Source organism: Actinopolymorpha rutila (genome assembly GCF_013407855.1).
In the GTDB taxonomy this organism is placed as follows: Bacteria; Actinomycetota; Actinomycetes; order Propionibacteriales; family Actinopolymorphaceae; genus Actinopolymorpha; species Actinopolymorpha rutila.
Genome location: NZ_JACBZH010000001.1, coordinates 3,555,547 through 3,670,889 on the forward strand (window position 1 = coordinate 3,555,547; position 115,343 = coordinate 3,670,889).

Below are 115,343 nucleotides of genomic sequence, written 5' to 3' on the forward strand. Positions count from 1 at the left end.
TGCGACCAGGGCGGGGCCGTGCGACTCGCCCGCGGTGAGCCACCGAAGCATGCCGGAAAGTCTTTCACGGCACCCGTCGGCTCAGCGCGTGAGGTACCAGCCGAGCACGGGTTCGCCGTACATCACCGTGAGCAGGAATCCCGCCAGCAGGAACGGCCCGAACGGGATCGCGGTCTTGCGGTGCGCGCGGCCGGCCACGACCAGGCCGAGGCTCACCACCCCGCCGAGCACGAATGCCGCGAACGTGCCGACCAGGACGTACGGCAGGCCGAACCAGCCCAGGCCGACCCCGAGCACCCCGGCCAGCTTGACGTCACCGAAGCCCAGCCCGGACGGGGCGAGCGTCCCCAGCAACGCCAGGAACAGCCACAGTGCCGCCCCGCCGACCAGCGCCCAGGCAAGCCGGGTCCAGGCACCGGTGACCAGCGCGGCGCCGCCGAGCAGCCCGACCACCACGGCGTACGACGGCAGGACCACGGCGTTGGGCAGCAGCCGCACCCGCAGGTCGACGTAGCCGAGCAGGATTCCGGCCAGGGCGATGTAGAGAACGGCCGGCAGGGCCGCGTCGGGTCCCAGCCGCCAGGCCAGCAGGCCCCAGGTCAGGCCGGTCGCGACGGCGGCCACCACGGGCAGCGCGGGCCAGCGGGCGAGCTCGGCGTAGGAGACGGGGGTGTCGTATGGCTCGGGACCGTCGTCGCCGCCGGACCCACCGGTCCCGCCGATCCCCCGGTCGACCTCGCCGCTGACCGCGTCGGCGCTCTCCCTGTCGAACTCCTCGTCTGGCCGGGCCGGATCGGGCAGGCGCGCCACCCAGGCCGGTACCAGTGTCCCGGCGACACCGCCGACCGCGACGCAACCCGCCACGAACGCGATGTTCCATGCCGTCACGGTGACGGAGCCTAGCGGCCGGCGCGGGGTTGTGGCCGCTTGTCCACAGGGGCGGCCAGGGCGGTCACGGGCGGACCCGGCGATCGACGAGCGACGCGGGGGCATGGCCCCGCGGCCGGGACCTCGGCGCACTACCCGGCCCGGCTGCGCAGGGCGTGCTCGCCGGCGGCCCGCATCGCGGCCACCGGCGCGGGAGTCTTTCCGGTCATCTGCTCCACCTGCAACGCGGCCTGGTGGACCAGCAGGTCCAGCCCGCCGAGCACCACCAGCCCGGCCTGGTCGGCGGCCTGCGCCAGCCGGGTCGGCCACGGGTCGTACAGCGCGTCGAAGACCACCTCGGCCCGCCGGGTGACCTCGAAGGCGACCGGTGCCGCCGCCTCGTCGGGGACGGTGGACACCGCGAGGTCCACCCGCGCCGGCAGGTCGGCCGCCGCGTCTCCCCAGGCGACGACGCGCAGGTCGACGCCGAGTTCGGTCGCGAGCCGCTGCAGGTCCTGGGCGCGGGCGGGGTCGCGGGCCAGCGCCCACACCCGGCTCGCGTCCATCGCCGCCGAGGCGGCAAGAGCGGAGGAGGCAGTGGCGCCCACGCCGACCAGCAGGACGTGGCGGACGGTCCTGACGCCGCGTTCGCGCAGTGCCTCGACCATGCCGGGTACGTCGGTGTTGGTGCCCGTACGCCGGCCCCCGGCCAGCAGGACGGTGTTGACCGCGCCGACCAGCCGGGCAGGCTCGGCCACCTCGTCACACAGCGGGATGACGGCGCGCTTGAGCGGCATGGTCAGGGACAGGCCGCGCCAGGAAGGGTCGAGCCCGGCGAGGAAGGCGGCCAGCCCCTCCTCGCCCACGTCGAAGGCGTCGTAGCGCCACGGCAGGCCCAGCTCGGCGTACGCCGCGCGGTGGAGCACCGGCGACAGGGAGTGCGCGATCGGTGAGCCGAGCACCGCGCACCGGCGTACGTGCTTCTCTTCGGGTTTCACGGCCGTCAGCAGCGGTCGGAGTGCGAACGGCACCAGCTCTGGAACTGCCGCACGTACCTCTCGTGCTCGGCGAGCGTGGTGGCGAACTTCGTCTCACCGGTGTCCGGATTGACGGTCACGAAGTACATCCACGAGCCCTCGGCGGGATGGATGGCCGCGCGCAGCGCACGCTCACCGGGTGAGTTGATCGGACCCGGCGGCAGGCCCGCGTGCGCGTAGGTGTTGTACGGCGAGGGGTTGGCGCGTTCGGCCTGGGTCGTCGAGGGAGTGTTGTAGCGGTTGATCGCGTAGTGCACGGTCGAGTCCAGCTGCAGCCGCTGGTTCTTCGCCACCCGGTTGTAGATCACCCGGGCGACCTTCGGGAAGTCCTCGGGCCGGCGGGCCTCCGCCTCGACCAGGCTGGCGACCGTGACCACCTGCAGCGGGTCGAAGTCGGTCTGCGCTGTGCTGTCGGCCAGGCCGAGCTGGGTGCTCACCTGGTTGTGCCGCTTGGCCATGTCGCTCAGCAGCGAGGCCGCGGTGGTCCCCGGGTCGATGTCGTACGTCGCGGGGAACAGCATCCCCTCCGCCTTGCCCCTGGCGTACTTCGGCAGCCCCAGCGAGGACGGGTCCTTCAGCGCCTGCTGGAACTCCGACGCGGGGATCTTGGTCTTGTCCGAGAGGATCGACACGATCTGGGAGACGCGCCGGCCCTCCGGCACGGTCACGCGTTCCATGATCCTGGCGTCGGGGTCGAGCAGCAGCCCCAGCGCGTTCTTGGCCGCCATCTGCTCCCGCAGCCGGTAGTAGCCGGGCTGGATCGACAGCGCCCTGGAGTCGCTGCGGGCCGCGCGGGTGAACGCCTCCGCGCTCTTCACCACGTCCTTCTGCTCCAGGGTGTCGGCGATGTCGGTGCTGGACTCACCCTGCTCGATCTGGACCACGACCTGGCCCTGGCCGGAGCCGGTGTAGTCCGGGACGCTGAACACGTCCGACAGCAGGGCGCGGCCCTTGATCACCGCGACGGCGCCCAGGCCGCCGATCACGGCCAGTGCGATCAGGACGGCGACACAGCCGCGTCCACGACGGTGGCGTACGCGGCCGGAGGTCTGGAACCCGAGCTCACTCACTGGCGGTCGTTCTCCTTACGGTCGAGCCCGGCGGCTTTCCGGTGGAACGTTCGGTGTCGAGCGCGTTCTGGAGGATGACTGCAGCCGCCGCCTGGTCGATACGGTTCCTGGTGCTCTTGATGGACCGCCCCTGTGCCTTGAACCCCTGCTGCGCACCCACCGTCGACAGACGTTCGTCGAACAGCCGCACCGGAACCGGTGCGAGCCGCTCGGCGAGTTCGCCGGCGAACTCGCGGGCCTTCGCCGCGGCGGGCCCCTCCCGGCCCGACAGCGACACCGGCAACCCGACGACGACCTCGACCGCCTCCGACTCCTCGGCCAGCGCCGCCAGCCGGTCGAAGTCACCCGGGCCGCGCCGGACCGTCTCCACCGGGACCGCGAGATATCCGGACGGGTCGCAGCGGGCTACCCCAATTCGGACATCGCCCACGTCGACACCCAGCCGTACGCCGCCGCGCATCGTCGCCGTCCGCGCTCAGCTGCTCGTGACCCGCGTGCCGACGGCGTACTCGACCTCGCGAAGGGCCTCGTCGGCCTTACCGGGGTCGGTGCCGCCGCCCTGCGCGACGTCGTCCTTGCCCCCGCCGCCACCGCCGAGCACCCCGGCGGCGATCTTGACCAGTGCACCTGCCGAAAGCCGCCAGTTGCGGCCCTCGTCGTTGACGGCCACCACCACCGAGGGCCGGCCACCGCTGGCGCCGACGACGGCGACCACGGCCGGCCGGTCGGTCGGCATCCGGCCGCGCACGTCCAGCGCCAGCTTGCGCAGGTCACCGGCCGAGGCGCCGTCCACCCGGTGGGCGACCAGCGACACCCCGAACACGTCCTTGGGGTTGGCGGCGAGCCGGCCGGCCGTGGCGAGCACCTGCTGCACCCGGATGCGTTCCAGCTCCTTCTCGGCGGTGCGCAGCCGGTCGATGATGCCGGCCACCCGCTCGGGAAGCTCCTCCGGGCGGGCCTTGACCGCCTCGGCGAGCTGACCGAGCAGCACGTGCTCGCGGGCGAGGAAGCGGTAGGCGTCCGCGCCGACCAGCGCCTCCACCCGGCGGATGCCGGCACCGATCGAGGACTCCGAGAGCAGCTTGACCACGCCGAGCTGGCCGGAGCGACCGGCGTGCGTACCGCCGCACAGCTCCCGTGCCCAGTCGCCGACGGAGATCACCCGCACCACGTCGGGGTACTTCTCACCGAACAGCGCCATCGCGCCGGCCTGGCGCGCGTCGACCAGCGGCATCTCCTCCGCGGTCACCGGCAGGTCGGCGAGCAACAGGTCGTTGACGCGCTCCTCGGCCTCGGCCAGCACGGCCTCAGGGACCGGGCCGGTGGAGGTGAAGTCGAACCGGAACCGGCCGGGCGCGTTCTCCGAGCCCGCCTGCGCCGCGGTCTCACCGAGCGCCTCCCGGAACGCCTTGTGCACCATGTGGGTCGCGGTGTGTGCGCGAGAGATCGCGCGCCGGCGTTCGACGTCGACCAGGGCCTGGGCGAAGGTGCCCGGCACGACCTCGCCCTCGAGCACCTTCGCCTGGTGCACGATCAGCCCGGACAGCGGTGACTGGACGTCGTGGACGACCAGTCGCGCACCGTTGGCCAGCTCGACCACGCCCTCGTCGGCCAGCTGACCACCGGACTCGGCGTAGAACGGCGTGCGGTCCAGCACCAGCTCGACGGTCTCGCCCTCGCGTGCGGAGGTGACCGGCTCGCCGCCGACCAGCAGACCGGCCACGCGCCCCTCCGACACCACCTCGTCGTACCCGGTGAACTCCACCGAGTGGCCGAGGGTGTCGGCGACCGAGCGGTAGGCGGACAGGTCGGCGTGCGCGGTCTTGCGAGCTGCCGCGTCCTGCTTCGCGCGGGTGCGCTGCTCGGCCATCAGCCGGCGGAAGCCCTCCTCGTCCACCGACAGGCCGCGCTCGGCCGCCATCTCCATGGTCAGGTCGAACGGGAAGCCGTAGGTGTCGTGCAGCTGGAACGCCTTGGCCCCGGCCAGCACCGAACCACCGGACTGCCTGGTCTCGGTGGCCGCGAGGTCGAAGATCTGCGCACCGGTCTTCAGCGTGCCGAGGAACGTCTCCTCCTCGGCGTAGATGACCGAGCTGATCCGCTGCCAGTCACGCTCCAACTCGGGGTAGGACAGCTTCATCCGCGACTGGCTGACCGGCAGCAGCGCGGGCATGGTGGCCTCGTCGACGCCGAGCAGCCGCATCTGGTTGACGGCCCGGCGGATGATCCGGCGCAGCACGTAGCCGCGTCCCTCGTTGCCCGGCGAGATGCCGTCGCTGACGATCATCAGCGCCGAGCGCACGTGGTCGGCCACGACCCGCAGGCGTACGTCGGTCTGGTGGTCGGTGCCGTAGGAGCGGCCGCTCAGCTCGGTCGCGCGGTCGAGGACCGGCCGGATCTCGTCGTTCTCGTAGATGTTGTCCACGCCCTGCAACAGCGCGGCCATCCGCTCCAGGCCCATGCCGGTGTCGATGTTCTTGGCCGGCAGGTCGCCGAGCAGTTCGTAGCCCTCCTTGGCCGGGCCCTCGCCGCGCACCCACTGCATGAAGACGAGGTTCCAGAACTCCAGGAAGCGGTCCTCGTCGACCTCCGGGCCGCCCTCGGGGCCGTATGCCGGGCCGCGGTCGATGTAGAGCTCGCTGCACGGTCCGCACGGGCCGGGCACGCCCATCGACCACAGGTTGTCGGCCATGCCGCGGCGCACGATCCGCTGCTCGGGAAGCCCGATGCGGTGCTGCCAGATCCGGGCCGCCTCGTCGTCCTCGTGGTAGACGGTCACCCAGATGCGGGACTCCGGCAGGCCGAAGCCGCCCTCGCCGACAGGGCGGGTGACCAGCTCCCAGGCGGACTCGATCGCCTGTTCCTTGAAGTAGTCGCCGAAGGAGAAGTTGCCGTTCATCTGGAAGAACGTGCCGTGCCGGGTGGTCTTGCCGACCTCTTCGATGTCACCGGTGCGCACGCACTTCTGCACGCTGGTCGCCCGGGGGTAGGGCGGCGTCTCCTGGCCCAGCAGGTAGGGCTTGAACGGCACCATGCCCGCGTTGACGAACAGCAGGTTGGGGTCGTCGAGCAGCAGCGAGGCCGATGGAACGACGGTGTGGCCGCGCTCTCCGAAGAAGCGCAGGTAGCGTCGGCGAATCTCCGCCGTGTCCATCAGTTTCCGTCCCTCCAGCTCGAGTTCGGGTCACGGGCGAGGCGCGTGGCGGCCTCGACGTCCAGACCCGCGTGCCCGTTCGGCTCGGACGCGTCCAGCGCGAGGGCGCTGCGCAGCTCCTGCTCGCGGGCGTCCATGCCGGCCCGGATCTCCTCGCCGAACGCGCGTACGGCCTCGCCGAGTCCGCCCAGCTGCCTGGCCAGGCCCTGGGGGCTGAAGATCTCCGCCTGCTGGGACAGCTTGCGTACGACGACGACGCCGACGGTGGCGCCCACCACGACCCACACCAATCGCCTCATGCGACGTCGGCCTCCTTACGGCGACGGCCGCCACGCATCTGCGAACGCACCTCGCGCTCCATGTCGCGGCGGCTGCGGGCGGTGATCGCCCGGCGTACGCCGTAGGAGAAGGCGGCCGCCTTCACCAGGGGTCCACCGAGCGTGGCCGCGAACAGCGAACTCAGGCCGGCGACGTTCTCGGACACGGTCTGCACCCGCGAGGTGATCGCATCGACGCGTTCGAGCTGGGCGTTTGTGGTCGTCACCGTCGTGGTGACCTCTCCCAGCAAAGGTACGCTCTCGTCGGAGACGCCCCGGACGAGCAGGCGGGTCTCGTCCAGCACCTTGCCGAGCTTGAGGATGGGGTAGGCGAGAAGCCCCACGAGCAGCAGCAGCGCCGCGGCCGCGATCAAGCCCGCGATTTCACCGGCAGTCATGGCGACCAAACCTATAACGGTTGACGGCGCGGCGCGCGCCGCCCCTGCGTACCGTGTCGTGGCACCGACATGGCACGGTTTGCCCGAAGGATTCCTCCGCCGGGACGGGGCCGCCGTGAGCCGCTGTGCGGGACCGCCGCGGCACCCTCACTCGTCACCGGCGAGGATGCGCCGGATCCGCTCCAGGCGCTGGGCCGCGGCACCTTCGGCGCCCCGGCCGGTGGGCTGGTAGTAGACCCGGCCGGCTATCTCGTCGGGTGCGTACTGCTGCGCGACGATCCCGCGGGGGTCGTCGTGGGCGTAGCGGTAGCTGGAGCCGTGGCCGAGCTTCTTGGCGCCGCTGTAGTGCGCGTCGCGCAGGTGCGCCGGCACCCGGCCGATCCGGCCCGACCGCACGTCGGCCTGGGCCGCCCCGATCGCGGTGACCACGGCGTTCGACTTCGGTGCCAGCGCGAGGTGGATGACGGCCTGGGCGAGGTTGATCGCGGCCTCGGGCAGGCCGACGAACTGGGTGGCCTGGTGGGCCGCCACCGCGACTCCGAGGGCGGTCGGGTCGGCCATCCCGATGTCCTCGCTGGCCGAGATCACCAGGCGGCGGGCGACGAACCGGGGGTCCTCCCCCGCCTCGACCATCCGGGCAAGGTAGTGCAGCGCGGCGTCCACGTCGCTGCCCCGGATCGACTTGATCAACGCGCTGGCGACGTCGTAGTGCTGGTCGCCGTCGCGGTCGTAGCGGACCGCGGCCCGGTCGACCGCCGTCTCCAGCGTGGCCAGGTCGACCTCGCGGGAGTCCTTGGACCGCGCGGCGCCGGCCGCGGCCTCGAGGTAGGTCAGGGCCCGCCGGGCGTCGCCGCCGGCCATCCGGACCAGGTGCTCGCGGGCCTGCGCGACCAGGTCCACCGCGCCGGCCAGTCCGCGCTCGTCGACGACCGCCCGGTCGACCAGCTCGCCGATGTCGTCGTCGGACAGCGGCTCCAGCCGCAACAGCAGCGAACGCGACAGCAGCGGGGAGATGACGGAGAAGAAGGGGTTCTCCGTGGTCGCCGCGACCAGCGAGATCCAGCGGTTTTCCACGCCCGGCAACAGCGCGTCCTGCTGGGCCTTGTTGAACCGGTGCACCTCGTCGACGAACAACACCGTCTCCCGGCCCCGGCCGAGGTCGCGGCGGGCCGCGTCGATGACGGTGCGGACCTCCTTCACCCCGGCGGAGACGGCCGAGACCTCCACGAACGCGCGGTTGGTCTGCCGGCTCACGATCGAGGCGATGGTGGTCTTCCCCGAGCCGGGCGGTCCCCACAGCAGCAGCGACATTGCCTGGTCGCCCTCGACCATCCGGCGCAGCGGCGCACCCGGCGCCAGCAGCTGACGTTGGCCGACCAGGTCGTCGAGGGTCTGGGGACGCATGCGTACGGCCAGCGGCGCCGCCTGGTGGTCGGTGTCGGACAGGCTCCCCGAACCCCGGGGCGCCCCGCCCGCACCAGGGCCACCCGTGCCACCCGGTCCGCCATGGCTGCCGGATTCGCCGGCCCGGCCGGACACCTCGAACAACGCCTCGTCGGTCACGGCCCCGAGACTATCCGCCGGCTGTCGGCGCGGCTCAGCGCAGCGACGTGAGGTCCTCCGGGTGGACCTCGCCGTCACCCTCGGCCGCGGCGGCCGCGGCCACCTGGCTCGCCTGGGCGTCCGCCGCCGTCGGCGGGGCCGCGAAGTGGCAGGCCACCCGGTGGCCGCCGGCGATCTGCACCAGCGGCGGTTCCTGGGTGACGCAGATGTCCTGCGCCTTCCAGCACCGCGTACGGAACCGGCATCCCGACGGCGGGTCGATCGGGCTGGGCACGTCGCCGAACAACCGGATCCGCTCGCGCCGGCCGCCGATCGCCGCCTGCCCCACGTCGGGCACCGCGGACAGCAGCGCCTGGGTGTACGGGTGGTGCGGGCGGGAGTACAGCCGCTCGCGGTCGGTGATCTCCACGACCTTCCCGAGGTACATCACCGCGACCCGGGGACAGAAGTGGCGTACCACCGCCAGGTCGTGGGCGATGAACACGAAGGAGATGCCGAACTCCTTCTGCAGGTCCGCCAGCAGGTTGACGACCTGGGCCTGGATCGACACGTCCAGTGCGCTGACCGGCTCGTCGGCCACGATCAGCTGGGGCCGCACCGCCAGTGCCCGGGCGATCCCGATCCGCTGCCGCTGGCCGCCGGAGAACTCGCCCGGATAGCGGTTGTAGTGCTCGGGGTTGAGGCCGACCACCTCGAGGAGTTCCTGCACCCGCGAGAGCACCTTGTTCCGGGGAACGATGTCGTGCACCCGCAGCGGGGTGCCGATGATGCTGCCCACGGTGTGCCGTGGGTTCAGCGAGGAGTACGGGTCCTGGAAGATGATCTGGATCTTGCGCCGGTACGGCAGCAGCCTGCGGCCCGTCAGCTTGCTGATGTCGGTGCCCTCGAAGAGCACCTCGCCGCCGGTCGGATCCAGCAGCCGGGTGATCAGCCGGCCGGTCGTCGACTTGCCGCAGCCGGACTCGCCGACCAGGCCGAGGGACTCCCCGCGCCCCACCGTGAAGGAGACGCCGTCCACCGCCTGGACCTGGCCGACCACCCGCCGGACCACGCCGGCGGAGCGGACCGGGAAGTGCTTGACGAGGTCGCGTACCTCCAGCAGCGGGGCCGTGGGGTCGCCGACCTGCCGCCGCGCGTTGGTCCCACGGGTCGTGGGTGTGGTGGTGCTTTCGGTCATGGCAGCTTCTCCCTCACCCGATCCGCGGCAGGATCTCTTCGACGAAGATCTCGTCCGGATCCGGTAGGTGGCAGGCCTTCACGTGGTTCGGAACCCGCCCGCCCGGCCGCAGGTCGGGCAGGGTGGTGCTGCACCGGTCGTCGGGCAGCCGCGGCGCGTACGGGCAACGCGGGTGGAACGAACACCCCGACGGCAGGTTGATCAGGCTGGGCGGCATCCCCTTGATCGGGTTCAGCCGCTGGTCCGGGTCACCGGTCAGGTGCGGTGCGCTGGACAGCAGTCCCCAGGTGTAGGGGTGTTCGGGCCGGGTGAGGATCTGCTTGCCGGTGCCGTACTCCACACAGCGGCCGCCGTACATCACCAGTACGTCGTCGGCGACCTCGGCCACCACGCCGAGGTCGTGGGTGATCAGGATGATCGCCGACCCGAACTCCCGCTGCAGGTCCTGCAGCAGGTCGAGGATCTGCGCCTGCACCGTCACGTCCAGGGCCGTGGTCGGCTCGTCGGCGATCAGCAGCTTGGGGTCGTTGACCAGCGCCATCGCGATCATCGCCCGCTGGCGCATGCCGCCGGAGAACTGGTGCGGGTAGTCGCCGACCCGCCGGGATGCCTGCGGGATGCCCACCCGGTCCAGCATCTCGATCGCCCGCTTGCGGGCCTGCCCCTTGGACGCCTTGTGGTGGGCGAGGTAGGCCTCGGCGATCTGGTCGCCGATGCTGAAGAACGGGTGCAGGCTGGACAGCGGGTCCTGGAAGATCATCGAGACGGCGTTGCCGCGGATGCGCCGCATGCGCTCGTCGTCCACACCCACCAGCTCCGTGCCCTGCAGCCGGATGCTGCCGGTGATCTTCGCCCGGCGCCGGTCGTGCAGGCCCATGATCGCCATGCTGGACACGCTCTTGCCGGACCCGGACTCGCCGACGATGCCGAGGGTCCGGCCCAGGTGCACGTCGTAGGAGAGTTCGGTGACGGCGTTGACTACGCCGTCGGGGGTCGGGAAGCGGACGGAGAGGTCGTCCACCGCGAGGAACGGCGTGCCGTCGTCCGCGGAGGTTCGGGAAGTCCCGGCCGAACCGGTCGCTCCCGTGGTCTGGGGCCTGTCGTTCGTGGTCATCCGAGTCGCACCCGCGGGTCGAGGAAGCTGTAGACGATGTCGACGACGATGTTGAGCGCCACCAGCAGGAACGACGCGTACAGCACCGATCCCATGATGACCGGCAGGTCGCCGTTGCCGAAGGCGTTGAGGGCGATCAGTCCGAGCCCCTGCACGTTGAAGATCTGTTCGGTGAACACCGTGCCGGTGAGCAGGTTGGCGAGGTCGAGGCCGAGGATCGTCACCACCGAGGTCAGGCCGGCGCGGAGCGCGTGCTTGAAGTTGACCTTGCGTACGGTCAGTCCCTTGGCCCGCGCGGTGCGGACGAAGTCCTCGCCGAGCGCCTCCACCATGGCGGCCCTGGTGTAGCGGGCGTAGCTCGTGGCGTACACCGCCCCGAGCACGACCCACGGCAGCAGCAGGCCCTTGAACCAGCCGAGCGGATTCTCCAGTAATGGTTCGTACCCGCTGCGCGGAAGCACCTGGTACTGGATCGTGAGATAGATGGCGGCGAGCAGCGCGACGAGATAGTACGGGAACGACGTCAGCACCATCGACCCGCTGACGAGGGTCTTGTCCCACAGCGTTCCTCGATGGATCGCCGCCAGGGCGCCGGTGGTGACGCCGAACACCGTGAAGATGACCATCGCCCCGAGCGCGACCGAGATCGTGACCGGAAGCCCCTGCACGATCATCGTCGTGACGGGCTGGTCGGCCACGAACGAGTAGCCCAGGCAGGGCACGTCGCACTTCTTCACGAACCCGCCGGAGTGGATCTCCCGCCCGGTGACGATGCCGGTGAAGAACTCCGCGAACTGTTCGGGTACCGGCTTGTCCAGGGACAGGCTGCGCCGGATGTCGGCGAGCCGGTCGGGCGTGCAGTTGCGGTTGCCGCAGATGGAGTACTCGGGCTGGGACGGCCCGAGAAAGAACAGGAAGAACGACGCGACCATCACCACAAGGATCACGGCGATGCCGGCGACGATCCGTCGCACGATGTATCCGAACATGTTGGCAACCTCGCGGTGCGGCCCGAAAGACAGTTGACCGTGCGGCGGGTGGGAAGGGGATCGCCCTTCCCACCCGCCGGGTGCTACCTACTGCTTCACGTACAGCTTGGTGAAGTCAGGCCCGCCGCTGAACGGGTCGAGGACGACACCACCGAGCTTGGAGCCGAACAGGAAGTTGGTCTTGTTGTAGTCGACCGGGATGACCGGCACGTACTTCTGCATCATCGTCTTGTCGAGCTTGGCCCACTCCGGCTCCTGCTTCTGCAGCGGAAGCGCGGAGATCCGGTCGATCTCGGAGTTGATGTCGGTCTCGTTCAGGAACGACTTGTTCGGCGCCGAGTTCGGGTTGAGCGAGATGAGGCGCCCGTCGAAGATGGCCGGGAACACCGTGGTGCCCGAGGGCCAGTCCAGGCACCAGCCCAGCGGCCGGATGTTGATCTTCGACTTCGGGTTGTCGAACTCCGCCCGCACCTGGTCGCGCGGCATCGGGATCGCGGTGGTCTTGAAGCCCGCGGCCTTCAGCTTCTGCGCCCGCACCGCGGAGACCTGTGCCGCGATGTCGTTGTCGTTGGAGTAGGCCCACACGACGTCGAAGCCGAGCTTGCCCGCCTTCTCCAGCATCTTCTTCGCCTTGACCGGGTCGCCGTCACCCTTGCCGCCGTTGCCGAACAGGTCGTACTTGACGAAGCCCGGCGTCACCTTCGGCAGGATGGTGGTGGCGGGAGTGTAGGTGAACGGGCTGTCGCCACCCGCCTTGTGGATCGAGTCGAACGGCCACGCCGTGACCAGCGCCTTGCGCACCTCGAGCGGGATCCGCCGGGTGTCGAGATAGATGAAGTCGGTGCAGGTACCGTCACCGGTCAGCATCCGCTTCTCCGGCTCCTTGCCCTGGATCTTGGGCAGCAGCGAGGAGTCGACACCGTCGTAGGTGATCGCGGTCTGGTCCGGGCCGTTGTCGGCGATCAGCTGCTCCTGCAGCTTGATCGGGTTCTGGCTGAACTTGAAGTCGTACTTGTCGACGTACTGGTGGCGCACCGGGTCGGTCTTGGGGTCCCACTGGTCGTTCTTGACCAGGACCAGGCGCTTGCCCTTCTGGTAGCTGTCGAACTTGTACGGGCCCGCCGCCAGCGGCTTGTTCCCGTAGGCATCCTTGGTGTCCTTGGCCTGCGGAATCGGGCTGTACACCGGGAACGTCGCGTAGTAGGCGAGGTCCGGGAACGGCTTGGCCATCTTCAGGACGACCGTCTTGTCGTCAGGCGTCTCCACCCCGGCGTAGTCCAGGCCACCACCCTTGGCCTTGGACTTGAACGGGCCCTTGTACTTCGTGCCGTCCAGGAAGTAGCTCTGCTGGTACGTCGGGCCGCCGGGCAGTTCCTCGGTGGCGAAGGACCGCTTCACCGCGTACGCGATGTCCTGGGCCTTGATCGGGGAGCCGTCCTCGTACTTCAGGCCGTTCTTGAGGGTGAACTTCCACTCGGTGTAGTCCGCGTTGTGCTGGCCGAGGTCGGTGGCCAGGTCCGGGACCAGGTAGTACTTCCCGTCCGCGCGAAGCTCCAACGCCGTAAGGGTGCGCGCGGTCAGCCGCAGCACCGCCAGGGAGTCGATGTAGTAGGCCCGGGTGGGGTCGAAGGTCTCCGGCGCCGCCGCGGTGAGGACGGTCGCGGTGCCGCCCTTCTGCGCGCCGGCGATGTCCTTGGCCGGACCCTTGGCGTTGGCGTCGAGAACGACGTCGAAGCCGCCTCCCTTGGGCGCCTCGGCGGAAGAACCACCCTGCTGCTGCTTCTTCTGCTGCTCCTGCGCCTTCTCCGAAGGCGAGGCGCCTCCCCCACAGGCGGCCGTTGCGCCGAGCGCGAGCACGCTGGCGGCCGCAGCCAACCTTCTCCATCGCATACGAGTCACTTACTTGCCTTCCTTGCTTGTGGCCGTCGGCACGTGCTACCGACGAGTCGTTGGGTCGAAGGCGTCGCGGATCGCGTCGCCGAGAAGGTTCAGTGCCAGCACCAGAACGAGAATCGCCAGCGCCGGTTGCCAGAAGTAGATGGGGTACGTCTGGTAGTAGGTGAGCGCGGAGTTGATCGTGCGTCCCCACGAGGGTGTCGGCTCGGTCAGGCCGATCCCGAGGTAGGAAAGCCCTGCCTCCGAAGCGATGTAGCTCGGCACCGCCAGCGACAGGAACACGATGATCTGCCCGGTGAGGTTGGGCAGGAGTTCGCGGAACAGGATCTGGTGGGTCGGTACGCCGATCGCCCGGGCCGCCTGGATGAACTCCCGCTCCCGCAGCGACAGCACCTGTGCCCGGACCAGCCGGCCGAGGCCGGTCCAGCCGAAGATCGCGAAGATCGCCACCAGTGACCACAGGCGCACCTTGGAGACGGTGGCGTCGTCGGAGGCGAACCGCGCCTGCACGACCGGGACGATCGCGAACACGAACAGGATCAGCGGCATCGACAGCATCAGGTCGATCAGCCAGGAGATCGCCCGGTCGATCCGACCGCCCAGGAAGCCCGCCAGCAGGCCCATCGCGGTGCCGATGACCGTGGAGATGACGGCCGCGCTGGTCGCGACGATCAGGGACGGGCGGCTGCCCTCCACCCACCGGGCGAACAGATCCCTGCCCAGGCGGGGTTCCAGCCCGAACGGGTGTGCCGCACTGGGTTTGACGGTCGGGAAGCCGTACTCGTCGACCAGGTCCTGGTGGAGGGTGCTCGGGTCGGTGTGGGTGACGGCGGTGATGACGTCGGCGAAGACCGCGAGCAGAACGAAGAAAAGAACGACGACCGCGCAGATGATGGCGATCTTGTCCTTACGAAGCCGCTCCAGCGCTATCTGCGTCGGAGACTTGCTCTTGACCGGGTTGTCCGGAGGGGCGACCGGTGTACTGCTACCGGTCTCGAGCAGGGTCGGGTCCGCCATAGGTGCCCGTATGCCTTTCTGGCTTACGAATCACAACACACAGCAGTCGGCGACGCGCTGTGTACGAAGAATGTGACGCTGACGATAAACGACATCGGGCATATACACAGCGCCGCTTGGATCACGATTTGTAAACGCTTGCCATGACATTTGGTAAGCGAATTGCAGCGGCTACGGCACGCTGGGTAATGAAAACGGCGGCCGACCCGAATGGGTCGGCCGCCGAAACAGAAACGTCATCGACGGGTACTTGACGGGGAATCCCGTCGACGACATTCGATGATGTTCGATGCCGGAGCGGAGTCAGCTTCCTGACGCTGTGTCGTCCCTGTTTGCCGTATCTGTGACCTTCGGGTCCTCCGCGCGATGACGGCCGGTTCCGGACGGCTTGCCCGGAGCCGCGTCGATCCCGGCCTCCCGGCGCTGGGCCGGCGAGATGGGCGTCGGCGCCCCGGTGAGCGGATCCGCACCGGACGCGCTCTTGGGAAACGCGATGACGTCGCGGATCGACTCCGCACCGGTCAGCAGCGCCACCAGACGGTCCAGGCCGAGCGCGATGCCGCCGTGCGGCGGCGGGCCGTACTTGAACGCCTCCAGAAGGAAGCCGAACTGGCTGGCCGCCTCCTCCTGCGACAGCCCGATCAGGTCGAAGACGCGTTGCTGCACGTCGGCCCGGTGGATACGAATCGACCCACCGCCGATCTCGTTGCCGTTCAGCACGATGTCGTACGCCTGGGACAGCGCCTGGCCGGGGTCCTCCTCGAACCGGTCGGCCCATTCGGGCGTCGGCGCGGTGAAGGGGTGGTGGATCGCCGTCCACCCCTTCTCCCCGCCGAAGGTCTCCACCGGCTCGAACATCGGCGCGTCGACCACCCAGCAGAACTCCCAGCGGGAGTGGTCGATCAGGCCACAGCGCTCTCCCACTTCCAGCCGCACCGCCGCCAGCAGCGCCAGCGCCTCGGTGCGGGGTCCGGCCGCGAAGAAGACGCAGTCCCCCGGCTTCGCGCCGGCATGTTCGGCGAGACCGGCGCGCTCGTCCTCGGAGAGGTTCTTGGCCACCGGGCCGCCGAGCTCACCGCCCTCACCCACCAGCACGTACGCCAGACCCTTCGCGCCGCGCGAGCGGGCCCACTCCTGCCAGGCGTCCAGCTCCTTGCGCGCCTGCCCCGCTCCCCCGGGCATCACGACGGCGCCGACGTGGAAGTCCTCGCCCTTGGCCTGGAACACCCGGAACGACGTCTGCGCGAAGTAGTCGGTGAAGTCGACCAGCTCGTTGCCGAAGCGCAGGTCGGGCCGGTCGATGCCGAACCTGCGCATCGCCTCGGCGTAGGTCATCCGCGGGATCGGCAGCGAGATGTCGTACCCCAGAACGGTCTTCCACACCCGGGCGAGCACCCGCTCGGTCAGCGCGATGATGTCGTCGGTGTCGCAGAACGACATCTCCACGTCGAGCTGGGTGAACTCCGGCTGCCGGTCGGCACGGAAGTCCTCGTCCCGGAAGCACCGCGCGATCTGGTAGTAGCGCTCGATGCCGGCGACCATCAGCAGTTGCTTGAACAGCTGCGGCGACTGCGGGAGGGCGTACCAGCTGCCCGGCTGCAACCGGACCGGAACCACGAAGTCGCGGGCGCCCTCGGGGGTGGACCGGGTGAGGTAGGGCGTCTCCACGTCGACGAAGCCGTGCTCGTCCATCACGTCGCGGATCAGCCGGGTGACCCGCGACCGGGTGCGCAGCTTTTCCGCCATCTCCGGCCGGCGAAGGTCGAGGTAGCGGTGCCGCAGCCGGACCTCCTCGTTGACCGGGGTCTGGTGGTGTTCCTCGATCGGGAACGGCAGCGCCTCGGCGGTGCTGAGCACCTCCACCTGGTTGGCCACCACCTCCACCTCGCCGGTGGGCAGGTTGGGGTTGGCGTTGCCCTCCGGACGGCGGCGGACCTCTCCGACCACCCGCAGGCAGTGCTCCTGACGCAGGCCGTGCGCGGTCTCCTCGTCGCGGATCACCACCTGGACGGTTCCGGAGGCGTCACGCAGGTCGAGGAACGCCACGCCGCCGTGGTCGCGGCGCCGGGCGATCCAGCCGGCCAGGGTCACGGTCGCGTCCAGATGGTCGGCGCGGAGCGTGCCGGCCTCGTGCGTACGGATCACCCGTGCGTCTCCTTCGTTGTCGGTGCTGCCTGGTCCTGCCGTGGTGCGTTGTGACCTGGTTGGTCCTGTTCGGCGTGCGCGGTCGCCAGCGCGTCCGCCACGACGTCGACCAGTGAGGCGAGCGGGACGGGCCGCTGGCCGCCGCTGCGCAGGTCCTTCAGTTGTGCGCTGTCCTGCTCCAGGTCGCGGTCGCCGAGGACGAGTGCGAACGCCGCGCCGGAACGGTCGGCCGCCTTCATCGCGCCCTTGAGGCCCTGCCCGCCGTAGGTCGTGTCGGACCGTACGCCCGCCTCGCGCAGATCGCGCAGCAGGGTTACGGTCCGCCGCCGGGCCGATGCGCCGAGGGGTACGACGTACACGTCGCACCGGCTGGTCTCCCCCACCGTCAGGCCCTCCGCCTCGACGGCCAGCACGGTGCGGTCCAGGCCGAGCCCGAAGCCGACCCCGCCGAGGTCGGGGCCGCCGATCGTGGCCAGCAGCCCGTCGTAGCGGCCGCCGCCGCCGATGGCGGACTGCGCGCCGAGCCCGGGGTGGACGAGCTCGAACGTCGTGCGTACGTAGTAGTCGAGCCCGCGCACCAGGCGCGGCGCGTCCTCCCACTCCACGCCGAGGTCGGCAAGGTAGGAGCGGACCTGCTCGTGGTGTTCCTTGCACGCGCCGCAGAGGTGGTCGGTGATCAGCGGTGCGTCCGCCAGCTGGGCCTGGACCTCCGGGCGCTTGTCGTCGAGCACCCGCATGGGGTTGATCGCCGCCCGCCGGCGGGTGTCGTCGTCCAGGTCGATCCCGCGCAGGAAGTCCTGGAGAAGCTCGCGGTAGGCGGGGCGGCACTCCCGGCAGCCCAGGCTGTTCAGCAGCAGCCGGGTGCCGGTGAGGCCGAGCTGCCGCTGGGCCCGCCAGGCCATCCAGACGACCTCGGCGTCCAGCGCCGGGTCGTCGCCGCCGATCGTCTCCACCCCGACCTGGGTGTGCTGGCGGTAGCGGCCGGACTGCGGCTGTTCGTACCGGAAGTTCTGCCCGACGTACCACACCTTCACCGGTAGCTGGCCGCGGTGCAGGCCGCGTTCGGCGATCGCGCGCAGCACGCCGGCCGTGCCCTCCGGCCGCAGCGTGAGCGAGCGGCCGCCCCGGTCGGCGAAGGTGTACATCTCCTTCGTCACCACGTCGGTCGACTCACCCACGCCGCGGACGAACAGCCCGGTGTCCTCGAACAACGGTGTCTCGACGTAGTCGTAACCCGCCAGCCGCGGCGGTCGGCTCAGCGCCTCCCGCACGGCGAGCCAGGTGGCCGATCTCGGGGGTACGACGTCGAAGGTGCCCTTGGGCGCCTGGAAACTCATCTGCGATCTTCACCCGCTCCGTGCCGGGCCGGGCACGAGCCCTCTCAGGAAGGGATTGGTCTGGCGTTCCCGGCCGATGGTCGTCTGGTCACCGTGGCCGGGCAGGACCACGATCCGGTCGTCGAGCGGCAGCACCTTGTCGGAAAGGCTGCGCAGCATCGCCGGATGGTCACCGCCCGGCAGGTCGGTGCGTCCGATCGACCCGGCGAAGAGCAGGTCGCCCCCGAACATGAGCTCGGGCGCCGCGCTCGCCTGGCCGGTCCACGTGGGGGCACCTGCCCCGCGTACGTCCCCCTCGACGGGAGTACGGAACGCGACCGACCCGCTGGTATGGCCCGGGGTGTGGTCGACGGTGAAGCTCAGCCCGGCGACGTCGACCCGGGCGCCGTCGGTGAGCTCGCGTACGTCGTCGGGCTCGGCGAACGACTGCCCGCCGCCGAGCAGCGCGCCGGCCCACTCCGGCGGCAGGCCCCGCAACGGGTCGGCGAGCAGCGGCCGGTCGGCCGGGTGCACCCAGCAGATCGCGTCGTAGCTCCCGCACACCGGCAGCACCGACCACATGTGGTCGAGATGCCCATGCGTGAGCAGCACCGCCACCGGTCGGAGCCGGTGCTCGCGGACCACCTCGTCCACCGCGCCGGCCGCGTCCTGGCCCGGATCGACCACGACGCAGTCCTGCCCGGCCCCGGTCGCCACGACGTAGCAGTTCGCGGCGAACGCTCCGGTCGGGAAGCCGGCGACGAGCATGGGATCCTCTGCGGTCGGGTGGCGGTCGGGTGCGGCCCGAGGCGGCCGGTGGTGGCGGTCGGGACGAGACGGGGGACCTTCGAAGACTACCGGCGGCGTGTCCGGCGCGGCGAACCTGGCCGGTCCTGGCGATTACCGGGACACACTCCCCTACCAGGCCCAGGGCGTCTCCTAGACTGGCACACCGGTCATCGGACAGCTAAGCGGAGAGAACGGGGCCTTCGGTGGTCACCAAAGAGCAGCGCCGACGCCGCCTCGCGAGGCAGCACTGGGAGCGTCAGCAGGTCCGCCGTACCACTCGCAGGCGCCGGACACGGCGAAACGGCATCATCGTGGCGATCGTCGTCGGCGTGCTTGCCGTGGCCGCGGTGATCTACCTCGTCTTCTTCCTCCTGCGCGGCGACAATTCCTCCGCTGCCTCCCGTCCGGGCACCCGAGCGGGCACCTCGGCGGGGAACGGCGTACTCGCGGCACCTCCGGCCGCGCCGGGGCCGGGCTACATTCTCAGGAGCGGGGCCGATCGTCCGCGCCACGGCGAGCAACGCCTGGAGCCGGGTCGGCTGGTCCTGGTCGGTGGCGAAAAACCCGGTGCCGAGGGATTCCTCACTGGCTACGGTGACTCCTCCCCGTTCGATCACGGGGAAGCGGGGACCGGGCGGGCGGAGTCCTCGGACATCGGCAAAGATGTCAAGGTCACGACGACGTGATCTGCGACGGGAGCGTGCAGTGAGCGGAACGGCAGAGGAGCCCTGGGGCAGGGTCGCGGACGACGGCACCGTCTACCTCCGCACCGACGATGGCGAGCGCGCCATCGGATCCTGGCAGGTCGGCGATCCAGAGGGAGCGCTGGCCTTCTTCCGTCGCAAGTACGACGCCCTCGCACTGGAGGTCGACCTGCTCGCCTCCCGGGTGGAGAGCGGCATCCTCGCCCCTGACGACGCCCACAACGCGCTGCGCCGCGAGCGCCGCAACCTCGCAGGCGCCCAGGCGATCGGTGACCTCGGCGCCTTGTCGGCCAGGCTCGACCGGCTTGAGGAAGTGATCGCCGGGCGGCGCGCCGAGCGCCGCACCGAGCGCAAGCGGCAACTCGAGGAGGCCCGGTCGGCCAAGTCCGCGATCGCGGACGAGGCCGAGGCCCTGGCGTCCGGCTCGGACTGGCGGCACGGCGTCGGGCGCTTCCGCGAACTACTCGAGCAGTGGAAGGCACTGCCCCGGCTGGACAAGCAGACCGACGACGAGCTGTGGCGCCGCTTCTCCAGTGCCCGTACGTCCTACACCCGCCGGCGCAAGCAGCACTTCTCCGAGCTGAACGTACGCCGCGAGGACGCCCGTCAGGTCAAGGAGGCGCTCGCCGCCGAGGCCGAGACGCTGGCCGACTCCACCGACTGGGGCCGCGGCACCACGCAGTTCCGCACCCTCATGCAGCGCTGGAAGGCCGCCGGGCCCGCCGCCCGCGACGTGGAGGACCAACTCTGGAAGCGGTTCCGGGCAGCGCAGGACCGGTTCTTCAACGCCCGCAACGCGACCTTCGCCGAGCAGGACGAGGAGTACCGCGCCAACCTCGAGCAGAAGGAGGCGCTGCTGGTCGAGGCGGAGGCCCTGCTGCCGGTGCGCGACCACCGCACCGCCCGGGACGCCTACCGTTCGCTGCTGGCGCGCTGGGACCAGATCGGGCGGGTCCCCCGCGACTCCGTTCGTACGGTCGAGGGCAGGCTGCGCAAGGTCGAGGAAGCCATCCGGTCCGCGGAGAGCAACGAGTGGCGCCGGACCAACCCCGAGACGCGCGCCCGGGCCAACGACACGCTCACCCAGCTCCGCAACTCCATCGCCGACCTCGAACGCGACCTCGAGGCCCAGCAGGCGAAGGGCGACGTCGCCGGCGAACGCCGTGCACAGGAGGCGCTGGACGCCCGCCGGGCATGGCTCGCCGAAGTCGAGAAGACCCTCGACGAGTTCTCCGGCTGAGCCGGTCCCCCGCATCCAGCTCTGGGCGGTGGGCGGCAGATCAGTTGGTGACGCGGTAGGCGTCGAACACACCGTCCACGCTGCGCACCGCGCGGAGCACGTGACCGAGATGCTTCGGGTCGCCCATCTCGAAGGTGAACCTGCTCTTGGCCACCCGGTCGCGGGTCGTGGTCACCGACGCCGACAGGATGTTGACGTGCTGGTCGGACAGGATCCGGGTGATGTCACTGAGCAGCCGGGCGCGGTCCAGCGCCTCCACCTGGACCGCGACGAGGAACAGGCTCTGCGCCGTGGGCGCCCACTCGACCTCGACCATGCGTTCGGGCTGGGCGGTCAGGTGGCCGATGTTGACACAGTCACCGCGGTGCACCGAGACACCCGCGCCACGGGTGACGAACCCGACGATCGCGTCGCCCGGCACCGGCGTACAGCACTTGGCCAGCTTCACCCAGACGTCGGTCACGCCCTTCACGACCACGCCGGAGTCGCCCCGGGGCAACCGCTCCTTGCGGCCGGCCTCCGGGGAGATGATGACCGCCTCGGAGACGTCCTCGGCCTCCTCGCCGGAGCCGCCGACCGACTCCACCAGCCGGCGGACCACCGACTGCGCGGTGATGGTGCCCTCTCCCACCGCGGCGTACAGCGCCGACACGTCGGTGTATTTCAGGTCACGCGCGATCGTGGCCAGCGACTCGTGGGTGAGCATCCGCTGCAGCGGCAGGCCCTCCTTGCGGACCATCCGGGCCAGCTGCTCCTTGCCCTGGTCGATGGCCTCCTCGCGGCGTTCCTTGGTGAACCAGTGCCGGATCTTGTTGCGGGCGCGGGGGCTGCGGACGAAGCTCAGCCAGTCACGGCTCGGTGCGGCACCCTCGGCCTTGGAGGTGAACACCTCCACCAGGTCGCCGTTCTCCAGCTGGCTCTCCAGCGGGACCAGCCGGCCGTTGACCCGGGCGCCGATACAGCGGTGGCCGACCTCGGTGTGGATGGCGTACGCGAAGTCGACCGGCGTCGAACCGGTGGGCAACGCGATCACGTCGCCGCGCGGGGTGAAGACGTAGACCTGGGTGGAGTTGATCTCGAAGCGCAGCGACTCCAGGAACTCGCCGGGGTCCTCGGTCTCGCGCTGCCAGTCCAGCAACTGCCGGAGCCAGGCCATGTCGTTGGGGCCGCCGTTGTCGGTCTCCGGACCGGCGGTCGGGTCCTCCTTGTACTTCCAGTGGGCGGCGACGCCGTACTCTGCGCGCCGGTGCATCGCGAACGTCCGCAGCTGCATCTCGACCGGCTTGCCCTCCGGCCCCATCACCGAGGTGTGCAGCGACTGGTACATGTTGAACTTCGGCATCGCGATGTAGTCCTTGAACCGCCCGGGCACGGGGTTCCATCGCGCGTGGATGACGCCGAGAGCGGCGTAACAGTCGCGTACGGAGTCGGTCAGGACCCGGATGCCGACCAGGTCGTAGATGTCGCCGAACTCCCGGCCCCGCACGATCATCTTCTGGTAGATCGAGTAGTAGTGCTTGGGCCGGCCGGTGACCGTCGCCTTGATCTTGGCCTCGCGCAGGTCGGACTGCACCCGGTCTATGACCTTCGCGAGGTACTCGTCGCGCGAGGGTGCCCGCTCGGCGACCAGCCGGACGATCTCGTCGTACAGCTTGGGATGCAGGGTGGCGAACGCGAGATCCTCGATCTCCCACTTCAGCGTGTTCATGCCGAGGCGGTGGGCCAGTGAGGCGTAGATCTCCAGGGTCTCCCGCGCGGTGCGCTCCTGGGAGGCCTGCTTGACGTATCGCAGCGTCCGCATGTTGTGCAGCCGGTCGGCGAGCTTGATCACCAGCACCCGGATGTCCTTGGCCATCGCGATGACCATCTTGCGGATGGTCTCGGCCTGGGCGCTCTCGCCGTACTTCACCTTGTCGAGCTTGGTCACGCCGTCGACCAGCAGCGCGATCTCGTCGCCGAAGTCGTTGCGGAGCTCGGTGAGGGTGTACGGCGTGTCCTCCACCGTGTCGTGCAGCAACGCCGCACACAGGGTCGGCGGCGTCATGCCGAGCTCGGCCAGGATGGTGGCCACCGCGACGGGATGGGTGATGAACGGGTCGCCGCTCTTGCGGGTCTGACCCCGGTGATAGCGCTCGGCCGTGTGGTAGGCGCGCTCGATGAGCGCCAGGTCGGCCTTGGGGTGGGTGCTGCGGACGATCCGGAACAACGGCTCCAGCACGGGATTGCCCTGCGGCGTCCGGCCCAGCCGGGCAAGCCGCTGGCGCATCCGCCGCGACGAGGCTGAGAACGGGCCGACTGCGGTCTGCCCGCCGGACGACGCGCGCCGGCCGCTCGACGGAACGGTCTCGGAGGTGCCGTTCGACTCCTGGGGCGACTCGGCCGGACGAGTGTCGGAGTCCGGTGCGGTTGCCTCCAGGGCCGCGGCGCGGCTCCTGGACACGCTCACCGAGCGGTGCGGCGCCGGGGACACCTCGCGGCGCGCCGGCGCGGATGGAGCGGTCTCGTCGGCCACTGCGGTCTCCTCGGGGGCGGCAAGAAACCAGTTTACGGGCACCGAGTCGGGTTGCCGTCAACCCTGTCCGAACCCGTCCGACGCCGACCCACCCGTCCCCTGTCGTACCACCTGTCCGGATCGTCCCCGGTGACCGGGTTGTCCGGCAGGTCCGGTTGGGCCGTTCCTCCAGTGTCCACCCCAGGCCTGCTTCCCGCCAGAAGCAGGGCACAGATCGTCAGACCGGCAGCAGCGAGTGAACGGTGAGGTCGCCGGTCCTGGTGCGCGGCGCGAGGAACGTGAGCTCGAGCAGTACCGAGACCCCGGCCACCTGTGCTCCGGCGTCGCGGATGAGGGCGTTCGTCGCCTCGACGGTGCCGCCGGTGGCGAGTACGTCGTCGACGATGAGCACCCGGTCACCCGGCTCGAAGGCTTCCCGCTGCACCTCGAGGGTCTCCTCGCCGTACTCGAGGGCGTAGGAGCGGGCGAGGGTCGGGCCGGGCAGCTTGCCGGCCTTGCGGACCGGAACGAACCCCGCACCCAGGGCCAGCGCCACCGGCGCGGCGAGGATGAAACCCCGGGCCTCGATGCCGACCACCTTGTCCACCCGCGGTGTGGCGTTCCGCCACGGCGCGCCGAGTGCTTCGACGGTGTGCCCGAACGCCTCCGGGTCGGCCAGCAGCGGTGTGATGTCCTTGAAGACGACTCCGGGCTTGGGGTAGTCCGGGACGTCGCGGACCAGCTCCGCGACCAGGCGGTCCGCCGACCGGATCCCGCTCATCGGCCCTGCCCCTTCGGACGCCGCGACGACCTCGGCTTGCGCTGGGGCTGGGTGCGCCCGGCCGACCCGTCGCTGGTCGACTGCGGCCTGCCGGCGGGGCGGCCCGGCGCGCGCGACGTCGCCGGCACCGACTGGCGGGTGCGGTTCGTCCCCGGCGCCTCGCCGGTGGCGGCGGGCTCCGCCTCTTCGGCGTCCGTCGCGGTGCCGATCGCGCCACTCGCGCCGACAGCGGCAGTCCCGGCACCCGCGCTCTTCGCGGCACCTGCCCGGCGCTGCTCCACCCGTCGGGCCAGCGCCCGCATCGCCGGCTCGCGTTCCTTCAGGTCGCACAGCAGCGGGGTGGCGATGAAGATCGAGGAGTACGTACCGACCGCGATGCCGATGAACAGCGCGAGGGCAAGGTCCTTCAGCGTCCCCGCACCGAGCAGGCCGGCGCCGACGAACAGGATGCCGGCCACCGGCAGGAGTGCGATGACGGAGGTGTTGATCGATCTGACGAGGGTCTGGTTGACGGCGAGGTTGGCCGCCTCGCTGTAGGTCCACCGGCTGCCCGAGGAGATCGACCGGGTGTTCTCACGCACCTTGTCGAAGACGACCACGGTGTCGTACAGCGAGTAGCCCAGGATGGTGAGCACGCCGATGACCGTGGCCGGAGTGACGTCGAAGCCGACCAGGGCGTAGATGCCGATGGTGATCGCCACGTCGTGCAGCAGCGCGACCAGACCCGACACCGACATCCGCCATTCGCGGAAGTAGAGCCAGATCACGCCCATCACCAGGACGAGGAACACTCCGAGACTCAGTGCCGCCTTGTCGGTGATCTGCGCACCCCAGGTCGGCCCGATGCTGGAGTAGTCGATCTGACCTTCGCTGACCTTGAGGTGCTGTGCGATCGCCGTGCGGGCCTTGGCGATCTCGTCGGTGCTCAGGGGCGGGGTCTCGACCCGGACCTGGTTGCTGCCGATCGAGGTGACGACCGGCTCCGCACTGTGGAGGACGCCGGTGTCGGCGACGGCGGACCGGACGCCCGGAATGGCGGCCTGTGCCGTGCCCGATGTCACCGGCGCCTGGAAGTCGACGCCGCCGCGGAACTCGATGGAGAAGTTCAGGCCGCGTACGAGTACGGCGCCGATCGCGATCAGCAGGACGACCGCGGAGACGAGGTACCACAGCTTCCGCCGGCCGACGAAGTTCAGCGAGAGTTCGCCGGTGTAGAGCTTGTGCCCGACGGCACCCAGGCGCGACATGTCAGGCCCCCTTCGGCGACGAGGCACGGGTTGCGGTGCGCGGAGCCAGGCGGCTGCGCGGCACACCGAGCCGGGACGGATCGAGTCCGGAGAAGCGGTGTCCCTCACCGAAGAAGTGCGTGCGGGCCAGCAGGGTGACCAGCGGCTTGGTGAAGATGAACACGATGATGATGTCGATCAGCGTGGTCAGCCCCAGCGCGTAGGCGAAGCCGCGGACGTTGCCCACCGACAGCGCGTACAGCACCACCGCCGCCAGCAGCGACACCGAGTCGGCGGCGAGGATGGTGCGCCGGGCACGCACCCAGCCGGTCTCCACCGCGGTGCGCAGACTTCGGCCGTCGCGCACCTCGTCGCGTAAGCGTTCGAAGTAGACGACGAAGGAGTCCGCCGTGATGCCGATGGCGACGATCAGGCCGGCGATCCCGGCCAGGGTGAGCGTGAAGCCCGCCGACGTTCCGAGCAACACCACCGAGGCGTAGACGAGGGCACCGGCGGCGGCCAGGGACAGCACCACCACCAGGCCGAGGCCGCGGTAGTAGAAGAACGAGTAGAGCACCACCAGCGCGAGGCCGATCGCCCCGGCGACCAGGCCGCCGGTGAGCTGGTCGCTTCCCAGGGTGGGAGACACCGCCGAGACCTGGCTGGTCTCGAAGCTCAGCGGCAGAGCGCCGTACTTCAGCGTGTTGGCGAGGTCGGTCGCCTCCTGCTGGGAGAAGTTGCCGGTGATGCTGGCCTGCCCGTCGGTGATCGGCCCCTGGATCACGGGGTACGACACGACCTTGCCGTCCAGCACGATCGCGAACTGGCTCAACGGCTGCTGCAGTTGGTACATCTGCGTGCTCGCCTGCGCGAACTTGCTCTTGCCCGCGCCCTTGAGGCGCAGGCCCACCTGCCACGCGAGCTGGTTCTGCGGCAGCTGCGCACTGGCGTCGGCGATCTCGGAACCGAGGATGATCGCCGGCCCGAGGACGAACTTCGTGGTGCCCTCGCGGTCACAGGTGAACAGCGCCTGTTTGGAATTGTCCTTGCCGGGCGTGTAGTCGGCGCACTTGAACTTCTGCAGTTCGGCCATCTGCTGGGGCGACGCGCCGGTGGTGGAGACCTGGACCTTGCCGTTGTCGACCGCCGGTGTGGTCGCCTTGGGGCTCGGGGTGGCCGTCTTGGGGGTCGGCGTGGGAGTGGGCTTCGCCGCGTCCCGCCGGAACGCCTGCGGCACCGCCCGGCCGGGAGAGCGTGGCTTTGCGCTCTTCGAGGACTTGGTGGAGGGGGAGACCGACGGCTTCGGCTTCGGCGTGGCCGGCGACTTGGACGGCGTGGCCTTCGGCTTCGGGGCCGCCGCGGAGACCGGTGCCGCGGCCAGCACCTGCCGGAAGCGCAGCTCCGCGGTGCTACCCACCAACCGGACGATCTGATCCTGACCGACGCCCGGCACCTCGACCACGATGTGGTTGTTGCCCTGGGTGGTCACCTCCGCCTCGGCGATCGAGCCCACGCGGTTGCGGATGATGTCGACCGCCTCGGCGAGCTTCTCCGGGGTGACCGGACCCTGACCCGCGGACGGCCGCGCGGTCAGCGTGATGGACGTACCACCGCGCAGGTCGAGGCCGAGCCGCGGTGTCCACGCACCGAGCGTGGCCATCAGCCCGACACCGACCAGCAGCGCCACCAGAAGCACCGCGAGAGAGCGCCAGGGATGCGGTCTCTTCGTCGCCACGTCGTCTACTCACTCTCCCCGTGAAGCGGGTCTCATGCCGTGGGGTCCTCGGGGCGGTCGCTCGGCGGCGGCGTGGTTCCTTCGCCGACCTGCGGCTGCGAGGGCTGATCCGGCTGGTCGATGATGCGGACGATGGCCTGGCGTACGTGCCGGGCGTACACACCCGGCGCGATCTCGAGCACCACCGCGTCGTCCTCCACGGCGTGCACGGTGGCCAGCAGACCCGCTCCGGTCATCACCTGCTGACCGGGCTGCAGCTTGTTCTGCATGTTCGAGGTCTCGCGCTGGCGGCGCCGTTGCGGACGAATCGCCACGACCCAGAACAACACCAACAGAAGGATCGGTAGCAGCAGCGTCCAGTAGTTGGCGCCGCCGCCGGTGGCCGCCTGGCTGAGGAGCATGGAGGTCATTTCCTTCCCCGACGTCGCGATCGCCGGTTTGGTCGTCTGGCCACGGCCATGTCACGCACGGCCACCGGCGGAGTCTAGCGGCGCCGTCCGGCGCGGGGACGTGCGACCTGTCCGTGGCGGGCGAGCCTTTCCGTCAAGCCCCGTGACGATCACCATGACGATCACCGTGACGACACCGCGAGGACCATGGCGACGATCACGGCGGCGGAGCGGGTGCCCCGCTCACGGATCGTCGAACAGGCTGGGCGACTGCCCGAACGCCGCGTCGACCGGTGGCGCCAACCCGAGCTGCCGCCAGGCCGCCGGCGTCGCCACCCGTCCCCGTGGAGTGCGGGCGAGGTAACCCCGCCGGACCAGGAACGGCTCGGCCACCTCCTCCACTGTCTCGCGTTCCTCGCCGACCGCGACGGCGAGGGTCGACACGCCCACCGGGCCGCCACCGAACCGGCGGCACAGCGCGTCGAGCACGGCCCGGTCGAGCCGGTCCAGGCCCTCCTCGTCCACCTCGTACAGGTCGAGCGCCGCCTGCGCTGTCTTCGTGCGTACGACGCCGTCGGCACGGACCTGGGCGTAGTCGCGGACCCGGCGCAACAGCCGGTTGGCGATCCGCGGCGTGCCGCGGGACCGGCTGGCCACCTCCCGGGCGGCATCGTCGGTGATGGGTACGTCGAGCAGCTGCGCGGACCGGCGGACGATCTCGTCCAGCTCGGCCACCTCGTAGTACTCCAGGTGGCCGGTGAAGCCGAAGCGGTCCCGCAGCGGCCCCGGCAACAGCCCGGCGCGCGTGGTCGCGCCCACCAGCGTGAACGGCGGGATCTCCAGTGGAATGGCGGTCGCACCCGGCCCCTTGCCCACCACGACGTCGACCCGGAAGTCCTCCATCGCCATGTAGAGCATCTCCTCGGCGGGGCGGCTCATCCGATGGATCTCGTCCAGGAAGAGCACCTCCCCCTCGGCCAGGGAGGACAGGATGGCGGCGAGGTCACCGGCGTGCTGGATGGCCGGGCCGCTGGTCACCCGCAGCGGGGCGGACAGCTCGGCGGCGATGATCATCGCCAGGGTGGTCTTGCCCAGGCCGGGCGGGCCGGCGAGCAGCACGTGGTCCGGTGGCCGGCCGCGACTGCGGGCAGCCTCCAGCACCAGGCCGAGCTGGTCGCGGACACGGCCCTGGCCGATCAGCTCCGCCAGGGTGCGCGGGCGCAGCGCCGCCTCGACGGTGCTCTCGTCGGCGGCGGCCTCCGCGGCGATCAGGGAACGGCCGACCGAGTGGTCGCCGCCGTCGTCGACGTCGGACGTCATGCGGACAACTCCTCGCGGATGGTCGGTACGCGGTGGGTGCGCTGGCCGGTGTGATGGGCGGGTCAGGCCCTGGAGAGCGTACGGAGTGCGGCCCGCAACAGCGCGGCCACGTCCGGCGTGCCGTTGGCTCCGTTGCCGGTCCTGGCACCGTTCGCACCGCCGTCGTCGCCGGCCGTCTCCTCCGCCATCGGGGCGACGGCGTCCAGCGCGGACTCGGCCTCCCGCGCGGACCAGCCCAGGCCGAGCAGGGCGCCGCGTACCTGGTCACGCCAGGCGGCTCCCGGCGCCACTCCCGCGACCGGGAGCGCGGCACCGGCGCCGGCCGAGCCGCCGACCGGCGCCCCGAGCCGGTCCTTCAGCTCCAGCACGATCCGCTGCGCGCCCTTGCGGCCGATGCCCGGAACCTTGGTGAGCGCGACGAGGTCCTCGGCGGCGACCGCGCGGCGGAGTTCGTCCGGACGGTGCACCGCCAGCATCGCCTGCGCCAGCCTCGGCCCGACGCCACTCGCGGTCTGCAGCAGCTCGAACACCGCGCGCTCGTCGTCGTCGGCGAAGCCGTAGAGCGTCAGGGAGTCCTCCCGGACGACCAGGCTGGTCGGCAACTTCGCGGTCGTGCCCACGCGCAGGTCGGCGAGAGTGGCCGGGGAGGCCCGGACCTCCATGCCGACGCCGCCGACCTCGACGACCGCGGTGTCGAGCCCGACGGAGGCGATGGTTCCACGGACGAATGCGATCACGTGCTGCTCCTCGGTGGGTCGGGGGCGCGGCGTGGAGTCTGCCACCTGGCCGCCCCGGTCGTCGCGTTGGTCGCGTTGGTCGTGGCCCTGGTGCTCGCTCTGGTCGTCGCTCCGGTCGCGGCGTTGGCCGGCCGTGCGCGAGTGGCAGTCCGCGCGGCCTGGACCTTTGCCGCCTGCGCCTTCGCCGCCTGGGCCTGTGCCGCCTGCAGCTTCGATGCCTGGGCCTTCGCGGCCTCGATCCGGGCCGCCGCCGGTCCGCGCCACAGATGGCAGATGGCCAGTGCCAGCGCGTCGGCGGCGTCTGCCGGGCGGGGCTTGCTGGCCAGGGCGAGGATCCGGGTGACCATGTTGGTCACCTGCTCCTTGCCGGCCCGGCCGCTCCCGGTGACCGCCGCCTTGACCTCACTCGGCGTGTGCAGGCCGACCGGGATGCCGCGCCGGGCCGCCGCGGCCAGCACGACACCGCTCACCTGCGCGGTGCCCATCACGGTGCGGACGTTGTGCTGGCTGAACACGCGTTCCAGCGCCACCGCGTCGGGCTGATGCTCGTCCAGCCAGTCACCGACGGCCCGGTCGACGGCGAGCAGGCGGGCGCCCAGCTCCTCGTCGGGCCCGGTGCGCACGACGTCGACGGCGACCAGCGCCAGCTGACGGGGATGCCCGCCCTGGACCAGCCCGAGCCCGCAGCGGGTCAGGCCGGGGTCGACTCCGAGCACCCGCACCGGCTGTCGTACCTCCCGCGTCGTTCACCGAACACCTGTTCGGAGCCTAGCGGTGGTTGATCAGCGGGCGCGGACGACGCGCCGGAGCGAGCCGAGACCGGGTCAGCCGGGCCAGTCCGGTCGCGGGAACGGGTTGTGCTCCAGCGGCCACCAGGACACGGGCTCGCTGCTCGCCATCGAGACCAGGAACAACGTCAGCGCGGCGAGGATCACCCCCGTCGCGACCAGCACGCCCCGGCGCCGGCCGACGACGCGGCGCAGGATCCGGCGGGAGCCCTCCTGGAGCCCTTCGCCGCGGATGCCCCACCAGGTCAGCGCGGCCACGACCAGCCCGGTGACCCCGCAGGCCAGGTCCCAGCGCGGGCGAATCGCTCCGACGTAGAAGAACAGGACCAGCACCGCCGCCAGGAACCCGGCGCCGATCAGCGCCGCGAAGACGGTGAGCGCGGTGACCCCCGCCGCCCGGACGACGTGCCAGGGCAGGACGGCCGCGGCGGCGAACGGATCCATCCGCCGGCGGCCTCGCTGGTGGCGACGGCGCTCGACGAACCCCGCCGAACCCTGCACCGTCCACGCGACCAGCAGCCAGCCGACCAGCACCGCGAGCGCGCCGAACGGCACCACCGCCGCGAGCGCCCCGACGGTGAGGAAGCCGAGCCCGGTCACCACGCGGTACGACGACCGGGGCAGGCCCGAGTGGGAGGAGCGAGCGGCGGCGGGTTCGGCACCGTCCTCGCCGTCGGGGACGTCGGGATACCGGTCGCCGGCGTGGGTCTCGTCGTACCCGTCCGGCTCGTCGTCCTCCTGGTCGGTCAGGTCGTCGGCCGGCACGGCCGGGTAGACGGCGGTCCCGCCGGACGAGGCGTACGGGCCGTCGGCGTACGTCCCCACTGGTACGCCGGTGCCGAGGCGCACGGTCTGCGGGTGGTCGGGGTCGTCGGGTTCGTACGCCCCCGCCGGGTCGTACTCGTCGTCGTACCCATCGCCCGGATCCGGCGCGGGTGGCTCCTCCCCCGTCTCCAGCCAGCGCAGCAGCTGTGCCGACGTCGGGCGCTCGGCGGGGTTCTTCGCGAAGCTCCGGACGAGCACCGGCTCCAGCCACTCCGGGCAGCCGGCGAGGTCGGGGTCCTCGTGCAGGACGCGGTAGGCGACCGCCTCCAGCGGCCCGCGCCCGAACGGCGCCCGGCCGGTCGCGGCGTAGGCCACCGTGGCCGCCCAGGCGTGCACATCGGCGGCGCCGGTGACGTCGGCGCCGGTGAGGATCTCCGGCGCGACGTACCCGGGCGTGCCGTACACCAGGCCGGGCGTGGTCATCCGGGTGTCGTCGGCGATCTGGGCGATGCCGAAGTCGATCACCACGGCGATGCCGTCGGCCAGCAGGACGTTGCCCGGCTTCAGGTCGCGGTGCACCACGCCCGCGCCGTGGATCGAGCACAGCGCGTCGGCCAGGTCACCGGCCAGGTCGGCCAGCTCCGCCCCGGCCAGCGGGCCGTCGGCGTCGACCACCTGGTACAGCGCCGGCCCGGCCACGAAGTCGGTGACGAGGTACGGCGTGGCCGCCGCCACGTCGGCGTCGAGCACCTGGGCGACGTGCCGCCCGCGCACCCGGGCCAGCACCCTGGCCTCGCGCGCGAACCGGGCCCGGGACTCGCCGTCACCGGCGATGTGGGGGCGCAGGAGCTTGACCGCCACCACCCGGCCGCGGGGGTCGGTGGCCCGGTGGACCACACCCATGCCGCCCTCGCCGACCCGCTCGTGAAGCACGTAGCCGCCGAGTCGGGCCGACTCGACGGAGGTGGCTTGGTCGGCGAGGTCGCGTCGCACGCCAACACGTTAACCGCCGCCGGTGGCCGATGTCGGGCGCAAGGTGCGACCGCGACCCTGACGAAACCCTGAGGTGGACCCGGAAACCGCCCGAAATCACCCGGTCGTACGACAAACCGCCGCCACGGCTTCGCGAGCAGGGACGGCGGCGATGCGTCGGGAAGGTGCTGAGACTGCTAGCCGACCTTCTCCATGATCTCGTCGGAGACGTCGAAGTTGGCGTAGACGTTCTGCACGTCGTCGCAGTCCTCCAGCGCCTCGACCAGCCGGAAGACCTTCGGCGCGGTCTCCTCGTCCAGCGGCACGGTCACGCTGGGGACGAAGCTCGCGTCGGCGGAGTCGTAGTCGATCCCGGCGTCTCGCAGCGCGGAGCGCACGGCCACCAGGTCGGTCGGCTCGGAGATCACCTCGAACGCCTCGCCGAGGTCGTTGACCTCCTCGGCGCCGGCGTCGAGCACGGCGCCGAGCACGTCGTCCTCGCCGAGCTCGCGGCCCTCCTGCTCACGGGGGACGACCACGACGCCACGACGGCTGAACATGTAGGACACGCTGCCCGCGTCGGCCATCGTCCCGCCGTTGCGGGTGGTGGCGGTGCGTACGTCACCGGCGGCGCGGTTGCGGTTGTCGGTGAGGCACTCGATCAGGATCGCGACCCCGGCCGGTCCGTAGCCTTCGTACATGATCGTCTGGTAGTCCGCGCCCCCGGCCTCCAGGCCCGCGCCGCGCTTGACCGCGCGGTCGATGTTGTCGTTGGGGACCGAGGACTTCTTCGCCTTCTGGATGGCGTCGAAGAGCGTCGGGTTGCCGGCCGGGTCTCCCCCGCCCACCCTCGCGGCGACCTCGATGTTCTTGATCAGCTTCGCGAAGAGCTTGCCGCGCTTGGCGTCGACGACGGCCTTCTTGTGCTTCGTGGTCGCCCACTTGGAGTGGCCGGACATGGCGGGCTACGCCTCCTTCACGAGTTCGACGAAGAAACGGTGGATGCGCGCGTCGCCGGCAAGCTCGGGATGGAAGGCCGTGGCGAGCAGGCGACCCTGGCGGACCGCCACGATCCTACCGGCGGCCGGACCGGAGGCGACGCGGGCGAGCACCTCGGCACCGGCGCCGACCGACTCCACCCACGGTGCCCTTATGAACACCGCGTGGTACGGCAGGGGCTGCGGGCTCGGGTCGATGGCGTCCAGCGGCACGTCGGCCTCGAACGAGTCGACCTGACGGCCGAACGCGTTGCGGCGTACGGTCACGTCGATCCCGCCGACTGTCTGCTGGCCCTCGATGCCGTCCTGGATCCGGTCGGCCAGCATGATCATCCCCGCGCAGGTGCCGAACGCCGGCATGCCGGCGGCCACCCGCTTGCGCAGCGGCTCGAGCAGTTCGAACGCCGCCGCCAGCTTGAACATCGTGGTCGACTCCCCACCCGGCACGACCAGGGCGTCGACGGCGAGGAGCTCCTCGGGCCTGCGGACGTTCACCGGCTTCGCGCCGGACTCCGCCAGCATCCGGTGGTGTTCGCGGACGTCGCCCTGCAGGGCGAGAATGCCGATGGTGGGTTCGCTCACTGGGTTCCTTGCGCGCTCGGGGCACAGTCAGGGGCACACTTCTGGGCAAAGTCCCAGTCTACGAGGGCGGCCCAACCTCCCCGAGCCGTGCCGAGTCGTACCGACCCGGAGCCAATCCGATCCAACGCTCGCGGACGTGCAGAGGGGCGCCGACGACGCCGGCGCCCCTCACACGTGCGTGGTCACCAACCGCGGGTGGCGAGCCGCTCGCTCTCGGGAAGATCGCGGACGTTCAGGCCGACCATCGCCTCGCCGAGGCCCCGGGACACCTTCGCCACCACGTCGGGGTCGTCGTGGAAGGTGGTCGCCTTCACGATCGCCTCGGCCCGTTTGGACGGGTCACCGGACTTGAAGATGCCGGAGCCGACGAAGACGCCCTCGGCGCCGAGCTGCATCATCATCGCCGCGTCGGCCGGGGTGGCGATGCCGCCGGCGGTGAACAGAACGACCGGCAGCTTGCCGGCGCGGGCCACCTCCTGCACCAGGTCGTAGGGCGCGCGCAGCTCCTTCGCGGCGACGAACAGCTCCTCGTCGTCGAGCGTGGCGAGCCGGCGGATCTCGGCGCGGATGGACCGCATGTGGCGGGTGGCCTCGACGACGTTGCCGGTGCCGGCCTCGCCCTTGGAACGGATCATCGCCGCACCCTCGGACAGGCGGCGGAGCGCCTCGCCGAGGTTGGTGGCACCGCACACGAACGGAACGGTGAACGCCCACTTGTCGATGTGGTGCGCCTCGTCGGCGGGGGTGAGGACCTCGGACTCGTCCACGTAGTCGACGCCGATCGCCTGCAGGACCTGGGCCTCGACGAAGTGGCCGATGCGGGCCTTGGCCATCACCGGGATGGAGACCGCGCTGATGATCCCGTCGATCATGTCGGGGTCGCTCATCCGGGCCACGCCGCCCTGCACCCGGATGTCGGCGGGAACCCGCTCGAGTGCCATCACCGCGACGGCGCCGGCGTCCTCGGCGATCTTCGCCTGTTCGGGCGTGACCACATCCATGATCACCCCGCCCTTGAGCATCTCCGCCATGCCGCGCTTGACCTTGGCGGTCCCGGTGACGGGCGCGGTCGTGGGCCGGCTGGTGGCGTCGGTGGGTGTGGACTGTGCTTCGGTCACTGTCTACCTCGCGAGAATGGGCACGGAACGGCACATCCATGGTAGGCGACCGCGCGTGACGTTCCGCCGCGTGGCGGGTGATCAGGGCTCGAGACCGGCCGGTGGGGTGACGTCCATCTCCACCGTGGTGGGCATCCGCGCGTGCCCGGCCAGCCGGAACCACCGGACCAGCCGGCGGCCGCGCAGGGCGCGGGTGCTGGCCACGGTGTCGTTGTGGAACCTCCGGGCCATCTCCACCCGCCGGCAGGCCGCGCCGAGTTCGGCGAGGAGCTCCGCGGCACCGGGTTCGGCGGCGATCTCCTGGCTGGTCTCCACGTCGGGGAACACCACCGCCAGCGCCTTGGACAGGTCCGAGCCCGCGAGCTCGCGTTCCTCCTCGTCGTCGGCGGCGCTGGAGCGCTGGGCGGCGTCGATCACCAGCAGCGAGGTGGCCGGGTCGAGCATGCCGGACGTCGCGACCTCCAGCGCGATCGCCGCCCGGCGGAACAGCTGGGCCTCCAGGACCGCCCCGGCCGCGTCCAGCCGGGCGTGCAGCCGGTCGATCCGTCCGGCCGTCCAGGAGAGGTAGACCCCGGCCACCGCGAGGACGGCCAGGACGAGCAGCAGCCAGTTCAAAGGACCCTCACCCCACCCTCAGCGGACCCCACCGAACTCACCGGACCTTTCCGCCCGGCCGGACTCCGCGACCCCGGTCGTCGGCCTCGCCGACACCGGGGTAGCCCGCGGCCACCATCTCGTACACCGAGACGATCTCCTTGGCGACGCTGCTCCAGTCGTAGCGGCGGACCGCGACCCGGGCGGCCTCCCGCAACCGGTCCCGGAAGGCCGCGTCCCGCAGCAGCTCCAGCGCGCCGGTGGCCAGGTCGTCGCTGTCGCCGACCTCGAACAGCCGGCCGAGCCGGCCGCCGTCCACCACCAGCCGGAACGCATCGAGGTCGCTGGCGAGCACCGGCGCGCCGGCCGCCATCGCCTCCACCAGCACGATGCCGAACGACTCACCGCCGGTCTGCGGCGCGACGTACACCTGCGAGCTGGCGAACATGTCGGCCTTGCCCTCGTCGTCGATCCGGCCGAGGAACGTCACCGCGTCCCGGCACTCGGCGGGCAGGCCGGAGCGGACCTCCTCGACGTCACCGGGGCCGGCGACCAGCAGGCGTACGCCGGGCCGGGCCCGCCAGATCGCCGGGAACGCCCGCAGCAGGACGGCCAGGCCCTTGCGCGGCTCGTCCAGGCGGCCGAGGAAGCACATCGTGCCGCCCTCTCCCTGCCACTCCGGCCGAGGGCGCGCGCGGGCGAACCGGTCCACGAACAGGCCGTTCGGGATCACCACGGGCTCCCCGCCCAGGTGCTGGACGAGGGTGGCCCGGGCGGGCTCGCTCACCGCGATCCGGGCGCTGATCTTCTCCAGGGCCGGGCGCAGGACCGACGAGGCGACGCTCATCATCCGCGACCGCGGCATTGCGGTGTGGAAGGTGCCGACGATGGGACCGACCGCCGACCACAGCGCGAGCAGCGACAGCGACGGGGTGGCCGGCTCGTGGATGTGCAGGACGTCGAACTGCCCGTCGCGGATCCAGCGGCGCACCCTGGCCGCCGACACCGGGCCGAACGCCAGCCGGGCCACCGAGCCGTTGTACGGCACCGGGACCGCCCGGCCCGCCGGTACGACGTACGGCGGGACCGGTGTGTCGTCGTCGGCGGGCGCGAGCACGGACACGGCGTGCCCCTCGGCGAGCAGGACCTCGGCCAGGTCGCGGACGTGGTTCTGCACCCCGCCGGGTGCGTCCAGCGAGTAGGGGCAGACGATGCCGACCCGCATCAGCGCCTCCGGTCGAGGTCCGCGCGGTGGGCGGGTTCGAGGTCGGCGATCCACAGCCGCTGCAGCATGTGCCAGTCCTGTGGGTGCTCGGCGATCCCGGCGGCGAAGGCGTCGGCGATCTGCTGGGTGAGGTCGCGGATGGCCTGCCGGGAGCCGGGCGGCGCGGCGACCGCCGGGTGGAAGCGCACGTGCATGGTGGGTCCGTCGTACCACAGCGTGACCGGCAGCAGGATGGCGCCGGTCCGCAGCGCCAGCGCCGCGGGGCCGGCGGGCATCCGGGTGCGTTCGCCGAAGAAGTCGACCTCGACGCCGCGGGCGGACAGGTCGCGGTCGGCGACCAGGCAGACGAGGCCGCCCTCCCGCAGCCGGTCGGCGAGCACTCGCATCGGGTCCGGCCCGCCGGTGGCGGCGAGCACCTGGATGCCGAGCGCGGCGCGGTAGGCGACGAAGCGGTCGTACAGGCGTTCGGGGCGTACGCGTTCGGCGACCGTGGTCACCGGCGCGCCGTTGGCGGCGGCCCACGCGCCCGCGAAGTCCCAGTTGCCCATGTGCGGGAGCGGGGCCACCACGCCCCTGCCGGACCGCATCGCCGCCCAGAACTCGTCCTCGCCGTGGGTGACGACCGCGCCCCTGATGTCGTCCGGGCCGAGGTCGGGCAGCCGGAACGCCTCGCACCAGTAGCGGAAGTACGACCGCATGCCGGCCCGGGACAGCCGCCGGAGCTCCTCGGGGCCGGCGTCGGGGCGTACCCGGGCGAGGTTGTGTTCCAGGCGCCGCACGCCCTTGAGCCGGCGCCGCCAGACGAGGTCGGCGCCGAGGCGGAGCAGGCCGTACGCGGCGGGCGCGGGCAGCAGGCGCAGGACCTTCCAGCCGGCGGCGTAGGCGCGGTAGCTCGCGGCGTACTTCAGGCGGAGCGGGAACGACAGGCGGTCGGCCGTACGACTCTCGGCGGCAGGACTGTCGGCGGGGTGACGCTCGGTGTGCTGACGGTCTCGGCCCGGGTCCTCGGCGGCGGGCCGGCCGGCTGCGATCACCGGGCCTCCCTTTCCGCGCCCGGCCGCTCGGTGCCCGACCCGGTGGCGGTCCCACCCGTCGTGGCGCCGCGAGCGCCCTGACCCGAGCCCTGGTCCGAGCCCTGACCCGACCCACGCTCGTTCGCCAGCGCCTGTGCGCGCACCGCGAGGATCCGCTGTACGACGGTCACCGTGCTCGCGACCGCCAGCAGGCACAGGACGGCCGGCAGCAGGAACGGCACACCGAGTCCGGCGAGGCCGGTGGCCACCAGGACGGCGACCAGCCGGTCGGCGCGCTCGGCGATGCCGACGTTGGCGGTCATGCCCAGGCTCTCCGCCCTGGCCTTGGCGTACGACGTGACGTTGCCCATCACCAGGTCGTAGAGCGCCACGCAGGCGAGCCAGAAACTGTTGCCGCCGCCGGCGAACCACAGCGTCAGGCCGCCGAACACCGCGGCGTCACCGATCCGGTCCAGGGTGGAGTCGAGGAACGCGCCCCACTTCGACGACCGCTTCGACATCCGGGCCATCAGCCCGTCGATCATGTCGGAGAACACGAAGACGGTGATGAACACCGTCCCCCAGAAGAGCACTCCGCGCGGGTAGAAGGCGAGCGCGCCGACGCACACCCCGGCGGTGCCGACCACGGTGACGATGTCCGGACCGATGCCGACACGCAGGAAGAAGCGCGCGACCGGGGTCAGTACTCGTAGCCAGAACTGGTGGAACCTTCGCAACATGTGGGGGCAGCCCGCTCGCTCGCTCGGTGACCTGGTCGTCCGTCTGCGTCTCGTCTGGGTCCGGGTCTGTGTCCGGTCTGGTTCCAGTCCGGGTCCGGGTTCGCAAGACGCGCCGATGCTACTCAGCGCGGGGGGCTTGTGCGCTGGCCGGGCCGGGTGAAAGGTGGAAAACCACATGTCAGGGCGCCGTCACGGACGGCAGCCGTCCGGGCGCGTCCGGCTGTACCCACAGCACGCGCGCGCAAGGAGGCGTCGCCATGGCGGACAAACAGAGCAACCCCGGTGGAGCCGCCGGTCAGGCACCGACGGCCGACCGGCCCGATGGGATCCGCAACATCGTGCTGGTCGGCCCCTCAGGCTCCGGCAAGACGACCCTGGTCGAGGCCCTGCTGGCGGCCACGGGAGCGATCCCCCGCCCCGGCCGGGTGGAGGACGGCGCGACCGTCAGCGACTTCGACGAGGTGGAGCATCGCCAGCAGCGGTCGGTCGGTCTTTCCCTGGCACCGGTCGTCCACGACGGCATCAAGATCAACCTTCTGGACACCCCCGGGTACGCCGACTTCGTGGGCGAGCTCCGGGCCGGACTGCGCGCCGCCGACTGCGCGTTGTTCGTGATCGCCGCGAGCGAGGGTGTCGACGGCCCCACCGAGGCGCTGTGGCAGGAGTGCGCCTCGGTGCGTATGCCGCGGGCGGTGGTGATCACCAAGCTCGACCACCACCGTGCCGACTACGCGGGTGTGCTGGCGCAGGCGCAGGCGGCGTTCGGGGAGAAGGTGCTGCCGCTGTACCTCCCGGTCGACGGCCAGGGCGAGGTGAGCGGCCTGGTCGGGCTGTTGTCGGAGAAGCTGTTCGACTACTCCTCGGGCAGCCGCACCGAGGGCACGGCACCGCAGGAGTACGCCGACGCCACGGCGGACGCGCGGGGCACCCTGATCGAGGGCGTCATCGAGGAGTCCGAGGACGAGACGTTGATGGACCGCTACCTCGGCGGCGAACAGATCGACGCGAAGGTCCTGGTGGACGACCTGGAGAAGGCGGTCGCGCAGGCGTCGTTCTTCCCCGCTCTGCCGGCGTGCTCGACCACCGGCGTCGGCATGGCCGAGCTGCTGGAGGTGATGACGAGCGCGTTCCCCTCCCCGCTCGAACACCCCCAGCCCGAGGTCTACACCCCGGTGGGCAAGTCCGAGGGCCGGCTGCCCTGCGACCCCGACGGTCCCCTGCTCGCCGAGGTGGTGAAGACCTCCTCCGACCCCTACGTCGGCCGGATCAGCCTGGTGCGGGTCTTCTCCGGCACCGTACGACCGGACACCGGGCTACACGTGTCCGGGCACTCCTCGGCGTTCTTCGGTGAGGACCGGGGCCACGAGGACCACGACGAGGACGAGCGGGTCGGTTCGCTGTCGTCGCCGCTGGGCAAGGTGCAACGCTCGCTGAACCACTGCGTGGCCGGGGACATCTGTGCCATCGGCAAGCTGTCCCGCGCGGAGACCGGCGACACCCTCTCGGCCCGGGAACGCCCGCTTCTGATGCGCCCCTGGTCGATGCCCGAGCCGCTGCTCCCGATCGCGGTCACCGCGCACGCCAAGGCGGACGAGGACAAGTTGTCGCTCGGGCTGGCCCGGCTGGGTGCGGAGGACCCGACGCTGCGGATCGAGCACAACGCCGAGACCCACCAGCTGGTGCTGTGGTGCATGGGCGAGGCACACGCCGACGTCGTTCTCGACCGGCTCGCCAACCGGTACGGCGTGTCGGTGGACCAGGTTCCCCTGCGGGTGCCGCTGCGGGAGACGTTCGGCCGTAAGGCGTCCGGGCGGGGGCGGCACGTCAAGCAGAGCGGCGGCCACGGCCAGTACGCCGTCTGCGAGATCGAGGTCGAGCCGCTCCCCCAGGGCTCGGGCCTGGAGTTCGTGGACAAGGTGGTCGGTGGCGCGGTGCCCCGGCAGTTCATCCCGAGCGTGGAGAAGGGCGTACGCGCCCAGATGGAACGCGGGATCACCGCCGGCTACCCCGTCGTCGACATCCGGGTGACGCTGGTGGACGGGAAGGCGCACAGCGTCGACTCCTCCGACATGGCCTTCCAGACCGCGGGCGCGCTCGCACTGCGCGAGGCCGCCCCGGAGGGCGGGGTCTGTCTCCTCGAACCCGTCGACCTGGTGTCGGTGCTGGTCGACGACGACTTCGTGGGAACCGTGATGGGCGACCTGTCCGGCCGGCGCGGCCGGGTGCTCGGCACCGAGCCCGTCGGGCAGGGGCGGACGCTGGTGAAGGCGGAGGTGCCCCAGATCGAGATCACGCGGTACGCCGTCGACCTGCGGTCGATGGCGCACGGCAACGGCAGCTTCAACCGGGAGTTCGTGCGGTACGAGCCGATGCCGGCGCAGCTGGCGAGCAAGCTCGCGCAGGAGCAGGCCGCCGACGGCTGACCCGCGCGAGCTGACCCGGGCGAGCTGATCCGGGCGGCGGTCCGCCGGGGCGAGGTCAGGTCAACCTCGTGCCGGCGGACCGCCGCCCGTTGCCGCGGTCCAGCGGGGAGGCGGACCGGTGGCCAGTGCAGGAAGGTGCGCCCCGGCGTGGGCCGATGCGTCACTACGCTCGACCCCAGCCCCACCTGCCTCAGGAAGGATCGTCCATGCCCCTGACGTTCGACATGCCGAGGGAAAAGCTCGCGACGTACACCGGCACCAACCCCCGGCCCGCGGACTTCGACGAGTACTGGGACGCCGCACTGGCCGAGCTGGACTCCCTCGACCCGAAGGTCGAGCTGGAGCCGGCCGACTTCCAGACGCCGTTCGCCGAGTGTTTCCACCTGTGGTTCCAGGGCACCGGCGGCGCCCGGGTGCACGCCAAGCTGCTCCGTCCCCGCAACGCCTCCGGGCAGCACCCCGGTGTGGTCCACTTCCACGGCTACTCCGGCCGCTCGGCCGACTGGTCGGAGCTGCTCGGCCACGTGGCGCTCGGGTTCACCGTCGCCGCGCTGGACTGCCGCGGTCAGGGCGGGCTGTCGGAGGACGTCGGCGGGGTGACCGGCTGGACGCTGCGCGGTCACATCGTCCGCGGCCTCGACGACGGCCTGGCGCAGGCTCCGGAGAAGCTCTACTACCGCCACGTCTACCTCGACACCGCGCTGCTGGCCCGGATCGTCATGGGCATGGACGAGGTGGACGAGAACCGCGTCGGCGCCACCGGCGGCAGCCAGGGCGGCGGGCTGACCCTCGCCTGTGCGGCGCTGGAGCCCCGGATCAAGCTGGCCGCCCCGACGTTCCCGTTCCTGACCGACTACCGGCGGGTGTGGGACCTCGACCTGGCCAAGAACGCCTACGCCGAACTGCAGGAGTGGTTCCGCCGCTTCGACCCGCTGCACGAACGCGAGGACGAGGTCTTCACGACCCTCGGATACATCGACGTCCAGCACCTCGCACCGAGGATCCGGGCGGAGATCCTGATGGGCGTGGGCCTCGGAGACCAGGTCTGCCCGCCGTCCACACAGTTCGCGGCGTACAACAAGATCACCAGCGAGAAGTCGCTGCGGATGTACCCCGACTACGGCCACGAGGGCCTGCCCGGCAACGGCGACGCGATCTACACGTTCCTGTCCCAGCTGTAGGACCCCCGGGTTCACCGACTCTCACCGGCTCGGGCCGGGGCACGAACGTGGGCGCCTGCCGCGCCCTCACCTCGGCTCCGGCCCGAACCTGCGCAGGTACGCCGACGGGCTGAGTCCGGTCTCCCGCCGCATCAGCACGCGCAGGTTGGCGGCCGTACCCAGCCCACTGCGCCGGGCCACCCACTCGAAACGGGACTCTCCGCGTTCGATCAGCCGGCAGGCCAGCGCGACGCGCTCCCCGGTGAGCCACGCCCACGGCGTCGTGCCGAGCTGAGCCCGGAAACGGCGGCGCAGGGTGGCCGGGCTGACCCGTGCCCGCGCTGCCAGGCCCACCACGGTGAGGGGCTCGCCCAGTCGTTCGGTGGCCCAGGCGAGCACCGGTGCGAGTGACTCGTCAGGAGCGTCCGGCACCGCGCGCTCGACGAACTGCTGCTGCCCGCCGTCGCGGTGGGCGGCGAAGACCAGCCGGCGGCTGACGGCGTTCGCCACCTCTGCACCGTGGTCCTTCCGGACGATGTGGATGCCGAGGTCGAGTGCCGCCGCGCTGCCGGCAGCGGTCAGGATGTCGCCGTCGTCGACGAACAGCACCTCGGGTTCGAGCCGTACGGTCGGAAACCTTGCCCGGAAGGCGTCCGTCCACTGCCAGTGGACGGCGGCGCTCCGGTCGTCCAGCACACCGGCTTCGGCGAGTGTGAACGCGCCACTGCACAATCCCACGAGGCGAGCGCCGCGGGCGTGCACGCGCCGGATCACGTCGAGTACCGCCGGCCGGTGGGGTACGCCCACATCCGGCTTGTTCGGTACGACCAACGTGTCCGCCTCGTCCGCGGCGGACAGCCCGGCGACGCCGCTGAGGACGAAGAACCCGTCCCGCATCGGGGTCCGCGGCCGAGGCGAGCACAGCCGGAAGTCGTACAGGTCCCGGCCGATCTCCGGCCGGTGCAGCCCGAACATCTCGGTCACACAGCCCAGTTCGAACGGGTTGGAGTTGTCGTCCACGATCGCCACGACCCGGTGGGATGCGGGTGCACCCGCGCGTCCCGTCGAGTCTCGTCCCGTCGAGTCTCGCCGACCATGGTGCGAGGATCCTTGCGGCATGTGCGATTCCTGGCACTCCCGCCCTTTGGGCAGAAAGATCCAGGATGGGCTCATGAGCAACGAACCGATCGCGCTGAACGACGCGCTGGCATCCTTCGACGCGCGGTGGAGCCCGCGCATCGTCACCCGGGTCAACGACTACGACGTACGGGTCGCCAAGGCGCAGGGCGAACACGTGTGGCACGTCCACGAGGACACCGACGAGTTCTTCCTGGTCCTCGACGGCGAACTGCACATCTCCCTACGCGAACCCACCGGCGAGCGCACCGTGGTCCTGCGGCGGGGGTCCGTCTTCACCGTTCCGCGGGGCATCGAGCACAAGCCGTCCGCACCGTCGGGCGCGTCGATCATGCTCCTCGAACCCACCGGCACCTCGAGCGTCGGTGACCGCCACGACGAGGTGCCCGGCCACGTGGACGCCACCACCGGGCACGAGCTGGATTCCTGAGCTGAGTCGCCCGCGGGTCAGTCGGTCGGCCAGGCCCGCGCCAGCAGCGCCCGGGTGTCGCGCAGCAGCACCGGCAGCACCTTGGTCCCGCCGACGACCGGCATGAAGTTGGTGTCGCCCGCCCACCTCGGCACGATGTGCTGGTGCAGGTGGGCGGCGATGCCGGCGCCGGCGACCGGGCCCTGGTTCAGCCCGATGTTGAACCCCTGCGCGCCCGACGCCGTCCGTACAGCGCGCATCGCCTGCTTGGTGAGCAGGGCCACCTCGTCGGTCTCCTCGTCGGTGAGCTCGGTGTAGTCGGCGACGTGGCGGTACGGGCAGACCATCAGGTGGCCGGGGTTGTAGGGGTAGAGGTTGAGCACCACGAAGGTGACCTTGCCGCGGGTCACCACCAGCCCGTCCTCGTCGGAGCGGTGCGGGATGTCGCAGAACGGACATCCGTCACGGGGCCCGTCGCCGCTCGGCTTGTTCTCGCCGAGGATGTAGGCCATCCGGTGGGGCGTCCACAGCCGCTCGAACGCGTCGGGGGTGCCGACACCCTCCTGCCGCTCGGGCTGCTCGGGCTCGCCGGGCAGGTCGGGCTGATCCGGCTGGTGCTGGTGCTCCGGCTCGTCCACGCACCAGATCTTACGGACGGCGCCCGCCCGTCGCTCGCCTCGCCCGTGCCGCCCTCGTGCACCCCGGACGCCCGGCCCGTCCTCAGGTCAGGAAGCGTTGGACCGCGCGCATCTTGTTCATCGCGTCCAGTGCGGCGACCTTGTAGGACTCCGCCAGCGTGGGGTAGTTGAAAACCGCGTCCACGAGGTAGTCGACGGTGGCGCCGCACCCCATCACCGTCTGCCCGATGTGCACCAGCTCGGTCGCACCGGTGCCGAACACGTGCACGCCGAGCAGCATCCGGTCCTCCGCGTGCACGAGCAGCTTGAGCATCCCGTAGCTGTCGCCCAGGATGGCGCCGCGGGCCAGCTCGCGGTAACGGGAGATGCCCACCTCGAACGGCACGTTCGCCTCGGTCAGCTCGTCCTCGGTACGGCCGACGTAGCTGATCTCGGGGATCGTGTAGATGCCGATCGGCTGCAGCTCGCCCATCTCGGTCCCGACGGGCTCCTCCAGGGCGTGGTAAGCCGCCCGCCTGCCCTGCTCCATCGAGGTGGCCGCGAGCGCGGGGAAGCCGATCACGTCGCCCACGGCGTAGATGTGGGGTACGGAGGTGCGGTAGTGCTCGTCGACCGCGATCCGGCCGCGGGCGTCGGCCTCCAGCCCGGCGTTGCCGACCTCGAGCGCCTCGGTGACGCCCTGCCGCCCGGCGGAGTACATCACCGTGTCGGCCGGGATCCGCTTGCCGCTTTCCAGCACGGTCAGCGTCGCGCCGTCGTGGTGGTCGACCCGGGCCACCGTCTCGTTGAAGCGGAACGTCACCGCGAGGTCTCGCAGCTGGTACTTCAGGGCCTCGACGATCTCCAGGTCGCAGAAGTCCAGCATCCGGTCGCGGCGTTCGACCACGGTGACCTTGGTGCCCAGGGCGGCGAACATCGAGGCGTACTCGATGCCGATCACCCCGGCGCCGACCACCACCATCGACGACGGGATCTGCTCCATCTCCAGCAACTGGTCGGAGTCGACGATGCTGCGGCCGTCGAAGGCCACCGAGGACGGCCGGGCCGGGCGGGTGCCGACCGCGATCACGATCCGGTCGGCGGTGACGGTGCGTACGCCGCCGTCGGGTCCGGTGACCGCGACGGTGTGGTCGTCGACGAACCTGCCCACGCCGAACAGCATCTGCACGCGGTTGCGGGCGAGCTGGCTGCGGATCACGTCGATCTCGCGGCCGATGACGTGCTGGGTGCGTGCGGACAGGTCGGCGACGGTGATGTCGTCCTTCAGCCGGTACGCCGAGCCGTACAGCTCCCGCTGGTTGAGCCCGGTGAGGTAGAGGATCGCCTCGCGCAGGGTCTTGGACGGGATGGTGCCCGTGTTGATGCAGACCCCACCGATCATGTGCCGCTTCTCCACCACCGCTGTGCGGCGGCCGAGCTTGGCACCGGCGATCGCGGCCTTCTGGCCGCCGGGCCCGGATCCGATGACGAGCAGGTCGTAGTCGTACATCCGCACACTCCTGACACCGGCGAGGCCCGACGCCACCATCCTGACGGTCCGCCGCACTTGTGTCGATCAATGCCGGGTGGCGACCAGCGCGTCCAGCCCGGTGCGGTCCAGGAACCCCGCGGCTCCCCCGGCCGCGCCGACCTTCCAGGAGGCGAAGTACGTCGCCCGCGACAGCGCGGCTCGCGGGTCCAGGCCGCGGGACCAGCCGTCCAGGAACGCGGCGAACAACGCGTCGCCGGCGCCGACCGTGCTCACCACCTCGCGGGTACGTACGGCGGGAAGGTGCACGAGCGGTTCACCGCGGACACCGAGCAGCGCGCCGTCGGCACCCAGCCCGACCACCACGACGGATGTCCCGTGCCGGCGGTGCAGCTCGGCCACGAAGTCCCGCGGCGCGCGGTCGAGGCGTTCGTGGGAGGCGAACAGCAGGTCGGCACCGGCCAGCCAGTCGCGGTTGTAGGAGTCCTCCGGCCCGGACACCGCCTGGACGTCGGCGGCCACCGCCACGCCGCGCTCGCGGGCCGCGGCGAGCAGCGGGTGCGCGTAGCCGATGGTGCCGAGCACGACCAGGCGCACGTCCGCGAGCAGTCCGGGCACCAGCTCCGGTGGGTACGCCGCGCGCTGGACGTCCTTGAGGTCGACGAGGTTGCGGCGCCGGCCGTCGGTTTCGTGGCGTACGAGGGACTGCGCGGTCGCGGGGGTCGCACGTACGACATGGGCCGGGTCCAGCCCGCGGGCGGCAAGCGTCTGCACGCACACCGAACCCAGCAGATCGTCACCGACCACCGAGGCGAAGCGCACGTCCTGGCCCAGGGCGTGCAGCGCCAGGGCGACGTTGACGCCGACCCCGGACACCGAGGTGGACAGGACGTGCTCACCGAACGCGTCGGCATCGGTGAGCCGGTCGGCGGGCACCGTCGTCTCGACGCTGGTGTGCCCGACGACCACGATCACGGTGCCGCGCGGCCCCTAGACCTGGACGCGGCGGCGTACGGCGTCGAGGATCTCCGCCACCGCCTCGTCGACCGGCACCCCGTTCTTCTGCTCACCGGAGCGGTACCGGAACGACACCGCGCCCTTGGCGACGTCGTCGTCGCCGGCCAGCAGCATGTACGGAACCTTCTGCTTCTGCGCGTTGCGGATCTTCTTCTGCATCCGGTCGTCGGAGGTGTCGATCTCCACCCGGATGCCGTGCTCGGCGAGCTTCGCGGCCACGTCGCGGAGGTACGGCACGTGCTCGTCGGTGATCGGGATACCGACCACCTGGACCGGCGCCAGCCAGGGAGGGAACGCGCCGGCGTAGTGCTCGACCAGCACCCCGAGGAACCGCTCGATCGACCCGAACTTCGCCGAGTGGATCATCACCGGTTGCTGCCGTGAGCCGTCCGCCGCCTGGTACTCCAGCCCGAAGCGGGCCGGCTGGTTGAAGTCGTACTGGATGGTCGACATCTGCCAAGTGCGGCCGATCGCGTCACGCGCCTGAACGGAGATCTTCGGGCCATAGAACGCGGCGCCGCCGGGGTCGGGCACGAGGTCGAGACCGGTCTCCTTCGCGGCGTCCTCGAGGATCCTGGTGGCCTCGGCCCACTGCTCGTCGGTGCCGATGAACTTGTCGGAGTCGTCACGGGTCGACAGCTCGAGGTAGAAGTCCTCCAGGCCGAAGTCCTTGAGCAACCCCAGGATGAAGGCGAGCAGGTGCTTGATCTCGCTGTTGGCCTGCTCGGGGGTGACGTAGGAGTGCGAGTCGTCCATGGTCAGGCCGCGGACGCGGGTGAGGCCGTGCACAACGCCGGACTTCTCGAACCGGTAGACCGACCCGAACTCGAACAACCGCAGCGGAAGCTCGCGGTAGGACCGCCCGCGCGACTTGTAGATCAGGTTGTGCATCGGGCAGTTCATTGCCTTGAGGTAGTACTTCGCGCCCTCGAGTTCCATCGCCGGGAACATCGTGTCGGCGTAGTAGGGCAGGTGCCCGGAGGTCTCGAACAGCCCGCCCTTGGTGATGTGCGGGGTCCCGACGTACTGGAACCCCTCCTCCAGATGGCGCTTACGGGCGTAGTCCTCCATCTCCCGTTTGATCACGCCGCCCTTGGGGTGGAAGACCGGGAAACCGGAGCCGAGCTCGTCGGGGAAGGAGTACAGGTCGAGTTCGGTGCCGAGCTTGCGGTGGTCGCGTCGCTCGGCCTCCTCCAGCCGCTGGAGGTAGGCCTTGAGGGCTTCGCGGGACTCCCAGGCGGTGCCGTAGATGCGCTGCAGCTGGGGGTTCTTCTCACTGCCCCGCCAGTACGCCGCCGCCACCCGCATCAGCTTGAACGCCGGGATGGTGCGGGTGGTGGGCAGGTGCGGCCCGCGGCAGAGGTCCTTCCAGGCCAGCTCGCCGTCGCGGCGCAGGTTGTCGTAGATGGTCAGCTCACCGCCGCCGACCTCGACTCCGGCACCCTCCGCGGCGTCGCCGGCACCGCCCTTGAGACCGATCAGCTCCAGCTTGTACGGCTCGTCGGCCAGCTCGGTGCGTGCGTCGTCGTCGCCGACGACCCGGCGGGAGAACGCCTGGCCCTCCTTGACGATCTCCTGCATGCGCTTCTCGATGCGCTTGAAGTCGTCGGGGTGGAACGGCTCGGCGACGTCGAAGTCGTAGTAGAAGCCGTTCTCCACCGGCGGGCCGATGCCGAGCTTCGCCTCGGGGTAGAGCTCCTGCACCGCCTGGGCCAGCACGTGCGCGGTGGAGTGGCGCAGGATCGCCCGGCCGTCGGTGCTGTCGATCGCCACCGGCTCCACCTCGTCACCGGCCGACAGCGGCCAGGCGAGGTCGCGCAGCTCACCGTCGACCCGCGCGGCCACGACGGCGCGGTCGCCGGGTGCGACGCCGAGCGCCTCACCGGCCGTCGTGCCCGTCGTCACCTCGGCCTCGGCGCGCTCGCCGGAACGGACGACGGTGACGGTGATCTCGGACACTTCGGGCTCCTCCGGGGGTACGGGGACGGCGAGTGGACTGAGCGGAATGAATGGACTACCCGGCGATCCTATGCGGTGGCCCCCGGCGCCCCGGAGCCGCCGCACGCGCCGTCAGGACCGCTGTCCCCCAGGCAGGTAGCCGACCCCGACCTGGGCGGGGCGCAGCAGCTTGTCGGCCAGCGCGTAGCCGGGCCGGCGTACCTCCACCACCCGGCCCACCTGGTCGCCGGGCTCGACCGGCACCCGGGCCACCGCCTCGTGCACCCGCGGGTCGAACTCCTGTCCGCTCGCGTCGACCTCGCGCAGGCCGCGCCGGTGGAGGATCTCCAGCAGCTCGGCCCGCACCGAGCCCAGGTCTCCTGCGTCGCCGTCCTCTCCTCCGGCACCCTGGCCGGTGAGCGCGTCGATCCGGTCCACGACCAGGAGGATCTCCCGGGCCAGCGGCGCCACGAACTGGTCGACGAGGCCCTGCCGGGCGAACTCCAGCTGGCGGTACAGCTCGTCGTACATCCGCTGCCGGGCCTGGTCCTCCAGCAGGCGGCGCTGGAACAGGTCGCGCAGCGCGGCCACCTCCTGCGCCAGCTCGGCCACCTCCGGCGACCCGGCCTGCTGCTGCTCCACGGGTTGCCCCAGGGGCGGCCTGCCCGGTTGCCCGTCGGGCTGCTCGGCCGGTTGCCTGACCGGCTGCGAGGTTCGTTCCGACATGCCTAGATCCCCTTCCGGAAGGTCCCGCCGTAGGTGGGCCCGCGGCCGCCGCCACGGCCCCGGCCGTATCCGCGCCGGTGCTGCTTCCAGGCCGGCTGCCGGTGGCGGAGGACGTACAACGCGACGATCAGCACGATCCAGCACGCGCCCACCACGCGCAGGCTCTCCACGTGGGCCAGGGCGACGAACAGGATCGCGCCGGCCAGCGGGACGAGGTACAGCCGCAGCGAGCGGCTGCGTACCCACACCGGGGCGCGCGCCTCGGCGAGCAGGTCCTTCAGCTCCTCGGCGTACATGGTGACGTTCCAGTCGGTCAGCTCGAGCTTCCGGATCCGGCGCAGGTGCCGGCGGACCAGGGTGTACTGCCGCCGGGAGGTGATGACCGGCCGGTCCGTTCCCCGGCCGTCGCCCCAGTGGTCGACGCTGGTGACGGCCACCTCGTACAGCGCCGTCGCCAGCGCGACCTTGACGTCCTCCGCCTCGGGGTTGGCCTCTACCGCGCGCTGCAGGACCGTCAGCCCCTCCTTCACCCGACCGGCACCGACCTGGGCGGCGCCGAGGCCGGTCAGCGCGCGGAGGTTGTCGGGCTCGCGTTCGCGGACGTAGTCGTACTCGGCCTGGGCGAGGCGCCAGCGGCCCTGCTCGAGGTAACGGTCGCCCCGGCGCAGGTGGTCGTCCAGGTCGGGGTCGCGGCGGTGGCCGGACGTGCCGGGGCCGCCGGAGCCCCCGGAGCCGGTCCCACCGGATGGGCCTGGACCTCTCGGCCCACCCGGCCCGCCCGGCGCGGGGGTCGGTGCCGGCACCCGATCACGGACCGCGTCGCCGTTGGAACCGCTCCCCTGGCCGCCGGCGCCGGTGCCTGTGCCTTTCGTCGCCGCGGACCGGCGGGCCCGGGCGAGTTTCTCGTCGTACGCGGACCGCGCCGCCGCGTCCAGCAGCGCCTTCTCCGCCGCGTCGACGTCACGGACGCGCTGCTCGGCGTACGCCCGGCGCTCGGGGTCGGGGCTGGACTGGCGGCGCACCCAGACCCGGCGCTGGGCCGTGATCGCCGCCCGGATCTGCTCGGTGCTGGCGCCGGGCGCGACCTCGAGGATCTCGTAGTAGTCGACGGGCATGGTTCAGCCGGCTTCAGCTGATGTCGAGCAGGCGCATCCGGTCGGTGGCCGACGCGACCTCGCCCTCGGCCATCGTGGCGACGTTGTTCACCTCGAAGGTGCCGATCCGCTCCCCCGACGTCCTGTCGTGCACCTCGATGAAGACGGTCTGGTCGATGTCGTACGCGTAGACCACCTCGAACGGCGCACCCGCCGGATAGGGAGGGATGTCGAACGTCTGCTCACCGATCGCTCGTACGTAGTCGGGATCGTCGTCGTCGCCCTGTGTCACCTCGACCTTGAGCCGGGTCTGGTTGTTCTCGATGGTCTCGAACACCTGCCCGCGCTTGGCGGGAATCTTGGTGTTGGCCGGGATGATGACGACGTTCTCCACCTCCTCGGGCGAGGCGGCGCCGCGGCGCAGGGCCAGCGCGCCCAGCCCCTGCGAGGTGACGTCACGGATCCGGGGGCGGGTCACCGCCGACGCCAGCACCGGCAGCGGCTCCGCGCGCACGCCGTCCGCCGTGCCGGTGGCGCTTCCGTTCGTCCCGCCGGCACCGGCGACATCGGCAACCTCGAGGTCGACCAGGTGCGCCTGGATCGCCGCGCCCAGCGCGACCACCTCGTCGGGATTGACCGAACGGATGGGCTGACGCCCCGACACCTTCTCGATCATCGCGCGCACCATCGGCATCCGGGTGGACCCGCCCGCGAGGAGCACGTGGTCGACACCGGACCAGTCCAGGCCGGCGTCACCGACCACGATCTCGGCGATGTCGCGGGTGCGGCTGATCAGGCTGGAGGTGACGTCCTCGAACTCCGCGCGGGTCAGCGGCACGACCTTCGACACTCCGCCGCCGGACAGCACCACCCGGGTCTGCTCGACCGTGGTGAGGCTGCGCTTGGCGATCTCGGCCTTCTCCCGCAGGTCCGCCTCTGCCTCGGCGCCGTCGAGCAGGCTCGGCCCACCGGCGGCCTGGAAGCGCTCGTCCAGCAGGCGCATCAGCAGGTTGTCGAAGTCGAAGCCGCCGAGGTTGCGGTCGCCGTGCGTGGCGAGTACGTCGAAGTCACCGCCGCCTACCCGCATCACGGTCACGTCGAACGTGCCGCCGCCGAGGTCGTAGACACAGACGGTGCCCTCGACCTCGTGCTCGACGCCGTAGGCGAGCGCCGCCGCGGTCGGCTCGTTGAGCACCCGGGCGACGTTCAGCCCGGCGATCCGGCCGGCGTCGATGGTCGCCCGCCGTGGGGCGTCGTCGAAGTACGCGGGGACGGTCACCACCGCATCCGTCACCGGCGAACCCAGCGCGAGTTCGACGTCGTCCTTGATGCGGCGCAGGATGATCGCGGAGATCTCCTCCGGCCGGTACGTCGTCCCGCCGCTGGTCTCGAACTTCCAGCTCGGGTCGCCCATCGACCGCTTCACGAACTGCACGACGTCCAGCGGCGCCGTCACCGCGGACCGCTTCGCCATAGTGCCCACGATCGGCAACTCGTCCTGGAAGAGGACGACCGACGGCGTGAGGCGCTCGCCGTCCCGGTTGACCACGATCTCGGGCTTGCCGAGCTCGTTCACCCGCGCGGCGGCGGAGTAGGTGGTGCCCAGGTCGATGCCGATCGTGTGCCCCACGAGTCCGTCCCTTCCAACGCACCGGTCACCATACCGGCGACCGGGCCGGTGCCGGTCCACCCAACGTAGCTGAACCTTCACCTTCGTGGCGTTCCGCCATCCCGGCATCAAGTGCCCCGGCTCCGTCATCCCCGGGACGATCGCGGTACTGCGCACTCCCGTTACCCTCCCGTTCGTGCTCATCCTGTTGCCGCCCTCGGAGGGCAAGGCCGCCGCCGGCAGAGGGCGCCCGGTCGACCTCGACTCGCTGTCGCTGCCCGAACTCACCCCGGCCCGCGCCAAGGTTCTCGACGCGCTGGTCGACCTGTGCGGGGATGCGGACCGGACCGACGAGGCGATGACCGTGCTCGGGCTGTCCGCGAGCCAGCGCGGCGAGGTCGAACGCGACGCACGACTGCGGAACGCGCCGACGCTTCCGGCGGCCAGGCTGTACACCGGAGTGCTGTACGACGCGCTCGACCTGGCCTCGCTCGGACCCGCGCAACGACGCCGGGCGCAGCGCTACCTGCTGATCTGCTCCGGCCTGTGGGGCGCGGTCCGGTTGCGTGACCGCATTCCGCCGTACCGCTGCTCGATGACGGTCCGGTTGCCCGGCGTCGGCGCGCTCGGCGCGTTCTGGCGGGAGAGCATGCCGGCCGCGATCACCGGCGCGGCCGGGCGCGGACTGGTGCTGGACCTGCGCTCCTCGGCGTACGCCACCGCCTGGACACCCACCGGCGAAGTCGCCGGCCGCACCGCGACGGTGCGGGTGCTGCAGGAGACGCGGCCGGGCGACCCGTCCAGCCGTACAGTCGTCAGCCACTTCAACAAGGCCACCAAGGGACGGCTGGTCCGCGACCTGCTGAACGGCGACGACAACCCACGCCGCCCGAACGACCTGGTCGACGTGCTGCGGGCGCTGGGCTACCAGGTCGAGGCCGAGCGTCCCGAACGCGGACGCCCCTGGCAGTTGGACGTCGTGGTGGCCTCCGTCTGAGAGGACGACAGGGCCGTTCGAACTCCGGTGAAGGGGCCGCCCTCCCTGTCCGCCCGGGCGGGCGGCGTCCAACCATGGAGGGGAGGTGATTTCCATGGCCAAGATCCTGTTCGTGCTGACCGGGGCAAGCTACTGGACGCTGAAGGACGGGACCAGGCATCCGACCGGTTACTGGGCCGAGGAGTTCACGGCCCCCTACAGCGCACTCACCGCGGCCGGCCACGAGGTCGTCGTGGCCACTCCCGGCGGTGTCGTACCGCACGTGGACGTGATGAGCCTGCGGCCCTCGATGGCCGGCGGCGAGCAGACCGCCCTGGAGCAGGAGGAGGTTCTGCGGTCCGCCGAGGAGTTGCGCCGGCCGATCGAGCTGGCGGACGCGCGGCTGGAGGACTACGACGCCGTCTACTACCCCGGCGGTCACGGCCCGATGGAGGACCTGTGGGCCGACGCCGACTCGGGCCGGTTGCTGGTCGCGGCCCTCGCCTCGGGCAAGCCGCTGGCCATCGTCTGCCACGCGCCGGTCGCCATGCTCTCCACCCGCAGGGACGGCAGGTCACCCTTCGCCGGTTACCGGGTCACTGCCTACACCAACGACGAGGAGGACGCGGTGGGCCTGGCCGCCAGGGCCAGGTGGCTGGCCGAGGACGAGCTCGTCGGCATGGGTGTCGAGTTCACCCGCGGCGAGATATGGAAGCCCTACACGGTGGTGGACCGCAACCTGTTCACCGGGCAGAATCCCGCCTCCGCCGCACCGCTCGCCCAGGAGCTGCTGAAGGTGCTCGGCTAGAGATCGAACGGGTGGTCACCGCAGACCACCACCTGCGCAGCCGGGGACTCACCTCGACGCCGACCGTTCGTGGTTGTCAGTCACGAACGGTTCGGGCAGTGACGCGACCCGTGACGTGCAGGAGCCGTGTGCACGTGTACGTGTACGTGTACGAGGAGAAGCGAGGACTGGGCACGACCAAACAACGAGAGCTCGTCACCGACGTCGGTGACGAGCTCTCGATCTGCTGTGCTTTCGGTGGGCGATACTGGGATCGAACCAGTGACCTCTTCGGTGTGAACGAAGCGCTCTCCCGCTGAGCTAATCGCCCGTCTGCACACCCCGAGCGGGGCGACAGAAACCCTAGCGCATCGCCGTCTACCGCAACGACCGGACCCACTCCCAGGCGGACACGACCGGGCCGGGCCATCCCTGGGTCACCACCCACGCAGCCGCCGCGGCGACGACAAGCACCACCACGACCGCGCCGATCAGGAGGTTGCGCCTGCGGGCCTTCGGATCCATCGCCTTCTCACCCGCCGCGCGCGCCTTGTCCTTCGACCACTCCAGAGTCCGGTGCGCCCACGCGAACTCGGTGGCCAGCACCGCGAGTCCGAGGATGACCGTCAGCCAGCCGGGACCGGGCGCGACGAACATGACGAGCCCGGCGACGATGAGCAGCACGCCGACCACGAAGACTCCGCCGCGCCAGGTGGCGTTGAGCGTGGGGTGGCGGCGGATGCTGCGGCGCGCATGGTGGTGCCACTGGATCCGGCGCCAGGGCCGGTGTTTCTTCTTGTCCTCGTCGTCGTGCTCGTCCCGTTGCTCGTCGTCGTGCTCGTCCTGCTGTCCGCCCCGATGCCCGTCCTGTCGTTCATGGTCGGCGCGGTCGCCTTGGTCGGCCGATCCCCGAACGTCCGACCCGCGCGGCGTGTCGCTTTCGGAAGCGTTGGCGCCGCCGTCGTCCACGCTGTGCCGGTCAGGTCGCGGAGGCGCGACGGCCTGCCGGCCATCGGCCACGTGCTCGTCGTGGTCGGTGTGTCGGTAGGCGCTCACGAATCCTCCTGCGTGGTTCTCCGCGCTTCGTCCGTTATGGTTTGAGCGCGGGGCCCGGAGACACAATGCCCCCGCTGCCAGTGGTATAGCCGCAGAGCCTACCGTGAGGTCCGACCCCCTTCTGGCGAAGGGAAAACCGCGATCTCGTCTCGCATGCTGAGAAGTTTGCAGGGGCGAATTCGACCAGACCGGGACGCACCAACCTCCCCGGTTTGATGCAAGGGACTTTGGAGTAGCAGACTCTCGCGCTATGGCCCTACCGCCGGTCCCGCACCACCCACGGAAAGGCCCCCGCCCCCCGATGGATGCACTCCCCGCTTCGGTCACGCACGCGCTGCCGCTCCGCCTCATCGACGGAACGGGAGCCGCGCTGCGGCTGACCGCAGAGCTCCGATACGACGCCGCCGACCCGTATGCCGTCGACGCGGTGTTTCACACTGGCGAACCCCGCGGAGTCCGTTGGGTCTTCGCCAGGGAACTCCTGTCCGAAGGACTGTTCCGGCCCACCGGTGACGGTGACGTGCACGTCTCGCCCCTCGTGGACGAGACCGGTCGCGCCATCGTGCTCATCGAGCTTCGCTCCCCCGACGGGGAGGCGGTGCTCCATGCTCCGGCGGACGGTCTCGCGACCTTCCTGCAGAGCACGTACTCGATCATTCCTCCGGGTGAGGAGAGCGGGCACGTCGACCTCGACCTGCTGGTCGAGGAGCTTCGCCGCAGCTCCGGCCCGGCGGTCTAGCCAGGCTACGTGCGGATCGACCCCGGCCCACCTTCCGGGTGGTCCGGGGTCGATCCGACGTTGCGTACGTCAACTCGGCACGGTCAGGGCCTCACCGTGTGTCATGGCGTGCCGGCATGTCATGGCCTGTCATCGGTGCGGCTGCGGATCGTCTCCTCGCGCGAACCGCTCCGGTCAGGGATCGATCCGGTCGGCCGCCGCTCGCGCGAACTCCGCCATCACCCTCGCGGTCACCGGACCTGGAGCGGTGAGCTTCCGCCCGTCCAGTGAGTTCACCGCCTGCACGTCGCGGGTCGTCGAGGTGAGGAAGAGCTCCTCGGCCTCCTCCAGCGCGCTCATCGGCAGGTCTTTCTCGTACCCACCGCACCACTCCAGCACCAGCGCTCGGGTCACTCCGGCCAGGCAGCCCGCCGACAGCGGCGGGGTGTAGACCTCGCCGCCGAGTACGACGAACAGGTTCGAGCCCGTCCCCTCGCACACGTTGCCGACGGTGTTGGCGAACAGCGCCTCCGTCGCGCCGTGCTCGCGGGCGTGGGCGAGGGCGACGACGTTCTCCGCGTACGACGTCGTCTTCAGCCCGGCCAGGGCGCCCCGCTCGTTGCGCGGCCACGGCACGGTGGCCAGGGGGGTGGACTCGGGCCGCGCCGGTAGCTCTGCGATCGCCACCATCACGGTCAGTCCCTGGTCACCGCGTTCGGACCCGAGCGGTGCGGGTCCGCCGGTGACGGTGATGCGCAGCCGGCCGTCGGGCCGGTCCCACGCTTCCAGGACGGCCGACACCCCACGGCGCACCGCGGCCGGGTCGAGCCCGGTGAGGCCGAGGCCGTGCGCGGAGCGGGCCAGGCGGTCCAGATGCCTGGTCAGCGCGAACGGCCGGCCGCCGACGACCTTGAGCGTCTCGAACACGCCGTCGCCGACAGTGATGCCGTGGTCGAGCGGCGCCAGCGCGGGCGCGTACGGATCCTCGACGAGCCGGTCGTCGACCCAAACTCTCATTCCGCCCACGCGTCCCTTTCTGCGACTTTCGTCCTGACCTGCGCCGCTGATGGTCAGCATGGCCAGCCTAGAGCCCTGGACGGGCACCTTCGGACACCTACCCTCCGAGCATGGAGGGCCATGGGGGGTCCGGGCGGCTGATTTCTGCCCGGGCGAAGATGTTCTTGTCGTACGTCGCCGCGGGGGCGCTCGCCCTAGGGGCGGGGTGTGCCGCACCGCCGGGCGTCGACCCGAGCCGACCGGCCGGCCCCGCGGGGGCCTCGGACAGAGCCTCGGACAGAGGCTCGGAAAGGGCCTCGGACGGGACGGACTGGCCGGCTTCGACGGTGACCCCCGGGACCACCCCCACTCCGACCGCCACCCCGCGTGGTGGAAGCATCCCGGCGCCACGGTTCGAGCCGCACGCGCCGGAGCCGATCACGTTGGCGTTCGCCGGCGACATCCACTTCCAGAACCAGCTCAGGTCGCGGCTGGCGAACCCGGGGACCGCGCTGGCTCCCCTGCGCCCGGAGTTGTCCGCCGCCGACCTCACGGTCGCCAACCTGGAGACGGCGGTCACCACCCGTGGCGCACCGGAGGCCAAGCGCTACCGGTTCCGGGCGCCGTCGAGCGCCTTCGCCGCGGTGGCCGCCGCCGGGATCGACGTGGTGACCATGGCCAACAACCACGCCGTCGACTACGGGCCGGTCGGGCTGCGGGACACCCTCGCCGCGGCGGCGCACGCCCCGGTGGCGGTGGTCGGCATCGGATCCGACGCCGACCAGGCGTTCGCTCCGCACGTCGCACGGATCCGGGGTACGACGGTCGCGGTGATCGGCGCGGACGCCGTTCCGGATCCCACCACCCGGCACTTCGCCGCGGATGACGACAGCGCCGGGATCGCGGTCGCCATCCGGCCGGCGCGCCTGCTGGCCGCCGTGCGAGCGGCCCGGCGTACGGCGGACCTCGTGGTGGTCTACCTCCACTGGGGCCAGGAGCGGGTGGGTTGTCCCACGTCTGACCAGCGCGAACTTGCCCGGCAGCTGGCCGGTGCCGGAGCCGACATCGTGGTGGGCAGCCACGCGCACATCCAGCTGGGGGCGGGGACGCTGGACGACACGTTCGTGGCGTACGGCCTGGGCAACTTCGTGTGGTACTCCCGGAACAGCCGGCGCGAGTCGACGACGGGCGTCCTCACCCTGACCGTGCAGGGGCGCTCGGTGCGGGAAGCCCGCTGGACTCCGGGCCGGGTCGGCGCCGACGGGCTGCCCCGATTCACCGCCGGTGACCAGGCTGAACGCCTCCGTCGGGAGTTCGCGGATCTGACCGGCTGCACCGGTTTGGGACGGATAGGGACACCCCCGGTTTGAGCCTGGCGAGGGATCCGATAATGTTCTCTGCGCGTCGAGGAAACAGCTCGAAGCACACGCGGACGTAGCGCAGCTGGTAGCGCATCACCTTGCCAAGGTGAGGGTCGCGGGTTCGAATCCCGTCGTCCGCTCGGAGCGGGCCTGGTGGCTTGGGTTTTCATCCAGGTCGGCAGGACGGCGCGCCGTTGGTGGAGTGGCCGAGAGGCGAGGCAACGGCCTGCAAAGCCGTGTACACGGGTTCAAATCCCGTCTCCACCTCCAAACCCTCGCACCATGCGGGCGATTAGCTCAGTGGGAGAGCGCTACCTTGACACGGTAGAGGTCACTGGTTCAATCCCAGTATCGCCCACCCCGTATGCGCAGTTCGGGCCCCGCTTCGGCGGGGCCTTTCGCTTCTCCGGCACGTGCTTGTCCCGGCCGATCACCTGTTCCTCCGTGGGACCACCCCTGGCTACCGACCGGCTACTCGACCGGCGCCCGGTCAGGCTTGCCACGACCAGTAAGGTAAAGGGACGGTAAAGCGAGCGGAGGAGGTGCCGCACCATGCGTCCCTCCCCCGCCGCTGCCTTCCCCGCCGCTCGAACGGGCCGTGCCCAACGTCGACGAGCTCCGGCACCGTCCGCCCTCCTCCTTCTGAGCGTGCTGGCCGTGCTGTTCGGGGGCCTGCTGACCGGCCCGGAACCCCTTGCCGGCCACGCCCCACCGGTACACGCCTCCGTCGCGGCCGACACCCGCGCCCCTGCCGCCGATCCGGGAGTCGCCAGAGCCGCCACCGGTAAGCACACCATCGCGTCCGCGGCACCGGCGCCCGACCGGGGCGAGCGACCCGACGCCGTGGTCGCCGGGGCACCACTGGTCTCCTGGGTCCACGGACTCAACTCCACCCTCCCCGACCAGGCGCCGACGCTCGGCGCCACCGTCGCGACCGCACCCCTGTCCGGGGCGACCCGGCGGGTGCACTCCGCCCACACCGACCACCACCCGAGCCGCGCACCTCCGCAGGTCTGACGAGCCGACTCCGTCCGCCTGAGTTCTCCGCACGCCCGGCGCGTGCGAACCATCCGGAGGTCCGACCCGTGAACCGCTCGTACGCGGTACACGGCGTGGCTGCGCACCCCGGCCGGCCTGTCAGCAGGCTTCGCGCCGACACATGCACGTTCGTGGTTTCCCGCCACGACCACCGCGCCGTGACCCCACCGTCCCCACCCACGACACCCGACCGTCGACGCTCCCACGTCAGCGCCCACCGGGCCTGCCGAATCCCACGAGACCGCCGCGACTCTCGCGGAGGTCGCCGTGAGCGCCGCTGAGCTCAACGTCGTCCTCGCGGGCGCCATGCTCGTCCTGCTCGCCGCCACGGCCGCCGTCCGGCTGTCGGTGAAAGCAGGCCTGCCCACGCTGCTGGTCTACCTCGCGATCGGGCTGGTGATCGGCGAAGCCGGCCTCGGCCTGGAGTTCGAGGACGCCCAGCTCACCCAGAACCTCGGCCTGATCGCGCTCGCGGTGATCCTCGCCGAGGGCGGGCTCACCACCCGCTGGTCGGTGATCCGGCCGGTCGTCGGGGTCAGCGCGCTGCTGGCCACGCTGGGCGTGGGGATCAGCGTGGCCATCACCGCGTTCGTCGCCCACGCGGCCCTGAACTTCGACTGGCGTACGTCGATCCTGCTCGCCGCCGCGGTCGGCTCCACCGACGCGGCCGCGGTGTTCTCCGTACTCCGCCGGCTGCCGCTGCCGGGCCGGCTCGGCGCGACCCTGGAGGCCGAGTCCGGGTTCAACGACCCGCCGGTGGTCATCCTGGTGACGCTGGTGGTCTCCGACGCCTGGACGCGGGCCAACCCGGTCACCGCACTCGGCCGGGTGGGCTACCAGCTGGTCGTCGGCGTCCTTGTCGGCCTGGTCGTCGGCCGGGTCGCCCAGTGGGTGCTGTCCCGGAGCGCACTGCCGGCCGCCGGGCTGTATCCGATCGCGACCCTCGCCATGGCGCTGCTCGCCTACGCCGGCGCCGGGATGGTCAACGCCAGCGGGCTGCTCGCGGCGTACGTCACCGGGTTGTGGCTCGGCAACGCACCACTGCCCCACCGGCGGGCCACCCTGGGGTTCGCCGAGGGCACCGCCTGGCTGGCCCAGATCGGGCTGTTCGTCCTGCTCGGGCTGCTGGTCAGCCCGGAGCGGCTGGCTGCCGCCCTGGTGCCGGCACTCGTCGTCGGCGGCGCACTGCTGCTGCTGGCCCGGCCGTTGACCGTGCTCGTCTGCGCGACCGGGTTCGGGGTGCCGTGGCGTGAACAGGTGTTCATGTCCTGGGCCGGACTGCGGGGCGCGGTACCGATCGTGGTGGCCACCATCCCGCTGAGCGCGGGCCTGCCCGCGGCCACCACGGTCTTCGACGTCGTGTTCGTCCTGGTGGTCGTCTTCACCCTCGTCCAGGGGCCGACGCTGCCGTTCCTCGCCCGCAGGCTGGGGATCAGCTCCGCCGGGCAGGCCCTGGACCTGACCGTGGAGTCGGCCCCGCTGGAGGAGGCGCACGCCGAACTGCTCCAGGTCGGCGTACCGCCCGGGTCCCGCCTCGTCGGTGTCTACGTGGACGAGCTCCGGCTGCCGGCCGGTGCAGCGGTCAGCCTCGTCGTCCGCGACGGCAGGGCGTTCGTGCCCACCGGCCACACCGTCGTCCGCGCCGGGGACCAGCTGCTGGTGGTCACCACGGAGAGCGCGCGCCGGCAGACCGAACGCCGGCTGCGTGCCGTGGGCCGGGCCGGGCGGCTCGCCCGATGGTTCGGCGAACACGGCGACGACCCACCACCGGCGGCCAACTCGGCAGCCGACTCGGCGGCCAACTCTCGGCCGACCTCGAAGTCCCGGCGCCTCGTGCACCGGATCCGCCCGCGAACCCTCCGCCCGCGAACCCTCCGCCCGCGAACCAGGACGGACATCTCATGACCCTGACAGCAGTGCTCGCCGTAGGCATCTTCGTCATCGCCTACGTGTTCATCGCCACCGAGAAGGTGCACCGGGTCACGGCCGCGCTGGCCGGCGCCGGCCTGATGGCGCTGGCCGGCATCGTCGACGCCCACTCCGCGTTCTTCGCCGAGGAGACCGGCGTGGAGTGGAACGTCATCTTCCTGCTGCTCGGGATGATGATCATCGTCAGCATCCTCAAACAGACCGGGCTGTTCCAGTACCTCGCGATCTGGGCGGCCAAGCGGGCACTGGGGCGGCCGTACCGGCTGATGGTCATGCTCGTCCTGATCACCGCGGCGCTGTCGCCGTTCCTGGACAACGTGACCACGGTGCTGCTGATCGCTCCGGTCACGGTGCTGGTCTGCCGGCGGCTCGGCCTCCCGATCGCGCCGTACCTCATCGCGGAGGCCTTGGCCTCCAACATCGCCGGCACCGCAACGCTCATCGGCGACCCGCCGAACATCATCATCGGCACCCGCGCCGGCCTGTCGTTCAACGACTTCCTGTTCAACCTCGCACCGATCGTGGTCGTGCTGGTAGGTGTGTTCCTGCTGATGTGCCGGTGGCTGTTCAGGGACACCCTCCGCCGCCGGCCCCAGCACACCGAGGACCTGATGGACCTCGACGAGCGGGAGGCGATCACCGACCCGAAGATGCTCCTCCGGTGCCTCGTCGTGCTGTCCGCGGTGGTGGTGGCGTTCGCGCTGCACTCCGTACTCCACCTGGAGCCGTCCATCGTCGCGCTGCTCGGCGCCGGGGTGATGGTGCTGGTGTCCGGGACGTCCTCCCAGCAGTTCCTGGAGGAGGTGGAGTGGTCCACGCTGGTGTTCTTCATGGGGCTGTTCGTGCTGGTCGGCGGGCTGGTGCGGACCGGTGTGATCGAACGACTGGGCGAGGCGGCGATCTCCGCGGTCGGCGGTGAGTACCTCCTCGCGGGGACCGCGCTGCTGTTCGGCTCGGCGGTCCTCGGCGCGTTCGTGGACAACATCCCGTACGTCGCGACCATGGTGCCGATCGTGCAGGGCGTGGTGGAGGCGGCGCCGAACCCCGAGCAGGGCACGGCACTGTGGTGGGCGTTCGCACTCGGCGCCGACCTCGGCGGCAACGCGACCGCGGTCGCGGCCAGCGCCAACGTCGTGGTCCTCGGTATCGCCGCCCGCAACGGCGAACGCATCAGCTTCTGGGAGTTCACGAAGTACGGCGCGATCGTCACCGTGGTGACGGTGACGCTGGCCTGGCCCTACGTCTGGCTGCGCTACTTCGCCCTGGGCTGATGGTGCACGTCGCCGGCCCGGTCGCCCGGGGCGTCGCCCGACACGCCGTCGCCCGACACGCCGTCGGGCGCGTCGCCGGGGCTGCGCGCCTCCAGTGGGTGCTCCCCGACGGTCACGCCGGGCAGCACCTCGGTCGGGTGCGGAGACGCCCCCCGCGGCGCCTCCGCCCCGTCCGCCACCCGGCGGCGGGCCTCGGCCCGGCGTCCCAGATGGGCGTGCAGATTCGCGTTGAACGCCGCGCCGACCAGCAGCGAGATCACCACGACGTACAACCACAGCAACACCACGATCGGTGCGGCCAGCGGACCGTAGATCGAGGTGCCGCCGATGGTCTGGGTGAGGGTGGTGCGCAGCATCCAGCCACCGGCCAGCCACATCACCATGGCCACCGCGGCGCCGCCGAAGTCGTGCCGCCAGGGAGTCCGCTCCGGCAGCGCCAGGTGGTAGAGCGTGGCGAGGAACCCGGTCGAGGCCACCACCACGACCGGCCAGTACAACGAGACCAGGAACTGCAGCCGCGACGGGAGGATCGAGTCGACCAGGGTCGGACCGGCCAGCGCGAGCGGGATGACCACGATGCCGATGGCCAGGGCCACGACGTACATCGAGAACGACAGCACCCTGGTCCGGACGATGCCGCGCCGGCCACCGAAGCCGTACATGATCGTGATCGTGTCGATGAGGACGTTCAGCGCCCGCGAGCCCGACCACAGGGCGAGCACGAACCCGATGGAGATCACGTCGGCGCGGCCGCGGTCGAGGACGGCGTTCAAGGTGGGGACGATCACCCGCTGGACGCTGTCCTCGGTGAGGGCGCCGCGGGCGATGTTGATCAGCTGGCCCTTGACGTCGTTGATGGCGTCCGGACCGAAGCCGCCCACGACATAGCCGACGGAACCGGCGAGCCCGAAGACCAGGGGCGGAAGGGACAGGATGGCGAAGAACGCGCCCTCCGCCGCCAGGCCGGTGACGCGGTAGCGCAGGCAGGTCGCGATCGTCCCCCGGACCAGGCGCCACGCGAGCGTGCGGCGGACCCGGCGGCGGATCCTGACCACGTTTCGCGCCCCCACGGGTCCGGCCCTCATGAGGCATACCGTAACGACATGAACCCAAGGGGCCGGTTCGCCACCCACACGGTGTCCAACCAGCCGCCGCCGCTGGCGCCGCACGACGCGCTCGCCGCCGACCTCGCGCTGGACGAGGCGCTGGCCCGCTGGGGCCGCCCCGGCCTGGCCGCCGCCGGTGGGCGGCTCGCCGAGATCGGTGCGCTGGCCGGGTCGGAGCAGGCCCGGGAGTGGGCGTTCGACGCCCACCGGCACCCGCCGCGCCTGGTCACCCACGACCGCTACGGCGAACGCGCCGACGAGGTGGAGTTCCACCCGTCCTGGCACCATCTGCTCGGCCGGGCGGTGGGATGGGGGCTGCACGGGGCGCCCTGGACCAGCGGCGAGGCCACCCCGCACCTGGCCCGGGCGGCCGGCTTCTACCTGTGGAGCCAGGCCGAGGCCGGGCACGGCTGCCCGGTGTCGATGACGTACGCCGCGGTGCCGGCGCTGCGCGCCGAGGAGTCGCTGGCCGCCGCGTGGACGCCGTTGCTGTCCTCCCCCGCCTACGACCCGGGCCTGCGACCGGCGGCCGGCAAGCGGGGCGCGCTGGCCGGGATGGCGATGACGGAGAAGCAGGGCGGTTCGGACGTACGTTCCAACACCACCGTGGCGGACCCTGGCGGCGCTGACGGCGAGTACGTCCTGACCGGGCACAAGTGGTTCTGTTCGGCGCCGATGAGCGACGTGTTCCTCGTCCTGGCCCAGGCACCCGGCGGGCTGACCTGCTTCGTCCTGCCGAGGGTGCTGCCCGACGGCACCCGCAACGCCGTCCGGCTGGTCCGGCTGAAGGACAAGCTCGGCAACCGGTCCAACGCCTCCGCGGAGGTGGAGTTCGAGGGCGCCCTCGCTAGCCGTCTCGGTCCGGAGGGGCGCGGCGTCGCGACGATCCTGGCGATGGTGAACGCCACCCGGCTGGACTGCGTACTCGGCTCGGCCGCCCTGATGCGCCGCGCGGTCGGCGAGGCGAGCTGGCACGCCGCCCACCGGCGGGCGTTCGGCAGCTCGCTCGCCGACCAGCCGGCGATGGCGAACGTGCTCGCCGACCTGGCAGTGGAACAGGAGGCCGCGACCACGCTGGCGATGCGGCTGGCAGCGGCGACCGACGCGGCGGAGGCGGACCCCGGCGAGCGGGCGCTGTTGCGGATCGCGCTGCCCGCGGCGAAGTACTACGTGTGCAAGCGCGCCCCGTCGGTGGCCGCGGAGGCGCTGGAGTGCCTCGGCGGCAACGGGTACGTCGAGGAGTCCGGCATGCCGATGCTGTTTCGGGAGTCCCCGCTGAACTCCGTCTGGGAGGGCGCGGGCTCGGTCCAGGCGCTCGACGTGCTCCGCGCGCTGCGCCGCGAACCCGACGCGCTGACCGCCTGGCTGGGCGAGATAGCGCCCGCCCGCGGCGCCGACCCGCGCCTGGACCACGCGGTGGAGGACCTGCTGACCTCGCTCGCGGACCTGTCCGAACCGGAGTACTCGGCCCGCCGGCTGGCCGAGCGCATCGCGGTCGTGTTCCAGGGCGCACTGCTCGTGCGGTACGCCCCGGCCGAGGTGGCGGACGCCTTCTGCGCCTCCCGGCTCGGACCGGGCGGGTGTGTGACGTTCGGCACACTCCCCCGCGGTACCGACGCGGCGGCGATCATCGACCGGGCCGCGCCCGCCCCGCTGCCCGGCCGGGACGGTCTCTAGAGTTCCCGGCTCGATCCGGCCGAGTACAGCCAGGCCGTACCAGCAAACGCGGACCGGCGCGCGGCCGTGCCGATTTCGAGACAATCGTCTCGGATACCGGTCACTCTGGTTGCCTGGTGAGGTCCCGATCACGCAGGCTGATCCTCATGACTGCGCCCGTCTGCCCTCTGCTCGTCGGACGGCGCCATCTCGATTTCGGCCGAATGCGCAGCATGCTCTGTCGCCGGGCGCGCTGACGCGCCCCACTTCTGGCCGCATCGACTTCTGCCGGTGGCCACCCGGGCGCCCGGTTGCGCCGATCCGCCGCCAGACCTGCTTTCTGTCACACCTGTCCGTGACCTGCTCTCCAGCGAGGATCGCACTCCATGGCTATTGCGTCCCAGGCCGCCGACCGCACTGCCGACCGCCGTGCCGCCGCACCCCGTAAGCCGCGCCCCAAGCGCGGTGAGGGCCAGTGGGCGCTCGGCTACCGCGAGCCCCTGAACAAGAACGAGCAGCTGAAGAAGGACGACGACGCGCTGAACGTCCGCGCGAGGATCGAGCAGATCTACGCCAAGCGCGGCTTCGACTCCATCGACCCCAGCGACCTGCGCGGGCGGTTCCGTTGGTGGGGCCTCTACACCCAGCGCAAGCCCGGGATCGACGGCGGCCGCACGGCCACGCTGGAGCCGGAGGAGCTGGACGACGAGTACTTCATGCTCCGGGTGCGCATCGACGGCGGTCAGCTCACCGTCGCCCAGCTGCGGGCCATCGCCGACGTCTCCTCCACGTACGCCAGGGACAGCGCCGACATCACCGACCGGCAGAACATCCAGCTGCACTGGATCCGGATCGAGGACGTCCCGGCCATCTGGGAACGCCTGGAGTCGGTCGGTCTGCAGACCCAGGAGGCGTGCGGTGACTGCCCGCGGGTGATCATCGCCAGCCCGGTCGCCGGGATCGCCGCCGACGAGATCATCGACCCCACGCCCGCGGTGGAGGAGATCGCCAGCCGCTACATCGGCAGCCCGGAGTTCTCCAACCTGCCGCGCAAGTACAAGACCGCGCTCACCGGGCATCCCGACCACGACGTGGCGCCGGAGATCAACGACGTCGCGTTCGTCGGCGTGGTGCACCCCGAGCACGGTCCCGGCTTCGACGTGTGGGTCGGCGGCGGGCTGTCCACCAACCCGATGCTCACCGAGCGGCTGGGCACGTGGGTGCCGCGCGAGGAGGTGGCCGAGGTCTGGTGGGCGGTCACCAGCGTCTTCCGCGACTACGGCTACCGCCGGCTGCGGCACCGGGCCCGGCTGAAGTTCCTGATGTCCGACTGGGGCCCGGAGAAGTTCCGCCAGGTGATCGAGGACGAGTACCTCAAGCGGAAGCTGGTCGACGGGCCCGCGCCGGCCATCCCCGCCGTACCCGGCGACCACGTGGGCGTCCACCGGCAGCGCGACGGGAAGTTCTTCCTCGGCCTGGCCCCCGTCGCCGGCCGGGTCTCGGGCACCCTGCTGGGCAAGTTCGCCGACGTGGTCGAGGCGCACGGCAGTGACCGCGTACGCACCACACCGCACCAGAAGCTGCTCGTCCTCGACGTCGAGGAGGCGCAGGTCGAGCCGGCCGTGGCCGCGTTCGCCGACCTCGGCCTGCACGCCCGCCCCTCGGCGTGGCGGCGCAACACCATGGCCTGCACCGGCATCGAGTACTGCAAGCTCGCCATCGTCGAGACCAAGAAGCGCGCGCACGACCTGATCGACGAACTCGAACGCCGGATCCCCGAGCTCGACGTCCCGGTCACCGTCAACCTCAACGGCTGCCCCAACTCCTGCGCCCGCATCCAGGTGGCCGACATCGGCCTGAAGGGGCAGATCGTCCTGGACAAGGACGGGAATCAGGTCGAGGGCTACCAGGTTCACCTGGGTGGTGGGCTCGGACTGGACGCGGGCTTCGGCCGCAAGCTGCGCGGCCTGAAGGTCACCTCCGCCGAGCTGCCCGACTACATCGAACGCGTCGTACGGCACTACCTCGACCAGCGCGAGCCACAGGAGCGGTTCGCGCAGTGGGTCACCCGAGCTCCGCAGGAGGCCTTGGCATGACCGAACGCGCGACCCCGTTCTACTGCCCGTACTGCGCCGAGGAGGACCTGCGGCCCGCCGAGGAGCCGCACGGCGCCTGGGAGTGCCGGGGATGCACCCGGGTCTTCTCGGTGAAGTTCGCCGGAATGGCGGTGCGCTCATGACGCTGGCGACGACGGCTCCCAGGCACTGCCGCGACGACCTGGAGACGCTCGCCCGGCAGGCGGGTCGCGACCTCGAGGAGGCCAGTGCCGCGGAGATCGTGCGCTGGGCCGCCGACACCTTCGGCGACCGGTTCGCGGTCACCTCCTCCATGCAGGACACCGCGCTGTCCCACCTGGTCTCCCAGCAGGTCCCAGGGGTGGACGTGGTGTTCCTGGACACCGGCTACCACTTCCCGGAGACGCTGGGCACGGCCGACGCCGCGTCGGTCACCATCCCGATCAACCTGGTGACCGTGCGGCCCCGGCAGACCGTCGCCGAACAGGACGCCACCCTCGGGCCCGATCTGTACCGCCGCAACCCCGAGCTGTGCTGCCAGCTCCGCAAGGTCGCGCCGCTGGAGCGGGCGCTGACCAACTACGACGCCTGGGCCACCGGGATCCGCCGGGACGAGAGCCCCACCCGGGCGAACACCCCCGTGGTCAGCTGGGACGCCCGGCGCGGCAAGGTCAAGATCGCGCCGCTGGCCCGCTGGACCCAGGAGGACGTGGACCGCTACATCGCCGACAACGGCGTCCTCACCAACCCGCTGCTGGACGACGGCTACCCGTCGGTCGGCTGCTGGCCGTGCACCCGCAAGGTCGCCGAGGGCGAAGACGCGCGTGCGGGCCGGTGGTCCGGCCGGGCGAAGACCGAGTGCGGCATCCACAGATGAGTCCGCGCTACCCCCTGCTGCTCGACCTCGCCGGCCGGCGTGCCGTCGTGGTCGGCGGTGGGCCGGTAGCCGTGCGGCGGGTGGGCGGGCTGCTGGACGCGGGCGCTGTGGTCACGGTGGTCGCCCCGGCGTTGTGCGAGGACCTGGCTGTCCTGGTCGAGCCCGGGCGGGTGGACTGGCTGGCCCGGGAGTACTCCCCCGGAGACCTCGACGGTGACCTGGCCGGCGCCCGGGTCGTCCAGGCCGCCACCGACGACGCCGAGACCAATGCCGCGGTGGCCGCCGAGGCCGAGGCGGCGGGCATCTGGTGCGTACGCGCCGACGACGCGGAGCGGTCCGCGGCCTGGACGCCCGCCACCGTTCGGTTCGACGACGTGACGGTGGCGGTGTCCGCCGGCCGCGACCCACGCCGGGCCCGGCGGCTGAAGGACCGCATCGCGACCTGGCTGCAGTCCGGGGAGCTGCCGCTGCGGCGGGTACGCCGTACTCCGGGTGCCGGCCACGTGGCGCTGGTGGGCGGCGGGCCCGGCGACCCGGGACTGATCACCGTCCGGGGACGGCGGCTGCTCGCCGACGCCGACGTGGTGGTGGTCGACCGGCTTGCCCCACGCGCACTGCTGGACGAGCTCGACGCCGAGGTCGAGGTGGTCGAGGCCGGCAAGGGACCGCGGGCGCACGCGCTCACCCAGCTGGAGATCAACGACCTGCTGGTGGCCCGGGCCAAGGCCGGCCAGCGGGTCGTCCGGCTCAAGGGCGGCGACCCGTTCGTGTTCGGCCGCGGCGCCGAGGAGGCCCTCGCCTGCGCGCAGGCCGGAGTCACCTGCGAGGTCGTCCCCGGGGTGACCAGCGCGGTGGCCGTACCCGAGTCGGTCGGCATCCCGGTCACCCACCGCGCGGTGGCCCGGCAGTTCACGGTGGTGTCCGCCCACTACGCCCGTGCCGGGGAGACGCCCGACTGGGCCGGACTGGCCGCCACCGAGGGCACGCTGGTGTTCCTGATGGGCGTCGGGCAGCTGCCCACCCTGACCGAGGGGCTTCTCCGTAACGGCCGGCCCGCGACCACCCCCGTCGCCGTGGTCGAACGCGGCACCCTGCCCGACCGGCGCACCACCACCGGCACCCTGGCCACCATCGCCGAGGTCGCCGCCGCCCGAGGTGTCCGCTCCCCCGCCGTGATCGTGGTCGGGGACGTGGTCGACGTCGCCGCCGAACTCGCCGCGCTCACCGCCGGCGCGGCCGAGCCGGCCGGGCTTGCGGGCTCCGCCGAGTCCACTGACCGGGATGCCGAGGGGAATGCCGACGGCTGAGGGACTGCTGCTGGTCGCGCACGGCAGCCGGGATCCCCGGGCCGCACCGGTCGCGCACGAGGTCGCGGCAGCCGTGGCGCGGCTGCGTCCCGGCGTCGCCACCGGCGCCGCGTTCCTCGAACTCGCCGCACCCACGCCGCAGGAGGCGGTCGAGGCCCTCGCCGCGCGGGGTGTCACCGACCTGGCCGTCGTGCCGTTCCTGCTCAGCGACGCCTACCACGCCCAGGAGGACCTGCCGACGGTCGCCGACCTTGCCCGGTCCCGCGGCTGGGCGGTCCGGCTGAGCCGGGTGCTCGGCCCGGACCCACGGCTGGTGGAGGCGATGGCGTCCCGGCTGACCGAAGCCCGAGCACCCGAGGACCCGCCGCTGGACGCGGTGGTGCTCGCCGCCGCGGGATCGAGCAACCGGCAGGCGAACGACACGGTGGCGGAGGTGGCCGCCGACCTGGGCCGCCTGCTCGGCGTACCCGCCCGGTGCGCGTTCGCCTCCGCGGCCGCGCCCACCGTCGAGGACGCGGTCGGTGACCTGCGGGCGCACGGCGCCGGCCGGGTGGGCGTCGCGACGTACCTGCTGGCGCCGGGCTTCTTCGCCGACCGGATCCGTACCTCCGCGACCTCCGCGGGCGCGGAGGCGGTCGCCGAGCCGCTGGGCGCCGACCCCGAGGTGGCGGAGATCGTCGCCGACCGGGCGGGCCTGATCCGGGTCTGATCTCGGGTCTGATCTTGGGCCTGATCCAGGCCTGGCAGCGGGTTTGGACACCGGCCCTGAAGCCGGTCTGAATGGTCGCCCGAATGGCGGAAAAGCCGTTACGGGGAATTGACTCGGCCGTCCGGGTTCGAGTCGGCTCGCGGGGTATGACGGGTCCAGTGCGCTCCCGTCCACCCGCGTCCGTGGTGGACCGGCCGACCCGCCGACGGCCGGGTCTCCGCGGCCCCGGGCGTCCGCGGTCCCCTCCCGGCACCGCCGCCCCGGTGCCCGGCCCGGGTCCGCACGCCATCCCCCGGCTCGCACATCGCTGACCTGGTTGGGAATCGAGCCCGCCGCAGCCACGGTGACCCGCTGTGACGCCCTTCGGCCGCACGGTCTGACCGAAAATCGCTCACCGCCGCCGGGCAGGAGGGGGCGCGCCGATCGATTTCGAACCTGGCAGTATTCGCGCAAGAGGACAAGGAAAGGAACGCGAATGGTCGACGTCTGGCCGGGAACGCCGTACCCCCTGGGGGCGACGTTCGACGGCGCCGGCACAAACTTCGCGTTGTTCAGCGAGGTCGCCGAATCCGTCGAACTCTGTCTGTTCGACGACGACGGCAACGAAACCAAGGTCCCGCTCTCCGAGCGGGAAGCGTCGGTGTGGCACGGCTACATCCCCAGGGTGGCGCCGGGGCAGCGCTACGGCTTCCGTGTGCACGGGCCCTACGCGCCCAGCAAGGGACAGCGCTGCAACCCCGCGAAGCTGCTGCTCGACCCGTACGCGAAGTCGATCGAGGGCGAGATCGACTGGGACGAGGCGTTGTTCTCGTACCGCTTCGAAAACCCCGAAACGCTCAACACCCTCGACTCCGCGCCGCACATGATGAAGTCCGTGGTCATCAACCCGTACTTCGACTGGCAGGACGATCGTCCGCCGCGGCGGCCGTACAACGAGAGCGTCATCTACGAGGCGCACGTCAAGGGCCTCACCATCGACCACCCGGAGATCCCCGAGGAGATCCGCGGCACCTACGCCGGCCTCGGTTCACCGGCGATGATCGACCACCTGACGTCGCTGGGAGTCACCGCGGTCGAGCTGCTGCCGGTGCACCAGTTCGTGCACGACGACCTGCTGGTGCAGAAGGGTCTGCGCAACTACTGGGGCTACAACACCATCGGCTACTTCGCCCCGCACAACGCCTACTCCTCCACCGGGCAGCTCGGTGAGCAGGTGCTGGAGTTCAAGGCGATGGTGCGCGCGCTGCACCGCGCCAACATCGAGGTCATCCTCGACGTGGTCTACAACCACACCGCCGAGGGCAACCACCAGGGCCCGACGCTGGCGTTCCGCGGCATCGACAACGCGGCCTACTACCGCCTGGTCGACCACGATCCGCGTTACTACATGGACACCACGGGCACCGGCAACAGCCTGCTCATGCGGCACCCGCACGTACTCCAGCTGATCATGGACTCGCTGCGCTACTGGGTGACCGAGATGCACGTGGACGGGTTCCGGTTCGACCTGGCGGCCACTCTGGCCCGGCAGTTCCACGAGGTCGACCGGCTGTCGGCGTTCTTCGACCTCGTGCAGCAGGACCCGATCGTGTCGCAGGTGAAGCTGATCGCCGAGCCGTGGGACGTCGGCCCCGGCGGCTACCAGGTGGGCAACTTCCCGCCGCTGTGGACGGAGTGGAACGGCAAGTACCGCGACTGCGTACGCGACTTCTGGCGCGGTGAGCCCGCGACGCTCGGCGAGTTCGCCATGCGCCTGACCGGCTCCTCCGACCTCTACGAGGACGACGGCCGCAAGCCGTACGCGTCGATCAACTTCGTCACCGCGCACGACGGGTTCACGCTGAACGACCTGGTCTCGTACAACTCCAAGCACAACGAGGCCAACGGCGAGAACAACAACGACGGCACCGACGACAACCGCTCCTGGAACGCGGGCGTGGAGGGCCCGACCGACGACCCGGGCGTGCTCGCCCTTCGCCGGCGCCAGCAGCGCAACTTCCTCACCACGTTGTTCCTGTCCCAGGGCGTGCCGATGATGCTGTACGGCGACGAGTTCGGGCGTACGCAGAAGGGCAACAACAACGCCTACTGCCAGGACAACGACATCTCCTGGATCGACTGGGGCGTGGTCGACTCCGACCTGCTCGGCTATGCCCGGGCAGTGAGCGAGCTGCGGGCCGCGCACCCGGTCTTCCGCCGGCGGCGGTTCTTCGCCGGCATCGACGGCGCCGGCGACAAGCTCGGCGACGTCGCCTGGCTCAAGCCGGACGGCAACGACATGACCGAACGCGACTGGACCGCCGGGTTCGCGAAGTCCCTCACGGTGTTCCTGAACGGCGAGGCGATCCACGAGCCGGGCGACCAGGGTGAGCGGATCGTGGACGACTCGTTCCTGTTGCTGTTCAACGCCTCCGAGGACGACGTCGAGTTCGCCCTGCCGCCGCAGAAGTACGGCGAGGCCTGGGAGGCTGTCCTGGACACCTCCGACGACGACGTGAGCGACCGGGAGGCCGTGCGCGCCGGCGAACGGGTGAAGCTGCTCTCCCGCTCCCTGCTGGTGCTCAAGCGGGGCTAGGCCCGCACGCCCCACCTCGTACGGCGAGGTACAGCTCAAACGACGCGACACAGCGCGACCCGCCCCGGTGCCATCGGGGCGGGTCGCGGTCGTTTCGGCAGCCGGGAACATCCGTGCCCACTGCGTCGGTTAGTTTAGTTAGCAGCAAGCAACTATTTCTCTCCGATCCGTGGAGGCCCGCACCCGTGTCATTGCCGAGCACCCCGCCGAGCGACGCCCGAGACGTCCAGGACGTCCCGGGCGTCACAGAACGAGACGACATGTCCGTTCGCCGGACCTCCGGGAGGCGCGCACGGTACGAACACGACCACCCGCGTTATCCGTGGGTGGCGTTGTCCAACACCACGCTCGGCGTCCTGATGGCCACGATCAACTCCTCGATCGTGATCATCTCCCTGCCGGCGATCTTCCGCGGTATCCAGCTGGACCCGCTGGCGCCGGGCAACGTGAGCTACCTGCTGTGGATGATCATGGGCTTCCTGCTGGTCTCCGCGGTCCTGGTGGTCTCCCTCGGCCGGCTCGGCGACATGTTCGGTCGGGTCCGCATCTACAGCTACGGCTTCGTGGTCTTCTCCGTCGCCTCGATCATGCTCGCCGTCGACCCGTTCGTACACAGTGCGGGCGCGCTCTGGCTGATCGGCTGGCGCGTGGTCCAGGGAGTGGGCGGGGCGATGCTGTTCGCCAACTCCACCGCGATCCTCACCGACGCGTTCCCGTCCAACCGGCGGGGCATGGCGCTCGGCATCAACCAGGTGGCGGCGATCGCGGGATCGTTCCTCGGGCTGATCATCGGCGGGCTGCTGGCCGAGTGGAACTGGCGCGCGGTGTTCTGGGTGAGCGTGCCGATCGGCATTCTCGGCACCATCTGGTCCTACCGTTCGCTGCACGAGCTCGGCGAACGCCGGCGCGGCTCGATCGACGTCGCCGGCAACCTCACCTTCGCCCTCGGGCTCACCGCCCTGCTGGCGGCCATCACGTACGGCATCCAGCCCTACGGCGGGCACACCATGGGCTGGACGAGCCCGTGGGTGCTGACCGGCCTGCTCGGCGGCCTGGCCCTGCTGGTCGCGTTCTGTGTGATCGAGTCCCGGGTGGCCGACCCGATGTTCCACCTCGGGCTGTTCCGCAACCGCGCGTTCAGCGCCGGCAACTTCGCCGGCCTGCTCGCCTCGATCGGGCGCGGCGGCATGCAGTTCATGCTGATCATCTGGCTGCAGGGGATCTGGCTTCCGCTGCACGGGTTCGACTACGCCGCGACCCCGCTGTGGGCGGGGATCTACCTCGTACCCCTCACCATCGGGTTCCTGCTCGCCGGCCCGGTCTCGGGCTACCTCTCCGACCGGTACGGCGCTCGGGCCTTCGCCACCGGCGGGCTGCTGGTGGTGGCCGCGACGTTCGTGGGCCTGCTGATGTTGCCGGTGGAGTTTCCGTACTGGGCGTTCGCCGCGCTGATCGCGGTGAACGGCATCGGCTCGGGACTCTTCTCCTCCCCCAACACCTCCGCGATCATGAACAGCGTCCCGGCCGGTCAGCGCGGCGCGGCGTCCGGAATGCGCGGCACGTTCTTCAACTCCGGGACGTCCCTGTCGATCGGGATCTTCTTCTCGTTGATGATCGCCGGCCTGGCCAACTCCCTGCCGACCACGCTCACCCGCGGACTGGAGGCGCAGGGCGTCTCGTCCTCGGTCGCCGAGTCGGTCGGCAACCTGCCGCCGGTGGGCAGCCTGTTCGCGGCGTTCCTCGGCTACAACCCGATCGCCGAGCTGCTCGGGCCCACCGGCGCGCTGGACCACCTGCCCGCCTCGAACGTCGCGACTCTCACCGGCAAGGAGTTCTTTCCCCGGCTGATCGCCACACCGTTCCACCACGGGCTGGTGATCGTGTTCGCCGCGGCTGCCATCATGACTGTCATCGGCGCCTTCGCCTCGCTGCTGCGGGGTGAGCGCTACGTTCACGGCGAACGCCAGACGATCGAGGAAGAGGGTGCCGCCGCATGACAGGCCACGCGACGACACGACCCGCCACCATGGACCGGGAGGAGGCCACCCGGCTCTACCTCGCCATCGCCCGGCTCTCGCGCTGGATGCGCCGGCAGGGCGCATCCCAACGCGGTGATCTCGGGCACGGCGGAATGTCCGCTCTGGCGACGTTGACCCACGCCGGGCCGATGCGGCTCGGCGACCTCGCCAACCGCGAGCAGGTCGCGCCACCCACGCTGTCCCGGGTGGTGGCCACCCTGGAAAGCGCGGGGTACGCCGTTCGCACGTCCGACCCGGCCGACCGCCGGGCGAGCATCGTGGCCGCCACCGAGGAGGGCCAGCAGATCGCCCGGGGCCTGCGTTCGCTGCGTACGGACGCCCTGCGCAACCGGGTCGACCGGTTGACGCCCGAGCAGCACAAGGCGCTGGTCGCCGCGCTGCCGGCGCTGGAGGCGCTGGTGGGCGACGACGCCTGAGGGCGGGGGACGGACTTCCCCGCCGGTGGTGGGATCGGTGTCCCGGGGGTACGGCTGAGCCGCGGCGTCAGGTGCGGTTCAGCCGGGTGAGTTCGCCCTGGACGTCGTAGTCCGCGGTCGGCCACTTCGGATCCAGGTCCGACAGCCTCTCCACCAGAAGCTTGGTGATGGCGAGGTTGCGGTACCACTTGCGGTCGGCTGGCACGACATACCACGGTGCGGCGTCGGTGTTCGTACGTTCCAGCGCCGCCGCGTAGGCGACCTGGTAGTCCTCCCACCGGGCGCGCTCGTCGACGTCGCCCGGGTTGTACTTCCAGTACTTCGTCGGGTCCTCCAGCCGAGCGGCCAGCCGCTTCTTCTGCTCCTTCTTCGACAGGTGCAGGAAACACTTGACGACGGTGACGCCGTTGCCGGAGAGCTCGCGTTCGAACTCGTTGATGACGTCGTAGCGGACCGTCCAGGTTTCCGGCGGAACCAGCTCGTGCACCCGGGCGACGAGCACGTCCTCGTAGTGGGAACGGTCGAAGATCCCGAGGTATCCGGGTTCGGGGAGCGCCTTGCGGATCCGCCAGAGGAAGTCGTGCCGAAGCTCCTGCCGGGTGGGTGCCTTGAACGACGTGATCCGCACACCCTGCGGGTCCACCAGTCCGACGGAGTGGCGCAGCGTCCCGCCCTTGCCGGAGGTGTCCATCCCCTGCAGGACGAGCAGCAGGCTGCGGGTGCCGCCGGTGTGTCCCTCGGCGAACAGCCGCTCCTGCAGGTTCGACACAGTGGGGGCCAGTTCGGCGAGCGCGCGTTTGCCGGCGCGTTTGCCACCGTCGAACCCCGGCGTGGTGCCGGTGGGCAGTTTCGCCAGATCCACCGGCCCCGGCGGCAACGCGAGTACGTCGGCCAGCCGCTCCGCCACGTGGTGCCTGCTCATCCGCGCTCCGTTCCGTCCGTACGACGTCCGCCGTCCGCTGCCCAGCAACCTCTGCTGGGGTAAACCTCTGCCCGGGGCAACGTCTGCCCGGGCAAGTCTGCCCGCATCCGCGCCCACGTGCGAGGGGCGGTGGACCAGCCCCTGGCGTCCGCGGCGGTACGCACGTCTGGTGGGATCGACCGGTGCGCATCCTCACCACCGGCCCGGCCGAGCCCGCGCGGGACACCTCGGACGTGACCGACGCCGAGCTCGCCGAGATCTACCGTTACCCCGCCGACCGGGCCTGGCTGCGGGTCAACTTCGTCTCCTCGGTGGACGGCGCCGCGCAGGGACCAGACGGGCGGTCCGGGACGATCTCGGGACGGCCCGACCGGCATGTTCTCGCCCTGCTGCGGGCACTGTGCGACGTGATCCTGGTCGGCGCCGGCACGGCCCGCGCCGAACGCTACGGACCGGCGACCATCCGGCCCGCGTTCACCGCGCTGCGGGAGAAGCTCGGCCTTGCGCCCACCCCGCCGATCGCCGTGGTGAGCCACTCCCTCGACCTTCCGGACGGACTGCTGGCCGACCCGCGCACGGTCGTGATCACCGCCCGGGCCTCCTCCCCCGAACGCCGGGCCGCGCTCGAGGACCGGGTCGACGTCGCGATCGCCGGCGAGTCCGAGGTCGACGTGACCGAGGCGGTGGCCGCGCTGACCGACCGGGGATACCGCCGGATCCTCTCCGAGGGCGGCCCGAGCCTGTTCGCGGAGCTGCTCGCCGGGTCTCTGGTCGACGAGGTGTGCCTCACCCAGTCGCCGGAGCTACTGGCCGGACCGGCGATGCGGATCACGCACGGCCCGCTGCTGGCCGAACCCACCCGGCTCACCCTGGCCTCCCTGCTGGAGGAGGACGGCTTCGTGTTCCAGCGCTGGCTCACCGGTTCGCACCACGAAACGCCGGGGTGACCTGGGCGGCGGTACCGCGTTCGGCCAGACTGGGCGAATGCAGCTGCCCGTGATGCCACCGGTCTCGCCGATGCTCGCCAAGCCGGTCAAGCACATCCCCCACGGCGACCACAGCTACGAGCCCAAGTGGGACGGCTTCCGGTCGATCATCTTCCGTGACGGCGACGAGGTGGAGATCGGCAGCCGCAACGAGCGGCCGATGACGCGCTACTTCCCCGAGGTGGTGGCGGCGGTCCGGGCCAAGCTGCCCGCCCGCTGCGTGGTGGACGGCGAGCTCGTGGTGCCCGACCGCGCCCGCGGCCGGCTCGACTTCGACACGCTGCAACAGCGGATCCACCCCGCCGCCAGCCGGGTGCGGCTGCTCTCGGAGCAGACACCGGCCCACTTCGTGGCGTTCGACCTCCTCGCGCTCGACGACCGCGACCTCACCGGCGAGCCCTTCTCGGTGCGCCGCCAGGCCCTGGAGGAGGCGCTGGCCGGCGTCACCTCACCGATCCACCTGACCCCCGCGAGCACCGACCGGAGCCTGGCCGAACGCTGGTTCCACCAGTTCGAGGGCGCCGGGCTGGACGGGGTGATCGCCAAGCCGCTGGCCGGGCCGTACGAGCCGGACAAACGCGTCATGTTCAAGATCAAGCACGAACGCACCGCCGACTGCGTGGTCGCGGGCTACCGCGTGCACAAGAGCGGCCCCGACGCGATCGGCTCTCTGCTGCTCGGCCTCTACAACGACGCGGGCGACCTGGCCAGCGTGGGCGTGATCGGCGCGTTCCCGCTGGCGCGGCGGCGGGAGCTGTTCACCGAACTGCAGCCGCTGGTCACGACGTTCGACGACCACCCGTGGGCGTGGGCCAAGCAGGAAGCCGGCAGCCGTACGCCGCGCAACGCCGAGCAGAGCCGGTGGAGCGCAGGCAAGGACCTGTCGTTCGTGCCCCTGCGGCCCGAACGCGTCGTCGAGGTCCGCTACGACCACATGGAGGGCGTGCGCTTCCGGCACACCGCGCAGTTCGTCCGGTGGCGCCCGGACCGGAAGCCGGAGTCGTGCCGTTACGACCAGCTCGAGGAGCCGGTCCGCTTCGATCTCGCCGAGATCCTGGGGCTGGAGTGACATCCTTTTGCACCTCGTCACCAGTGCGGGACGATGAACCTGAGCAAGGAGGAGGTCCGCGATGTATGAGGTCGTGCTCCTGATCGAGAAGCCGCTGTCGCAGGTGGACGCGCGCCAGATCGCCGGACTCTACGGAGCCGGCACCCATCCCGGACGTACCCATGTGCACGTGCTACTCCCGGTGGAGGACGCCTCCGCCCGGGTGGAGTCCGCACTCGGGTCCATCGCCGCCAGCGAGGTGCTGGCCACCTCGGCCCTGAACTTCCCCGACGTCGACCTGGCCAAGATCCAGGCCGAGATCGTCGAACGCAGCCAGGCCGCCCTCGACGAGAGCCTGGCCGCCCTCGCCGACCGCGGCTGCGCCGTCGACGGCGAGGTCACCTCCGCCGAGCCGGTGGAGGCGTTGTCGAACGCGGTACGGGAGCGGCAGGCCTCCGAGGTGGTCATCCTCACCCGCCCGCACGTGGTCGCGGAGTTCTTCCACGTCGACTGGACGTCCAAGGCACGCCGCCGCCTCGGCGTACCCTGCCTGCACCTCATCGAGCACCGGGATCCCGACAAGCCCGGCGATCCGTCGGTACGCGACGAGCGGTCGGTCTGACGGGCGCCCACGTCGCCTGACGGGTCCCCACATCGCCGCGCCGCTCACTTCGGCGGTGGCCCGGCGGACTGCTCGTCGAGGTCGGCCAGCTTCCGGCCCAGGAAGTCCCGCTCGGCGTCGTTTCCCGCCAACTCCCGGGCCCTGTCGTAGGCGCGCCGCGCGGCCTCGTGCTCCCCGGTCCGGCGGAGGAAGTCGGCCCGGGTGACCAGCAGGGGTTGGTAGTCGCCGAGCCGATCGTCCAGGCCGTCCAACAGGGCCAGGCCGGCGTCGGCTCCGGCGGTCTCGGCGACGGCGACCGCGCGGTTGAGCCGGACGACGGGTGAGCCGCCGGTGAGGCGTTCCAGCAGTTCGTACAGCCGTGCGATGGCCGGCCAGTCGGTGTCAGCCGCCTCGGCCGCGCCGGCGTGTTCGGCGGCGATCGCCGCCTGCAGGAGGTACGCCGACATCCTGCCGTACGACGCCGCCCGCTCGACCAGCGCGACACCCTCGTCGATCTCGGCCCGGTGCCAGCGGGAGCGGTCCTGGTCGGGCAGGACCACGAGCCGGCCGTCCTCGTCGGTGCGCGCGTCGCGCCGGGAGTGTTGCAGCACCATCAGCGCGAGCAGCGCCACCGGATCCGGCTCCGCAGGCAGTAGGGCTGCCACCACCCGGGTCAGCCGGATCGCCTCCGCGCACAGTCCACGGCGGACGAGGGTCTCCCCCGACGACGCCGCGTGGCCCTCGGTGAAGACGAGGTACAGGACCGCGAGGACGCCGCCGAGCCGCTCGGGCAGGTCCGCGCCACGCGGGACCCGGTATGGAATGGCGGCCGCGGCGATCTTCTTCTTCGCCCGGGTGATCCGGGCCGCCATGGTGGGTTCGGACACCAGGAACCCCCGGGCGATCTCGGCCGTGGTGAGGCCGCCGACCATGCGAAGCGTGAGCGCCACCCGGGCCGGCAACGCCAGCGCCGGGTGGCAGCAGGTGAACAACAGCCGGAGGCGTTCGTCCGGTATCTCCCCCTCCCCGGCGTCCGCGCCCAGGTCGGCGAGGTCGGCTGTGTACGCAGTGCCGGTGGCCCCGGCCGGCTCGGTGTCGACGACGAGCAGGGGAAGCTTGCGGGCCAGGGTCTTCTCCCGGCGCAACTGGTCGACGCCGCGGTGGCGGGCAGTGGTGAGCAGCCAGGCCTCCGGCCGGTCGGGTACGCCGTCCGCGGCCCAGTGCCGGACCGCGCGTTCGAAGGCGTCGGCCAGCGACTCCTCCGCGATCTCCAGACTGCGCAGCTGTCCGGTGAGCAGGGCGAGAAGCCGGCCCCAGTGCTCGGTGAACGCCTGCTCGACCGCCGCGCTCGCGGCTCGTTCGTCCGTCATCGCCTTACCGGTCAGGCCTTCTTCGCCCGGCTGGGCTGCACGCGCATCGGCTCTCCCGGCATCTTCGGGTAGTCGGGCGGATAGGGCAGGTCGCCCAGGTCGTGGTCGCGGGCGTCCCGGTCGGCCCACTCCAGCAGGGGCGTGAGGTCGTACGCCTCGTCGTTGACCGGCGCGTGCAGATCGCCCACCTCGGCGAACCGCTTGGGCATCGTCTCCAGGTCGAAGTCGTCGGGGCGAACCTCGGCCAGCTCGTCCCAGCGCAGTGGAGCGGACACGGTCGCGCGCGGGTTGGGCCGCAGGGAGTAGGCCGAGGCGATCGTGCGGTCACGGGCCATCTGGTTGTAGTCGATGAACACCTTCACGCCGCGTTCCTCCTTCCACCACGAGATCGTCACGTGGTCGGGCATCCGGCGTTCGAGCTCCCGGCCCAGGGCGATCACGGCGCGGCGTACCTCGGTGAACGTCCAGCGCGGCTGGATCGGGACGTAGACGTGCAGGCCCCGGCCACCGGAGGTCTTCGGCCAGCCCTCCATGCCCAGTTCGTGCAGCAACTCCCGCAGCCGGGGTGCCACCGCCGCGGCGTGGGTGAAGTCGGTGCCGGGCTGGGGGTCGAGGTCGATCCGGATCTGGTCGGGATGGTCGACGTCGGCGCGGCGGACCGGCCAGGGGTGGAACGTCAGCGTGCCGAGGTTGGCCGCCCAGGCCACCACGGCGAGCTCGGTCGGGCACACCTCGTCGGCGAACCGCCCGCTCGGGAACGCGATGCGGGCGGTCTCCACCCACTCGGGCGCGCCCTTGGGAATCCGCTTCTGATAGAACGCGTCGCCGCGGTTGTCCGCCCGGGTGGACAGCTTCGCGCCCTCGAACACACCGCCGGGCCAGCGCTCCAGGGTCGTCGGCCGCTCGCGGAGCGCACCGAGGATGCCCTCGCCCACGGACAGGAAGTAGTGCACCACGTCGCGCTTGGTGAAGCCCCGCTCAGGAAAGTAGATCTTGTCGGGGTTGGTGAGGCGGACGGTGCGGTCACCGACCTCGATCTCTTCGTACGGCGTCGCCATGGTGGAACGCTAGCGCGCACCACCCCCAGGCCGGGCCCGGAGCGGCCGGAGCGTCGTACGCCGCTGGTTCACCATCGAAGCCGTGATCCGCGGGACGTGGGTCCCGGGGGCCGAGGACCCCTAGTCCTGCACCGGGCGGACGGCGAACTCGTGGCTCACGACCCGAGGGGAGTCGATCGTCCCCGAGAGGCGCGGCGTGCAGACCAGCGTGCTGGCACCCACCACCGTCTCCGCTGTCCGGTCGCCGAAGCAGCCGCCGGCCCAGGACTGCGCCGGCCCGGCGCCGCCGAACTTCCCGGCCACCAGCCCGGTGAGGGTTCGCGCGGTGGTTCGCAACTCCGGGTTGACAGTGCCGTCGCCCGCCGGCGCGGTGGCCGTCAGCTCGGTGATGTTCTGGTCGGGGCCCTTGATCCGCGGACGGGGAAATGTCAGGTGGACCTTGACACTGCCTCGGGTACAGGTCATCGACTCCTGCGCACGACGGCAGCTCATCCCCTGCTTGCCGAGCGCGGCCGACACCTCCTTCGGGGTGATCAGGCTGAGGCCCGGTGTGTAGTCGAGGTCACCGCTCTCCTCGCCACGCCGGAGTTCGAAGGTGGACGGCCCCGACTTCCGCACCATCACGGCGACGTCGGCGACGGACGTCTTCGCGGTCTCCCGGCTCTGCTCGGACAGCGACGTCCGCATCGCCTTGTCGAACTCCGGGCGCTCCCCGGCCGGGATCGCGGCCAGGCCCAGCACTGTGAACGTGCGGTACGCCACGGCCGAGACGTCCGGCTCTCCGTCGAAGTTGTTGCCGGTGCCGGAGTCCAGCTTCGACCAGGCCGGGTCCGGGCGTACGTCGGCGTCGACCCGGACGACCTCCTCGCGGCCGGTCAGCATCGTCACCTTCGCCACGAACGGTGCGGGGTCCTTCCCGGTCTGGACGCAGGTCAGCAACGCGGAGCGATCGCCGGGGGTGCGGGTACAGGAGAAGCCGGCGGAGGTGAGGCTGGCCCGCAACGCCTTTCCCATCGCGCCACCGGTGCCACCGGGCTCGGCGTATGTCGGCGCGTCTCGCGGACTGTCCGCCTGCTTGCCGTAGTAGTCGCCAGGGTCCTCGGTGGAGCTGCGGTTCCAGTTCTTGCCGAACCACGCCGCACCGCCGGCGACGGCAACGAGGACGACCACCAGGCCGACCAGCCCGAGGACGCGACCGGCCCGCCGCCCGCCGCGCGGCTTCGGAGGTGGCGTGGGCTGATTCGGCATGGGCGTACGGCCGGCAGGCCTGGCCGGCGGCGGACCTCCGGGTCCCGGACCGCCAACCTGGGTCGCCGCCCGCTGCCTCGGGTCTCGCCCCTGTGGGTGCGGTCCCTGCGGCGGCCCCTGCCGGGGTCCTTGCCGGGGCCCTTGCTGCGGTCGCGGTGGCGGACTCTGCCGAGGCCCCCCTGGCGGGCCCTGCTGCGGACCCGGCGCCGGCGGTCCAGGCCGACGGCCTGCTGGAGGTTGCACTGGCCAGCTTCTCCCCTCGTCACGTCGGTCGGGCGGACCGGACGCCAGGTCGGTCAGTAGGTCACTCGAGCGATCGGACGTCAGCCGTTACCGGGAGTGCTCCGAGCAACACGAGGATCGACCTGTGGGTACCTTTACCGGCGCTTCGTCCGTTGTCAAAGCGGTGCAGAAGGTGCGCAACGGACGACTGCGCAAACGGCATACTTGGCCACCATGAGCCAACCGCCACCGGGACGTCCGGCCCAACCTCCGCGGCGAGCCGGCGCTCCGTCCGGGCCGCAGGGCCCGCAACGACGGTCTGGTCCCTCTTCCCGCACCCAGTCCGGACCGGGCCCGAGGCAGGGACCGCCTCAGGGTCCGCCTCCACCTCAGGGCGCTCCTCCCGTCGGCGGGCCACCGCCCGGGCGCCAAGGGCCTCCAGCGAGGAGCCTGGGACCACCACGGCCGGCACCGGGCTGGGCGGCACAGCCCGGCGGTCCCCCCGAGCCGCCGCAGGGACCGCCCGCGCGAGCCCGGAAGCGCCGGTGGCTGCTCGGCGGCGGCCTGGTCGGGATCTTCCTCGTCGCCGTGATCGCCGGCGGCTACGTCTTCGGCGCGGGAGTGCTCGGCGGCGGCCTCGGCGGGTCCGCGCCGCACGAGGAGAAGACCAGACCCGCGGCCGCGCCCGTACCAGCCACCGAACTCACGGCGCCGCTCAACAGCAAGGGGTTCGCCTGCTACGACACGCAGGACTCGCCGACGACGGTGCAGTCGTGCTACCGCACCGAGTCCGACGGCACCCGGCTGACGGTCCGGATCGCGTCCGGAAGCGACGACGAAGCCGCGCTGGTCGACGTGGACGCAGCACCCCCGGCCGGCGTCCGCGGACAGCTCCGGCCGGCAGGCGACGCGGTAAGCCCCGTACGGGAGGTCGTCGAGGTGGTGGGCAAGCCCCTTCTCGGGCAGGAGTACGCCGGACTGCCCACGTTCGACGACGGTGTCGACCGAGCCACCCACCTGAGCTGGGGAGTGGTGAGCTTCAGCGCCCACCCGGAGGCGGCCACCGCGTCGTTCACCCGGTCGGGCGCGCCGACGATGCCTGGTGGCACGGACTTCCAGAAGGACCCGGCCGCCATGGCCGCACCGCTGGGCAAGGCGGGCTACGAGTGCGACGCGAGCAGTTGCACCGCCACGTCGTCTGCGTACGACGTTCGGGCGCGCTTCTCCGCCACGGAGGTGACGGTGAGCGCGATCCACTACGACGGGAAGGTGAAGGTCACCGACGCAGAACTCCGGCGGCGGTACGGCGACCTGCTGCGTCAGGTCGCGGACGAGAAGGGTAACGCCGCAGCCAGGCGGTGGATCGACGGCCACCTGAAACCCCAGCACGGTTTCGTGGAAGGTGACGTCGGCGGGCTGCACCTGGCCGTCGTCCGGACCGGCGAAGGGGACGGACAGCTCACCGTCACGCCGGTGCTCACCCGAAGCCGCTGAACCCCACCGGGCGCCGACGGTCGTGGCGACTTGGATGTCCGACAGGGCAGGAGCGGCGGGCCGAACCCTCGCAAGGGTTCGGCCGCCGCTCAGGTCGGTGCGGATCAGGCTGGGCTCGTCCTGAGTCCGCCCGGAGCCGCGATGTCCCTTGCTAGAAAGCCCCGCCGAGCACAGGAGGCGGCGCGTCGTCGTCCCCGCCGCCCCAGACGTCCTCGTCCTCGTCGAGCCAGGTGGTGCGTTCCTGCTCCTGACCGCCGTCCTCCCCGGCCATACCGCCACCCATCATCGGCATCATGCCGCCCATGCCGGAGCGGGCGCCTGCCGCGCCGGGGCCTCCCGGGCCGTTCGCGCCGGCTCCGGTGCCGCCGACGTTGAGTGATCCGGCCGGTGCGCCGGCCGGGACACCGCCACCGGCAAGGCCCCCGCCGCCGGGAATTCCCCCGCCGCCAGGCATTTCGCCACCGCCAGGGAGACCCCCTCCGCCGGGAATACCGCCGCCTCCACCGCCGAATCCACCGGCGCGTGCGGTGCTCGTACCGGTGTCGACGTTGCCCGCCCCTCCGCCGGGGAATCCACCTCCGCCACCGCGGGTGGGGTCGTCGGGGTACCGGTCCTTGTAGTCGGGGATCCCGTCACCATCACGGTCGGGCAGGCTGGTCGGATCGAACCGACCTCCACCGCGGGTCGGGTCATCGGGGTACCGGTCCTTGTAGTCCGGGATCCCGTCGCCGTCGCGGTCCTTGCTCGGATCGAACTGGCCGCCACCACCGCGGGTGGGGTCGTCGGGGTACCGGTCCTTGTTGTCGGGGATCCCGTCGCCGTCGCGGTCGCCGGGTACCTCGGGCCTGCCACCATTGTTGGTCGGGTCGTCGGGCACCTTCGGCGGGTCGCCGCCATCGGGAATCTGGGGGTGTCCCCCGCTGCCCGGAATCTTGGGGGCACCACCGCCGCCACCGGGAATCTTCGGAGCGCCACCGCCGCCCCCACCACCGCCTCCGCCGAACTTGCCGGGGTCATCGGTCTTGAAGGTCAGCTTCAGGCCCGACGGCGGGGTCGGCATGGACTTGTTGGCGTCTTCGTACTTCTCCAGCAGCGTCTTCGCGGACTCCCGGCAGGTGTTCTCCTGCTCCTTGTTGAACTTGAAGTACGTCATCAGCTTGTTGTTCTCGGTGTCGTCGACCGGGAGGTTGCCGAAGACGATCCCGTCCCAGTCCTTCTTCACCTTGACCTGGGCCTCGCCGTAGAAGCCACCGGTACCGCTGTCGCCGCCGGCGAACTCGTGGTAGTCGAAGGCGGCACCCTTGTCCGGGACGCTGAGGACCGACCCGTCGCCGGTTCCCTTCCGGACCTCGTACCGGATCTCGTAGCCGGCGTACCACCACTTCACCCAGTAGGGAGTGGTCCAGTAGGGCGGCGCGGGAAGGGCCTCATCCTTCTGCGTGGACGTCAGCTGGGAGTCGACGTCGGTGAAGATCTGCGCGAAGCTCTTGGGCGCACTGGCGGACTCGAAGTTGCTGTCGCTCTTCTCGCCCTCGCCACCGGGCTTGGGATACGTGCTGTCGGCGGTGTGCGCGATCTCGCGGGTGAACCGCACGATCTGCTTGACCGTCTTACGGAACTCCTCCGCCGCGTCGCCTTCCCAGCTGCCGTGGCCACCGTCGAGGAGGGTCTTCACTGCCTTGTCGAGGTCCTCGGCAAGGGTGTCGGCCTGGGACCCGACACTCTGCCACAACGTCTTGGTGTTGTACGTCGTGCTGGACGACGGAACCGTGTCAGTGTCAGTGTCGGTCTCGGGCATGTTGGACCAGGCGCCCCACAGCTTTCCGATGACCTTGGCGTGCTCGGTCTTGTCGAACTCGTCGGTCGGAAAATCCCCCATCACACTCTCCCTCGTCGGTGGACCCGAATCACGGCTTTCCCGGTGGCACTAAGCCTGGGGCGGATCGGCGCCCGGGTTCTTCGGATCCGTCGTCGGGGTCTTGATGTTGTCGCCCAGGATCTTGTCGATCTGGCCGACGTTGGCGTTGTTCAGCGCCTCGGCGGAGCGATACTCGTCGGCGATCTTCCTGGTGGCCTTGGCCAGGCCGCGGAGTGCGGAATAGAGCTCACCGCAGGACTTGGCCGTGTCGGCACGCTTCTGTTCGTAGGTCGCAGTCAACGTCTTGGAGCCGCCGAAGTCACCGAGCCGGGGGTAGTTGTAGTCGCCCTCCTCCGACTCGGCCATCTGCACCGCGGGCGACAACGACTTGTCGTTCCATCCGTCGGCGAGCTCGTCGACGTACTTCGCGAAGGAGTCCAGCGCCCCCGGCTCGACCTTGGTCCCCATCTTCGGCCACCGTCCTCGTGTAAAAGCTGGCGTACGACCTTCGCCGGGTCGGCCGGGACGTGCCGGCCACGGCGGATCGACGAACGTGTGTGAACGCCGGCAGGCGGCGTCCGGGAACGACGGTACGCGACCTGATCACCTCGGCGCAGCGGGCGTCATCGGCCTTGTGGATAACCGCGTGTTCACCGCGACGCCGCGCACTTGTCCGCGGGGAGTGGTAAGAACTCCCGAACAGGTTTCGACCACCCTCGGGAGCCTCCTGATGACGCGTCGGCGCATCCGCACCTCCTCGGCACGCAGTGCCTCAGCTCGCACAACGCGAACGGCGCTTGCCGCGGGTTCGACCCTCGCGCTCGCCCTCGCCGGTCTCGCCGTCACCACCACGTCCGCCTCGGCCGCATCCACCGACCTGGTGCTGAACGAGGTGTACGGCGGCGGTGGCAACTCCGGTGCGACATACACCCACGACTTCGTCGAGCTCGCCAACCGCGACAGCGCCCCGGCGTCGCTGGAAGGGCTGTCCCTGCAGTACGGCTCGGCCTCGGGCAACCTCGGTGGCGGTACCACTCCAGGATCGGGGTCGCTGAAGGTCGACCTGCACGGCAGCGTCGCGCCCGGTCACACGTTCCTCGTGCAGCTCTCCCCTGGCTCCGGCACCGGACAGGAGCTGCCCGAGCCGGACCAGTCCAGCACCGCGATCAACCTGTCCGGCACCGCGGGCAAGGTCGCCCTGGTGCGCGGGACGACCGTGCTTTCCTGCGGCACCACCTGCGCCACCGACCCGGGCGTGGTGGACTTCCTCGGCTGGGGCGGCGCCAACGACTTCGAGGGCCACCCGGCGGCGGCCACGACCAACGCCACGTCCACGGCGCGCGCCGGCGGAGTCGACGTCCGCGACACCGACGACAACGCCACTGACTTCGCCACCGGCACACCGACCCCGGCCAACGCCGCCGGAGATACCGGCGGCGGCACCGACCCCGGCCCCGAACCCGAGCAGGCAAGGATCCCCGAAATCCAGGGCCACGGGCACCGTTCGCCCTACGACGGCAAGCGGGTCGCCACCACCGGTGTGGTGACGGCGAAGAAGTTCGACGGCTACTGGATTCAGGATTCCGCGGGCGACGGCGACGACACGACCTCCGACGGCATCTACGTCTACGCCGGCGCCTCCGGCGCGAAGCCAGCGGTCGGCAAGACGGTCACCGTCACCGCGACGGTGAGCGAGTTCCGCCCGTCCTCGCGCACCGGTCCCAACCTCGCGCTCACCGAGCTCACCGACGCGACCTTCACCGAGGCCGCGCAGGCCGAGCCGATGCCGGCGCCGGTTCTGATCGGACCGGGCGGCCGGGTCGCGCCCGCGGAGAACGCCGACAGCGGCGACGGCTCGGGCAACAGGGTCGACGTGGAGACGACCGGCGACTTCCGGCCCGACCGAGACGCGATCGACTTCTACGAGACGCTGGAAAGCATGCTGGTGGAGGTACGCGACGCGCAGGTGGTCGGGCCGACCAACAGCTACGGCGAGCTGACGGTCGTCCCTGGCGGCACCACCGGTGCGCCCCGCACGCGTTCCGGCGGTGTTCGCTACGCGTCGTACGACACACCCAACACCGCGCGGCTCACCGTCGACGACGAGATCATCTACCAGCAGATGCCGGCCGCGAACGTCGGTGACACGCTGCCCGGCGAGGTGAGCGGCCCGCTCTCCTACGACTACGGCACGTTCCGCGTCTACCCCACCTCGGTGCCGACGGTCCGCTCCGGCGGGCTGGCCAAGGAGGTCACCCAGGCTCCGGCACGCAACGAGGTGGCGATCGCGACCTTCAACGTGGAGAACCTCGACCCGACCGACCCGCAGGAGAAGTTCGACCGGCTGGCCGAGACGATCGTGCACAACCTCGCCGCACCCGACGTCCTCGCGCTGGAGGAGGTCCAGGACGACACCGGTCCCGAGTGCCCCAACGGCCCTTCGTCCACCTGTAAGTCGGACGGCGTGGTGTCGGCGGACAAGACCCTGCGGATGCTGACCGACGCGATCGGCGCGGCCGGCGGGCCGGCGTACCAGTGGCGGCAGATCTCCCCGGTCAACCTGGCCGACGGCGGTCAGCCGACCGGCAACATCCGGGTGGCGTTCCTGTTCCGCACCGACCGCGGGGTGTCGTTCGTCGACCGGGCCGGCGGTGACGCGACGACCGCCACGGCCGTGACCAGGCAGGCCGACGGGCAGGCGACGCTCACGCTGTCCCCCGGCCGGATCGCACCCGACGACGACGCGTGGGAGGACTCGCGCAAGCCGCTCGCCGGTGAGTTCACCTACCGCGGCCGGACCTTCTTCGTGATCGCCAACCACTTCAACTCCAAGGGCGGCGACGAGCCCCTGCTCGGCCGCTGGCAGCCGCCGGCGCGTTCGTCGGAGACGCAGCGGCACGCCCAAGCCGGACTCGTGCACGACTTCGTGGCGCGGATCCGCGCGGTCCAGCCGGACGCCGCGGTGGTCGTCGTCGGCGACCTGAACGACTTCGAGTTCTCGCGTACGAGCCAGATCCTGCAGGAGGGCCGGACGCTGGTGAGCCTGCCCACCCTGCTGCCCCCGGCCGAGCGCTACTCGTACGTCTTCGACGGCAACTCCCAGGTGCTCGACCAGATCCTGGTGAGCCCGGCGCTGATCGGCAACCGGTCGGACGGCTTCTCCGGTCGGGTGCGCGGTTACGACGTCGTGCACGTCAACGCGGAGTTCGCCGACCAGGTGAGCGACCACGACCCCCAGGTGGTGCGGATCAGCCCGTGACCTCAGCGGTCGGCGCGGTCGGTGCGGTCGGTACGGGGGCCGCACCGGCCGCCGCCGAGGTCCGGGCGCCCTCTCCGGCGGCCGCGGCCCGGCCGAACCGCGCCGACCACTCGCGTACCCGTTCGGTGAGCTCGGGCGGGCTGACGACCTCGAACTCCGCGCCCACCACGCCGACGGTCATCAGCACCCATTCCAGGGAGTCGACCGTCATGAGCAGCCGGCACCGGCCACCGCCGTTCTCCTCGCCGATCTCACCGCCGCTCTCCTTGCCGGCCTCCTCGACGGTCGCCCACTGACCGACCTTCGCGCGGACGTCCTCGGCAGGCGCGTGGACGAGCACCTCCACGGTGGTCGCGACCGCGCGGTTGTCGATCCCGGCCCGGACGAACGCTGCGGCGTCCTCCGCCGGTAGTTCGCGGGGACGAAAGCGCGTGGCGGTGCTGCGGGGTTCGGCCACCCGGTCCAGCCGGAAGCTGCGCCAGTCGTGCCGGGTGAGGTCGTACGCCACGAGGTACCACCGGCGGCCCAGCGACACCAGGCGGTGCGGCTCGACCTGGCGTTCGCTGCGTACACCCCCGTGTGCGGTGTAGGAAAACCTCAGCTGCTCCTCGTCGCGGCAGGCCTGGGCGAGCGTGGTCAGGATCTCGGCGTCCACCGTGGGCCCACCGGTCCACGCCGCGGGCACGGTCACGGTCCGCAGGGTGTCCACCCGCCGGCGCAGCCGGGGCGGCATCACCTGGATGATCTTGGTGAGCGCCCGGACCGAGGACTCCTCGATGCCGGCGATCGCTCCCTGTGTCGCGACCCGCAGGCCGATCGCGACGGCCACCGCCTCCTCGTCGTCGATCACCAGCGGGGGCAGGGCCGCGCCGGCGGCAAGCTGGTAACCGCCGTCGACACCGCGGTTGGCGTCCACCGGGTATCCCAGCTCGCGCAGCCGGTCGACGTCGCGGCGCAGGGTGCGTACGGACACGCCGAGCCGGTCGGCGAGCTCCGGGCCGGGCCAGTACCGGTGGGTCTGGAGCAGGGAGAGCAGCCGCAGCGTCCGGGAGCTGGTGTTCGCCATGCGCACAGCATGCCCGACATTGCGGTCAGTTCGTGTCCGCTGCAGGCGAGGCTGTCGCCGTGCGCGCTGGCCGGGGCGGCGTAGGGTCGAAACCATGCCGGAGAACCAGAACACCCAGAACGCCCAGACGGCTCAGGCCACCGACCAGATCCGCAGGAGCGACGAGGAGTGGCGCGCCCAGCTGTCCTCGGAGGAGTACGCCGTCCTCAGGCAGGCCGGCACCGAGCGCCCCTGGACCGGCGAGTACGTCGACACCAAGACCACCGGGGTGTACCGCTGCCGCGCCTGCGGGGCCGAACTGTTCCGCAGCGACACGAAGTTCGACAGCCACTGCGGGTGGCCGTCGTTCTGGTCGCCGATGGCCGGGGACAAGGTGCGACTGCTGGAGGACCGGTCGTTCGGCACGGTCCGCACCGAGGTGCGCTGCGCGCGGTGCGACTCCCACCTCGGGCACGTCTTCGAGGGCGAGGGCTACGGCACGCCCACCGACCAGCGCTTCTGCATCAACTCGGTGTCGCTGACCCTCGAGCCCGACGAGGCAGCCGGGACGGCCTGAGCCCGGACAGCCGCCGAGCCGGCAGCCCCGGGGCAGGCACTGGCCAGGCCCTGGGTCAACAAACGATGGTCGTGTTCCGGGCCGTCCCGCGGTTCGGTCAGTTGGTGGGGCGTTCGCCGGGAAGCACGGCCTGGATCTCCGCGGCGGCGGCGAGCGCCTCCTCCTGCGGTGGCTCGACGGCGCGTACGTCGGGAGGAAGCTCGCCGCCGAAGACCGGCCGTACCTCGAACGCCACGTCCAGGATCTGCTCCCGGGTGAAACCGCCGGACCGCAGTTTGTAGCACTCACCGGAGATCCGGCGGTACTCCGCCATGCGTTCCTTCCAGGCGGGGTTGGCCATCCGCTCCTCGTTGGCCTTCATCACCTCGACCAGCCGGTCGAGGGCGTTCTCCAGCCGAATCAACTGCGCCTTGCGTCGCTCGACGTCCATCGTCACCGGTGCCGCCGCCAGGTCGTCCCTGCCGCCGAACACCTTCCGCAGCCAGCTCACGCCCGCTCCTCTCCCCTGCTCCCCTGAGCCCTCACCGTAAGCAGCACCATCGCCGGGGATCGCCCGGTGCATCACCCGGCTTCACACGGCTTCACACGGCTTCACACGGCATCTCGCGGCTCCGTCACCGCACCAACCTTCACACACGTGCGCCCAGATGCGGGCCGACCCGCGTCGGCGGTCAGGGCAACAGGTCGACGATGTCCGCGATCGGCTTGCGCCGTCCCGCGAAGAACGGCACCTCCTCGCGGGTGTGCAGCCGAGCCTTCGCGCCCCGCAGGTGCCGCATCAGGTCGGTGATCCGGTGCAGCTCGTCCGCTTCGAAGGCGAGGATCCACTCGTAGTCGCCGAGCGCGAACGACGACACCGTGTTGGCGCGTACGTCGGGGTAGTCGCGGGCCATCATCCCGTGCTCGGCCAGCATCGCGCGGCGCTCCTCGTCGGGCAGGAGGTACCACTCGTAGGACCGGACGAACGGGTAGACGCTCACATAGCGCTTCGGCTCCTCGTCGGCGAGGAAGGCCGGAATGTGGCTCTTGTTGAACTCCGCCGGGCGGTGCAGGGCGAGCTGGGACCACACTGGGTCGAAGTGCCGGCCCAGGGCGGTACGCCGGAACCGGTTGTACGCCTCCTGCAGGTCGTCGGCGTCGGCGGCGTGCCACCAGATCAGCAGGTCGGCGTCAGCGCGCATCCCGGACACGTCGTAGGTGCCGCGGACCACCACGTCCTTGCCGGCCAGCTGCCCGAACAGGTCCTCGACCTCCGCGGCCAGCGTCCGGCCGTCGGCACCCAGCGCCTCGCGCAGCCGGAACACCGACCACATCGTGTACCGAATCGTCTGGTTCAGGTCACGTGCCTTCGGGCGCGCGGTGCCGGTCTCTTGTCGTGGTGCGCTCATATGGTCATTGTCCCCGCGGCGGGCAGGGCGGCGAGCACCTGGGTGGCGGCCGAACGGGCGCTCGCCACGCAGGCGGGGATGCCGAGGCCGTCGTAGGCGGCGCCGGCCACGGCCAGTCCGGGCTGGGCGGCGACGCCGGCGCGGATGCGCTCGACCCGCGCCCGGTGGCCGACGGCGTACTGCGGCAGGGCACCTCCCCAGCGCTGGACGAGGGTGTCGACCGGCTCGCCCGCGATCCCGGTGGCGGCGGCCAGGTCGTCGCGAGCGGCGGCGACCAGCTCCTCGTCGGACCGCTGCAGGTCGGCCTCCTCGCGGTGCCGGCCGATCGAGGCGCGGACGATCAACAGGCCGGGTGCCCGCTCCGCCAGCCAGCCCCACTTGCGGGAGGAGTACGTCGCCGCCTTGATCGACCGGCGCTCCACCGGTGGCACCAGGAAACCCGAGCCGGCCAGGTCGGCGGGTACGGCGGAATCCTGCTGTACCGGGTAGGCGAGCGCGATCGTGGCCATGCTGGCGTACTCGATCTCGGCGAGGTCGGCGGCCGCACCCGGCGCGACGGTTTCCAGCAGCCGGCTCGCCGGGCGGGCCGGGCAGGCCAGCACCACCGCGTCGGCGCGGACGGTGGCCGGGGCCCGGGTGGGGCCGGTGAGGAGTTCCCAGCCGGTGGCGTTGCGGGCGAGCGCGCGGACGGTGGTGTCCGTACGTACGACCGCTCCGGACGCTTCTGCCACCGCGGGGACCAACCGGCCGACGCCACCGTCCAGCCCGGCGAACACCGGCGCGTCGGAGGTGGGCGCGGCCGCCTTCGCGCGGGCGGCGGCGCGCACGAGCGAGGGGTCGCTACGCAGCTGGGCCGCGAGCTGCGGGACCGTCGCCTCCAGGGACAGCTCGTCGGCGTGGCCGGCGTACACCCCGCCCAGAAGCGGCTCGAGGAGCAGGTCGACGATCTCCCGGCCCAGCCGGCGTTCGACGTACTTCCCGATCGCCACATCGCCGGACAGCGGCGGCCCGGGCTCGTCGGGTTCGGCACCGATCCGGGCGATCGAGTCCGGACCGAGGATGCCGCCGTCGGCAACCGCCGACTCGTCGGCGGGGATGCCCATCACGGTGCCCGCCGGAAGGGGACGCAGGCCGCCGCGGGTCCACACCGACGCGGAGGTGGTGGCGGGATGGCGCAGCGCGTCGCCGAGTCCGACGGCGCGGGCGAGGTCGACCGCCTCCGGGCGCCGGTTGAGCATCGCCTCGGCTCCGGTGTCGACGGGGATCCCGGCGAGCTCGGCGGTGGCCAGCTTGCCGCCGATCCGGGGCGAGCCCTCCAGGATCGTCACCGTGAGGTCGGTGCGGCCGGCCTGGTGGAGGAACCACGCGGCGGCGGCACCCGCGATGCCGCCGCCGACGATCACGATCTCCCGCATACGCCCACCTTCGCAGACCTGGCGCGGGCAACCTTGCCCGGCCCGTGCGCGTCGGGACAGCACCCACCGGGTGATCACGCCGTACTCACTCCGTATGCCAGGCCGCCCGCCGGGTAGCGCGATCATCCCTGCTCGTCCCCCGCGGAGGTCCACCATGACCGGCCCAGAAACCCGCCGTACGACCCACCCGAACGGCCCGGCCACTCTGATCCGGCCGATGACCCAGCCGGCCCGCTCCGCCCGTTCCATCTGGTTCGCCCGTCCGCGTGGACTCCTGCTGGCCGCCGTCGTCGTCCTGGCCCTGGCCGGGTGCGCCGGCCAGGGCGCCGAGCGTGCGTCAAGCGGTGGGTCGGCGGGTGGTGCGTCGGCGAGCAAGGCGGATCCCGCCGTCGCACCGAACTCCGCCGGGCAGGCGGACGAAAGAGCCGCCGCCGAACCCGGCGCGAAGGCCGGCGGCGCCAAGGCGCAACCGGCCGGGGTGGAGCTGAGCGAGCTCCGCCGGTCCATCGTCCGGACCGCCACCCTGGGTATCCGTACCAAGGACGCACGGGCAGCGGCCCGCCGCGCCGCCTCCCTCGCCGAGGGAGCGGGTGGGTACGTCGCAAGCCAGGAGAGCAACTCCGACGAGGTCGTGCCCGGGTCGGACAGCCCGGGCAACTCGAACACGTCGAAGGCGTCGGCTACCGGGGTCAGCCTGGTGCTGCGAGTGCCCGTAGCGGACTTCGACCGGGTCGTCAGCGCGCTCCGCGAACTGGGCACCGTACGCACCGACTCCCAGCAGGCCACCGACGTCACCGACCAGGTGGTCGACGTGGGCAGCCGGGTGAAGAGCCAGCAGCGGAGCATCGACCGGTTGCGCACGCTGCTCGGTCAGGCGAAGACCGTCGGTGAGGTGATGCAGGTGGAGACCGAGCTCGCCTCTCGCGAAGCCGAGCTGGAGTCGCTGCAGGCGCGGGCCGCGGCCCTCGACGGCCAGGCCACCCTGGCGACGATCCGGGTCGACCTCGAGACCCCGCCGGCGGCGGGCACCGGCGAATCCGAGCACGCGGGGACCGGCTTCCTCGCCGGGCTGCGTTCGGGCTGGTCGGCATTCGCCGCCACCGGGCAGGCGGTGCTGACCGCGCTCGGCGCGGCGACGCCGTTCCTCGTCGTCCTCGGCCTGTGCCTCCTGGTCGGCGTACCCCTGCGGCGCCGGCTGCGGGCAAGGTCCACCCGCCCGGCCGCGCCGGTGGAGCCGACGCCTCCGCCGGCCGGCTCGTAAGGGACGTGTCCTGAGCGGTGATCCGGCGGCGGCCGGCGGCGCTCAGCCGCGGGCGGACTCGGTGTGCACGAAGTCGACCAGCCGGGCCAGGACGTCCGGGTCGGTCTTGGGCAGGACGCCGTGCCCGAGGTTGAAGATGTGCCCGGGTGCCTTCTGCCCGGCGGTCAGGATGTCGGCCGCCTTCTCCGCGACGATCTCCCACGGCGCGAACACCAGCGACGGGTCGAGGTTGCCCTGGACCGGCCGGCCGTCGACCCGGTCGATGCCGGCGGCCAGTGGCACCCGCCAGTCGACCCCCACGACGTCCGCCCCGGCCGCCGCCATCGCGCCCAGCAGCTCGCCGGTGCCCACGCCGAAGTGGATGCGGGGTACGCCGAGGGTGCCCACCTCCGCCAGCACGGCCTCGGAGTGCGGCCGGACGAAGCGGTCATAGTCGTCGGGGGCCAGGCTGCCCGCCCAGGAGTCGAACAACTGCACCGCGGACGCGCCCGCCTCGACCTGGATGCGCAGGAAGCCCGCCGCGATCCTCGCCAGCCGTCCGAGCAGCTCGTGCCAGACCTCCGGCCGGCCGTACATCAGCGCCTTCGTCGCGGCGTGGTCCTTGCTGGGGCCGCCCTCCACGAGGTAGGACGCCAGCGTGAACGGCGCGCCGGCGAACCCGATCAGCGGCGTGCCGCCAAGCTCGGCGGTGAGCCCACGGACCGACTCGGTGACGTACGGAACGTCGCCGGGCTCGATCGGCCGCAGCGGCGCCAGGTCGGCGAGCGAGCGCATGGGTTCGGCGACCACCGGCCCGACCCCCGGCACGATGTCGAGGTCCACGCCGATCGCCTTCAGCGGCACCATGATGTCGGAGTAGAAGATCGCCGCGTCCACGCCGTAACGGCGGACCGGCTGCATGGTGATTTCCACCACCTGCTCGGGCCGGGTGCACGACTCGAGCATCGGGGTGCCCTCGCGCAACGCGCGGTACTCAGGCAGGGAACGCCCCGCCTGGCGCATGAACCACACCGGGGTGTGCGGGACAGGCTCGCCACGGCAGGCGCGCAGGAACGCCGAGTCCGCGAGGTCGGCGCTCGTTGGTGTGGGGCTGGTCCGTACGGTGCTGGTGTCCACAGTTTCGAAGCGTAGGCCGTCGCTGCGACAGGCCGGACGGCGCCGCCGCTGCGCCGTACTCCCCCGCGAAGAAGTGGTTCGCACGTTTCTTTCAGGACATGTCCCTTTATCGCCGGGATTCTCGGCGCGTCGGTCCCCAGCGCGTGGGGGTGGGCCGACGTAGGCTCTCCCGCGTGGCTGCGCGTACGGATTCGAACGCCCCGCCCGAGATTTTCCAACGGGCGCTGAGCGAGATACGTGCCGCACCCTTCCGGCCCGAGATCATTGCCGAGGAGGTGCCGGCACCTCAGCGAGTCGCGCCCTTCGCAGCCGCGATCAGCGCCGATGTCGTGGTGGACGACCTGGATCTGGCCAGCGGCCGGCTCGTTCTGCTCCACCACCCCGAGGGCCACGACGCCTGGAACGGTACCTTCCGGTGTGTGGCGTACGTCCGCGCGGAGATCGAGGCCGAGATGGTCACCGACCCACTCCTGGGCGGCGTCGGGTGGTCCTGGCTGGTGGAGGCGCTCGACGCCGAGGATGCCGACTTCACCGCGCCCAGCGGCACCGTCACCCGAGTCGCCTCGGAAAGCTTCGGCGGGATGGCCGACGAGCCGGCGCGTGCCGAGCTGGAGATCCGAGCCTCCTGGACACCCGTGGACGACGCTCTCGGCCGGCACGCGCTCGCCTGGGGCCGACTGCTGTGCACCTCGGCCGGCCTGCCGACGGTCCCGGCCGGTGTCGTCCCCATCCCCGGCCGGCGGGTGAGGAGCCGGTGACAGACCAGGCCCCCTCGTTCGGACCCGCGAAGGGTGCACCTGTTCCGCTGCTGAAGCCCCATGACGGACTGCCACCGGTCGTCGACGGTCCGGAGGCGCTCGCCGCCACCGTGGAGGCGTTCGCCGCCGGGTACGGACCGGTCGCCGTGGACGCCGAGCGGGCCTCCGGCTACCGCTACTCCCACCGTGCCTACCTCGTTCAGCTTCGCCGCGCGGGCTCGGGCACCGCGCTGATCGACCCCGTTCGCTGCCCGGACCTGGGCGACCTCGACGCGGCCCTCGCCGACACCGAGTGGGTTCTGCACGCGGCCAGCCAGGACCTCCCCTGCCTGGCCGAGCTGGGCTTCCGGCCACGCACGCTGTTCGACACCGAACTCGCCGGCCGGCTGCTGTCCTACCCCAAGGTCGGTCTGGGCGCGCTGGTCGAGGAGCTGCTCGGCTTCACGCTGGAGAAGGGCCACTCCGCGGTCGACTGGTCGACCCGGCCGCTGCCCGAACCCTGGCTGGTCTACGCCGCTCTGGACGTCGAACTCCTGGTGGAGCTGCGCGACGTGCTGGCCGACGCGCTGGACTCGGCCGGCAAGCTCGAGTGGGCCACGCAGGAGTTCGACGCGCTCGTCGGCCACGAGCCGCGGGAGACCCGCCGCGACCCGTGGCGGCGAACCTCCGGCATCCACCGGATCCGCAACCGCCGTGACCTGGCGTACGTCCGCGCGTTGTGGACGGCGCGCGACGAGACCGCCCGCCGGCGCGACATCTCCCCCGGTCGGGTGCTGAGCGACCTCGCCATCATCACGGCGGCGAGCACCAAGCCGACCAGCCGCGCCCAACTGGCAGCGCTTGGGCCGTTCGAGAACCGCGCCGCCCGCCGTGACCTCGACCTGTGGTGGTCGGCGGTGCGGCGTGCTCGCGAACTGGACGACGAGGAACTGCCCGAGCACACCATGCCCTACGACGGACCGCCGCCGGCCCGCGCGTGGGCCGACCGGGACCCGTCCGCGGCCGCGCGGCTGGCCGCCTGCCGGACGAGCCTGCACGCGATCGCCGACCAGTGCGAGTTGCCGGTGGAGAACCTCCTCGCACCCGACTCCGTACGCCGGCTCGCCTGGGATCCGCCCGCCGAACCCACGGCGGAGGCGGTGGCCCAGGCGTTGCGCGAGCGGAGCGCACGCGACTGGCAGGTCGAGCTCACCGCGGGCGCACTGGCGCTGGCGCTCGCCGACCACCTGCTCGACCCAGCCTGACCCCGCCCTACCTCCCGGCACGACCCACCTGACCACCGGCACGACGCGGCGGCCGCGGCCTGTCGGCGCGGGCTTCTATGCTCCGCGACGTGAACCCAGCGTCGTCGAAGACCCGAGCGCAGACGTCCGGTAGGCCCGAACCCGACCGGCGCCTGGTCGAGGCCGTGCGCGCGGGCCTGGCCGCGGCCGGTGACCCCGAGCGCGCGGAGCGGATGCAGGCGTACATGAAGTCGGCGATGCCGTTCCGGGGCGTGCCGGCGCCGGCCCTGAAGCAGGTCTGCCGAGAGGTGCTGCCCGAGCATCCCGTCGGGGACCGGGCCTCCTGGGCGGCCACCGTCCGCACCCTGTGGGACGACGCGGCGTTCCGCGAGGAGCGCTACGCCGCGCTGGCCCTGACCGGGCACCGCGCCTACCGCCGCTGGCAGGACACCGGCACGCTGGCTCTCTACGAGCATCTCGCGGTGACCGGCGCCTGGTGGGACTACGTCGACGAGATCGCCGCCAACCGCGTCGGCCCGATCCTGGCCGGTGATCCCGCGGCCGTCGCTCCGGTCCTGCTCGACTGGGCGGCAGGTGAGGACATCTGGCTGCGCCGGGTCGCGATCCTGGCTCAGCTGAAGGCGAAGGGCACCACCGACACGGCCCTACTGCGGGCATGCCTGAGCCCGAGCCTGGGCCAGTCGGAGTTCTTTCTGCGCAAGGCGATCGGGTGGGCGCTGCGCGAGTATGCCCGGACCGACCCCACCTGGGTGCTTGCCTACGTCGCCGAGCAGGAGGACCGGCTCGCCCCGCTTTCGCGCCGGGAGGCACTGAAGCACCTTCCTTCCCAAGACGTGAACAGCTCGGGCGGCGGCGCGGAACGCAGGAGTTGACCCGGATGCCGCGCGTTCTTGTTACCAGTGAGTAGCATCAGAGTTGTCAGGCATCCGCGCCGGCAGTCCAGCGAGCCGGCCCGCCAGGCAACCCAGCAGGCAGGCAACCCAGTCAGGCACCCCCCGACGGTCCGACGACGAGGAGAGCGACGTGCCCCGTGAGCTCCGTGACGTGGTCTTCGTGGACGGCGTCCGTACGCCGTTCGGCAAGGCGGGCGGCATGTACGCCGAGACCCGCGCCGACGACCTGGTGATCAAGTGCATCCGCGAGCTGCTGCGCCGCAACGCGAGCCTGCCCGCCGAGCGGGTCGACGACGTCGCCATCGCCGCCACCACCCAGACCGGTGACCAGGGCCTGACCATCGGGCGTACCGCCGCCCTGCTGGCCGGGCTGCCCAAGACCGTTCCCGGCTTCGCGGTCGACCGGATGTGCGCGGGCGCGATGACCGCGGTGACCACCACCGCGTCCGGCATCGCCTTCGGCGCCTACGACGTCGTGATCGCCGGCGGGGTCGAGCACATGGGCCACCACCCGATGGGCGAGGGAGTCGACCCCAACCCGCGGATCATCTCCGAGAAGCTGGTCGACCCGTCCGCGCTGGTGATGGGCCAGACGGCGGAGAACCTCCACGACCGCTTCCCCGGCATCACCAAGGAACGCGCCGACGCCTACGCCGCGGCCAGCCAGCGCAAGCTGGCCAAGGCGTACGCCGACAACACCATCCAGCCCGACCTCGTGCCGATCGCGACACGCAGCAGCGAGGAGGGCTGGGGTCTGGCCACGGTCGACGAGCCGCCCCGCCCGGACACCACCGTCGAGGGGCTCGCCCAGCTGCGCACGCCGTTCCGTCCGCACGGCCGGGTGACGGCGGGCAACGCCGCCGGCCTCAACGACGGCGCCACCGCCTGCCTGCTGGCCTCGGAGGAGACCGCGAAGGAACTGGGCCTGACGCCGAAGATGCGGCTGGTCGCCTACTCCTTCGTGGGTGTGGAGCCGGAGGTGATGGGCGAGGGGCCCATCCCCGCCACCGAGAAGGTCCTCGCCCAGGCCGGCATGACGATGGACGACATCGGACTGATCGAGATCAACGAGGCGTTCGCCGTACAGGTGCTGGCGTTCTGTGACCACTTCGGCCTGCGTGAGGACGACCCGCGGCTCAACCCCTACGGCGGCGCGATCGCGGTCGGGCATCCGCTGGCATCCAGCGGGGTGCGGCTGATGCTGCAGCTGGCCAGGGAGTTCGAGGACCGTTCGGACGTGCGCTACGGCCTGACCACGCTGTGCGTCGGCATCGGCATGGGCGGCAGCGTCATCTGGGAGAACCCCCACTGGCAGGGCGCCGCGTGAGCGGGCACCACGACCGAAGCGCTTCAGGAGGCACCGTGACCAGCCCGACCACCCTGACCCGAGACTTCGCCGACGTCTTCCCCGACGAGGTGGTAACGCACGCGCACGTACGTGACGTCGACCTTCCGTACGGCGCCGGAACGATGGCGTTGATCACCCTCGACAACGGCCTCGACCACACCCGGCCCAACTCGTTCGGGCCGAAGGGGCTGGCCGAGCTGGACGCGGCCATCGAGTCCGCCCTCGCCCGCGAGGACGTCGCGGCGGTCGGCATCACCGGCAAGCCGTTCATCCTCGCCGCCGGCGCCGACATCAGCGGCATGCCCCGGATCACCCGGCACGAGCAGGCCAAGGAGATCGCGCGGTACGGACACGAGGTGTTCGGCAAGCTCGACGACGGCCGCAAGCCGTCGTTCGGGTTCGTCAACGGCCTGGCCATCGGCGGCGGACTGGAGGTAGCACTCAACTGCACCTACCGCACGGTCATCGCCACCGCGCCGGCGGTGGCGTTCAGCGAGTGCTTCCTCGGCATCCTGCCCGGCTGGGGCGGCACCTGGCTGCTGCCCAACCTCGTCGGCGCCGACCGCGCGGTGAAGGTGATCGTCGAGAACGCCCTGAACAACAACCGCATGCTGCGTGGGCCGCAGGTGCAGCCGCTCGGCATCGCCGACGCGACGTTCGAGGGCGCCGACTTCCTGGAACGCTCCCTCGACTGGGCCGGGCAGGTGCTCACCGGACGGACTCAGGTGGAGCGGGCGCCGGTGGACCGCGGCGAAGCGTGGGACGCGGCCGTGGCCCGTGGCCGCGCGTTCGTCGATGCCAAGCTGCACGGCGCCGCACCGGCGGCACAGCGCGCGCTGGACATCATCGCGGCGGCGAAGACCTGTTCCAAGGAAGAGGGTTTCGCCCTGGAGAACGACGCCCTGGCCGACCTGCTGATGAGCGAGGAGCTCCGGTCGGGGCTGTATGCGTTCGACCTGGTGCAGCGGCGGGCGAAGAAGCCCGTCGGTGTCCCCGACAAGTCGCTGGCCCGGCCGGTGACGAAGGTCGGCATCGTCGGGGCGGGACTGATGGCCGGCCAGTTGGCGTTGCTGTTCGCCCGCCGGCTGCTGGTCCCCGTGGTGCTCACCGACATCGACGACGAGCGGGTCGAGAAGGGCCTGTCGTACGTCCGCGGCGAGGTGGACAAGCTGGCCGCCAAGGGCCGGGTGAGCGGTGACCAGGCCAACCGGATCAAGGCACTGGTCACCGGATCCACCGACAAGAACGTCTACGCCGACTGCGACTTCGTGCTCGAGGCCGTCTTCGAGGAGATGAAGGTCAAGCAGCAGGTCTTCGCCGAGCTGGAGGGGATCGTCTCCCCCGAGTGCGTGCTGGCCACCAACACCTCGTCGTTGTCGGTCACCACGATGGCGAGCAAGCTGGCCCATCCCGAACGCGTGGTGGGATTCCACTTCTTCAACCCGGTGGCGATCCTGCCGCTTCTGGAGGTCGTCCGCGGACAGCGCACCGACGACGCCGGCCTGGCCACGGCGTTCGCCACCGCCAAGGGCCTGAAGAAGAACGCGATCCTGGTCAAGGACGCGCCGGCGTTCGTCGTCAACCGCATCCTGACAAGGTTCATGGGCGAGGTCACCCGCTGCGTCGACGAGGGAACGCCGGTAGAGGTAGCGGACCACGCGGTGCTCCCGCTCGGCCTGCCGATGACGCCGTTCGTCCTGCTGCAACTTGTCGGGCCGGCTGTTGGCCTGCACGTCGCCGAGACGCTGCACGAGGCGTTCCCCGACCGGTTCTACGTCTCCCCCAACCTGCAGCGGCTGGTCGCGGCGAACAAACCCGGCCTGTGGTCGTGGGACGCCCAGGGCAAGCCGTTCCTCGACGACGACACCCGCGCCCTGCTGGAGCAGGGTGACCAGCCCTCCACCGCCGAGCAGGTGCGCGAGCGCGTGATGGCGGCGGTCGCCGACGAGGTACGCCGACTGCTGGACGACGACGTGGTAGCCGACGCACCCGACGTCGACCTGGCGATGATCCTCGGCGCGGGCTGGCCGTTCCACCTGGGCGGCATCACGCCCTACCTCGACCGCAGCGGGATCGCCGAGCGAGTCACCGGGCGGCGGTTCCTGCCGGTCGGAGCCGCCAGTCTGCCGGGCTGACCGCCGTACGACTCGGCCGCCCGAACCGGTCGCACGACCTGACCGACCAGTCGACGAGACCCACGACACGAGGCGACGCGGGCCGCACCGATCGGTGTGACTCGCGCCGCCTTGCCGGTCCCGGGGCAGGACTCCCTACGCCGCGGCGGTCCGCTACGGTCCGAGCGTGCCGGACTTTCGAACCTCGCAGGTCATCCTGTTCAGCGAGGACGTTTCGCGGGCCGTGGCCTTCTACGCCGGCCTGGGATTTCGCGAGACGTTCCGTGTTCCCACCGACGGGGATCCAATCCACGTGGACCTGGTTCTCGACGGGTACCGGCTCGGGATCGCCGCTGTCTCGTCGGTGCGCGACGACCACGGACTCGACCCCGTTCCCAGCGGTCAGCGGGCGGCCGTCGTCCTGTGGACCGACGACACACCCGCCGCCCTCGCGCGGATCACCGCGACGGGAGCTCCGGTGATCGCCCGGCCACACGAGTGGCTCGGCCGGTTGCTGATCGCGTGGACCGCCGATCCCGACGGCAACCCGATCCAGCTGGCCCAGCACCTCTGACCGCATTCTTCCGCGGAAGAATCGTGGCTGGCCGAGGACGCGCGGCCGACTGACTGCCCGAGGCAGACAGAGCGCGGAGCCGCGCCGGGCTCCAGGGATTCTTCTGCGGAAGAATTGACGGGCCGGGCGTAGTGCAGAGGTACCCGCACGACGCCCGGCCGACGACAGCGTCTTCCGCGCTCTGGTCGAAGACAGCCCCGCTCGAAGGCAGCCGAAGCTAGCTTCGACCGGCGCGGCCCGGCTGGTCTCCCGCCTCGACGTTGCCGGTCACCAGGCGGGACCGCCGACGGCCGTACGCGAAGTAGATGACCAGGCCGACCGCCATCCACACCAGGAACCGCAGCCAGGTCTCCACCGCGAGGTTGAGCATGAGGTAGAAGCACACCACCGCCGAGACGATCGGCAGCACCGGCACCAGCGGCGTGCGGAAGCCGCGCTTCAGGTCGGGCCGCGACTTGCGCAGCACGAGCACACCGATGCTGACCAGGATGAATGCCGCCAGCGTCCCGACGTTGACGAGTTCGGCAAGCACGTCGATCGAGGTGAAGGCCGCGAGCAGCGCCGCCGCCACGCCGACCACGATGGTGACGACGTGGGGCGTACGGAACTTCGGGTGCACCTTGGCGAACACCGGCGGGAGCAGGCCGTCACGGGCCATCGCGAACGCCACCCGGCTCTGCCCGAGCAGCAGGATCATCACCACGACGATGATGCCGACGGCGGCGCCGATGGAGATGATCCTGGCCAGCGCGGGGTGCCCGGCGTGGGACATCGCGGTGGCCAGCGGCGCGGCGTCGGCGGGGTCGATCTTCTTGTAGCTCTGGATGCCGGTCACCACCAGGCTGACAGTGACGTACAGGACGGTGCAGATCGCCAGCGAGGCGATGATCCCGATCGGCAGGTTGCGCTGCGGCTTGCGGGTCTCCTCCGCGGTGGTCGCCACCACGTCGAACCCGATGAACGCGAAGAACACGACCGCGGCGCCGCTCATCACACCGGCCCAGCCGAACGACCCAGGCTGCATACCGAACAACACCTGAACCAGCGGCTCGGTGAGGCTGCCGCCCCCGCCCTTGGTGGGCTGGCTCGGCGGAACGAACGGCGTGAGGTTGGCGGCCTTGACGAAGAAGATGCCGGCCAGCACGAACAGCAGGGCGACGCCGACCTTGATCGCGACGGCGACCTGGTTGATCCGGCTGGACAGCTTGATACCGAGGACGAGCACCGCGGTCAGGGCCAGGACGAGCAGCCCGGCCGGGAGGTTCATGAACCCGTCCTTGGTGTTGGCCACCGCCGCGGGTATCTGCAGCGGCGTGCCCTGCAGCGCGCTCGCGAGGTAACCCGACCAGCCGCTGGACACCGCCGCGGCGCCGACGAAGAACTCCAGGATGAGGTCCCAGCCGATGATCCACGCGATCAGCTCGCCGAGCGTGGCGTAGGAGAAGGTGTACGCCGAACCGGCCACCGGGACGGTCGAGGCGAACTCCGCGTAACACAGGGCGGCGAGTCCGCAGGCCACCGCAGCGATCACGAACGACAGCGCCACCGCCGGACCGGCGTACGTCGCCGCGGCCGTGCCGGTGAGCACGAACAAACCGCCGCCGATCGTGACACCGACACCGAACACGGTGAGGTCGAGCGCACCGAGGTTCTTCCTCAGCCGGTGCTCCGGCGCCTCGGTGTCGGAGATGGCCTTTTCGACCGGCTTGGTGCGCATGACCGACATCGATCGGCGCGGGTCCTGAGAATTCATCGGACCAACGTAGAGGACCGGATCCCGGTCGGCCAGCGGGGTCGGCGGCCGGCTTCGTCGCAGGTCAGCGAGCTGTACGAATGGTCAACCGCGTGACACCGCTCCGTGATCGTCCGTCACCAGAGCGGCGTCGTCGGCCTGGGCCATCCGCTCGACGATGTCGCGGGCAAGGTCCTGTGCGCCGAGCCCCATCTCGGCCAGCAGCTGGGGCCGCTTGTCGTGGTCGAGGAACCGCTGGGCGATGCCCGCGACATGCAGCGGCGTGCTCACCCGGGCGTCGGACAGGGCCAGCCCGAGGGCCGCGCCGCATCCGCCGACCCGGCCGCTGTCCTCCAGCGACACCACCAGCCGGTGCGTGCGGGCGAGGTCCACCAGGGCGGGGTTGACCGGCTTCACCCAGCGGGGGTCGACGACGGTGACGCCGATGCCCTGGCCGGTGAGCCGGGCGGCCACCTCGACTCCGGTGGCGGCCATCGAGCCGACGCAGACGAGCAGGACGTCGGTGGCACCCTCGCGGACCAGGACGTCGACGCCGTCCCGGCGTTCGAGGGCGGGCAGGTCGTCGGGCAGCGCGCCCTTGGGGAACCGCAGCACCGTCGGGGCGTCGTCGACCGCGACCGCCTCCCGGAGCAGCTCGCGCAGCCGGGCACCGTCCCGTGGGGCGGCCAGCCGCAGGCCGGGCACGACCTGCAGGATCGACATGTCCCACATGCCGTTGTGGCTCGGGCCGTCCTCGCCGGTCACGCCGGCCCGGTCGAGCACGAACGTCGCGCCGCATCCGTGCAGGGCGACGTCCATCAGCATCTGGTCGAACGCGCGGTTGAGGAACGTGGAGTAGATCGCCACCACCGGGTGCATTCCGCCCATCGCCAGGCCGGCCGCCGACGTCACCGCGTGCTGCTCGGCGATACCCACGTCGAAGGAGCGCTCGGGGAACTCGCGGGCGAACGCGTCCAGCCCGGTCGGGTGCCGCATGGCGGCGGTGATGGCAACGATGTCGGGACGATCCCGGCCGAGCTCGACCAGCTCGTCGCGGAAGACGTTGGTCCACTTGGCGCCCGGCGCGGCGACGGGAGTGCCGGTCAGCGGGTCGAAAGCGCCGGAGGGGCTGTGGAAGCAGTCGGCCTCGTCCTGCTCGGCGATGTCGTAGCCGTAGCCCTTGCGGGTCACGCAGTGCACGATGACCGGGCCGCCGAAGTTCCTGGCCTGTTCCAGGGCGTGCTCGACCAGCTCGCGGTCGTGGCCGTCGATGGGTCCGACGTACTTCATCCCGAGGTCCTCGAACAGCCCCTGCGGCGCCATCACGTCCTTGAGCCCGCGCTTGATGCCGTGCAGAACGTCGTACAGCGGTGGCCCGACCAGTGGGGTGCGGCTCAGTGAGCGCTTGACGAGGTCCAGCACGCGTTCGTAGCGGGGGTCGGTGCGCAGGGCGGTGAGGTGGTCGGCGATGCCGCCGACGGTCGGGGTGTAGGACCGGCCGTTGTCGTTGACGACGATGATCAGCGGGCGGTCCTTGGCGCCGGCGATGTTGTTCAGCGCCTCCCAGGCCATCCCGCCGGTCAGCGCGCCGTCGCCGATCACCGCGACGACGTGCCGGTCCTCACCGCGCAGCTGGTAGGCCTTCGCCAGCCCGTCGGCGTAGGACAGCGACGCCGAGGCGTGGGAGTTTTCGACCAGGTCGTGCTCGGACTCCGCCCGGCTGGGGTAGCCGGACAGGCCGCCCTTCTGCCGGAGCAGGTCGAACCCCTCCTGGCGGCCGGTGAGCATCTTGTGTACGTAGGCCTGGTGGCCGACGTCGAAGATGATCCGGTCCTTGGGTGACTCGAAGACGCGGTGCAGGGCGAGGGTGAGCTCGACGATGCCGAGGTTGGGGCCCAGGTGGCCGCCGGTGCGGGAGACCTTGGCCACCAGGAAGTCGCGGATCTCGCGGGCGAGGGTGGTGAGCTGCTCCTCGGACAGGGCGTTGAGGTCGGATGGTTCCCGTACCTTCTCGAGCACACCCATGCCAGCTCCCTCCCACGCGATTGGCCGACCGTCCGGCTGGGGTCGAGTCTAGAGTGCCGCACGGCCGACGGGTGGGACCTGGACTGGTGAGTAACGTACGCCACGCCCGGTTCGGCACCGGGGGTGACGGAGGCGACACGGTGGGACACTCCGGACCGGTCCCGCGGAATGCCCACGGAACGACGTTCCCCGAAGTCTCGCGACCCGGGCTACGCCGGACCGCCGACCGGCCTGCGGGCCGCGGCGCCGAAGTCGGTCGCGGGGTCACCGACCACGCGGTGGTGGACGTTGTCCAGCCCGGCCTCCGAACGAGCGGCGGGGTGGACCGAGTCGTCGCTGCCCGAGCCGTCCACCGGGGCGTCAGCGTCGTTCGCCTGGTCGTGCCGGCGCTGGAACTGCTCGACCGCGAGGACCAGGGCGCCGAGGACCTCCGCCCGCTCCCCCGTCAGCGCGGCCACCACCGGCGTCGACGCCACCGTGACCACGGCATACCGGGGCATCGCGGACCGCAGGGGCTCCAGCAGCAGATCACCGGCCGCCGCGAGGTCACCGCCCACCACCACCCGCTCGGGGTTGACGACGTTGCACAGGTTGGCCGCCACGAACCCGATGTGCCGGCCAGCGTCGGCGACCACCCGCTGGCAGCCTCCGTCGCCGGCCAGCGCGCAGGTGACCAGCTGTTCCACCGTGCGTACGTCGGGGTGGCTGTGCCGGATGAGTTCCAGGAGGTACGGCGCGCCCACCATCGTCTCCAGGCAGCCGCGGTTGCCGCAGGAGCAGACCGGCCCCATCTCGTCGATGGTGAGGTGGCCGATCTCGCCCGCGGAGCCGGCGAACCCGCGGTAGACGTTCCCGGCCACCACCAGTCCCGCGCCCAGGCCGGTGGCCGCCTTGATGTAGGCGAGGTCGGAGACGCCACGCCCGGCGCCGAAGTACAGCTCGCCGCGGGCACCCAGGTTGGCGTCGTTGTCGGCGTAGACCGGCGCGCCCAGCCGCTCGGCGAGGTGCCGGGCGGGGTCGATGGTCGCCCAGGTCGGCAGGATCGGCCACGCTGCCAGGGTGCCGCCGTCGGGCCCCATCGGCGCCGGCAGGCCGAGCCCGACCGCCCGGACGCCGCACCGGGTGGTGCCGATCTCCTCCAGCAGCTCGCCGACGAGCTTCTCCGCGACCGCCAGCGCCGACAACGCCGACGCGCCGACGTCGCACTCCACCCTGCGTTCGGCGCGTACGACGAACCGCAGGTCGGACACCGCCACCCGGATGTGCCGGTGGCCGAAGTCCAGCCCGACCACCAGGCCGCCGTCGGAACGGACGCGCACCTCCTGCGCCCGCCGGCCGCCCCGGATCCCCGGAGAGAGCTCGACCGCGTCCGCGTCGGCCAGCTGGTGCACGATGTTGGAGACCGAGGCCGGCGAGAGACCGGTGATCCGCGCGATCTCGGCCTGACTGAGTACGCCGTGTGCCCGGACCGCTGCCAGCACCCGACGTACGTTTGCCGCCCGAAGCGACGCCTGCGAACCAGGCCGGTGCGTCACGGGCCACAGACAACTATTCCGTCATCTGATCGTCAAGGGTTTACCAGCCGGAGACAGTTGCCGTAATCGGCACGTCATGTCGCCCTGTGTGCGCGGCGGTTCTGCGGTCCGGAGGTGGACAGGCCGTAATCTGTCCACCATGCCTACCTCCGCGTCGGGCTCCGCACCACGCTCCGCGTCCGCCACCGGCAGCTGCGTGTTCTGCGGGATCGTCGCCGACGGGTCGGCCGACCTGGTGCTGGACGAGGAGGACGTGGTGGCGTTCCTCGACGTACGACCGGTCTTCAAGGGGCACACGCTGGTGCTCCCCCGCGCGCACGTGGACACCCTGCTCGACCTGCCCGGTGACCTGCGCGACCCCTATCTCGAGGCGGTCCAGCGGGTCGCCCGGGCGATGGAGACCGGCCTCGGCGCGAAGGGGTCGTTCGTCGCCGTCAACAACCGGGTCAGCCAGAGCGTCCCGCACCTGCACACCCACGTGGTGCCGCGCACCAAGGGTGACGGTCTGCGGGGGTTCTTCTGGCCGCGGCACAGGTACGCCGACGAGGACGAGGCCAGGGCGTACGCCGCGAAGGTACGCGCGGCCCTGTGATCAGGAAGACCTTCTATGCTGCCTGGCGTGCGTCCGTCCCGACCCGCTGAGCGCCCGCCCGCCGGCGCGGGACCCGTGAGGTAGCCCCGGATGGCCCCTCGCAAGGATGCCAGGGCAGCGGTCCTGGCGACCTGGATCGCGCGCTTCCTGACCGCCGTGGCGGTCTTCTGTGTGGTCACCGCGCTGTTTCCGGGGCTACGGAGCGTGCTCGAACCCGTGCGCGACCTCATCGAGCTGACCACCATCGGCGCCCAGCCCAACCTCGCCTACGCGGCGTACCTCGGGATCCTCGCCGCCGCGGTCCGGCGCCGCAAGCGCATCGCCTGGTGGTTCCTCGTCCTGCTGCTGATCGTGCCGAACATGGTGTACGACGTCGCCGAGGTCGTGGTCCTGCACCACGGCCTGCTCAGCCTCGCCGTGCTGACGGCGGTGCTGGTGATCCTGATCCTCGCCCGGCCCGCGTTCGACGCCGAGGTCGCGCCGCGGGCCGGCTGGCGGGCGCTGGCCACGGTGGCGGTCGCCGTCGTGGTGGGGTTCGTGCTCGGGATGGCGGCGCTCACGCTCTTTCCGGGGCGGATCGCCTCCGCCGGGGCCCGGGCGCAGACCGCGCTGGTGTTCCTCACCGGCGGGACCAACGTCACCACGAACCGGTTCGACGTGTTCCGCGAGCTGCCCTCTCCCCCGCCCCTGCACGGGGTGACGGTCTTCCTCGGCCTGCTCGGCGCGGCCGTCCAGCTCGCCGGCGCCTGGGTGCTGTTCCGCCCGCGCCGCATGACGCTGTACCAGACACCGGACGACGACCGGCAGCTGCGCGGGCTGCTGACGACGTACGCCGATGACTCGCTGGGCTACTTCGCGACCCGCCACGACAAGTCGGCGATCTTCGCCCCCTCCGGCGCGGCGGCGGTCACCTACCGCGTGGTGGCCGGGGTCAGCCTGGCCTCCGGCGACCCGGTGGGTGACCCGCGGCAGTGGCCGGCGGCGATCCGCGCCTGGCTCGCCGAGGCCCGCCGCTACGCCTGGGCGCCGGCGGTGATGGGCACGACCGAGGCGGGCGCGCACGCCTACGCCGACGCGGGCCTGCACGTCCTCGAACTCGGTGACGAGGCCGTGCTGCGCGTGGCCGACTACGACCTGGCCGGGCGGCGGATGCGTGGCGTACGCCAGGCGGTGCAGCGGCTGGAGCGCCTGGGTTACACCTGCCGGATCCGGCGGCACGCCGACATCCCCGCCGACGAGCTCGCCGAGATCGGTTCGGACGCCGACCGGTGGCGGGGTACGCAGGGGGAACGCGGCTTCTCGATGGCGCTCGGTCGGCTCGGCGACCCGCGCGACGGCCGGTGCGTCCTGGTCGAGTGCCTGGACCGCCACGGCTACCGGCGCGCTCTGTTGTCGTTCGCGCCGTGGGGTCGCCGCGGCCTGTCCCTGGACCTGATGCGCCGCTCGGCCGCGGCGCCCAACGGCGTGGTCGAGCTGATGGTGTCCCGGCTGGTCGAGGCGGCGCGGGCGCTCGGCGTGGACCAGATCTCGCTCAACTTCGCGATCTTCCGCTCCGGCCTGGTGGAGGGTGCCGAGATCGGCGCCGGACCAGTGGCCCGGGTGTGGCGGCGAACGCTGCTGCTCGCCTCGCGCTGGTGGCAGATCGAGGCGTTGTACCGCGCGAACGCGAAGTTCGAGCCCGAGTGGGTGACGAGGTTCCTGTGCTACCCGAGGTCACGGGATATGCCCCGGATCGCGGTGGCGTCCGGGGTCGCGGAGGGGCTGGTGCCCGTACCCGTCTGGCCGGGCCGCCGGCTGCGCCGGGGCGGTGCGCGCGGGCTGGCGACGGAGGTGCCACAGCGGCCGGCCGCTACCGGGACCGGTGCCGTCGGGGCTGCCGGGGCCGTCCAGCCGCCGGCGATCGAGGGACCTGCCGGCGGAGGTGTCCAGCCCGGCGAGGAGCCGGCCGCCGACCTCGACCAGTTCGAGGCTCGCCGCGAACGCGCCCTGCCCGAACAGGAACGCGTCCGCCGGGACAAGCTGCGCCGGCTGCGTGCGGAAGGCGTCGACCCCTACCCCGTCGGCTATCCCCGGACGGCCTCCGCCGCCGACGTCGCCGCGGAGTTCGCCGGCCTCGCACGCGACACCTGGACGAACCGGCTGGTCGGTGTCACCGGCCGGGTGGTCGGCCTGCGTACGTTCGGCGGGCTGGGCTTCGCCACCGTCCGTGACGGCACCGGCGACCTGCAGGTCATGCTCGACCCGCGGCACCTGACCGACCCGGCGGCGCTCACCCGGTGGAAGCACGACGTCGACCTCGGCGACCACGTGGGCGTCACCGGCCACGTCGGCACCACCCGCTCCGGCGAGCTCACCGTCCGCGCGAGCGGCTGGGCGCTGACCGCGAAGTGCCTGCGCCCCCTCCCGGACAAGTGGCACGGCCGCACCGATCCCGAGGCGCGCGTACGCGAGCGCGCCGTCGACCTGGCCACCAGGCCGGACAGCCGGGTCCTCTTCGCGCACCGGCGGGCCGTGGTCGAGGCGGTCCGCGACACCCTGCGGGCCGGCGGGTACGAGGAGGTGGAGACACCCATGCTGCAGCCGGTGCACGGCGGCGCGAACGCCCGGCCGTTCAGCACCCACATCAACGCCTACGACCTGCCGCTCTACCTGCGGATCGCCCCGGAGCTGTACCTCAAGCGGCTGCTCGTCGGCGGGCTGGAGCAGGTCTTCGAGCTGAACCGCAACTTCCGCAACGAGGGCGCCGACGCGACGCACAACCCGGAGTTCACGATGCTGGAGGCCTACCAGGCGTACGGCGACTATCACTCCATGCGCCTGCTGGCCTGCGAGCTCGTCCGCTCCGCCTGCCGCGCGGTGCACGGCGGCACCGTGCTGACTCGTACCAACCCCGACCGAACCGACGGGACCACCATCGAGGTCGACCTCGCCCCGGAGTGGCCGGTGGTGAGCGTGCACGCCGCGGTGAGTGCCGCGCTCGGAGAGGAGGTGGATCCCGGCACCGACGCCGAGACGCTGCGCAGGTACGCCGCGCGGGCCAACGTCCACGTCGACGTGGCGGCCGGCCCCGGCGCGGCGGTCCTCGCGGTTTACGACGCGCTGGTGGAGCCGAAGACCGTAGGCCCGACGTTCTACACCGACTTCCCCACCGAGGTCTCACCCCTCACCCGGCAGCACCGCGACGACCCGCGGCTGGCCGAACGCTGGGACCTCGTGGTGTTCGGCGTCGAACTCGGCACGGCGTACTCCGAACTCGCCGACCCGGTGGAGCAACGCCGCCGGCTCACCGCCCAGTCGCTGCTGGCCGCCGGCGGCGACCCCGAGGCGATGCAGCTCGACGAGGACTTCCTGCGCACGCTGGAGTACGGAATGCCACCGGCCGGCGGCCTCGGTCTCGGCATCGACCGGCTGGTGATGACGCTGACCGGCCGGTCGATCCGGGAGACGCTGTTGTTCCCCTTGGTGCGTCCGCGCGGCGACGACAGGCCCTGAACCGTCCCCGGCAGATTTTCGTTCCCCACCGGCGGGCCGGATTGGGGTAGGTTGCTCAGTCGAAAGTCGCGGGGGCAGCCACACGGGGATCGGCACGACGCTGGAGGTCCGGCCATGACAATCGTTCGTCCTCGGGCGGCGGTACTCGCCACCATCGGAGCCATCGCGATCGCGACCGGCGCTTATTTCGACTGGCTCGGAAACCGCTCGCCCCAACAGGTTCGCCTGCAGGACCTACTGACCCGGCCCGAGGTCAAGGACCTTGCCGGCCAGACGCTGAACTACTGGACGTCGATGGCCGCTCCGCTGGCGGTTGCCGGCGCGATCGGCATCCTGGGTGCACTGCTCCTGGTGCGGGTGCTGTTGTGGTTGTCGTTCCTGCTCGGTGCGGCCACCGTCGGGCTGTGGGTGGGCAGGATCGCCTTCGCCGACGGGGCGGCGCAGTTCCGGATCGCCGACGTCCAGCCCGGCGCGTGGATCGCCGCCGGCGGGTTGCTTCTGGTGCTGCTCGGTGCCGCGGCCCTGCGCCGCCGCGCCGCCACCGACGAGGAAGCCGGCGAATACCCCACCCAGGCCCTCTCCGAGGCCGTCTGAGCTCACCGCTCCGCAACGCGACGTCGCCCCCGTGCCCACACGACGTGGGTACGGGGGCGACGTGACTACCACCCGAGGCGTGAACCTCAGCGGGCGATCAGGGACCGCAGGACGTACTGCATGATCCCGCCGTGCCGGAAGTAGTCGGCCTCACCCGGGGTGTCGATGCGTACGACGGCACGGAACTCCCGGCCGTCCGCGCGCACGGTCAGCTCACGCGGAGTGTCGCCCTCGTTGAGCGCTTCGATCCCCACCACGTCGAAGGTCTCCTCGCCGGTGAGGCCGAGCGACTCCGCGGACTCGCCGTTGGCGTACTGCAGCGGAAGCACGCCCATGCCGATGAGGTTGGACCGGTGGATCCGCTCGTACGACTCCGCCAACACCGCCTTGACACCGAGCAGCGCGGTGCCCTTGGCCGCCCAGTCTCGCGACGAGCCCGAGCCGTACTCCTTGCCGGCCAGGATGACCAGCGGCGTGCCGGCCTCCTGGTAGTGCGTGGAGGCTTCGTAGATCGTGGTGACGTCGCCGCCCGCGGTGAAGTCGCGGGTGAAGCCGCCCTCGGTGCCCGGCGCCAGCTGGTTGCGCAACCGGATGTTGGCGAAGGTGCCGCGGATCATCACCTCGTGGTTGCCGCGGCGCGATCCGTAGGAGTTGAAGTCGCGGAACTGCACGCCGTTGTCGAGGAGGTACGCACCGGCCGGGCTGTCCTTCTTGATCGAGCCCGCCGGGGAGATGTGGTCGGTGGTCACCGAGTCGCCCAGCTTGGCAAGCACCCGCGCACCGGTGATGTCGCTCACCGGCGTGGGCTCTGCGGCCATGCCGTCGAAGTACGGCGGCTTGCGCACGTAGGTGGACTGCCCGTCCCACGCGAACAGGTCGCCCTCGGGGGTGGGCAGGCCCTGCCACTGCTCGTCACCGGCGAACACGTCGGCGTAGTCGCGGGTGAACATCTCGCTGGCGATGGCGCCGGCGACGACCTCCTCGACCTCGTGCTCCGAGGGCCAGACGTCGGCGAGGAACACGTCGTTGCCGTCGCTGTCCCGGCCGAGCGGCTCGGTGCTCAGGTCGACGTCCATGCTGCCGGCGAGGGCGTACGCCACCACCAGCGGCGGGGACGCGAGGTAGTTCATCTTCACGTCGGGGTTGATCCGGCCCTCGAAGTTGCGGTTGCCGGACAGCACCGACACCGCGGCGAGGTCGGCGTCGTTGACCGCCTGGCTCACCTCGGGGATGAGCGGGCCGGAGTTGCCGATGCAGGTGGTGCAGCCATAGCCGACCAGGTTGAAGCCGAGCTTCTCGAGATATGGCGTGAGGCCGGCCCGCTCGTAGTAGTCCATGACGACCTTCGAACCCGGCGCCAGGGTGGTCTTGACCCAGGGCTTGCGGTTCAGGCCGCGCTCGACCGCCTTCTTGGCCAGCAGCGCCGCACCCACCATCACCGACGGATTGGAGGTGTTGGTGCAGGAAGTGATCGCGGCGATCACCACGGCACCGTGGTCGACCTCGCACTCGGTCCCGTCGGCGAGGGTGACCCGGGTCGGCGCGGTCGGCCGGCCGTCGGCGCCGCGGGCGGCCGAGGCGTAGCCCGCCGGCTGGCCGGCGTGGTTGTCACCGTGGAACGCGGGCGCGTCGCTGGCCGGGAAGGACTCCGCGGCCGCCTCGTCGTAGCCCTGCTCGTCGCCGTTCGTCTTCGGCTCGGCGGTGACGTAGTCGGTGAGCACGCCGCGGAAGACCTGCTTGGCGTCGGTGAGGCTCACCCGGTCCTGCGGCCGCTTCGGGCCGGCGATGGACGGAACGACCGTGGACAGGTCGAGCTCGAGGTACTCGGAGTAGGCGGCCTCGCGCTCGGGGTCGTGCCACAGGCCCTGCTCCTTGGCGTAGGACTCGACCAGCGCGACCTGCTCGTCCGGACGGCCTGTCAACCGCAGGTAGCGCACGGTCTCCTCGTCGATCGGGAACACCGCGATCGTGGAGCCGTACTCCGGGGACATGTTGCCGATGGTGGCTCGGTTGGCGAGTGGGACCGCTCCCACACCCGGGCCGTAGAACTCCACGAACTTCCCGACCACACCGTGCTTGCGCAGCATCTCGGTGATGGTGAGCACCAGGTCGGTGGCGGTGGCACCCTCGGGGAGCTCGCCGTTCAGCTTGAAGCCGACCACGCGCGGGATGAGCATCGACACCGGCTGGCCGAGCATCGCCGCCTCGGCCTCGATGCCACCCACGCCCCAGCCGACGACGCCGAGGCCGTTGACCATCGTGGTGTGGGAGTCGGTGCCGACGCAGGTGTCGGGGTAGGCCTGCCGGGCGCCGTCGACCTCACGGCCGAAGACCACCCGGGCGAGGTGCTCGATGTTGACCTGGTGCACGATGCCGGTGCCCGGCGGCACGACGCGGAAGTCGTCGAAGGCGCCCTGGCCCCAGCGCAGGAACTGGTAGCGCTCCTTGTTGCGTTCGTACTCGATCTCGACGTTGCGGGCGAACGCGTCCGGCGTACCGAACACGTCGGCGATGACGGAGTGGTCGATGACCAGCTCGGCCGGCGACAGCGGGTTGATCCGCGCCGGGTCGCCGCCGAGGTCGCGTACCGCCTCGCGCATCGTGGCCAGGTCGACCACGGCCGGCACGCCGGTGAAGTCCTGCATGATGACCCGGGCGGGGGTGAACTGGATCTCCTTGCTGGGTTCGCTGTCGGCGTCCCACTGCGCGAGTGCCCGGATGTCGTCGGCGGTGATGTTGGCGCCGTCCTCGGTGCGCAGGAGGTTTTCCAGCAGGATCTTCAGGCTGTACGGCAGC

At 71.4% G+C, this 115,343-nt stretch carries 94 protein-coding genes, 4 tRNA genes and 2 pseudogenes (2 of these 100 only partly in view); 40 read left to right on the top strand and 60 right to left on the bottom strand.

What is annotated here, in order from left to right:
* The 17 genes from aroC to F4554_RS15985 form a co-directional block, all read right to left on the bottom strand.
* Positions 1 to 51, bottom strand: the 5' portion of a protein-coding gene (gene aroC / locus F4554_RS15905) for a chorismate synthase (RefSeq protein WP_179788094.1). The gene continues 1,128 nt to the left of window position 1, outside the view; the window shows 51 of its 1,179 coding nt (coding positions 1-51); it begins with the start codon at positions 49 to 51; its stop codon lies off the left edge, out of view.
* Positions 52 to 81: 30 nt separating this feature from the next.
* Complete coding sequence (locus F4554_RS15910) at positions 82 to 888, bottom strand: prepilin peptidase (RefSeq protein ID WP_179788095.1); 807 nt, start codon at positions 886 to 888, stop codon at positions 82 to 84.
* A 131-nt stretch (positions 889 to 1,019) separates the two neighbouring features.
* The gene (locus F4554_RS15915; protein ID WP_179788096.1) at positions 1,020 to 1,865 is read right to left on the bottom strand and encodes a shikimate dehydrogenase; all 846 of its coding nucleotides are present in this window, start codon (positions 1,863 to 1,865) and stop codon (positions 1,020 to 1,022) included.
* Between the two features lie 5 nt (positions 1,866 to 1,870).
* On the bottom strand, positions 1,871 to 2,974 hold the full coding sequence (gene mltG, locus F4554_RS15920; protein ID WP_179788097.1) for an endolytic transglycosylase MltG: 1,104 nt from the start codon (positions 2,972 to 2,974) through the stop codon (positions 1,871 to 1,873).
* Positions 2,967 to 3,434 (bottom strand): Holliday junction resolvase RuvX, encoded by a 468-nt coding sequence (ruvX, locus tag F4554_RS15925; protein WP_179788098.1) that lies wholly within the window; start codon positions 3,432 to 3,434, stop codon positions 2,967 to 2,969. The genes mltG and ruvX overlap by 8 nt, the downstream gene beginning before the upstream one ends.
* Before the next feature lie 15 nt (positions 3,435 to 3,449).
* The gene (alaS, locus tag F4554_RS15930; protein ID WP_179788099.1) at positions 3,450 to 6,128 is read right to left on the bottom strand and encodes an alanine--tRNA ligase; all 2,679 of its coding nucleotides are present in this window, start codon (positions 6,126 to 6,128) and stop codon (positions 3,450 to 3,452) included.
* Positions 6,128 to 6,427: a DUF6167 family protein gene (locus F4554_RS15935; RefSeq protein ID WP_179788100.1), complete on the bottom strand. Its 300-nt coding sequence runs from the start codon at positions 6,425 to 6,427 to the stop codon at positions 6,128 to 6,130. Before F4554_RS15935 ends, alaS begins: the two co-directional genes overlap by 1 nt.
* A complete protein-coding gene (locus F4554_RS15940) occupies positions 6,424 to 6,843 on the bottom strand; it encodes a DUF948 domain-containing protein (protein ID WP_179788101.1) in 420 nt (139 codons plus the stop codon). The genes F4554_RS15935 and F4554_RS15940 overlap by 4 nt, the downstream gene beginning before the upstream one ends.
* A 147-nt stretch (positions 6,844 to 6,990) precedes the next feature.
* Positions 6,991 to 8,289: a replication-associated recombination protein A gene (locus F4554_RS15945; RefSeq protein ID WP_238342023.1), complete on the bottom strand. Its 1,299-nt coding sequence runs from the start codon at positions 8,287 to 8,289 to the stop codon at positions 6,991 to 6,993.
* 151 nt (positions 8,290 to 8,440) lie between these two features.
* Positions 8,441 to 9,583 carry an ABC transporter ATP-binding protein gene (locus F4554_RS15950; RefSeq protein WP_179788102.1) on the bottom strand — a complete coding sequence of 381 codons (1,143 nt, stop codon included), beginning with the start codon at positions 9,581 to 9,583 and terminating at the stop codon, positions 8,441 to 8,443.
* A 13-nt stretch (positions 9,584 to 9,596) separates the two neighbouring features.
* Positions 9,597 to 10,697 (bottom strand): ABC transporter ATP-binding protein, encoded by a 1,101-nt coding sequence (locus tag F4554_RS15955; RefSeq protein WP_179788103.1) that lies wholly within the window; start codon positions 10,695 to 10,697, stop codon positions 9,597 to 9,599.
* Positions 10,694 to 11,686, bottom strand: a complete 993-nt coding sequence (locus tag F4554_RS15960) for an ABC transporter permease (RefSeq protein WP_179788104.1) — start codon at positions 11,684 to 11,686, stop codon at positions 10,694 to 10,696. Before F4554_RS15960 ends, F4554_RS15955 begins: the two co-directional genes overlap by 4 nt.
* An 87-nt stretch (positions 11,687 to 11,773) precedes the next feature.
* Positions 11,774 to 13,561: an ABC transporter substrate-binding protein gene (locus F4554_RS15965; RefSeq protein WP_179788105.1), complete on the bottom strand. Its 1,788-nt coding sequence runs from the start codon at positions 13,559 to 13,561 to the stop codon at positions 11,774 to 11,776.
* A gap of 60 nt (positions 13,562 to 13,621) precedes the next feature.
* Positions 13,622 to 14,599: an ABC transporter permease gene (locus tag F4554_RS15970; protein ID WP_179788106.1), complete on the bottom strand. Its 978-nt coding sequence runs from the start codon at positions 14,597 to 14,599 to the stop codon at positions 13,622 to 13,624.
* A gap of 303 nt (positions 14,600 to 14,902) precedes the next feature.
* Entirely contained in the window at positions 14,903 to 16,744 is a 1,842-nt protein-coding gene (gene aspS / locus F4554_RS15975; RefSeq protein ID WP_179788107.1) for an aspartate--tRNA ligase, read from the bottom strand.
* On the bottom strand, positions 16,741 to 18,081 hold the full coding sequence (gene hisS, locus F4554_RS15980) for a histidine--tRNA ligase (RefSeq protein WP_179788108.1): 1,341 nt from the start codon (positions 18,079 to 18,081) through the stop codon (positions 16,741 to 16,743). Before hisS ends, aspS begins: the two co-directional genes overlap by 4 nt.
* A 9-nt stretch (positions 18,082 to 18,090) precedes the next feature.
* The gene (locus F4554_RS15985; protein WP_179788109.1) at positions 18,091 to 18,828 is read right to left on the bottom strand and encodes an MBL fold metallo-hydrolase; all 738 of its coding nucleotides are present in this window, start codon (positions 18,826 to 18,828) and stop codon (positions 18,091 to 18,093) included.
* 332 nt (positions 18,829 to 19,160) lie between these two features.
* Between F4554_RS15985 and F4554_RS15990 the strand changes: the two genes are divergently transcribed.
* On the top strand, positions 19,161 to 19,535 hold the full coding sequence (locus F4554_RS15990) for a hypothetical protein (RefSeq protein WP_179788110.1): 375 nt from the start codon (positions 19,161 to 19,163) through the stop codon (positions 19,533 to 19,535).
* 19 nt (positions 19,536 to 19,554) lie between these two features.
* A complete protein-coding gene (locus tag F4554_RS15995) occupies positions 19,555 to 20,793 on the top strand; it encodes a DUF349 domain-containing protein (protein WP_337796064.1) in 1,239 nt (412 codons plus the stop codon).
* 40 nt (positions 20,794 to 20,833) lie between these two features.
* On the opposite strand, the gene F4554_RS16000 is transcribed toward F4554_RS15995, so the two are convergent.
* From F4554_RS16000 to pgsA, 16 genes and pseudogenes are all read right to left on the bottom strand, one after another.
* Positions 20,834 to 23,059 (bottom strand): RelA/SpoT family protein, encoded by a 2,226-nt coding sequence (locus F4554_RS16000; protein WP_179791581.1) that lies wholly within the window; start codon positions 23,057 to 23,059, stop codon positions 20,834 to 20,836.
* 463 nt (positions 23,060 to 23,522) lie between these two features.
* Positions 23,523 to 24,065: an adenine phosphoribosyltransferase gene (locus tag F4554_RS16005; RefSeq protein ID WP_179788112.1), complete on the bottom strand. Its 543-nt coding sequence runs from the start codon at positions 24,063 to 24,065 to the stop codon at positions 23,523 to 23,525.
* Positions 24,062 to 25,312 (bottom strand): protein translocase subunit SecF, encoded by a 1,251-nt coding sequence (gene secF / locus F4554_RS16010; RefSeq protein WP_179788113.1) that lies wholly within the window; start codon positions 25,310 to 25,312, stop codon positions 24,062 to 24,064. The genes F4554_RS16005 and secF overlap by 4 nt, the downstream gene beginning before the upstream one ends.
* 1 nt (position 25,313) lies before the next feature.
* Complete coding sequence (gene secD, locus F4554_RS16015; RefSeq protein ID WP_179788114.1) at positions 25,314 to 27,026, bottom strand: protein translocase subunit SecD; 1,713 nt, start codon at positions 27,024 to 27,026, stop codon at positions 25,314 to 25,316.
* Positions 27,027 to 27,058: 32 nt separating this feature from the next.
* Complete coding sequence (gene yajC, locus F4554_RS16020) at positions 27,059 to 27,436, bottom strand: preprotein translocase subunit YajC (RefSeq protein ID WP_179788115.1); 378 nt, start codon at positions 27,434 to 27,436, stop codon at positions 27,059 to 27,061.
* 222 nt (positions 27,437 to 27,658) lie between these two features.
* On the bottom strand, positions 27,659 to 28,735 hold the full coding sequence (ruvB, locus tag F4554_RS16025) for a Holliday junction branch migration DNA helicase RuvB (RefSeq protein ID WP_179788116.1): 1,077 nt from the start codon (positions 28,733 to 28,735) through the stop codon (positions 27,659 to 27,661).
* Positions 28,736 to 28,797: 62 nt separating this feature from the next.
* A complete protein-coding gene (ruvA, locus tag F4554_RS16030; RefSeq protein WP_179788117.1) occupies positions 28,798 to 29,472 on the bottom strand; it encodes a Holliday junction branch migration protein RuvA in 675 nt (224 codons plus the stop codon).
* 221 nt (positions 29,473 to 29,693) lie between these two features.
* Positions 29,694 to 30,194, bottom strand: a pseudogene (gene ruvC, locus F4554_RS16035) (crossover junction endodeoxyribonuclease RuvC); the annotation flags it as partial.
* A gap of 102 nt (positions 30,195 to 30,296) precedes the next feature.
* Positions 30,297 to 32,018, bottom strand: coding sequence for a protein kinase domain-containing protein (locus tag F4554_RS16040; RefSeq protein ID WP_179788119.1), 1,722 nt, complete (start codon positions 32,016 to 32,018; stop codon positions 30,297 to 30,299).
* 176 nt (positions 32,019 to 32,194) lie between these two features.
* Positions 32,195 to 32,956, bottom strand: coding sequence for a YebC/PmpR family DNA-binding transcriptional regulator (locus F4554_RS16045; RefSeq protein WP_179788120.1), 762 nt, complete (start codon positions 32,954 to 32,956; stop codon positions 32,195 to 32,197).
* 6 nt (positions 32,957 to 32,962) lie between these two features.
* Complete coding sequence (gene pdxT, locus F4554_RS16050; protein WP_179788121.1) at positions 32,963 to 33,577, bottom strand: pyridoxal 5'-phosphate synthase glutaminase subunit PdxT; 615 nt, start codon at positions 33,575 to 33,577, stop codon at positions 32,963 to 32,965.
* A gap of 182 nt (positions 33,578 to 33,759) precedes the next feature.
* A complete protein-coding gene (gene pdxS, locus F4554_RS16055; RefSeq protein ID WP_179788122.1) occupies positions 33,760 to 34,695 on the bottom strand; it encodes a pyridoxal 5'-phosphate synthase lyase subunit PdxS in 936 nt (311 codons plus the stop codon).
* An 81-nt stretch (positions 34,696 to 34,776) separates the two neighbouring features.
* Positions 34,777 to 35,310: a LemA family protein gene (locus F4554_RS16060; protein ID WP_179788123.1), complete on the bottom strand. Its 534-nt coding sequence runs from the start codon at positions 35,308 to 35,310 to the stop codon at positions 34,777 to 34,779.
* 37 nt (positions 35,311 to 35,347) lie between these two features.
* Positions 35,348 to 36,514 carry a glycosyltransferase family 4 protein gene (locus F4554_RS16065; protein WP_179788124.1) on the bottom strand — a complete coding sequence of 389 codons (1,167 nt, stop codon included), beginning with the start codon at positions 36,512 to 36,514 and terminating at the stop codon, positions 35,348 to 35,350.
* Positions 36,514 to 37,548 (bottom strand): phosphatidylinositol mannoside acyltransferase, encoded by a 1,035-nt coding sequence (locus F4554_RS16070; RefSeq protein ID WP_337796065.1) that lies wholly within the window; start codon positions 37,546 to 37,548, stop codon positions 36,514 to 36,516. Before F4554_RS16070 ends, F4554_RS16065 begins: the two co-directional genes overlap by 1 nt.
* Before the next feature lie 137 nt (positions 37,549 to 37,685).
* Positions 37,686 to 38,267, bottom strand: a pseudogene (pgsA, locus tag F4554_RS16075) (phosphatidylinositol phosphate synthase); the annotation flags it as partial.
* Positions 38,268 to 38,524: 257 nt separating this feature from the next.
* Between pgsA and F4554_RS16080 the strand changes: the two are divergent.
* Both F4554_RS16080 and F4554_RS16085 read left to right on the top strand, forming a co-directional pair.
* Positions 38,525 to 40,690, top strand: coding sequence for an elongation factor G-like protein EF-G2 (locus tag F4554_RS16080; protein WP_179788126.1), 2,166 nt, complete (start codon positions 38,525 to 38,527; stop codon positions 40,688 to 40,690).
* A 206-nt stretch (positions 40,691 to 40,896) separates the two neighbouring features.
* Positions 40,897 to 41,871: an alpha/beta fold hydrolase gene (locus F4554_RS16085; protein WP_179788127.1), complete on the top strand. Its 975-nt coding sequence runs from the start codon at positions 40,897 to 40,899 to the stop codon at positions 41,869 to 41,871.
* Positions 41,872 to 41,937: 66 nt separating this feature from the next.
* On the opposite strand, the gene F4554_RS16090 is transcribed toward F4554_RS16085, so the two are convergent.
* Positions 41,938 to 42,879, bottom strand: a complete 942-nt coding sequence (locus tag F4554_RS16090; protein ID WP_337796066.1) for a GlxA family transcriptional regulator — start codon at positions 42,877 to 42,879, stop codon at positions 41,938 to 41,940.
* 142 nt (positions 42,880 to 43,021) lie between these two features.
* On the opposite strand from F4554_RS16090, the gene F4554_RS16095 reads away from it, so the two are divergent.
* Positions 43,022 to 43,417 (top strand): cupin domain-containing protein, encoded by a 396-nt coding sequence (locus F4554_RS16095; protein WP_179788129.1) that lies wholly within the window; start codon positions 43,022 to 43,024, stop codon positions 43,415 to 43,417.
* Between the two features lie 17 nt (positions 43,418 to 43,434).
* Here F4554_RS16095 and F4554_RS16100 read toward each other — a convergent pair whose 3' ends face one another.
* The 7 genes from F4554_RS16100 to F4554_RS16130 all read right to left on the bottom strand — a co-directional run bounded on the left by F4554_RS16100 (position 43,435) and on the right by F4554_RS16130 (position 51,907).
* Entirely contained in the window at positions 43,435 to 43,992 is a 558-nt protein-coding gene (locus F4554_RS16100; protein WP_238342028.1) for an HIT family protein, read from the bottom strand.
* 124 nt (positions 43,993 to 44,116) lie between these two features.
* Entirely contained in the window at positions 44,117 to 45,523 is a 1,407-nt protein-coding gene (gene sthA, locus F4554_RS16105; protein ID WP_179788130.1) for a Si-specific NAD(P)(+) transhydrogenase, read from the bottom strand.
* Positions 45,524 to 45,589: 66 nt separating this feature from the next.
* Positions 45,590 to 46,477 carry a PfkB family carbohydrate kinase gene (locus F4554_RS16110; RefSeq protein WP_179788131.1) on the bottom strand — a complete coding sequence of 296 codons (888 nt, stop codon included), beginning with the start codon at positions 46,475 to 46,477 and terminating at the stop codon, positions 45,590 to 45,592.
* A 15-nt stretch (positions 46,478 to 46,492) separates the two neighbouring features.
* A complete protein-coding gene (gene thrS, locus F4554_RS16115; RefSeq protein ID WP_179788132.1) occupies positions 46,493 to 48,478 on the bottom strand; it encodes a threonine--tRNA ligase in 1,986 nt (661 codons plus the stop codon).
* Positions 48,479 to 48,589: 111 nt separating this feature from the next.
* Positions 48,590 to 49,183 carry a nucleotide exchange factor GrpE gene (gene grpE / locus F4554_RS16120; RefSeq protein WP_179788133.1) on the bottom strand — a complete coding sequence of 198 codons (594 nt, stop codon included), beginning with the start codon at positions 49,181 to 49,183 and terminating at the stop codon, positions 48,590 to 48,592.
* Between the two features lie 2 nt (positions 49,184 to 49,185).
* The gene (locus F4554_RS16125) at positions 49,186 to 50,298 is read right to left on the bottom strand and encodes a tetratricopeptide repeat protein (protein ID WP_179788134.1); all 1,113 of its coding nucleotides are present in this window, start codon (positions 50,296 to 50,298) and stop codon (positions 49,186 to 49,188) included.
* Positions 50,299 to 50,311: 13 nt separating this feature from the next.
* Positions 50,312 to 51,907, bottom strand: coding sequence for an Hsp70 family protein (locus tag F4554_RS16130; RefSeq protein ID WP_179788135.1), 1,596 nt, complete (start codon positions 51,905 to 51,907; stop codon positions 50,312 to 50,314).
* Positions 51,908 to 52,082: 175 nt separating this feature from the next.
* On the opposite strand from F4554_RS16130, the gene yaaA reads away from it, so the two are divergent.
* Positions 52,083 to 52,883 (top strand): peroxide stress protein YaaA, encoded by an 801-nt coding sequence (gene yaaA, locus F4554_RS16135; protein ID WP_179788136.1) that lies wholly within the window; start codon positions 52,083 to 52,085, stop codon positions 52,881 to 52,883.
* A gap of 94 nt (positions 52,884 to 52,977) precedes the next feature.
* Complete coding sequence (locus F4554_RS16140) at positions 52,978 to 53,670, top strand: type 1 glutamine amidotransferase domain-containing protein (protein WP_179788137.1); 693 nt, start codon at positions 52,978 to 52,980, stop codon at positions 53,668 to 53,670.
* Positions 53,671 to 53,908: 238 nt separating this feature from the next.
* Here F4554_RS16140 and F4554_RS16145 read toward each other — a convergent pair.
* Positions 53,909 to 53,980, bottom strand: a tRNA-Val gene (locus F4554_RS16145).
* A gap of 47 nt (positions 53,981 to 54,027) precedes the next feature.
* Positions 54,028 to 54,705, bottom strand: a complete 678-nt coding sequence (locus tag F4554_RS16150) for a TIGR02611 family protein (protein WP_202889312.1) — start codon at positions 54,703 to 54,705, stop codon at positions 54,028 to 54,030.
* 301 nt (positions 54,706 to 55,006) lie between these two features.
* On the opposite strand from F4554_RS16150, the gene F4554_RS16155 reads away from it, so the two are divergent.
* Positions 55,007 to 55,444, top strand: coding sequence for an SsgA family sporulation/cell division regulator (locus F4554_RS16155; RefSeq protein ID WP_092655164.1), 438 nt, complete (start codon positions 55,007 to 55,009; stop codon positions 55,442 to 55,444).
* Between the two features lie 174 nt (positions 55,445 to 55,618).
* On the opposite strand, the gene F4554_RS16160 is transcribed toward F4554_RS16155, so the two are convergent.
* The gene (locus F4554_RS16160) at positions 55,619 to 56,440 is read right to left on the bottom strand and encodes an aminotransferase class IV (RefSeq protein ID WP_179788139.1); all 822 of its coding nucleotides are present in this window, start codon (positions 56,438 to 56,440) and stop codon (positions 55,619 to 55,621) included.
* A gap of 326 nt (positions 56,441 to 56,766) precedes the next feature.
* On the opposite strand from F4554_RS16160, the gene F4554_RS16165 reads away from it, so the two are divergent.
* The 7 genes from F4554_RS16165 to F4554_RS16195 all read left to right on the top strand — a co-directional run bounded on the left by F4554_RS16165 (position 56,767) and on the right by F4554_RS16195 (position 62,018).
* Complete coding sequence (locus tag F4554_RS16165) at positions 56,767 to 57,789, top strand: CapA family protein (RefSeq protein WP_179788140.1); 1,023 nt, start codon at positions 56,767 to 56,769, stop codon at positions 57,787 to 57,789.
* Between the two features lie 58 nt (positions 57,790 to 57,847).
* A tRNA-Gly gene (locus F4554_RS16170) sits at positions 57,848 to 57,920 on the top strand.
* A 56-nt stretch (positions 57,921 to 57,976) separates the two neighbouring features.
* Positions 57,977 to 58,050 (top strand) — tRNA-Cys (locus F4554_RS16175).
* 16 nt (positions 58,051 to 58,066) lie between these two features.
* Positions 58,067 to 58,138 (top strand) — tRNA-Val (locus F4554_RS16180).
* Between the two features lie 290 nt (positions 58,139 to 58,428).
* Positions 58,429 to 58,797 (top strand): hypothetical protein, encoded by a 369-nt coding sequence (locus tag F4554_RS16185; RefSeq protein WP_179788141.1) that lies wholly within the window; start codon positions 58,429 to 58,431, stop codon positions 58,795 to 58,797.
* A gap of 288 nt (positions 58,798 to 59,085) precedes the next feature.
* A complete protein-coding gene (locus F4554_RS16190; RefSeq protein WP_179788142.1) occupies positions 59,086 to 60,723 on the top strand; it encodes a potassium/proton antiporter in 1,638 nt (545 codons plus the stop codon).
* Positions 60,720 to 62,018, top strand: a complete 1,299-nt coding sequence (locus tag F4554_RS16195; RefSeq protein ID WP_425546750.1) for an ArsB/NhaD family transporter — start codon at positions 60,720 to 60,722, stop codon at positions 62,016 to 62,018. The genes F4554_RS16190 and F4554_RS16195 overlap by 4 nt, the downstream gene beginning before the upstream one ends.
* On the opposite strand, the gene F4554_RS16200 is transcribed toward F4554_RS16195, so the two are convergent.
* Complete coding sequence (locus tag F4554_RS16200) at positions 62,000 to 63,103, bottom strand: YihY/virulence factor BrkB family protein (protein WP_179788143.1); 1,104 nt, start codon at positions 63,101 to 63,103, stop codon at positions 62,000 to 62,002. The two genes, F4554_RS16195 and F4554_RS16200, sit on opposite strands and share 19 nt — an antisense overlap.
* 18 nt (positions 63,104 to 63,121) lie before the next feature.
* On the opposite strand from F4554_RS16200, the gene F4554_RS16205 reads away from it, so the two are divergent.
* From F4554_RS16205 to F4554_RS16245, 9 genes are all read left to right on the top strand, one after another.
* Positions 63,122 to 64,801: an acyl-CoA dehydrogenase family protein gene (locus tag F4554_RS16205; protein WP_179788144.1), complete on the top strand. Its 1,680-nt coding sequence runs from the start codon at positions 63,122 to 63,124 to the stop codon at positions 64,799 to 64,801.
* Between the two features lie 365 nt (positions 64,802 to 65,166).
* The gene (locus tag F4554_RS16210) at positions 65,167 to 66,876 is read left to right on the top strand and encodes a nitrite/sulfite reductase (RefSeq protein WP_179788145.1); all 1,710 of its coding nucleotides are present in this window, start codon (positions 65,167 to 65,169) and stop codon (positions 66,874 to 66,876) included.
* Positions 66,873 to 67,019 (top strand): hypothetical protein, encoded by a 147-nt coding sequence (locus F4554_RS16215; protein WP_172804997.1) that lies wholly within the window; start codon positions 66,873 to 66,875, stop codon positions 67,017 to 67,019. Before F4554_RS16210 ends, F4554_RS16215 begins: the two co-directional genes overlap by 4 nt.
* Positions 67,016 to 67,732 (top strand): phosphoadenylyl-sulfate reductase, encoded by a 717-nt coding sequence (locus F4554_RS16220; RefSeq protein ID WP_179788146.1) that lies wholly within the window; start codon positions 67,016 to 67,018, stop codon positions 67,730 to 67,732. Before F4554_RS16215 ends, F4554_RS16220 begins: the two co-directional genes overlap by 4 nt.
* Entirely contained in the window at positions 67,729 to 69,039 is a 1,311-nt protein-coding gene (gene cobA, locus F4554_RS16225; protein ID WP_179788147.1) for a uroporphyrinogen-III C-methyltransferase, read from the top strand. The genes F4554_RS16220 and cobA overlap by 4 nt, the downstream gene beginning before the upstream one ends.
* Complete coding sequence (locus F4554_RS16230; RefSeq protein WP_179788148.1) at positions 69,014 to 69,748, top strand: sirohydrochlorin chelatase; 735 nt, start codon at positions 69,014 to 69,016, stop codon at positions 69,746 to 69,748. Before cobA ends, F4554_RS16230 begins: the two co-directional genes overlap by 26 nt.
* A 475-nt stretch (positions 69,749 to 70,223) precedes the next feature.
* Positions 70,224 to 72,323 carry a glycogen debranching protein GlgX gene (gene glgX, locus F4554_RS16235; RefSeq protein ID WP_179788149.1) on the top strand — a complete coding sequence of 700 codons (2,100 nt, stop codon included), beginning with the start codon at positions 70,224 to 70,226 and terminating at the stop codon, positions 72,321 to 72,323.
* A gap of 260 nt (positions 72,324 to 72,583) precedes the next feature.
* On the top strand, positions 72,584 to 74,320 hold the full coding sequence (locus F4554_RS16240) for an MFS transporter (protein WP_179788150.1): 1,737 nt from the start codon (positions 72,584 to 72,586) through the stop codon (positions 74,318 to 74,320).
* The gene (locus F4554_RS16245; RefSeq protein ID WP_179788151.1) at positions 74,317 to 74,778 is read left to right on the top strand and encodes a MarR family winged helix-turn-helix transcriptional regulator; all 462 of its coding nucleotides are present in this window, start codon (positions 74,317 to 74,319) and stop codon (positions 74,776 to 74,778) included. The genes F4554_RS16240 and F4554_RS16245 overlap by 4 nt, the downstream gene beginning before the upstream one ends.
* Before the next feature lie 67 nt (positions 74,779 to 74,845).
* On the opposite strand, the gene F4554_RS16250 is transcribed toward F4554_RS16245, so the two are convergent.
* The gene (locus F4554_RS16250) at positions 74,846 to 75,700 is read right to left on the bottom strand and encodes a polyphosphate kinase 2 family protein (protein WP_179788152.1); all 855 of its coding nucleotides are present in this window, start codon (positions 75,698 to 75,700) and stop codon (positions 74,846 to 74,848) included.
* A 182-nt stretch (positions 75,701 to 75,882) separates the two neighbouring features.
* On the opposite strand from F4554_RS16250, the gene F4554_RS16255 reads away from it, so the two are divergent.
* The 3 genes from F4554_RS16255 (at position 75,883) to F4554_RS16265 (ending at position 78,356) form a co-directional block, all read left to right on the top strand.
* On the top strand, positions 75,883 to 76,647 hold the full coding sequence (locus F4554_RS16255; protein WP_179788153.1) for a dihydrofolate reductase family protein: 765 nt from the start codon (positions 75,883 to 75,885) through the stop codon (positions 76,645 to 76,647).
* Between the two features lie 37 nt (positions 76,648 to 76,684).
* A complete protein-coding gene (locus F4554_RS16260; RefSeq protein ID WP_179788154.1) occupies positions 76,685 to 77,755 on the top strand; it encodes an ATP-dependent DNA ligase in 1,071 nt (356 codons plus the stop codon).
* A 61-nt stretch (positions 77,756 to 77,816) separates the two neighbouring features.
* The gene (locus F4554_RS16265; protein ID WP_179788155.1) at positions 77,817 to 78,356 is read left to right on the top strand and encodes a hypothetical protein; all 540 of its coding nucleotides are present in this window, start codon (positions 77,817 to 77,819) and stop codon (positions 78,354 to 78,356) included.
* Positions 78,357 to 78,400: 44 nt separating this feature from the next.
* On the opposite strand, the gene F4554_RS16270 is transcribed toward F4554_RS16265, so the two are convergent.
* The 3 genes from F4554_RS16270 to F4554_RS16280 form a co-directional block, all read right to left on the bottom strand.
* Entirely contained in the window at positions 78,401 to 79,705 is a 1,305-nt protein-coding gene (locus F4554_RS16270) for an RNA polymerase sigma factor (RefSeq protein WP_179788156.1), read from the bottom strand.
* Positions 79,706 to 79,716: 11 nt separating this feature from the next.
* Complete coding sequence (ligD, locus tag F4554_RS16275) at positions 79,717 to 80,763, bottom strand: non-homologous end-joining DNA ligase (RefSeq protein WP_179788157.1); 1,047 nt, start codon at positions 80,761 to 80,763, stop codon at positions 79,717 to 79,719.
* Positions 80,764 to 80,883: 120 nt separating this feature from the next.
* A complete protein-coding gene (locus tag F4554_RS16280) occupies positions 80,884 to 82,011 on the bottom strand; it encodes a hypothetical protein (RefSeq protein ID WP_179788158.1) in 1,128 nt (375 codons plus the stop codon).
* Positions 82,012 to 82,821: 810 nt separating this feature from the next.
* On the opposite strand from F4554_RS16280, the gene F4554_RS16285 reads away from it, so the two are divergent.
* Complete coding sequence (locus F4554_RS16285) at positions 82,822 to 83,727, top strand: hypothetical protein (protein WP_179788159.1); 906 nt, start codon at positions 82,822 to 82,824, stop codon at positions 83,725 to 83,727.
* Between the two features lie 151 nt (positions 83,728 to 83,878).
* On the opposite strand, the gene F4554_RS16290 is transcribed toward F4554_RS16285, so the two are convergent.
* Together F4554_RS16290 and F4554_RS16295 are read right to left on the bottom strand one after the other, a co-directional pair.
* Complete coding sequence (locus F4554_RS16290) at positions 83,879 to 85,606, bottom strand: hypothetical protein (RefSeq protein ID WP_179788160.1); 1,728 nt, start codon at positions 85,604 to 85,606, stop codon at positions 83,879 to 83,881.
* 48 nt (positions 85,607 to 85,654) lie between these two features.
* On the bottom strand, positions 85,655 to 86,053 hold the full coding sequence (locus tag F4554_RS16295; protein WP_179788161.1) for a hypothetical protein: 399 nt from the start codon (positions 86,051 to 86,053) through the stop codon (positions 85,655 to 85,657).
* A 262-nt stretch (positions 86,054 to 86,315) separates the two neighbouring features.
* Between F4554_RS16295 and F4554_RS16300 the strand changes: the two genes are divergently transcribed.
* The gene (locus tag F4554_RS16300) at positions 86,316 to 88,844 is read left to right on the top strand and encodes an endonuclease/exonuclease/phosphatase family protein (protein WP_179788162.1); all 2,529 of its coding nucleotides are present in this window, start codon (positions 86,316 to 86,318) and stop codon (positions 88,842 to 88,844) included.
* Here the strand turns inward: F4554_RS16300 and F4554_RS16305 are convergent.
* On the bottom strand, positions 88,834 to 89,910 hold the full coding sequence (locus tag F4554_RS16305) for a helix-turn-helix transcriptional regulator (RefSeq protein ID WP_179788163.1): 1,077 nt from the start codon (positions 89,908 to 89,910) through the stop codon (positions 88,834 to 88,836). The genes F4554_RS16300 and F4554_RS16305 overlap by 11 nt on opposite strands.
* A gap of 94 nt (positions 89,911 to 90,004) precedes the next feature.
* Between F4554_RS16305 and msrB the strand changes: the two genes are divergently transcribed.
* Complete coding sequence (msrB, locus tag F4554_RS16310; RefSeq protein WP_179788164.1) at positions 90,005 to 90,466, top strand: peptide-methionine (R)-S-oxide reductase MsrB; 462 nt, start codon at positions 90,005 to 90,007, stop codon at positions 90,464 to 90,466.
* A 97-nt stretch (positions 90,467 to 90,563) separates the two neighbouring features.
* Here msrB and F4554_RS16315 read toward each other — a convergent pair whose 3' ends face one another.
* The 3 genes from F4554_RS16315 to hemG form a co-directional block, all read right to left on the bottom strand.
* Positions 90,564 to 90,956 (bottom strand): hypothetical protein, encoded by a 393-nt coding sequence (locus F4554_RS16315; RefSeq protein WP_179788165.1) that lies wholly within the window; start codon positions 90,954 to 90,956, stop codon positions 90,564 to 90,566.
* A gap of 181 nt (positions 90,957 to 91,137) precedes the next feature.
* Positions 91,138 to 91,854, bottom strand: a complete 717-nt coding sequence (gene hemQ, locus F4554_RS16320; RefSeq protein ID WP_179788166.1) for a hydrogen peroxide-dependent heme synthase — start codon at positions 91,852 to 91,854, stop codon at positions 91,138 to 91,140.
* Positions 91,851 to 93,269: a protoporphyrinogen oxidase gene (gene hemG, locus F4554_RS16325; protein WP_179788167.1), complete on the bottom strand. Its 1,419-nt coding sequence runs from the start codon at positions 93,267 to 93,269 to the stop codon at positions 91,851 to 91,853. Before hemG ends, hemQ begins: the two co-directional genes overlap by 4 nt.
* Before the next feature lie 154 nt (positions 93,270 to 93,423).
* Between hemG and F4554_RS16330 the strand changes: the two genes are divergently transcribed.
* Positions 93,424 to 94,530 (top strand): DUF4349 domain-containing protein, encoded by a 1,107-nt coding sequence (locus tag F4554_RS16330; RefSeq protein ID WP_179788168.1) that lies wholly within the window; start codon positions 93,424 to 93,426, stop codon positions 94,528 to 94,530.
* Positions 94,531 to 94,572: 42 nt separating this feature from the next.
* Here F4554_RS16330 and hemE read toward each other — a convergent pair whose 3' ends face one another.
* Positions 94,573 to 95,646: a uroporphyrinogen decarboxylase gene (gene hemE, locus F4554_RS16335; RefSeq protein ID WP_179788169.1), complete on the bottom strand. Its 1,074-nt coding sequence runs from the start codon at positions 95,644 to 95,646 to the stop codon at positions 94,573 to 94,575.
* 173 nt (positions 95,647 to 95,819) lie between these two features.
* Here hemE and F4554_RS16340 point away from each other — a divergent pair, with 173 nt between their 5' ends.
* The 6 genes from F4554_RS16340 (at position 95,820) to F4554_RS16365 (ending at position 102,577) form a co-directional block, all read left to right on the top strand.
* A complete protein-coding gene (locus F4554_RS16340; protein WP_337796067.1) occupies positions 95,820 to 96,404 on the top strand; it encodes a DUF3000 domain-containing protein in 585 nt (194 codons plus the stop codon).
* Positions 96,401 to 97,648: an HRDC domain-containing protein gene (locus F4554_RS16345; RefSeq protein WP_179788171.1), complete on the top strand. Its 1,248-nt coding sequence runs from the start codon at positions 96,401 to 96,403 to the stop codon at positions 97,646 to 97,648. Before F4554_RS16340 ends, F4554_RS16345 begins: the two co-directional genes overlap by 4 nt.
* Positions 97,649 to 97,737: 89 nt before the next feature.
* Positions 97,738 to 98,520, top strand: coding sequence for a DNA alkylation repair protein (locus F4554_RS16350; RefSeq protein ID WP_337796068.1), 783 nt, complete (start codon positions 97,738 to 97,740; stop codon positions 98,518 to 98,520).
* A gap of 151 nt (positions 98,521 to 98,671) precedes the next feature.
* Complete coding sequence (locus F4554_RS16355; protein WP_179788173.1) at positions 98,672 to 99,868, top strand: acetyl-CoA C-acyltransferase; 1,197 nt, start codon at positions 98,672 to 98,674, stop codon at positions 99,866 to 99,868.
* Between the two features lie 35 nt (positions 99,869 to 99,903).
* Positions 99,904 to 102,024 (top strand): 3-hydroxyacyl-CoA dehydrogenase NAD-binding domain-containing protein, encoded by a 2,121-nt coding sequence (locus F4554_RS16360; RefSeq protein ID WP_179788174.1) that lies wholly within the window; start codon positions 99,904 to 99,906, stop codon positions 102,022 to 102,024.
* Positions 102,025 to 102,190: 166 nt separating this feature from the next.
* Positions 102,191 to 102,577 (top strand): VOC family protein, encoded by a 387-nt coding sequence (locus tag F4554_RS16365; RefSeq protein WP_179788175.1) that lies wholly within the window; start codon positions 102,191 to 102,193, stop codon positions 102,575 to 102,577.
* 217 nt (positions 102,578 to 102,794) lie between these two features.
* On the opposite strand, the gene F4554_RS16370 is transcribed toward F4554_RS16365, so the two are convergent.
* From F4554_RS16370 to F4554_RS16380, 3 genes are all read right to left on the bottom strand, one after another.
* Entirely contained in the window at positions 102,795 to 104,330 is a 1,536-nt protein-coding gene (locus F4554_RS16370; RefSeq protein ID WP_337796069.1) for an amino acid permease, read from the bottom strand.
* Positions 104,331 to 104,414: 84 nt separating this feature from the next.
* Positions 104,415 to 106,334, bottom strand: a complete 1,920-nt coding sequence (dxs, locus tag F4554_RS16375; protein ID WP_179788176.1) for a 1-deoxy-D-xylulose-5-phosphate synthase — start codon at positions 106,332 to 106,334, stop codon at positions 104,415 to 104,417.
* A gap of 209 nt (positions 106,335 to 106,543) precedes the next feature.
* Positions 106,544 to 107,815, bottom strand: coding sequence for an ROK family transcriptional regulator (locus tag F4554_RS16380; RefSeq protein WP_337796070.1), 1,272 nt, complete (start codon positions 107,813 to 107,815; stop codon positions 106,544 to 106,546).
* Between the two features lie 193 nt (positions 107,816 to 108,008).
* Here F4554_RS16380 and F4554_RS16385 point away from each other — a divergent pair, with 193 nt between their 5' ends.
* The 3 genes from F4554_RS16385 to F4554_RS16395 all read left to right on the top strand — a co-directional run bounded on the left by F4554_RS16385 (position 108,009) and on the right by F4554_RS16395 (position 112,547).
* Positions 108,009 to 108,461 carry an HIT family protein gene (locus F4554_RS16385; RefSeq protein WP_179788178.1) on the top strand — a complete coding sequence of 151 codons (453 nt, stop codon included), beginning with the start codon at positions 108,009 to 108,011 and terminating at the stop codon, positions 108,459 to 108,461.
* Positions 108,462 to 108,551: 90 nt separating this feature from the next.
* Positions 108,552 to 111,953, top strand: coding sequence for a bifunctional lysylphosphatidylglycerol synthetase/lysine--tRNA ligase LysX (gene lysX, locus F4554_RS16390; protein WP_179788180.1), 3,402 nt, complete (start codon positions 108,552 to 108,554; stop codon positions 111,951 to 111,953).
* 114 nt (positions 111,954 to 112,067) lie between these two features.
* Complete coding sequence (locus F4554_RS16395; protein ID WP_179788182.1) at positions 112,068 to 112,547, top strand: hypothetical protein; 480 nt, start codon at positions 112,068 to 112,070, stop codon at positions 112,545 to 112,547.
* Positions 112,548 to 112,633: 86 nt separating this feature from the next.
* On the opposite strand, the gene F4554_RS16400 is transcribed toward F4554_RS16395, so the two are convergent.
* Positions 112,634 to 115,343: the 3' portion of an aconitate hydratase gene (locus F4554_RS16400; protein ID WP_179788184.1), read on the bottom strand. Its footprint extends 98 nt past the window's final position; 2,710 of the gene's 2,808 nt are visible here — the last part of the coding sequence; its start codon lies off the right edge, out of view; the stop codon is at positions 112,634 to 112,636.

What these genes read in the sequence shown, in the direction of transcription:
- ruvX (WP_179788098.1), bottom strand. Translation starts at nt 3,434, where the DNA reads ATGCGCGGCGGCGTACGGCTGGGTGTCGACGTGGGCGATGTCCGAATT.
- alaS (WP_179788099.1), bottom strand. Translation starts at nt 6,128, where the DNA reads ATGGACACGGCGGAGATTCGCCGACGCTACCTGCGCTTCTTCGGAGAG.
- F4554_RS15935 (WP_179788100.1), bottom strand. Translation starts at nt 6,427, where the DNA reads ATGAGGCGATTGGTGTGGGTCGTGGTGGGCGCCACCGTCGGCGTCGTC.
- F4554_RS15940 (WP_179788101.1), bottom strand. Translation starts at nt 6,843, where the DNA reads ATGACTGCCGGTGAAATCGCGGGCTTGATCGCGGCCGCGGCGCTGCTG.
- F4554_RS15950 (WP_179788102.1), bottom strand. Translation starts at nt 9,583, where the DNA reads ATGACCGAAAGCACCACCACACCCACGACCCGTGGGACCAACGCGCGG.
- F4554_RS15955 (WP_179788103.1), bottom strand. Translation starts at nt 10,697, where the DNA reads ATGACCACGAACGACAGGCCCCAGACCACGGGAGCGACCGGTTCGGCC.
- F4554_RS15960 (WP_179788104.1), bottom strand. Translation starts at nt 11,686, where the DNA reads ATGTTCGGATACATCGTGCGACGGATCGTCGCCGGCATCGCCGTGATC.
- F4554_RS15970 (WP_179788106.1), bottom strand. Translation starts at nt 14,599, where the DNA reads ATGGCGGACCCGACCCTGCTCGAGACCGGTAGCAGTACACCGGTCGCC.
- hisS (WP_179788108.1), bottom strand. Translation starts at nt 18,081, where the DNA reads ATGAGTTTCCAGGCGCCCAAGGGCACCTTCGACGTCGTACCCCCGAGA.
- F4554_RS15985 (WP_179788109.1), bottom strand. Translation starts at nt 18,828, where the DNA reads ATGCTCGTCGCCGGCTTCCCGACCGGAGCGTTCGCCGCGAACTGCTAC.
- F4554_RS16000 (WP_179791581.1), bottom strand. Translation starts at nt 23,059, where the DNA reads ATGCGCCAGCGGCTTGCCCGGCTGGGCCGGACGCCGCAGGGCAATCCC.
- F4554_RS16005 (WP_179788112.1), bottom strand. Translation starts at nt 24,065, where the DNA reads ATGAGCGGGATCCGGTCGGCGGACCGCCTGGTCGCGGAGCTGGTCCGC.
- secF (WP_179788113.1), bottom strand. Translation starts at nt 25,312, where the DNA reads ATGTCGCGCCTGGGTGCCGTCGGGCACAAGCTCTACACCGGCGAACTC.
- yajC (WP_179788115.1), bottom strand. Translation starts at nt 27,436, where the DNA reads ATGACCTCCATGCTCCTCAGCCAGGCGGCCACCGGCGGCGGCGCCAAC.
- ruvB (WP_179788116.1), bottom strand. Translation starts at nt 28,735, where the DNA reads ATGACGTCCGACGTCGACGACGGCGGCGACCACTCGGTCGGCCGTTCC.
- F4554_RS16045 (WP_179788120.1), bottom strand. Translation starts at nt 32,956, where the DNA reads ATGTCCGGCCACTCCAAGTGGGCGACCACGAAGCACAAGAAGGCCGTC.
- F4554_RS16065 (WP_179788124.1), bottom strand. Translation starts at nt 36,514, where the DNA reads ATGCGGGTCGGCATCGTCTGCCCCTACTCGCTGGACGCACCCGGCGGG.
- F4554_RS16080 (WP_179788126.1), top strand. Translation starts at nt 38,525, where the DNA reads ATGGCGGACAAACAGAGCAACCCCGGTGGAGCCGCCGGTCAGGCACCG.
- F4554_RS16085 (WP_179788127.1), top strand. Translation starts at nt 40,897, where the DNA reads ATGCCCCTGACGTTCGACATGCCGAGGGAAAAGCTCGCGACGTACACC.
- F4554_RS16095 (WP_179788129.1), top strand. Translation starts at nt 43,022, where the DNA reads ATGAGCAACGAACCGATCGCGCTGAACGACGCGCTGGCATCCTTCGAC.
- sthA (WP_179788130.1), bottom strand. Translation starts at nt 45,523, where the DNA reads ATGTACGACTACGACCTGCTCGTCATCGGATCCGGGCCCGGCGGCCAG.
- grpE (WP_179788133.1), bottom strand. Translation starts at nt 49,183, where the DNA reads ATGTCGGAACGAACCTCGCAGCCGGTCAGGCAACCGGCCGAGCAGCCC.
- F4554_RS16125 (WP_179788134.1), bottom strand. Translation starts at nt 50,298, where the DNA reads ATGCCCGTCGACTACTACGAGATCCTCGAGGTCGCGCCCGGCGCCAGC.
- F4554_RS16140 (WP_179788137.1), top strand. Translation starts at nt 52,978, where the DNA reads ATGGCCAAGATCCTGTTCGTGCTGACCGGGGCAAGCTACTGGACGCTG.
- F4554_RS16155 (WP_092655164.1), top strand. Translation starts at nt 55,007, where the DNA reads ATGGATGCACTCCCCGCTTCGGTCACGCACGCGCTGCCGCTCCGCCTC.
- F4554_RS16160 (WP_179788139.1), bottom strand. Translation starts at nt 56,440, where the DNA reads ATGAGAGTTTGGGTCGACGACCGGCTCGTCGAGGATCCGTACGCGCCC.
- F4554_RS16195 (WP_425546750.1), top strand. Translation starts at nt 60,720, where the DNA reads ATGACCCTGACAGCAGTGCTCGCCGTAGGCATCTTCGTCATCGCCTAC.
- F4554_RS16200 (WP_179788143.1), bottom strand. Translation starts at nt 63,103, where the DNA reads ATGAGGGCCGGACCCGTGGGGGCGCGAAACGTGGTCAGGATCCGCCGC.
- F4554_RS16205 (WP_179788144.1), top strand. Translation starts at nt 63,122, where the DNA reads ATGAACCCAAGGGGCCGGTTCGCCACCCACACGGTGTCCAACCAGCCG.
- F4554_RS16210 (WP_179788145.1), top strand. Translation starts at nt 65,167, where the DNA reads ATGGCTATTGCGTCCCAGGCCGCCGACCGCACTGCCGACCGCCGTGCC.
- F4554_RS16215 (WP_172804997.1), top strand. Translation starts at nt 66,873, where the DNA reads ATGACCGAACGCGCGACCCCGTTCTACTGCCCGTACTGCGCCGAGGAG.
- F4554_RS16220 (WP_179788146.1), top strand. Translation starts at nt 67,016, where the DNA reads ATGACGCTGGCGACGACGGCTCCCAGGCACTGCCGCGACGACCTGGAG.
- cobA (WP_179788147.1), top strand. Translation starts at nt 67,729, where the DNA reads ATGAGTCCGCGCTACCCCCTGCTGCTCGACCTCGCCGGCCGGCGTGCC.
- F4554_RS16230 (WP_179788148.1), top strand. Translation starts at nt 69,014, where the DNA reads ATGCCGAGGGGAATGCCGACGGCTGAGGGACTGCTGCTGGTCGCGCAC.
- glgX (WP_179788149.1), top strand. Translation starts at nt 70,224, where the DNA reads ATGGTCGACGTCTGGCCGGGAACGCCGTACCCCCTGGGGGCGACGTTC.
- F4554_RS16240 (WP_179788150.1), top strand. Translation starts at nt 72,584, where the DNA reads ATGTCCGTTCGCCGGACCTCCGGGAGGCGCGCACGGTACGAACACGAC.
- F4554_RS16245 (WP_179788151.1), top strand. Translation starts at nt 74,317, where the DNA reads ATGACAGGCCACGCGACGACACGACCCGCCACCATGGACCGGGAGGAG.
- F4554_RS16250 (WP_179788152.1), bottom strand. Translation starts at nt 75,700, where the DNA reads ATGAGCAGGCACCACGTGGCGGAGCGGCTGGCCGACGTACTCGCGTTG.
- F4554_RS16260 (WP_179788154.1), top strand. Translation starts at nt 76,685, where the DNA reads ATGCAGCTGCCCGTGATGCCACCGGTCTCGCCGATGCTCGCCAAGCCG.
- F4554_RS16265 (WP_179788155.1), top strand. Translation starts at nt 77,817, where the DNA reads ATGTATGAGGTCGTGCTCCTGATCGAGAAGCCGCTGTCGCAGGTGGAC.
- F4554_RS16270 (WP_179788156.1), bottom strand. Translation starts at nt 79,705, where the DNA reads ATGACGGACGAACGAGCCGCGAGCGCGGCGGTCGAGCAGGCGTTCACC.
- ligD (WP_179788157.1), bottom strand. Translation starts at nt 80,763, where the DNA reads ATGGCGACGCCGTACGAAGAGATCGAGGTCGGTGACCGCACCGTCCGC.
- F4554_RS16280 (WP_179788158.1), bottom strand. Translation starts at nt 82,011, where the DNA reads ATGCCGAATCAGCCCACGCCACCTCCGAAGCCGCGCGGCGGGCGGCGG.
- F4554_RS16290 (WP_179788160.1), bottom strand. Translation starts at nt 85,606, where the DNA reads ATGGGGGATTTTCCGACCGACGAGTTCGACAAGACCGAGCACGCCAAG.
- F4554_RS16295 (WP_179788161.1), bottom strand. Translation starts at nt 86,053, where the DNA reads ATGGGGACCAAGGTCGAGCCGGGGGCGCTGGACTCCTTCGCGAAGTAC.
- F4554_RS16300 (WP_179788162.1), top strand. Translation starts at nt 86,316, where the DNA reads ATGACGCGTCGGCGCATCCGCACCTCCTCGGCACGCAGTGCCTCAGCT.
- F4554_RS16305 (WP_179788163.1), bottom strand. Translation starts at nt 89,910, where the DNA reads ATGGCGAACACCAGCTCCCGGACGCTGCGGCTGCTCTCCCTGCTCCAG.
- msrB (WP_179788164.1), top strand. Translation starts at nt 90,005, where the DNA reads ATGCCGGAGAACCAGAACACCCAGAACGCCCAGACGGCTCAGGCCACC.
- hemQ (WP_179788166.1), bottom strand. Translation starts at nt 91,854, where the DNA reads ATGAGCGCACCACGACAAGAGACCGGCACCGCGCGCCCGAAGGCACGT.
- hemG (WP_179788167.1), bottom strand. Translation starts at nt 93,269, where the DNA reads ATGCGGGAGATCGTGATCGTCGGCGGCGGCATCGCGGGTGCCGCCGCC.
- F4554_RS16330 (WP_179788168.1), top strand. Translation starts at nt 93,424, where the DNA reads ATGACCGGCCCAGAAACCCGCCGTACGACCCACCCGAACGGCCCGGCC.
- F4554_RS16370 (WP_337796069.1), bottom strand. Translation starts at nt 104,330, where the DNA reads ATGAATTCTCAGGACCCGCGCCGATCGATGTCGGTCATGCGCACCAAG.
- dxs (WP_179788176.1), bottom strand. Translation starts at nt 106,334, where the DNA reads ATGGGTGTGCTCGAGAAGGTACGGGAACCATCCGACCTCAACGCCCTG.
- F4554_RS16385 (WP_179788178.1), top strand. Translation starts at nt 108,009, where the DNA reads ATGCCTACCTCCGCGTCGGGCTCCGCACCACGCTCCGCGTCCGCCACC.
- lysX (WP_179788180.1), top strand. Translation starts at nt 108,552, where the DNA reads ATGGCCCCTCGCAAGGATGCCAGGGCAGCGGTCCTGGCGACCTGGATC.
- F4554_RS16395 (WP_179788182.1), top strand. Translation starts at nt 112,068, where the DNA reads ATGACAATCGTTCGTCCTCGGGCGGCGGTACTCGCCACCATCGGAGCC.